Raw genomic sequence first — 113492 nt, forward strand, 5'->3', positions numbered from 1 at the left:
CAACATCTTCCATGCCGGCCCGGAGACGGTGAACCACGTCATCCTCAACTCGCCGGTGCTGAGCCAGCGCAAGCTGCGCCAGCTGCTGAAGATGGAGCAGTACGTGCAGGCCAACCGCCTGCTTGACCTGTCCTACAGCGAGGACGAGGGCCTGCGCGCCGGCATCGAGCGCATCTGTGCCGAGGCCGAACAGGCCGCGCGCGATGGCATGGTGATGCTGCTGCTGTCAGACCGCTACCCGGTGGCCGGGCGGCCGATGGTGCACGCGCTGCTCGCCACCAGTGCCATCCACCACCACCTGTCGCGGCTGGGCCTGCGCTGCGACGTGAATCTCATCGTCGAGACCGGCACCGCGCGCGACCCGCACCACATGGCCTGCCTGCTCGGCTTCGGCGCCACCGCGGTATACCCGTACCTGGCCTACCAGACCCTGTTCGACCTGGGCCGCCGCGGCATCCTCAAGCTGAGCAAGGGCGGTGAGCAGTCGCAGATCGGCCGCCGCTACCGCAAGGGTGTCTACAAGGGCCTGTCGAAGATCATCTCGAAGATGGGCATCTGTACCGTGGCCAGCTACCGCGGCGCGCAGCTGTTCGAGATCATCGGCCTGGAACCGGAAGTGGTGGACCTGTGCTTCCCGGATACCGCCTCGCGCATCGGTGGCGCTGGCTTCGCGCGCCTGGATGCCGACGCACGCGAGCTGTGCGCGCAGGCCTGGGACGCGCAGCAGGACGTGGACGTGGGCGGCCTGCTGAAGTACGTGCACGGCGGCGAGTACCACATGTACAACCCGGACGTGGTCACCACCCTGCAGCGCGCGGCGCGCAGCGGTGACCCGCGTGCCTGGCAGCAGTACTGCGATGCCGTGCATGCACGGCCGCCGTCGGCGCTGCGCGACCTGCTGGAACTGGTGCCGGCGGCCACGCCGGTACCGCTGGACCAGGTGGCGCCGGCCAGTACCCTGTTCCCGCGCTTCGATACCGCAGCGATCAGCCTGGGCGCCTTGTCACCTGAAGCGCACGAGGCACTGGCGATTGCCATGAACCGCCTCGGCGGCCGCAGCAATTCCGGCGAAGGCGGTGAGGATCCCGCCCGCTATGGCACCGCAAAGCGCAGCAAGATCAAGCAGGTGGCCTCCGGCCGCTTCGGCGTCACCGCCGAATACCTGGTCAACGCCGAAGTGCTGCAGATCAAGGTCGCGCAGGGCGCCAAGCCCGGCGAGGGCGGCCAGCTGCCGGGCCACAAGGTGAACGAACTGATCGCGCGCCTGCGCTATGCCCGGCCTGGGATCGGCCTGATCTCGCCGCCGCCGCACCACGACATCTATTCGATCGAAGACCTGGCGCAGCTGATCTACGACCTCAAGCAGGTCAACCCGACCGCGCTGGTGTCGGTGAAGCTGGTCAGCCATGCCGGCGTGGGTACGATCGCCGCCGGCGTGGTCAAGGCCGGTGCCGACCTGATCACCATCTCCGGCCACGACGGCGGGACCGGTGCTTCGCCGGTCAGCTCGATCCGCTACGCCGGCGTGCCGTGGGAACTGGGCGTGGCCGAAGCGCACCAGGCGCTGCTGGCCAACGACCTGCGCGGGCGCACCCTGCTGCAGACCGATGGTGGCCTGAAGACCGGCCTGGACGTGGTCAAGGCCGCGCTGCTGGGCGCGGACAGCTTCGGCTTCGGCACCGCGCCGATGATCGTGCTGGGCTGCAAGTACCTGCGCATCTGCCACCTCAACAACTGCGCCACCGGCGTGGCCACCCAGGACGAGCGCCTGCGCGAGAACCACTTCACCGGCCAGCCCGAACGCGTGGAGAACTTCTTCCGCCTGCTGGCCGAGGAAGTGCGCGGCTGGCTGGCGTACCTGGGTGCACGTTCGCTGGAAGAGATCGTCGGCCGTACCGACCTGCTGCGGCAGATCGAGGCCGCGCCGCGTGACGGCGTGCGCGTGGACCTGTCGCGCCTGCTGGCCGATGCCCGTTACGAGGGCAGCCACTGCGCCGCGCAGCGCCTGTACGAATCGCCGGACAGCCTGGCCACGCAGATGGACGGCCTGCTGGCGCCGGCCATTGAGCACAAGCGTGGCGGCGAGCATCGCTTCCTGATCCACAACACCGACCGCAGCATCGGCACGCGACTGGCCGGTGCGGTGGCGCGCGCGCACGGCAACCAGGGCATGGCCGAGGCACCGCTGGAACTGCGCTTCCGTGGCAGCGCCGGGCAGAGCTTCGGCGCGTTCAACGTGGGCGGCCTGCATCTGGAAGTGGAAGGCGAAGCCAACGACTACGTCGGCAAGGGCATGGCCGGCGGCCGCCTGGTGGTGCGCCCGCCGCGTGGCGCGCGCTTCGAAGCGCGCAGCACCGCGATCATCGGCAACACCTGCCTGTACGGCGCCACCGGTGGCGAGCTGTTCGCCGCTGGCCGCGCCGGCGAGCGTTTCGCGGTACGCAATTCCGGCGCGCTGGCGGTGGTGGAAGGTGCCGGTGACCACTGCTGCGAGTACATGACCGATGGCGTGGTGCTGGTACTGGGCAAGGTCGGCCTCAACTTCGGTGCCGGCTTCACCGGTGGCCTGGCCTACGTGCTGGACGTCGACCGCGATTTCGTCGACCGCTACAACCACGAGCTGATCGACATCCATCGCGTCTCCGCCGAGGGCTTCGAGAACTACCGCCAGCACCTGCACCGCCTGATCGGCCGCCACCGCGAGCTGACCGGCAGCATCTGGGCGCAGCAGATCCTGGACGAGTTCCGCGATTACATCGGCAAGTTCTGGCTGGTCAAACCGAAGGCCGCCAGCATCGAGTCGCTGACCGAAACCCTGCGACGCGCCGCGTAACGGTAGTGCCGGCCGCTGGCCGGCAACCCAGGACCACGTAGTGCCGGCCGCTGGCCGGCAACCGCAAAACACCACAGAGCCCGCCATGAGCCGCAAGCACGCCTTCCAGTTCCTCGACCTGCCCCGCACCATGCCGCAGCGCATTCCGGTGGAACTGCGCACGTCCGGCGACTGGGGTGAGTTGTACGGCAAGTTCGGTAAGGAAGATGCCCAGTACCAGGCCGGTCGCTGCCTGGACTGCGGCAACCCCTACTGCAGCTGGAAGTGCCCGGTGCACAACGCCATTCCACAGTGGCTGCAGCTGGTGCAGGAAAACCGCATCCACGAAGCGGCCACGCTGTGCCACAGCACCAACCCGCTGCCGGAAGTGTGCGGCCGGGTCTGCCCGCAGGACCGGCTGTGCGAGGGCAGCTGCACGCTGGAAGAGTTCGGTGCGGTCACCATCGGCGCGGTCGAGAAGTACATCGTTGATACCGCGCTGGCCACGGGCTGGCGCCCGGACCTGGGCGCGGTGCAGCCGACCGGCCGCAGCGTGGCGGTGATCGGCGCCGGCCCGGCCGGGCTGGCCTGTGCCGACCGTCTGGCGCGCGCCGGCATTGCCGCCGTGGTCTACGACCGCTATGAGCAGATCGGCGGCCTGCTGCAGTTCGGCATTCCCAGCTTCAAGCTGGACAAGGATGTGATCCACCGCCGCCGCGAAGTGCTCGAGGGCATGGGCGTGCAGTTCCGCCTCGGTGTGGAGATCGGCCGTGACCTCAGCGTGCAGCAGCTGCTGGACAGCCACGATGCGGTGTTCGTCGGTACCGGTGCCTACCGCTATACCGACGGTGGCCTCGACGGCCAGGACCTGAAGGGCGTGCTGCCGGCACTACCGTTCCTGGTGCAGAACAGCCGCATCGTCGGCGGCGATGATCCGAAGGGCCGGCCGATTGCCGGCTGGGAAGACAGCATCGCCCTGCCCGACCTCAACGGCAAGCGCGTGGTGGTGCTGGGCGGCGGTGATACCGGCATGGACTGCGTGCGCAGCGCGGTGCGGCTGGGCGCGGCCAAGGTCACCTGTGCCTACCGCCGCGACGAAGCCAACATGCCCGGCAGCGCGCGCGAAGTGGCCAATGCGCGCGAGGAAGGCGTGCGCTTCCTGTTCAACCGCCAGCCGCTGTCGATCGAAGCCGGCGCCGACGATGAGGTGATCGGCGTGACCGTGGTCGAAACCCGGCTGGGTGAGCCCGATGCCAATGGCCGCCAGAATGCGGTGCCGATCGACGGCAGCGAATCGCTGCTGGAGGCCGACGTGGTGATCATCGCCTTCGGCTTCTCGCCAACCGTGCCGGCGTGGCTGGCCGAGCACGGCGTGGAAGGCCGGTCCAACGGCCGCATCGTGGCTGGCGGCAAGGACCGCCTGCCATTCCAGACCGCGCACCCGCGCCTGTTCGCCGGCGGTGACGCAGTGCGTGGCGCCGACCTGGTGGTGACCGCCGTGGCCGAAGGCCGCGACGCCGCCGCCAGCATCATCCGCCTACTGGCGCACTGATTCCGGCGCCAGCAGCACGGCCAGCAAGCCCCGCAGTTCCGGCGCCGCCACCGGCTTGGCCAGGAAATGATCGATGCCCGCTTCGCGGCAGGCCTCGCGGGTGCGATCCAGCGCGCTGGCCGTGAGCGCGATGATCGGGACCTGCGCGCGAACCGCGCAGGCGTCGGCGCGGATGGCCCGTGCCAAGGCAAAGCCATCCATGTGCGGCATGTGGCAGTCGGTGATGACCAGGTCGAACGCCCGCGCCTGCCAGGCCTCGAAGGCCTGGCGACCATCGGTGCAGGCGTGCACCTGCAGACCCAGATCATGCAGGCGCTGCTCCAGCAGATGCAGGTTGGTGGGGTGATCTTCAGCTACCAGCACCCGGGCCGACGACAGTGGCCGCGCCGCCTCTGCCGGAAGCGGCAATGCCTCGGCAGGCAACTCACAGGCGTCCAGATCCAGTTCCAGCCACACGGTGGTGCCCTTGCCTGGCGCGCTGCGCAGGCACAGTTCTGCTTCCATCGATGCAGCCAGTTCACGGCAGATCGCCAGGCCCAGGCCGCTGCCGCCGAAACGGCGCGTTGTCGATGCCTCGGCCTGGGTATAGGCAGCGAACACCGCCTGTTGCCGTTCCGGGCTGATGCCCACCCCGCTGTCACTGACCTGCAGGCGAAGACGTTGGCCGCCATCGTGCTGCTGCAGCACCTGCACCTGCAGATCCACGCCGCCATGCTCGGTGAACTTGAGCGCGTTGCCGGCAAGGTTGAACAGGATCTGGCGCAGGCGCAGGCCGTCGGCCAGCGATCCGGCCTGCAATTCCGGATCAAGTTGGATCCGCAGATGCAGGCCCCGGCTGGCCGCCACCGGCATCAGCAACTGCTGTACCGCGCGCACCAGTGCCGCCACGCTCGTGGGTCGCAGCTGCAGCGGCAGTGCCTGCAGCCGTTGGCTGTGCAGCACGTCGTCCAGGATCTGCCGCAGCATCTGCGCAGCATCACCCACGGTCACCAGCACCTGTTGCTGGCGATGATCCAGATCGCTGCCCTCCAACCGCTCGAGCATGCCCAGCAGGGTGCTCATCGGCGTACGGATCTCGTGGCTCATGGTTGCCAGGAAGTGGGCCTTGGCCAGCGCTGCCTGCTCGGCCGCACGGCGCGCCTCGGCCAGCGCATGGGTGCGCGCCTGCACTCCGCTTACGTCGATCCAGTAGCCACTCCACTCGACGTCGCCGCTGTCCAGGGACAGCGGCCGTCCATGCGAGTGGACCCAGCGCCAGCCTTGTGGCGAGCGCGTGCGGAAGGTGACATCGATCGGACCCCGCGCCAGGGCAGCGGCGTCGACGGTGTCGATCAGCCGCGAGCGATCATCGGGATGAACCGCTGCCAGCAGGCGCTGATGATCGATCAGGGCGGTTTCCACGCTGATTCCGAACAACGCCTGCACGTCGCCTGCGATCTGGGGAAAGCTGTAGTGGCCGGTGGCAGAGCGACGCACCTGATAGACCACCGCTGGCAGGTTCGAGGTCACCTCCTGCAGGCGTTGCGCAGCCACGCGGCGACGCTCGCTCTCGCGATGCACGCGCCAGTAGCCGAAGGCGTACACCAGCATGAGCGCCAGCAGGGTCAGCGAGGCCGGCACCAGCCAGCGCAGGGGGGACGCAGAGGGCGGGTGTCGCGGCTGGTTCGGCAGCCAGGACGTGCGGATCGTCGCGCGTTCGTTCGCGGTCAGCTGCGACACGGCCCGCTCGAACACCGGGATGACGTCGGCGCAGGCGGGCACGGTGGCCAGCACCGGCGCGTCGTCGATTCCGGCCGGCGCAGCGATTACCAGCGGCTCGCCCTGATAGTGGCGCAACGCGGCCTCGACCTCTCCAAGATTGGCGACCACGGCATCGACCAGGCCCGTGCCCAGCAGTGACAGGGCGTCGTCGATGGGGGCGGGGGGCAACAGCTGCACGCCAGGCGCCTGTTCGGTCAGCGCCCCGACCAGCGACAGCGGGTCGGGACTGGCCACGGTGCCTCCGCGCAACGCCTCCAGGCCCAGCACCGGCGATGCATCCCGGCGCCGCACGATGACCTGTGGCAGCTGCACGTAGGGCGCACTGGCCACCCACCCCGTCGGCAACTGCGAGCGCGACCAGCCCAGCAGTGCCTGGACGTCGGGCGGCACCGTTCCCTCGGCGATGGCGGCGGTTGGCAATGGCTGCATCTGCAGTGGTCGCTGTGCGCCCAGCAGCTTCAGGTACTGCGCGCTGAGCCCGCGCGGCTGGCCCTGCTCGCTGGAGGACAACGGCGCACGGTCGGCGGGCCAGGCAATGCGCAGCGGCGTCCTGCAACCCGCAGCGGCGGCCAGGGCAGGCAACAGCAGGCCGGCCACGACCGCGGTGGCGGCACGCAGGCCAGCGGCGTTCACGATGGGCATCCTCTTCTGGCGGGCGGAATGAACGGCCGCGCAGCGGTACCGCTGCCTCTTACGCTAGCGGCACGTGGACGAGGCGCAATGAAGAAAGTTGTAAAAACACCAAGATAGGTGAATGGCGACATACACTGCCGCTTTCACCCGTATCTGCGGAGTATTCGATGCGCATCGGCCTGGCTGCCAACCGTCTCCATCACCACGACGCGCGCGCCGCCCTGTTCCGCTGGCTGCGCGCCAGCGAACCCGGCCTGCGCGAGCTGGGCGTGTCGCTGCACGCGGTCGGCCGCACCCATGACGCGATACAGCGTCAGGGCTTCCTGACCGGATACGCGGGCCTGCATCGCTACCCCTACGGTCGCGAGGGTGGCTTGATGAAGCTGGTGGCCGAGGTGGTTGGCATGGGGCCGGATCGGACACTGGATGGCGCGGTCTACCTGATCGATCCGGTCGATCCATCCTCGGTGTTTCCGGAAGCCACGGCGCTGAAGCGGCAGTGCGTGATCCACGGCAAGCCTTTCATTTCCACCGTGGCCACCGCGCGCGACTGGATCGAGGTGGAACGCATCCATGCCGGACTGGCTGCCGATGCTGGCGCCGACGACCTGCATGCGTTCGAAGGACAGACGCTGGCGCTGATCGCGCACGATGCGATGAAGCCGGCGATGCTGGCCTTCGCCGATGAGCACTTCGATGTGCTGGCGCGGTTCGGTGAGCGGGTGGCAACCGGAACCACCGGCCAGCGCTTGAACGAGCTGGCGTGGAGCCGTGGCTGGCCCAGCGATACGCCCTGGGTGACGCGCTACCAGAGCGGCCCGATGGGCGGCGATGCGCAGATTGCCGACCGGGTACTGGAAGGGCGCTGCCAGCGCGCGATCTTCTTCGAGGATCCGCACGTGGCGCGCCAGCATGAGGCGGATATCCAGCTGCTGGAGCGCGCGGTGACGACGGTGACCGACCAGGCGGTGTGCATTACGGCGCCGCGGGTGGCGGCGCGCTGGGCGGCGGCGGCGGCGTTGCGGGCGAGGTGAGGATTTCGGCCAACGGCTGAGCCCCTCGTGGTGGGTGGTATCTGAAGGCAAAGCCGTGCTTGGCCGGGCGGGGTGGATTGCGCAGGGGTTGCTGCAAGTACGTCCTTGTAAGCTCGGTCGCCGCATCCATGCGGCTCACGCCCCTGCGCAACCCACCCCGCCCGGCCACGGACAGATTCCGGTGTGCCCACCACGGAAGAAAGAAAAGAAGAGCAGGAGCGGGTCGCGCGCTGCGCGCGCTCCATGGCGCGTTGCCAGGGCGGGGAATGCTCATCCTCTGCGCAGACTCTGTGCAGCGTCGGGCCTGCCCGACTGCCCAGCCCACTCTCTGGAGGAAAGCCCCTTCTGTTGAAGGGGCGCGCCGAAGGCGGGGGTAGAGGAAGAATGCGCGGGCAACTGCTGTAGCGCCCGCGCGCTACAGCAGTTGCCGCAGCATCGCCTTCAGTCGGCGCCCTTCGAGCTGGAAGTAATCGCGCTGTTCGCGCCAGGCGGGGAAGCGCTGTTCCACTTCGTGCCAGAACGCGGGCGAGTGGTTGGGCTGGATCAGGTGGCAGAGCTCGTGCACCAGCACGTACTCGAACGCCTCAGGGCGGCCCAGTACCAGCGCCAGGTCCAGTGCCATGCTGCCATCGGGGGCAAGCGAGCCCCATTGCGAGGACATCACCTTCAATCGCAGGCGGCTGGGTGCGCGCGGCAGTGTGGGCAGGTACTTCGGCAGCCAGCGGCCGACGTCGGCGCGGGTCTGGGCTTCGTAGAATTCGCGCAGCAGGCGACGCAGGGTGGCGTCACCACCACGTGTCGGCCACTGCACGCAGGCACCATGCGCGTCGATCTCCAGGCGCGCGTAGCGGCCTTCCTGCCAGCGCAGCGGCAACAGTTCGCCGCGCAGGGGCAGCACGCCGTCTTCGCCCGGCTGCAGCGGTGCCGGCAGGCCATGGCCCTGGTACTGGCGCAGCTGCAGTGCCAGCCAGTCGCGGTGCTGTTCCAGGAAGCGTTCGCCCATCACCAGGCTTGCGCGCGGCGGCAGGGTCAGGCGCGCGCCGCGTTCGTCCACGCTCAGCTTGATGCGGCGCGCACGCGGATCGCGCACGCGCAGTACCTCGATCTCGGCATCCTCCAGGCGCAGGCGAACGGTGTCGCGCTGTACGGTGGCGGGCGGGGTCGGGCTGATCAGGCGGCGCAGCAGACGGCTCATGCGCCCAGCATAGCGCCGCTTCGGGCCACCGGATGACCGGCGGCCGTCGGGCTGCCTGTTCAGTCAGCCTTGCTGAGCTTGAAGGCTTCTTCCAGCAACAGGAACAGACGGCGGATCTCGGCGCTCTGCAGGGCGAAGCGGGCGTCGAACTCGGCGCGGCGGCCGTCTTCGTCGGCATGCTCCAGCTGGTCCAGGGCACCGTCGAGGAACTTCAGCTTGCGCACGATCAGGTCGTCGCCGATGACGAAGGACAGGTTGTCCTCGAAGATCAGCGCCAGCTTGGTCACCTGCTTGCCGGCATCCAGGTGCTTGTCGATCTCGTCGCAGCGCAGTTCCTGGTGCTGGCACTTGACCACCGCGCCGCCTTCCACCGGGTCCTTCATCTCGCACTCTTCGCCCAGGCTCAGCCCGGTCGGCAGCGGCTCGCCGGCGATCCAGCCGGTCAGGATCGAACGCGGCGCGACTTCGGCGTTCAGCGGCATCGCCGGGAAGCTGCCGAGCAGGCCGCGGATGTCGGACATGAAGTACTCGCCGGTCTTGCGGCTGGAGGTATCCACCGCCACGTAACCGTGCTGCAGGTCGATGAAGGCGTCGTTGCGCGAGGACTTCACGAAGGCGCGCGGCAGCAGTTCATGCAGCAGGTCGTCCTTCATCCGCTTGCGCTCGCGGCCACCCGGGCGGCGGCCTTCCTTCTCCTCGATTTCCTCCAGCTTGCGCTCGAGCAGGTCGTTGACCACCGCCGCCGGCAGGATCTTGTCCTCGCCGCCCACGGTCAACCACAGGTGTTCGGCGATGCGGTGGGAGAGCAGTTCCTTCTCCTCGCGGCCGAACGGCGAGATGAAACCGCGCGAATTCATTTCCAGTGCGCCGACCGGCTTCAGCAGGGCGTGCGGCAGCAGCGTGTCGACTTCGGAAAAATCGGTGGTGGTCGGGAAACGGAAGAACGTCAGGTTGCGAAAGAACATGGAATTCCGGATGGCAAAGAGGAAGGGCGACCGACCTTAAACGGTGGGCGTCTCGGGATCTGCGTCGGCGTCGGCCGGGGAACCGGCCAGCCAGGCATGCGCGTCAGGCAGCGGCGCGTCGTCGCGACGGCCCAGCGCCATGAAGTCGAACAGGGTGGTGTCGGCCAGCTGCGAGGGCCGGACTTCGCCCATGGCGCGCGCGATCTGCTCGATGCGGCCCGGGTGGTCCTTCTCCCACTGCTTCAGCATCAGGCCGACCTGGCGGCGCTGCAGGTTCTCCTGGCTGCCGCACAGGTTGCAGGGAATGATCGGGAACTGGCGTGCCTGCGCGTAGTCGACGATGTCGCTCTCGCGCACGTAGGCCAGCGGCCGGATCACCACATGCTTGCCGTCATCGCTGCGCAGCTTCGGCGGCATGCCCGACAGCTTGGCGTGGTGGAACAGGTTCATGAAGAACGTGGCCACCATGTCGTCGCGGTGGTGGCCCAGCGCGATCTTGGTGAAGCCGTGGGTCTCGGCGTAGTTGTACAGCGCACCACGACGCAGGCGCGAGCACAGCGAACACATGGTCTTGCCTTCCGGGATGACCCGGCTGACCACCGAATAGGTGTCCTGCTCGATGATGTGGTACGGCACGCCCAGCCCGGCCAGGTACTCCGGCAGCACGTGCTCGGGGAAGTCCGGCTGCTTCTGGTCCAGGTTCACCGCCACCAGCTCGAACGGCACCGGCGCCTTCTTCTGCAGCTGCAGCAGCACGTCCAGCAAGGTGTAGCTGTCCTTGCCGCCGGACAGGCAGACCATCACCTTGTCGCCGGCCTCGATCATGCCGAAGTCGGCAATCGCCTCGCCGACCTGGCGGCGCAGGCGCTTGGCCAGCTTGTGCTGCTCGCGCTCGGCCACGCGCGGATCGCGGGCGGCGCGCGGCTGGGGATCAGGGAGGGAAATCACGGCACTCATGGGCTCCATTCTAACGGCTCGGAGCGGCCACGGCCGGGGGTCGGGATTCCCCTCTCCCGGCGGTCATCATCGCTGTGTATCCTCGAAGCCGTGGATACCTACGACCCCGCCGAGATTGTCGAACGCCTCGCCGCCCTGCGCGCCGAGCACCGCCTGCTGGATGAACAGATCACCCGCATGGCCGCCAACGGCGAGGACGAGCTGGAATCCAAGCGCCTGAAGCGGCGCAAGCTGCAGTTGAAGGACTGCATCGCCAGGCTGGAAAGCCTGCAGATTCCCGACGAACCGGCCTAAGGACCGTCCTGGTGGGTGCCAACCTTGGTTGGCACGGCTGGAAGGTGTGGACCAAGGTCCACACCCGCCGCAGGACCCGGCGCTGCCTTCAATCCTGCGGCGCCGGCTCGTCCGGGCGCGCTGCTTCCGGGCTGACCCGTTCGATGGTGTGACGCAGCTCGCGGCCGAGGATGAACTTGGCGTCCTTGGCCCAGGCATCCAGGCGCTCGTCGAACAGCAGCTTGCTGTTCTCGTCCGGCCACACCAGGCGCAGTTCGCGCAGCTTCTGGATGAAGCCGCGGAACAGGGTGCGGTCGAAGAACTCCGGCGCGGCCGGTGCATAGAGCAGGCTCAGACGCTGCGCCGCCTGCTGGCACAGGCTTTCCAGCTCGGCCGCACCCAGCACGCCCGGGCCGTTCTTCACCAGCACCGAAATGGCGATGTAGTAGCGCTCGAAGGCCTGCTGCAGCGAGTGGCCGATCGCACGCAGGCGGAACACCTCGTCGGTCTGCCCGGTGTTGCGCGCCAGGATGCCGCCGTCGTCGTCATTGACGTTCTGCAGCAGGCCCTCACGCACGAACACGTTGATGGTCTGGTCGATGCGCTGTGCGAATTCGTCTTCGCTCCACGGCAGGAACAGCTCGGCCTGCAGGAACGGGTACACCGTGCGGCCCAGCTGGACCAGGCCGGTACGGCTCATGCGGCGGTTGTTCTGGAAGCAGCAGGCCACCCACGACGAGGCGGTGAACAGGTGCAGCACGTTGTTGCGGAAGTAGCTGAGCAGCACCGCGGTATCGCCGCTGACGCTGAGCACGTCGCCCAGCGGGTGCTTGATGCGGGTGAGGACGTTGATTTCCTCGGCGTGGGCGATGATCCGCTCCGGCGAGTGCGGGGTCACCGTCACCCGGTCCGAATACGGCATCTCGACCAGCAGCGTCTTGCACAGCTCGATCTGCGCGATCAGGTCGGCCTCGCCCATCGCGTGCTTCGGCGTGGACAGCAGGGCCAGCGCCAGCAGGTTGATCGGGTTGACGTCGGCAGCGCCGTTGATGCGCACCTGGATGCGTTCGGCCAGCGTATCCACCGTGGTCGACAGCCAGGCTGGCTTCTCGTCCTCGGACACCGCCTCGCCCTTCCACTCCGGCGCCTTCTCGGCCAGTACGTCGTTCAGTGCGATCGGTTCGCCGAAGTTCACCACCACCTGGCCGTAGTTCTGCTTGAGCACCTTCGGGATGCCCCACAGCAGCGACCAGATCGATTCCTTTTCCTTCGGCCGGCCGGACAGTTCGTCCAGGTAGCTGCCGCCTTCCATCAGCTTCTCGTAGCCGATGTAGATGGGCTGGAACAGCACCGGCTTGCGCGGCTGGCGCAGGAACGCACGCAGCGTCATCGAGATCATGCCGCCCTTGGGCTGCAGCAGTCGGCCGGTACGCGAGCGGCCGCCTTCGACGAAGTACTCCAGCGAGTAGCCGCCGGCCACCAGCTGCGCGACGTACTCACTGAGCACCGCCGAGTACAGCGCGTTGCCACGGATCGAGCGGCGGATGAAGAACGCACCGCCCTTGCGCAGCAGGGTACCGACCACCGGCAGGTTCAGGTTGATGCCGGCCACGATGTGCGGCGGCACGATGCCACGGTCGTACAGCAGGTAGGACAGCAGCAGGTAGTCCATGTGGCTGCGGTGGCTGGGCACGTAGACCACTTCGTGGCCCGGCGCGGCGGCCTTGAACTTGTCCAGGTGGTGCACCAGCACGCCCGCATAGATGCGGTTCCACACGTGGCTGAGCATGAAGCTGGCCGAGCGCACCACCGGGCTGGAATAGTCCGCGGCGATTTCCCAGGCGTAGGCGTGTGCCTTCTTCCAGGCATCGGCCGTCTTCGAATTGTCGCGCTTGGCCTGCGCGGCGATCGCTTCGCGCACCGGTTCGGCGGCCAGCACCTGGTCCACCAGCAGGCGACGGGTCGACAGGTCGGGGCCGATCACCGATTCACGGATGCGGCGGAAATGGGTGCGCAGCACGCGCTGCAGCTTGCGTACCGTGCGTTCCGGCTCCAGGCCTTCGTCGATGATGGAACGCAGCGAGATCGGCGGCGCGAAGCGGACGATGGTGCTGCGGCCATTGAGCAGCACCGCCAGCAGGCGGCGGAAGCGGCCGACCAGCGCCCAGTTTTCCGAGAACAGCACCGCGAACCAGCCGCTCTGCTTGTCCGGCGCGCGGCCGACGAAGATCGACACCGGCACCAGGTGCACGTCCAGGTCATCGCGCACGCGATGTGCCTGCAGGACCTTGGCCAGCGAGTCGGAATGGGTCTTGGCACCGCGCTGCTCGGGGATCAGCGAATTGCTGGAGCTGCGCCGCGACAGCGCCAGGTAGGCGCGCTTGCGGCCGGTCGGGTCACCGGCCAGCGGCACCAGCGGCGACGGCAGGCCGGCCTGGCGGCAGGCCTTGTCCAGGATCAGCGCGTTGGACAGGCCGTAGTCTTCCAGCACGTACATGACCGGGCGGCCATCGTTGTACTGGCCCGGGTCTTCCGGCTCGATCTTCAGCGACAGCCACGGCTCGACCAGGCGGCCCAGCAACCGTGCCCACAGTGGGCGTCGGCCGGCCGGACGCGCGTGCGCGGGCGGCGGTACCGGGTTCGGGCCGGTACCGGTCGAGGGGGACGCCGGCACCGTATCGGCGGGCGTCGACTGGGATTCTTCGCCGGGGAACGGCAGCGGGTTCTGTTTCGACATCGGCGCCATTATGGCTTAGGCGGCGGCGTTGCCGCTTCCCCGCCCTCGGCGGGGGCTTCAGCCGGTGACGGCGGCGCAGCGGCGCGGGCCGCATCGGCCTTGCGCAGCAGGGCGTCGGTATCGGCCAGGGTGCGGGTCAGGTACCAATGGCCTTCGCGGCGGCTCAGCGGCAGCTGCAGGCTCATCTCGCGACCGGCGAGGTCGTAGCGCAGGCGTACCAGGGCGTTGTCACCTTCCACCGACAGCAGTTCGCCGCGCACGCTGCGCAACGCGTCGTCCACGCCCAGCCCGTAGCTGCCCAGCACCGCCTTGAGGGTGTGGATGAACGGCGCCAGCTGCGCCAGGCTGCCTTCCATGCCCGCGGCCTGCAGGCCGGCTTCGTCGTCGAAACCGACCTTGTTGGCGGCGCCGACCAGCGCGGCGATGGTGCTGCGTGCACGGGCCCGGTCACTGATCGGGGCACCCTGCGCCCAGCTGGCCAGGGTTTCGACCAGGGCGATGTAATGCGCCTGTTGGCCAGGCGTATAGCCCTTCTGGTGGCGCAGGTACTGCACACCGAAGTTGCCCATCGATTGCGCGGCCTGGCGAACCGCGCCGGCCTGTCCGGCCAGCTGGCGATCGAAGCTGCGCTGCAGTTCGGCGCTGGCGTTGGGCTTGCGCAGTGCGGCCAGCATCGGCAGCAGCTGGTCGCCCAGCGGCAGTTCGGTCAGCGGCCACTGGCTGTGGCCTTCGGTCCAGGCCTGTTGCAGGCGCTGGTACTGGCTGGGCGGCACCGACAGCTTTGCATAGCCGACCAGATCGTCCTCGGCCAGGCGCAGCGCCATGGCCTGCACCGCCGCGACCGGCTCGGCCGCCGGCTTGGCCGGGTCCTGAGCCGATTCACGACACGCCGCCACGGCCAGCAGCAGCATGGCTGCCAGCCCCCATCCACGCGCAGACCTTCCTCGCACTGCCACGCTCATGCACTCGGACTCCCCGGACCGGCCCGCATCTTGCGGCCTGTGACGTGACAGCGGCAAGCCGGGACGTCACGGTTTCCGCTGTTGCTTGTGCAAGTCACTGATGGGAATAAAAAAAGAGCCGGGATCACGGGGATCACAGGCTCTTCAAACCGGCGCAGGGCCGGTGGACAGTGTTGTGGCACATGTCCGGTCCGAGGACCGGATGGCGGCGATCCTACGCTGCCGCTCAAGTTAAGGCAACACTTCACGTAGTGCGGACTAAATTGTTGATTTTATTGATCGTCCTGATGCCTGGCATGGAGGCCATGAAATCTACGGCAGGTTTTGCGGCGATTCGGGCACAACCGCTCGGTGGACGGATGCAGAAACGCCATCCCGCGCGGGTCGGGATGGCGTTCGGGCCTGCGGCATGCGCAACGGAATCTCAGCGCGCAGCCAGCGCCGACGCGATTTCCTGCTGGATGGCCCGCGCCGCGGCCTGCGGATCGGTGGCCAGGCGGATCGGGCGACCAACCACGATGGCATCGGCGCCATCGGCAAAGGCCTGGGCCACGCCAACGGTACGCTTCTGGTCATCGCCGACCGGGCCACCGGGGCGGATGCCCGGGCAGACGATCGAGAACCCGGCGCCGGTAGCGGCGCGGATCGGGCCGGCTTCCTGGCCCGAGGCGATCACGCCATCGATACCGGCCGCCTGCGCGGCCAGCGCGCGTTCGACCACTACGTCCACCGGTTCACGGTCGATGCCCATCTGCGCCAGGTCCGGGCGGCCCATCGAGGTCAGCACGGTCACCGCCAGCAGGCGCATGTCGCTGCTGTTGGCGGCGGCGCAGGCTTCCATCATCGCCGGGTGCCAGCCGTGGATGGTGGCGTAGCTGACCGGCCACTGCGACAGGCGCTTGATCACCGCCGCGGCAGTGGCCGGGATATCGAAGAACTTCAGGTCGACGAACACGCGCTTGTCGCGGCGGGCCAGCTCGTCCAGCACCTGGAAGTACTCGCCCGACGCCAGCAGTTCCATGCCGATCTTGTAGAACGCCACGCTGTCGCCAAGGCGGTCGACCCACTCCAGCGCCCGCGCGCGGTCAGGCACGTCCAGCGCGAAGATCAGGCGCTCGTCATCGCGCAGCGGCAGCGGCGCGCGGCTCACGGCGCGTAGTCCAGGGCAGCGCGCTTGGCGTCGTGGCGGGCCTGGCGCGACTGGCTGTAGTCATTGTTGAACTGCGCCGGCTCGAAACCGCCGTAGGTCGGGTTCGGCAGCATCCACCAGCGCTCGCCGAACCAGTCGTGGTACTGCTGCAGCAGGGCGTCACGGCCGTCGTTGGTGTTGGCGGTCACTTCCACGAAGTCGCCCAGCTGGTCGCCGAACTGCATCAGCACGCGGTACTTCTGCCCGGCCAGGCGGCGGCGGCAGTTCTTCTCGCTGCCGGCCTGCTCGCAGCCTTCGACCACGGTGCCCAGGCCCAGGAACACGCTGTCATCGGCCACCGGCAGGCCCTGCTCGCGCAGGTTGGCCAGGGTCGCGTCCTTCAGGTGCACGGCGCGGTTGGAGATGTACAGCAGGGTTACGCCCTTGGCGTTGGCGGCCTTGGCGAAATCGACCACGCCCGGAATGGCCTTGGCCTTCTTTTCGGCCACCCACTGGTCCCAGCTCAGCTCGTCGTATTCCTTGCCGTCGCGCACCAGGCGCGCCTGGTAGGGCGAGTTGTCCAGCACGGTCTCATCCACGTCCAGCACCACGGCCGGCTTCAGGCCCTTGGCCTCGTTGCCGCGTTCCTCCGGCACCAGCGCATCCCAGTGGGCTTCCTTCAGCGCGGCGTCCAGGTGGTCGGCGGCGGCGCGGTAGGTCTGCTCGGTGATTGCCTTGTACTCCTGCGCGCGCTGCATCCACAGCACGGCGTTGAGATTGTCGTTGGCGGTCGCATCAAGCGCGCCATCAGCCTTGGCAGCGGCGGCCGGGGCCTCCGGGGCAGCGGCTTCGGCAGCAGGCGCATCCACGCGCTTGCAGGCGGACAGGCCCAGCGCCGCAGTGGCGAGCAGGGTCAGGGACAGGGAAACGGGACGACGCATGGATTCACCGGCAATCAGATATACCGGCGCATTTTACCGGCAAAGGCGGCCCCGGGACGGCTATGCTTGGCGGTTGACCCGTTGCCCTTCCGGAGGCCGCCATGACCGATTCCGTCCAGACCCCCGACGTCCCCCTGCTCGACGCCGTGCAGGCCCGCCTGCTGGGCTGCCTGGTGGAAAAGGAGGCGACCACGCCGGACACCTATCCACTGACGGTCAATGCCGCCCAGTCGGCTGCCAACCAGAAGACTGCCCGCGAGCCGGTGATGAACATCGATGCCGGCAGCGTGCAGCACGCGCTGCGCCAGCTGGAGGCGTTGGGCCTGGCCCGCCAGCACTTCTCCTCGCGCGCGGACCGCTACGAGCACCGCCTGCAGGCCGCGCTGGACCTGACCCGGCAGCAGACCGTGCTGCTGGCGCTGCTGCTGCTGCGTGGGCCGCAGACCCTGGGCGAACTGATCACGCGCAGCGAGCGCCTGCACCGCTTCGCCGACGCCGATGAAGCCCGCCACGCCATCGAACGCCTGCAGCAGCGCGCGCTGCTGGTGGTGCTGCCGCGCGCCAGTGGGCAGCGCGAAGACCGCTACATGCACCTGCTGTGCGGTGAAGTGGACGGTGCAGCGCTGGCGGCCAGGTACGCCAGCAGCGGCGGTGGCAGCAGCGATGCAGCCGACCCGGGCCTGGCCGAGCGCGTGGCCCAGCTGGAAGCGGCCGTGGCCGAGCTGCAGGCGCAGCTGGCCGAACTGCGCGGCTGAGGGGGTGGGTACCGACCGTTGGTCGGCACTGCATCTGAATCGTGCCGACCAACGGTCGGCACCTACCAACATCAGGGGTCAGACCTGCGCCGCACCCGGCGTGGCATACAACCGGCTCGGGCTGTCCACGCCCGGCAGCTGGATCACCCCCCGCTCCTGCATGCCCAACCCCAGCAGGATCTTCCCGGACACCACGTTGTCCAGATCGGTGATGCCATACAGATCCTGCAGGCCCAGCCCAGCGCGCGCATGCGCGAACACTGCCCGCGCCGCCTCACCGGCATAGCCCTGCCCGGCGAATTCCGACAGCACCGCATAGCCGATGTCCGGACCCGGCAGCCCATCACGCCGTACCAGTCCGGCATTGCCCAGCCAGGCACCATCGGACAACCGCTCGATGGCATACATGCCAAAGCCATTCAACGCATAGCTGTGCAGCACACGCAGCGCGATGTAGTCCCGCGCCTGCTCCTCACTGCGCACATTGCGGTCGCCAATGAAGCGCACGAAGCCCGGATCATTCAACAGCGCCAGCATCGGCGCCGCATCGCGGTCAGGTTCAATCGCACGCAGGCGCAGGCGTTCACTCTCGATCGGTTGCACAGGTCGACCTCCAGCCGAAACCCCGATTCTGCCTCAAGCCCGGCTGCTGCTTTTGATTTTCTTTTTCTTTTCCGTGGCTGGCGCGCACGGAAACTGTCAGAGGCCGGGCGGGTGGGCTGGGCGGGGCCGTCCGCGGCATGGATGCCGCGGCCGAGCCCCCATGGATGGGTTTACGGCGTGTCCCGACCGGCCCACCCGCCCGGCCCCCCACGAGTGCATTGCGAACGGCGCCAACCACGAGGGGCTGCGCCGTTCGCCGATCAGTCGAACAACGCCTCGATCGCCGCCAACCCCGCACTCGCCCGTTCCTTCTTGCGCGCCGCATCGGCCACCGGATCAGCGCCATCACGCTGGATCTCCTCGGCCGGGATCTCATCGAAGAACCGGCTCGGCTTCAGCCGCACATGCTCACCGAACTTGCGCGTCAGCTTGCTGTAACTCATCCACAGCTGGATCTTGGCGCGGGTGATGCCCACGTACAGCAGCCGCCGCTCTTCCTGCAGGTTGCCCTCGTCCAGGCTGACCTGGTGGGGCAGCACGCCATCCTCGCAGCCAACGATGAACACGTACGGGAATTCCAGGCCCTTGGAGGCGTGCATGGTCATCATGCGCACCTGGTTGCCACCCTCGTCCTTGTCGCTGCGTGACAGCAGCGCCAGCTGGCCGGCCAGGTCAGCGGCAGTGGCGCCGCGCGGGCCGCCCTCGAACCACTGCGCCAGCTCCTCGATGTTGTTGGCGCGGCGCTGGTAGCTGGCCTCTTCCTTGGCCTGCTGGCGCAGTTCACTGAGCAGGCCGGATTCCTTGGCGACCTTGCGGATCATGTCGCCGGAACTGATCTGCCGCATCTGCGCGCGCAGGTCGCGCAGGATGTCGGTGAAGCGCGCCAGGCTGTTGGCTGCGCGCGGCGGCAGTTGCTGCAGGGCACCGATCGCCTCGGCAGCCTGTGCCATCGGCATGTCCTTTTCCTGCGCCAGTTCGGCCAGCCTGGCCAGCGTGCCGGCACCGACGTCACGCTTGGGCGACTGCACCGCCCGCATGAACGCGGTGTCGTCGTCCGGGTTCACCAGCAACCGCAGCCATGCCAGCGTGTCCTTCACTTCCTGGCGCTCCAGGAACATGGTGCCGCCGGTCAGGTGGTAGGGAATGCGCAGCAGCTGCATCGCCTTTTCCAGCGGGCGCGACTGGAAGTTGCCGCGGAACAGGATGCAGAAATCACTCCATGGCACGTTGCGCGACTGCGCCACGAAGGCGATCTCGGCCGCGACCTTTTCCGCCTCGTGTTCGCTGTTGCGGCATTCCCATACGCGGATGCGTTCGCCGTCGGCCTGGTCGCTCCACAGCTTCTTCAGGTGCTCATGCGGGTTGTTGGCGATCAGCGCATTGGCGGCGCGCAGCACGCGGTTGGAGCAGCGGTAGTTCTGCTCCAGCTTGATGATTTCCAGCGCAGGGTAGTCGCGCCCCATCTGCTGCAGGTTTTCCGGGTTGGCACCGCGCCAGGCGTAGATCGACTGGTCATCGTCACCCACGCAGGTGAAGTTGCCCTTGTCACCGGCCAGCTGCTTGAGCAGGCGGTACTGCGCGTCGTTGGTATCCTGGCATTCGTCCACCAGCAGGTAGCCGATGCGCTCGCGCCAGGCCAGCGCGATCTCCGGATTTTCCTCCAGGATCTGCACCGGCAAACGGATCAGGTCATCGAAGTCGACCGCGTTGAACGCCGTCAGGCGCAGCTGGTAGCGCTCGTAGACGCTGGCCGCTTCCTTCTCGCGGTTGCTGCGCGCGGCGGCCATCGCCTGCTCGGGCGACAGGCCGGCGTTCTTGGCGCGCGACACCAGGTTCTTCATGTCCTCGATGTCGTCGGGCTTGGCCCCGTACATCAGGTCCTTGATCTGCGCAGCGGCATCATCGGCATCGAAGATCGAGAAGCCACGCTTCAGGCCCACGGCCGCGTGTTCGATCTGCAGGAACTTCAGGCCCAGCGCATGGAAGGTGCAGATGGTCACCTCGTCGGCGTCCTGCTCGCGCAGGCGCTTGGCCACACGCTCGCGCATTTCCTTGGCCGACTTGTTGGTGAAGGTGATCGCTGCGATGCGGCGTGCCGGATAGCGGCCGCTGCCGATCAGGTGGGCGATCTTTTCCACGATCACGCGCGTCTTGCCGCTGCCCGCGCCGGCGAGCACCAGCAACGGACCTTCGATATGCAGGACGGCGGCGGCTTGAGGGGGATTGAGACCGTGCATGGGAATGGGATTGTAGCGGGGCCGCAGCGGGCGGACCTGACTTGCATGCACGCCGTTCCTAAGCTATTGATTCGCCACCGGAGCACTGGAGCCAGGTGCATGCGCCCGACCGCCTCTGCCGCCCTGCTGGGCACCCTGCTGTTGCTGCTGGCGCCGTTGGCTGCCCGCAGTGCGGACTGCGCGCCCGATGCTGGCGCATCGTTGCGGTCGGCGCTGATGACCCCGGGCTTCCTGCAGGCTCATCCTGACCTGCACTGGCGCGAGCTGGGCCTGCAGTCGTGGCGCCAGGGCCGGCCCGATCATGCGCTGGTGCGTTTCAAGCGGGCGGCCGCGCACGCCGACAAGCTGTCGCAGTCGCTGGTCGCGCGCATGTACCAGGAAGGCACAGGTACCGCCCCTGATCCGGTGCTGGCCTACATCTGGATGGACCTGGCCGCCGAACGCGGCTACCGCGACCTGCTGCTGGAGCGCGAGCGCTACTGGAACCGCCTGGATGCCGCGCAGCGGCAACGGGTGCTCGCCGAAGGGCCGGCGCTGTATGCGGCCTACGGCGATGCCACGGCCAAGCCGCGCATGGAGGCTGCCATGCGCGTGGACCGCAGCGGCATGACCGGCAGCCGGACCGGCTGGGTCAGCTCGATGCTGCAGGTGGAACTGTCCGACGGCCCCGAAGCCGGCTGGCCGACCCGTGGCGATGACTATTATCGGGATGCGTACTGGGACCCTGCAGCGTACTGGTGCATGCAGGACCGCATCTGGGAACAGGAGTTCCGCGGCCGCAGCGTCGAGGTCGGCCCACTCAGCCCCGTGGAAGGCGCGGGGCGCTGACGTTCGTGTTCCATGGTCATTGCCAGGAGGGCGATCAAGTATGAAAGCGAAGCACGCTCCACGCTTCTGCCTGCTGCTGGGCCTGTCGATGGCCGCTGCCGTGACCGCCAGGGAATGCCCGGTGGAGGCCCCGCGGCAGATCCCGCCAACCGTCCTGACCGGAGGCTTCTTCGATGCCCATCCGGACCTGTTCTGGCGCAGCATGGCCCAGCGGGCCGAACGGGACAGGCAGCCCGCCAGGGCGCTGGACTACTACAAGCGTTCGGCGCGCTACGCCGACAAGTTCTCCCAGGCCATGGTGGCGCGGCTGTACCAGGACGGCGTCGGTACCCGGGCCGATCCGGTGATGGCCTACATCTGGATGGACCTGGCCGCCGAGCGCATGTATCACGACTTCCTGGTGCTGCGGGAGCACTACTGGGCACGCCTGGACGCACTGCAGCAGGCACAGGCGATCGAGCGCGGCCAGCAGGTCTATGCCGACTATGGCGACCGCGTGGCCAAGCCTCGCATGGAGCGCGCCCTCAGGGACGGCCGCCAGCAGATCACCGGCAGCCGCCTCGGGTACGTGAGCTCCGGCCTGATCGTCGTCCAGCGCCGCGGCAACGAGCAGGGCATCGTGACGCCGGGCAGCATCGTCTACGACAACGACTACTGGCGCGCCGCCGACTACTGGTGCCTGCAGGACAACTACTGGCGCCCCGCGCTGACCCCCAGCGTCGAGATAGGACGGCCGGACACGGTCCGCGACGACAAGGCGGTGGACGACTAGAATTGGGCGATGGCCAAGCTCTATTTCTACTATTCGGCGATGAACGCCGGCAAGACCACGACCCTGCTGCAGAGCGCGCACAACTACCGCGAACGCGGCATGCGGGTGGCGATCCTGACCCCGCGCCTGGATGATCGTGCCGGCGCCGGCGTGGTGGCCTCGCGTATCGGCCTGCGTGCGGACGGCATGGCCTTCGACCGTGACACCGACCTGCAGCACTGGGTCGAACAGGACCTGGCCGCCAACGGCCCGATGGGCTGCGTGCTGGTGGACGAAGCGCAGTTCCTCACGCGCGCCCAGGTCTGGCAGCTCAGCGAGGTGGTCGACCAGCTGCGCATTCCGGTGCTGTGCTACGGCCTGCGCACCGATTTCCGCGGCGAGCTGTTCGAGGGCAGCCAGTACCTGCTGGCCTGGGCCGACGAGATGCAGGAGATCAAGACCATCTGCCACAGCGGGAAGAAGGCGACGATGACCGTGCGCGTGGACGAACATGGCCATGCGGTGCAGGACGGCCCGCAGGTGGAGATCGGTGGCAACGACCGCTACGTGTCGGTCAGCCGTGCCGAGTTCAAGAAGATCACCCGCGGTGAAGGGCGGATCGATCCGGCGCAGGCGCCCCTGCCGCTGTAAGGGGGGTCTTGTGCAGGGCTTGCAGCCCTGCACCCGCGGTAGTGCCGGCCGCTGGCCGGCAACAGCAACAGCAAGAGCTGGCATTGCGTGTGATGGCGGGCCGGTGTGGGTGGGCAGGACACGCCGTAAACCCGTCCATGGGGGCTCGATGGCGCCATCCATGGCGCCAACGGTCCTGCCCACCCACACCGCCCCACCTCTGACAGTTTCACGCGGCTGCTGGTGGGTGCCGACCGTTGGTCGGCACATCTGTCAGATATCGACACTCATCTATCGAAATTCATCTGGGGTCAGAGCCCGTTGCGCAGCAACGGGATCCGACCCCGTGCTCCGACAGATCGCGGAGGTCTGTCGAAGGCGGGGTGGGTCCGGTGGCGGGAGTGTCCGCGGCATGGATGCCGCGGCCAAGCCCCCATGGACGGGTTTACGGCGTCTCCCGCCACCGGACCCACCCCGCCTCCCCACAGGAAACCAGCTTCTGCCGTTGCTTCGGCTCTGGCCTCTGCAGGTACAGGGCTGCAAGCCCTGCAATCCCAAACCACTCAGTACAGCGTGCGCTCCGGCGCACCCGCCGGCGGCGGGGTGTACTGGTACAGCCAGGTCTCGGTCAGGGTCTTGCCGCCACTGCGCAGGAACAGGCGGATGTCGATCTGCTCGGTACTGCCCTCCGGCGGCACCAGGTCGAACATCGCGCGGTAGCCATTGATCTCGCGCAGCGGACGCGCCGACACGATCTCGACCCGGCCGCGGCTGGCTTCCACCACCGCCTCGACCTCGCCCTTGTCGATCAGCCTGGCCAGCTCGCCACCTTCGAAGTCCACCGCGAAGCGCCAGCTGAAGTACTCGCGCTTCTTGCCGACCACGCCACCCAGGCCGGTGCGGCTGGCCACGCAGTGCGCCAGCGGCGGCCGTGCCGGTGGTTCGGCACCCCAGTACAGGCGGTAGCCAACCAGCAGTTCCTGGCCCGGCTGCGGTTTTTCCTTGGGGTTCCAGAACGCCACGATGTTGTCGAAGGTTTCGTCCACGGTGGGGATCTCCACCAGCTGCACCGAGCCCTCGCCCCACTCGCCTTTCGGCTCCACCCACAGGCACGGGCGCTTCTCGTAGAACACGCCGTCGTCCTGGTAATGGTCGAAGTTGCGGTCGCGCTGCAGCAGGCCGAAGCCGCGCGGGTTGCGGTCGACGAACATGTTGAAGCGCAGGTTGCGCGGGTTCAGCAGCGGCCTCCAGATCCACTCGCCGGCACCGGTCCACAGCGACAGGCCGTCGGTGTCGTGGATCTCCGGGCGCCAGTCCCAGGCCATGCGGCGGTCGTTCTCACCCACCTGGTACATGCTGGTGCACGGGGCGATGCCCAACCGCTCGATCGCCTTGCGCGGGTACAGCGCGCTATCGATGTCCATCAGCAGCACGTCGCCATTGGTGATCGCGAAGCGATAGGCGCCGGCCACGCTGGGCGAATCCAGCAGGCCGTAGACCACGATCGTGTCCGAATCAGCCGAGGGTTGTTCCAGGTAATAGGCGATGAAGTCCGGGAATTCCTCCGGCTTGCCCATGCCGGTATCGATTGCCAGACCACGCGCGGACTGGCCGTACTGGCCTTCCTTGCCGACCGCGCGGAAGTAGCTGGCGCCGAGGAAGGCGGCGAAATCGCGATCGGTGTCCTTGCGGGTGTTCAGGCGGAAACCGGCGAAGCCGAGATCGGCCGGCAGCTCGCCGTCCTTGATGCCGCTCTTGCCGTAGTTGAAGGCCGCGCCGTCATAGGCCAGCTCCTGCGCCTTGCCGTCGACCACGTCGAACATGCGCACCGGCGAATGGAAGTACAGGCCCAGGTGGAAGAACTTGGCCTGGAACTTGCCCGGCTGGTCGGCCCACAGCGCATGGTCCTGGCGGTAACCGATCGACTGGTACTGGTCCCAGTCCAGCCCTTCCAGGCGGCCCGGCAGCACCCGCTTGTGGCTCTTGTAGGGCGCCTGTGCCAGCGCGCGCGCCTGGCCCTTCAGGGTGGCGAAGTCGAACGGCTGCGGTTGGCCGAGGCGGCGCAGGCCCATCTGGCCGCTCCTGCTGGCCGCGCACGCGGGCAGGGACGGCAGGCCGAATGCAGCCAGGGCGAGGGAGGCATTGCGGATGAAGTCGCGTCGTTGCATGCAGGCGCGTCAGGCACAGAGGGGAAGGTCGGCCATCATAGGCAGACAAACGTTAACGGGCAGCGGAGACGTGCCCTGCCCGTTCAGCTGCCGCTGGCCGCCCGCCTCAGCGCTGGCAGTGGCTGCACCAGACGCTGGCGCGCTGGCCGATGGTGGCGTGCTTCAGCGCGCGGCCACAGTTCGGGCAGGGCAGCCCGTCACGGCCGTACACCAGCAGTTCCTGCTCGAAGTAACCCGGCGCGCCATCGGGGCTGATGAAGTCACGCAGGGTGGTGCCACCACGGGTGATGGCGTAGCCGAGGATCTCCTTCACCGCATCGGCCAGCCGCTGGTAGCGCTCGCGCGAGATTTTCCCGGCCTCGCGCAGCGGACTGATGCCGGCCTTGAACAGGCTCTCGGCGGCGTAGATGTTGCCCACGCCCACCACCACCGCCTGGTCCATCAGGAAGGTCTTCACCGGCGCGCTGCGGCCACGGCTGCGGGCGAACAGGTAGTCCCCGTCGAAGGCATCGTCCAGCGGCTCCGGGCCCAGCCCCTGCAGCAGCGGGTGGACTTCGCCGGCCGGCTGCCACAGCAAGCTGCCGAAGCGGCGCGGGTCGTTGAAGCGCAACAGGCGGCCGTTGTCCAGGCTGATATCCACATGGTCGTGCGCGCGCAGCGGGGTATCGCCGGGCAGCACACGCAGGCTGCCGGACATGCCCAGGTGCAGCACGGCGCTGCCGATGGCGGTGTCCAGCAGCAGGTACTTGGCGCGACGGCGGATGTCCTCGATGCGCTGCCCCGGCAGCAGCTCGGCCACTTCCGGCGGAATCGGCCAGCGCAGGTCGGCGCGGCGCAGGATCACGCCGTGCACGCGGCGGCCCTGCAGGTGCGGCGCCAGGCCGCGGCGGGTGGTTTCGACTTCGGGCAGTTCAGGCATGAACCGATTCTACGCCCGCTCAGCGTGGCGGCGCCGCCAGTTCACGGGCATCCAGGACACCATCACCGTTGGCATCCTGCTTATGGAAGCGCTGCACGATCACCTGCCGCTGCTGCTCGCGGCGGATCGCCCTGCCCTTGCCACCGGGCAGCTCCTCGGCGCTCAGCACGCCATCGCCATTGCGGTCCATGCGGTCGAAGGCATACAGCATCCACTGCACGTACTCGGCTTCGCTGACCTTGCCGTCGCCATCGCTGTCCATCCGCTGCAGGTAGCTGGCGGTATCGGTGACCTGGGCCAGCGCCGCGCCTGGCAGCAGCGCGGCCAACACAAGCCCATACCCTGCCCTCACGCACCCACCAGGCTGTAGCCCTTCAATCGCGCAGCGTAGGCCTGCAGCGCCGCGATTCCGCTTTCCTCGGCCTCGCGGCACCAGGCCTGCAGCTGGTGCAGGCGCTCGGCGGCATCGTGGCCGCGGGCCTCGAGCAGCGCCGCCAATCGCGCGCGGTACTCGACCAGGGTGCGGATGCGCGGGCGCTGTGCCACCCATTCGCTGAGCTGGGCACGACTGTCCGGCTTCAGCCAGCGGCCATCGTTGACCAGGCCACGGCGCAGCCGGCGCGGCAGCAGGCGCCGCAGCTTGGCCCCGGCCTGTGCTGCTTCCTCTCGCAGGGCCGGCATGAACACATTGCGCTGGTAGTCGGTCATTGCCTGGAAGCGGTGCGAGAGCAGCGCCTTCAGGGTTTCGGCATCGGGCACGGCGATGTTCGGGCGCACGTCCATGGCCGGTGCAACGCGAAGCACCTTGGCCAGGCGCAGCGCCTGCAGCAGGCGGATCGCACTCCAGCCGATGTCGAACTCCCAGCGCCGCATCGCGAAGCGCGCCGAGCTGGGGAAGGCATGGTGATTGTTGTGCAGCTCCTCACCACCGATCCAGAACCCCCACGGCGTCAGGTTCGTGGAGGTATCGGCCGATTCGTAGTTGCGGTAGCCCCACCAGTGGCCCAGGCCATTGACCACGCCGGCCGCCCAGAACGGGATCCATGCCATCTGGATCGCCCACAGGGCCACGCCGGGCAGGCCGAACAGCACGCTGTTGATCGCCAGCAGCAGCACCGGGCCCAGCGTGGCGTGCGGGGTATACAAATGGCGCTCGATCGCATCATCCGGGGTACCGCGCCCGTACTGATCGATGTCCGCGCGCATGCCGCGTGCCTCCCGGTACAGCTCCACGCCGTGCCAGAACACCTTGCCGATGCCGCGGGTGACCGGGCTGTGCGGGTCGTCCTCGGTCTCCACCTTGGCGTGGTGCTTGCGGTGGATGGCCACCCACTCGCGGGTGATCATCGAGGTGGTCAGCCACAGCCAGAAACGGAACACGTGGGCCAGCGCCGGGTGGAAATCGACGCCGCGATGGGCCTGGCTGCGGTGCAGGTACAGGGTCACCGAGAAGATGGTGATCTGGGTGAAGACCAGCAGCACGCCCAACATGGCCCACCAGCCGAGGCCGAGCACACCACCGGTCAACAGGGACATCAGGGCATCGGGCATGGCGGCTCTCCGTATCGACGCGGGGATGGCAGACATCATGGGCGCTTGCGTTGCAAACTGCATCCCTGCGGCGGTGATTGCCACCGTCATCCGTGGCACCGTTCACAGTTGGGGACCTGAGTTGTCGAGCCTTGATCCAAGCGCCAGCGCCGTGACCGCCGCCCCGCCCCTGGCGGAGCTGCCCCCCTTGATCGAACTGGACCGCGCCACCGTGGTGCGCGGCCAGGTGAAGGTGCTGCACGGGCTCAGCCTGCGCATCGCACAGGGCCAGCACACCGCCCTGCTCGGCCCCAACGGCTGCGGCAAGTCCACCTTCATCAAGCTGATCACCCGCGAACTGTATCCCCTTGCACAGGGAGACGGCTCGGTGGCGGTGAAGGTGCTGGGCCAGAACCGCTGGCAGGTGGACCGGCTGCGTTCGCAGCTGGGCATCGTCACCGGCGACCTCAGCAGCAACCTGGCCGACGTGCCCGGGCTGACCGTGGAACAGGCGGTGCTGTCCGGCTTCTTCGCCAGCTACGTGGTGCCGGCCTTCCGCGAAGTGACCGCCGACATGCGCACGCGCGTCGGCGAGACACTGGCGATGACCGGCGCCCTGTCCCTGCGCGAACGCGCCTATGCCGAGCTGTCGGCCGGCGAGACCCGCCGCGTGCTGATCGCCCGCGCGCTGGTCAATCGGCCGCAGGCACTGCTGCTGGACGAACCCTCCACCGGGCTGGACCTGGTCGCCCGCGAGCAGCTGGTGGCGACCATGCGGGTGCTCGCCCAGCAGGGCATCACCCTGGTGCTGGTGACTCACCACATCGAAGAGATCATTCCCGAGATCGAACGCGTGGTGCTGCTGCGCGACGGCCGTGTGCTGGCTGATGGCACCCGCGCCGAACTGCTGCGCAGCGCGCCGCTGTCGGCGGTGTTCGGTGGCGCGATCACCGTGTGCGAGCAGGAAGGCCGGCTGACCGCGTACGCGGGGTGAGGCGGAGCCCTCGGGGGAAACAAGGGGCCTGGAAACCGACAGGCCTGGGAGACCGACTCTACCCCGTCGTGGTGTCATTCCCGTCGTGATGTCATTCCCGCCGTCACGCCATTCCCGTCGCGATGCCATTCCGTCGCCATGCCGGTGCAGCGGGCCGGATGTTCCGGCCCGCCATTGCCCTGCTCAGAACCGCAACGCCAGTGCGCGTGACTCGATCGGTGCCATCCGGCTCTGATCCTGCAGCTGCAGGTCGCGCAGCTCGTACGGCGCGCCGAACCCAGCCGGCAATGCGGCCTGGTCGAACGGCAGCACCAGCTGGCCCGCGCCCGGACCGTCGAACCACGCGGCCGCGTGCGCCTGCGCCACCGGCTTCAGCTGGCCATCGCGGCCGGTGGCATACAACGTGCCACGCGCCTCGTAACGACCGGCGGCGGCCACCTGCAGCGGCAGCGCTACCTGGCGGCTGGACGGGTCCGGTGCCGCCTGGCCACTGAAGCGCGCAGTGGGCCGCGCCACCGCGAAGGCCACCTTGCCATCGCGCAGCACACCATCGGCCTGGGCGAACACCTGCAGTTCCCACAACCCCTGCGCAGTGCCGACATCGGCCGGGATCCGCACCTGCGCGCGCAGGCTGCCATCGGTGGTACGCAGCAGGCGCTGCGGCCAGCTGCGGCCATCGGGCGCGACCAGCAGGGCTTCACCGCCCAGGCCGCCACGACGCGAGGCCAGCTGCGCGGTGGTGGCGCCGTCTTCCAGCAGGCGTGCCTGCAACTGCACGTTGCCACCGGCCAGCACCTGCGCCTGGTTGGCCTGCACTTCCAGCCGCAGCGGGCTGTTCGGCTCCAGCACCTGCACCACGTAGCGGCCCTGTGCCTGCGCGCTCTGCAGCGTGTACGCACCGGCGGCACTGGTCGCGCCGGTGCGCAGCATGCTGCTGCCATCCCTCACCGGCATGCCGGCCTGCTGCAGCGCGCGCGCGTCGACACTGCGGGCCACGCTGCTGCGGCCCGCCGGGTCGCGCACTTGCAACGCATTCGCCGGCACTGCCCGCGCGCCTTCGGCCGGGCTCAGCTGGATCACCGCGTCGGGCGCCGTCAGCGGCAACTCCAGGCCGCGTTGCAGCTGCGCGCCATCGACCTGCTGCCAGTAGCTGCGGCTGACCGAGGCATACGGCGTAGCCGCCTGCAGCGATTGCGCCGGGTCCAAGGCCCAGGCGAAGGACAGCGGCGCGCGTTCGCTGTCATCGGCCGGCAACGGCGCGGCAACCAGCGCCGCGGGCACCTGATCGCCTGCGCGGACGGCCTGCAGCGGCTGCGCGGCCTGCGCTGCGGAAAGGGACAGTACTGCCAGCACGGCGCCGGCCAGCAGGGTGGATTGAATCGTCATGGTCGTCTCCCTCACTGGGTCAGGTCGTTGCGCAGCAGGGTGCCGAGGCCGAAGCACTCGCGGCGGCTCTGGTTGTGGCTGAGCGGTTCTGCGCCCTGGGTACGCGCCTTGTCGGTGAACCAGGTGGTGCCGGCGGCCTTCTGGCTGCTGCACTCCAGGAAGCCATCGGAGCAGGACGACAGCCAGTTCTGGGTGAACTCCAGGCCGACGTTGGCGGCATAGCCGCCGCAGTAACTGTTGCTGTCCCACACCGCCGATTCCACGTCGCTGCCGACCACCGCGCGGAACGGCTTGGGCAGCGCCGGGCGACCGGCCGTGCCATACAGGTTCTGCGCGTTGTAGGTGGCCATGCTCGCCACCTGCTGCTGGCGCACCGCGTCGTTCTTGTAGCCCAGCAGCCAGCCCAGCGAGGTTTCAAAGGTGTTGCCGTTGAGTACCGCATCGGCCAACGGCGTACCCGCCGAGGAAGGTGCCAGCGCGGTGACCTTGCGCACCGTGCGGATGATCTTCGGATAGCGGCTGTCGTAGGTCGGGTTGGACAGGATCCAGCGCACCACGTTGCCGCCGTTGGAATGGGTGATCACCACCAGCTGGGTGATGCCACGGCTGTCGATGAAGCTGGTCAGCTGGTTGGCGAGGCAACCGGCAGCTTCGGGCTTCCACATGTACTGGGTGAAGTCACAGTTGATGACCACATAGTTGCTGCTGTTCGGCAGGCCCTGGCGCACGGTGTCGATGATCGCCGGCTGCCAGTAGTCCTGGGTGGCGTTGGTCTGCGCGCCGGTGCCATGCACGAAGGCCACGCCGACCACGTCGGCGGCCTGCGCCGGCGCTGTTGCAAGCCCGAGGAGCAGGGCCAGGACGGTACTTCCTGTTGCGGTGCTGCGCATCGCTTCTCTCCCTCTGTCTTCGGATCCCCCCGACCCGGCTGGAACTGGACGGCCCTGGCGCTTGCCGTTGTGCCGATGCTCGCGGTGCAACGGCGTGAAAGTCCGTGCGCTGCGCCCGGAATCAGGAGACTGACGTCAAACGATGACGCTTTTCATATCGCGACAATGACCATGCCGGGTCTGGCCGTATGACCGATGGCCACTGCAGTGTCGTATGGGGGCTGCGATCATGGCGCGTTGTTTTCTCTCCCGGAGCCTGTCCATGTCGCTGATTTCCCACCCTGCCCGCCCGCTGCTCGGCCTTGCCGTCGTCGCGGCCCTGGCCGGTTGTGCCGCCACCGCCACCAAGCCGACCGCCGTCGAAGCCAACATCACCACCAAGGCGGTGGGCTATCTGGACAAGAGCGCGGTTCCGGCCAGCCTCGACCTGGTACCGGCACCACCGGTGGCCGGTTCGGCCGCGCTCGCCCTGGACGAGCAGGTCAGCCGTGAAGCCCGCGCGCTGCGTGGCAGCCCGCGCTTCGCCCAGGCCGGTGTCGATGCGGAACTCGGTTTCCCCGAAGGCGCCAACCACTTCTCCTGCGCCGCCGACATCGACGTCGATGCGGTGAAGACCCCGGCGCTGTATCGCCTGCTGGAGCGCAGCCGGATCGACGCCAGTGCGGCGACCAAGGCGGCCAAGAACCACTACCAGCGCCCGCGCCCGTTCATGGTCAACGGTGAACCGACCTGCTCGCCGAAGGATGAGGAAGGCCTGCGCAAGAACGGTTCCTACCCGTCCGGCCACACCTCGATCGGTTGGGCCTGGGCACTGATCCTGTCCGAGATCGCGCCGGACCGCGCCGATGCCATCCAGGCCCGTGGCCGCAACTACGGCGAGAGCCGCCTGGTCTGCAACGTGCACTGGCAGAGCGACATCCTCGAAGGCCGCTTCATGGGCGCCGCCGCCGTGGCCCGCCTGCACGACAACGCCGCGTTCAACAAGGACCTGCTGGCCGCGCGCAAGGAGATCGCTGCCGCGCGCAAGGCCGGCCTGCATTCCAGCCGCGATTGCACTACCGAGAATGCGGTGCTGAAGGTGCGCCCGCAGAGCGCGCTGTAAGCGCGCGCCGGATCACTCGTTGCCGGCCAGCGGCCGGCACTACCAATGGGCGTAAGGAAGAAGGGCCGGCATTGCGCCGGCCCTTCTTCATTGCATCAACGCAGCCACCGCATCAGAACTTCGCGGTGAACTCCACGCCCCAGGTACGCGGCTCGTTGAGGAAGCCGGTCAGGTTGTTGAAGTCGATCGCACCGACCACGCGGGTCTGGTTGGTCAGGTTGCGGCCGAACACGGCCACGTCGTACTGGCCGTAATCCCAGTTGTAGCCCAGGCGCAGGCCGCCTTCCAGCGAACTACGGCCGCGGAATTCCGGCGACTCGTAGATGAAGAAGTTGACCGCACTGCGGTAGGCCCAGTCGGTGTAGGCGTACAGCTCGCTGCCATCGCTGAGCGGGAAGCCGACGCGCAGGGTCGCGTTGTGGATCCACTTCGGCGCCTGCGGCAGCGGGTTGCCGTTGACCAGCGCATAGGTCTGGCCGTTGATCACCGTGGTCGGGTCGGTGATGGTGCAGCCGCCGCCACAGATCGCCACCGCCAGGTTCTTGTCCTTGATCTCGGTGTCGTTGTAGCTGCTGCCGAAGGTCAGCAGCACGTTGTCGGCCAGGTAGGCTTCCAGGTCCAGTTCCACGCCTTGGCCGATGGTCTTGTCGGCGTTGAGCAGGGTGGCGGTGTTGTTGCTGCCACCCACCGCGATCAGCTGCTGGCCATCGACGTTGTAGCGGAACACGCTCAGGCCCAGGCGCGCGCGGCGCTCGAACAGGTCGGCCTTGATGCCGGCTTCATACGAGATGACCTTCTCCGAGTCGGCCTGCGACAGGCCCGGCGCGAAGGCCAGGCGGCCCTGGATCGACGGTGCGCGGAAACCCTTGGCCACGCGGGCGTAGGCGTTGATGTCGTCGGTCAGCTTGTAGACGCCGCTGACATCCCAGCTGACGTCGTTGACGTCGGTGTTGGCCAGGTACGGGCCGCTGACCGGGGTGCCGAACGGAACGGCCTGCAGCACGCTGGCGCTGAAGTCCTTCTTGTCCTGGGTGTAGCGCACGCCGGCGCGCAGCTTGAAGCGATCGGTGACATCGAAGTCGCCCGAAGCGAACACCGCCCACGCCTTGTTGCGCTGGTTCTGCACCACGTGGCCGGTCTGTGGATTGCCCGGGGTCAGCGAGTCGTAGTTGAAGTTGTTGATGGTCACGTCTTCATCGAAGTAGAAGACGCCGGCCTGCCAGTCGAAGCGGCCCCACTCGTTGGACTCGATCCGCACTTCCTGCGTCCACTGGCGGTGGTGCGGCAGGCCGTCGGCCGACTCCGACGAGAATGGAATCAGGCCCGGGCCGTAGTTGCCGGCACCGAGGAAGGCCGCACCGTAGCCGCCGTCGATGTCGCCACGGTTGAGCGATTCGGCGGTCTCGTAGCCGGTGATCGAATGCAACGTCACCGAGCCGAGGTTCCACTGCAGGCGCGCGCTGCCGCCCCAGGTTTCCAGGTCGGAGAAGTTGACGCCGTCGTTGGCCACCTTGTCGCGGTCGAAGTTCTCGACCAGCGAATTGCCACCCTTCTGGATGATGTTGGCGCGGAACAGGCGGGCGGTGCCGTTGAGCTTGCGCTTGTGCAGGTTGAACAGCGCTTCGAAGTCGTCGCCTTCGTACAGGAACTGCACGCGGCCGGCGGCTTCGTCATAGCCTTCGAAACCACTGTTGGGGGCACCGGCGCGGGTGTTGTCGACCCAGTCATCGCGGCGCTGGTAGATCGCCGAGACACGTGCCGACCAGCGGTCGGTCAGCGGGCCGCCGTAGGCGCCCTGCACGTTCCAGCTGTTGTAGCTGCCGTAGCCCACGCGCACGTAGCCGTCGGCATCCTGCGACGGTCGCGCCGAATCGAACTTGACCACGCCGGCCGGGGTGTTGCGGCCGAACAGCGTGCCCTGCGGGCCACGCAGCACTTCCACGTTGGCCAGGTCGAACAGCGGGAAGCCCTTCAGCAGAGGGCTTTCCTGCACCACGTCGTCATACACCAGCGACACCGGCTGCGAAGCATTGAGGTCGAAATCGGTGTTGCCCAGGCCGCGGATGTAGAAGCGCGGGAAGGCACGGCCGTAGGACGACTCGATGTTGAGGCTGGGCACGCGCGCAGCCAGGAAGCGGATGTCATCGCCGGCCGAGCCGAGCACATCCAGCTTCTCGCCCTGGATCGCGCTCAGTGCGACCGGTACGTCCTTGGCGTTCTCGACGCGGCGCTGCGCGGTCACCTGCAGGGCATCGAGGGCAACCGGATCCTTGGCGGCGGGGGTTTCCTGAGCGGCTGCTACCAGCGGCAGCAGGGCGGAAAGAGCGGCAACGAGGGGGCGCGCGACCGGAAGGCGGCCACGGGAAGTACGGGTCGGGGACATGGCGGTAGGCTGTGTTTGGAGGGGTGGTAAAACGGCGCTACCAGATAATTGTTGCAATACAGCACCTACGCCGCAAATGCCCGCCGTTCATGGCCCCGTCGCCGGCGCCCCCGGGCGCTCGCTAGACTCGGGGTTTCCAACGCGACGGACCCGCCGCCATGACCCAGTGGTACTTCCATGCCTCCGCCCAGGCCGAGCGCATCGGCCCGCTTGATGACGAGGCCGCGCGCCGCTACGCGCAGGCCAATCCACGCGCGCTGGCCTGGTGCCAGGGCATGAGCGGGTGGACACCGATCACCGAGGTGGCCGAGCTGCAGGCGGCGGCCCCGGGCATGCCCAACACCCCACCGCCGGTCCCCGCCGGCGCCAGCGGCCGCGCCGACGACATCGAGTTCCGCATCGTCGGCCATGAAATGCAGTTCGTGGAGATCGAGCTCGACCCCGGCGAGAGCGCCATCGCCGAGGCCGGCGCATTGATGTTCAAGGACGCCACGGTACAGATGGACACGGTGTTCGGCGCCGCCAACGGCGACCAGGGGGGCGGCTTCATGGGCAAGGTGATGGCCGCCGGCAAGCGCGTGCTGACCGGCGAGAGCCTGTTCGCCACCGTCTACACGCAGAGCGGGCACGGCAAGGGCAAGGTCGCCTTCGCCTCGCCCTACCCGGGCACGGTGCTGGCGATGAAACTGGACCAGCACGGCGGCCGCCTGATCTGCCAGAAGGACAGCTTCCTGGCCGGTGCGCGCGGCGTGCAGATCGGCGTGCAGTTCCAGCGCAAGATCATGACCGGCCTGTTCGGTGGTGAGGGTTTCATCATGCAGAAGCTGGAAGGCGACGGCTGGGTGTTCATCCACGCCGGCGGCTGCGTGGTGGAACGCGAGCTGGCTGCCGGCGAGCGCCTGGACGTGGATACCGGCTGCGTGGTGGCCTACCACCCGACCGTGGACATGGACGTGCGCCGTGTTGCGGGCATCAAGAGCATGCTGTTCGGCGGCGAGGGCGTGTTCCTGGCCACGCTGACCGGCCCAGGCAAGGTCTGGCTGCAGTCGCTGCCGTTCTCGCGCCTGGCCGGCCGCATGTGGATGGCCGCACCGCAGGGCGGTGGCCAGAACCGCGGCGAGGGTTCGGTACTGGGCGGCCTGGGCCGGATGCTGGACGGCGACAACCGCTTCTGACCGCCTCCGGTAGTGCCGGCCGCTGGCCGGCAACCCCATGGACCTTGGCACGCATCCCGGTAGTGCCGGCCGCTGGCCGGCAGCCCCATGGACCTTGGCACGCATCCCGGTAGTGCCGGCCGCTGGCCGGCAACCCCATGGACCTTGGCACGCATCCCGGTAGTGCCGGCCGCTGGCCGGCAACCCCATGGACCTTGGCACGCATCCCGGTAGTGCCGGCCGCTGGCCAGCAACCCCATGGACCTTGGCGCGCATCCCGGTAGTGCCGGCCGCTGGCCGGCAACCCCATGGACCGTTGCCAGTTTCCCTATGGTTGCCGGCCAGCGGCCGGCACTACCTTTATGAATGGGCGATATTTCCCACCCTGCCCGCCCCGCCACGGCTTCGGTATGCTGGCGCCCTTTCCTGAATCCGGCGCCGCGAGCGCACTGCCGATGAGCCTGTTCCGCCCCCGCATGCTGCTGTCCGTCGCCCTGATCGGCCTGCTGGCCGGCTGCGGTGGCGATCCGGTCCGCCCCACGCCGCCGCCGGCGCCGACCGTGGTGCCACAGGCCAAGCCGGTGAAGATCGGTATCGCCCTCGGCGGTGGCGCGGCCAAGGGCTTTGCCCACATCGGCGTGATCAAGATGCTGGAAGCCAATGGCTTCGAACCGGCGGTGGTGTCCGGCACCAGTGCCGGCAGCGTGGTCGGCGCGCTGTACGCCAGCGGCATGGACGCGTTCCAGATGCAGAGCAAGGCGGTGGCGCTGGATGAAGCCAGCATCCGCGACGTGCGGCTGTTCTCCGGTGGCCTGGTGCAGGGCCAGAAGCTGCAGGACTACGTCAACGAACAGGTTGCCAACCGTCCGGCCGAACGCCTGAAGAAGCCGTTCGCCGCCGTCGCCACCCAGCTGGAAACCGGCGAGCGCGCGATCTTCGTGCGCGGCAACGTCGGCCAGGCGGTGCGTGCGTCGAGCAGCATTCCCGGCGTGTTCGAACCGGTGAAGATCGGTGGTCGCAACTACATCGATGGCGGCGTGGTCAGCCCGGTACCGGTGGATGCCGCGCGCCAGCTCGGCGCCGACTTCGTGATCGCCGTGGACATCTCCAGCAAGGCCAGCGGCAAGGCGCCGACCGACATGCTGGGCATCGTCAACCAGTCCATCTCGATCATGGGCCAGCGCCTGGGCGAGCAGGAACTGGCGCGGGCCGACATCGTCATCCGGCCGAAGGTGCTGGACATCGGCGCTGCCGATTTCAGCCAGCGCGGCACGGCGATCCTGGAAGGCGAAAAGGCCGCGATGGCCGCAATGCCGCAGATCCGCGCCAGGATCCAGCAGCTGCAGCGTGCGCGTGCTGCGGCCGCTGCACCGGCGCCGGTGGCTGCTCCCAAGTGCGAGGAAGCCTCGCGCCTGGGCAAGCTGATGGGCCGCAAGGACAAGTGCTGAGGGCAACCCGCTCCATGCGGGTCACCCCCAGGGGCCTCACGACGGGTCAGGCGCCGATCTGGGCCAGTGCGTCGTTGGCTGCGGCCGTCACCGAGCTGCCGTAGCCATGGATGTACGAGCCGTTGCAGACCAGCGTGGCGTGCAGAATGACGCCATTGATTTCGGCCTTCTCGAAGTTGCAGCTCTGGCCTGCCGCTGTGGAGTAACGCATCAGTCGCATGGCGATGACGTTGGCGTCATCGATGCTGGCACCGAGCCCACTGATGGACCAGCTCTTCAGGGTCTGCGTGTTGCCGCAGTCGTAGCGGAAACGGAACCCCCAGGATTCCGGATAGTACGAACCCTGCAGCGGCGCTGCGCAATGGGTACCCGTGGCCGCCATTTCCGTCGCGATGGCCAGCGAGTTGCGCGCCGCGGTGGTGGGTGAGTTGCCCACGCCGGCGATCGACCAGCCATTGCAGACAAACTGGGCGAAAACACCCTTGCCGTAGGCACCACTGACGATGCTGCTGGCATCCGCGCTGCAGCTCACGCCGGCCTGCAGCACCGCCATGAAGCCGTTGAGGTTCTCCACCGCTTCATTGACCGAGACGCCGATTCCATAGACATAGCTACCATTGCACTGGCGCTTGGCCAGCGTCGACGAGTTGCTGGTCATGCCGACGAATTCAGTGGTACCGCAACTCAGCGCCAGAGGTTGGGCGTTGGCGATCTGGGGGGAAGCACCCGCAGCGGCCGGCATCAGGCCAGCGACAAGCAGGGCAATGACTGGAGCAAGGCAGACTTTCATGTCGATCTCTCCGGACAGGGTTGTCCAGTGAGTCTAGGAAGGCTGATTGCGTCACTCTGTCAGAGGTTCATCCGTCTCGCCGTAGGAAAATGCCTTGCGTCGCCCAGGATGCAAAGCAAGTCACGCTCTCCCACATCCGCCGGATGATCACGACTCCAGCTGCGAAAGCGGCAGTGCCTGGAAACCCTTCACCGTGCGCAGCACGAAGCTGGAATTGGCATCGGCCACGCCACCGGCGTTGAGCAGCCGGTCCAGCAGGAAGTGCGAGAAGTGCTCCAGGTCGCGCACGTAGACGTGCAGCAGATAGTCCATGTCGCCGGTCAGTGCATGGCAGGCCACCACTTCATCCCAGCCCTGCACGCTGTCCACGAAGTGGCCGATGGCGGCCTGGTCGTGCTTTTCCAGCTGCACGCGCACGAAGGCCTGCAGGCCCAGCCGCAGCTGCCGCGGCTCCAGCCGCGCGCCATAGCCGACGATCACACCCTCGCTTTCCAGCCGCTGCAACCGCCGCAGGCAGGCCGAAGGCGAAAGATTCACCCGCGCCGCCAGTTCGGCGTTGGTGGCGCGCCCATCCCGCTGGATTTCAGCCAGCAGGCGTATATCCGTGCGATCAAACTGGACTTCTCCGGCCATTGTTGCCCCGCAACATGGTGAGTACGCAAGGATATTGCGCCAACAGAGCCAACGGGCGCAACTTTTGCAACCCTGTTGCGCGTGCTCTGCCCTAGCATCGTAGGCATCCCGTCAAGGAGTGCCCCATGGACCTCGCCCAGCCCCGCCGCGTCGAACACCAGCAGACCGACAAGGGCTACGTGCCGGTGTACACCACCGCGCTCGTCGAGCAGCCGTGGGACACCTATACCGCCGACGACCACGCCACCTGGAGCACGCTGTACCAGCGCCAGCGCGAGCTGCTGGTCGGCCGCGCCTGCCAGGAGTTCCTGGATGCACAGGACGAGATGGGCATGAGCGCGCACATGATTCCGCGCTTCGACCAGCTCAATGAAGTACTCGGCGCCGCCACCGGCTGGACCCTGGTCGGCGTTGAAGGCCTGCTGCCGGAACTGGATTTCTTCGACCACCTGGCCAATCGCCGTTTTCCCGTGACCTGGTGGATCCGTCGCCCGGACCAGATTGATTACATCGCCGAGCCGGACCTGTTCCACGATCTGTTCGGCCACGTGCCGCTGCTGATGAACCCGGTGTTCGCCGACTACATGGAGGCGTACGGCCGTGGCGGCGTCAAAGCCCACGCGATCGGCCCGGACGCGCTGCAGAACCTCACGCGCCTGTACTGGTACACGGTGGAGTTCGGCCTGATCGATACGCCCGAAGGCCTGCGCATCTACGGCGCCGGCATCGTGTCGTCGAAGGGCGAGTCGCTGTACTCGCTGGAATCGGCCGCGCCCAACCGCATCGGTTTCGACCTGCAGCGGATCATGCGCACGAAGTACCGCATCGACACCTTCCAGAAGACCTACTTCGTCATCGACAGCTTCGAACAGCTGATGCAGGCGACGTCGCCGGACTTCACCCCGATCTACGCGGCACTGGCCAGCCAGGCGCATCTGCCGGCCGGTGACGTGCAGGGCGATGACCGCGTGTTCCAGAAGGGCACGGGTGATGGCTGGGCCGACGGCGGCGACGTGTAAGCGCACGGCGTACAGCGCTTCGCATTGAAAGGAAAACGGCGCACCTGGATGCGCCGTTTTCGTTATTGCCTGCCTGCGCCATTGCAGCGGCGCGGCGAGGGCAGGGCACTCAGGCGTCCACGGCGCGGCAGGAACCACGCACCATCAATTGCGGATGCACGCTGGCTGCGGTCGGCGCCTCCGGTACGTCGGTCTGCACCAGCATCGCGGCAGCCATGCGGCCGATGTCGGACACGTGGCGGCGCACCGAGGTCAGCGGCGGCCACAGCCGCGAGGCCAGCGGGCTGTCGTCGTAGCTGACGATCGACAGCTGCTGTGGCACGGCAATACCCGCACGCAGCGCGACCTGGTAGACACCGGCCGCCATCTCGTCGTTGCCGGCGAAGATCGCACTGGGGCGGCCTTCACCCAGCAGCAACCGTTCGGCGGCATGCACGCCGGATTCGAAGGTGTCGCCCGCTTCCAGCACGCGCTCGCCCGGCAAGGTCAGCCCCACCTGGGCCAACCGGTCAAGGAAGCCATGGGTACGCTCACGCGCCGCGCGCCGGTCAACCGGTCCGGCGATCACCGCGATGTCGCGGTGGCCGAGCGAGAGCAGGTAGCCCGCTGCTGCTGCCGCGCCATCGCGATCGTGGGTGACCACCGCCTGCACGTCTTCTTCCGACGCATGCGCGTTGATCCGCACGTAGCGGCAGTCAATGTCGTCCAGCATCTGCGCGAGTGCAACCGATTCGGATGCACGCGGGCCGAGGATCACCCCATGCAGCTTCTGCTGCTGCACGAAGCGGCGCACGCCCTGCGCGCACTCCGGGTCCTGACTGTCGCAGGGATGCACCACCAGCTCATAGCCGGTGCCACGCAGCGCTTCCAGCGCGCCGTGCTGCAGGTCGACAATGCATTGGGCGCCGGGGTCGTCGTACACCAGCCCGATCAGGAAGGAGCGGCGGAACGCGAGTCCGCGCGCCAGGGGGTCGGGCACGTAACCGACCTCGCGCATCAACGCCTCGACCTTGTCGCGGGTGTCTTTGCGCACCAGCGGCGAGTTGTTGATGATTCTTGAAACCGTTTTCTTGGAAACTCCCGACAGTCGTGCGATGTCGTTGATCGTGGCTGCCTTGCCTTTCGATGCCGGCAACGCGGCATCGCTCATATTTCGCACTGACATGTATAGAACCAGGTAAGTCGGAGAATTCTAGCCTTGCGCCCGTCGGGCGCGAAGTTGCGGAATGTCGCAGCTGGAGCGGCACAGACCGTGTTCGACACGTTCCACCGCGTGAGGTTCCATTGTGATCGCTCTACTGCGTTTGCATCTGAACCGTTTTTCACGCGTGCTTGCCATGAATGCGGGTGCCACGCGCGCGAACACCAACATTCCCTTAACCATGCTCCGCTACAGTCGGGGCATGGACCTGCAGACTTCTCCGTTTCCGGCGTTCCGTGGCCGCGACCGGTTGATCGCCGCAGTCGACGCGGCGATGACCTCCGGTGATGCCGGGCGCATCACCGCCGACCTGCAGCTGGCGCTGCAGGAAGCCATCGCGGACAGCCGCATCGAGCTACCCGAATGCGTGCACCGTCCGGTCAGTGATCATTACGCGCGACGCCCGCTGTACCACAGCCAGGAACACGGCTACAGCGTGATTGCCATGAGCTGGGGCCCAGGGCAGGGCACGCCGCTGCACGACCACGATGCCATGTGGTGTGTGGAGGGCGTGTGGTTGGGGGAACTGGAGATCACCCGTTACGAGCTGCTGGAATGCGCCGGCGAACGCTGGCGCTTCCGACGCCACGCCGCGCTGCGCGGGGGCTGCGGCAGCGCCGGCAGCCTCATTCCACCTCACGAATACCACACCCTGCGCAATGCCAGCGATGAAGCCCTGGCCATTTCGGTGCATGTATATGAAGCGCCGATGGAGCGTTCCGCGGTGTTCGACCCGCTTGGGGGTGACTGGTACCAGCGCCGCATCCAGGCACTGCAGGCCGACGCAGTCTGAATCCGCCGCAGAGCAGGGTACCAGCACCTTCGCAGCGTGCATGGCATCATGCGCCGCTGCGCTGCCGGACCCGGCGGCGATCCGCGATGCCCCATCGGGCAAGGAGCAAGACCATGTCCAGCGCTGATCCGCGCCTGCGCGCGCTGTTGAAGCTGGCACCGGTGATTCCGGTGTACACCCCCGAAGATGTGAATGAGGCGGTCGAAGTGGCCCAGGCGCTGTTCCGCGGCGGCCTGCCGGTGATCGAAGTGACGCTGCGCACGCCGCAGGCGCTGGATGCGATCAAGGCCATGGTCGAGGCCGTGCCCGATGCTGTCATCGGCGCCGGCACCGTGCTCAACGCCGCGCAGATGCAGGCGGCGAAGCAGGCCGGCGCGCGCTTCGCGGTGTCGCCCGGTGCAACGCCGACGCTGTATGCCGCCGCACGCGATGCCGACCTGCCGTACCTGCCCGGTGCCGCCACCGCCTCGGACCTGATCCTGGGCCTGGAGCACGGCACGGACACCTTCAAGTTCTTCCCGGCGGTGCAGGCCGGCGGTGCCGCGCTGCTGGCGGCGTGGCACGGCCCGTTTGCCGACGTGCGCTTCTGCCCGACCGGCGGCATCAGCGCGCAGACCGCGCCGCAGTTCCTGCACCTGCCCAACGTGCTGTGCGTGGGCGGCTCGTGGCTGACCACCCCGGCGCTGCTGCAGACCCGTGACTGGGACGCCATCGAACGACTGGCGCGCGAAGCATCGGTGCTGGCCAGCTGAACCTGCTGCACGGATCTTCAAAGGTTTGATCGTGATCAAAGCGCCGGCCTCGAGCCGGCGTCATTCTGTGGGCAAGCGCACTGCGGAGATCCGAACATGCAATCCACCATGAAGGCCGCCGTCGTACGCGAGTTCGGCAAGCCGCTGGTCATCGAGGAAGTCTCGGTACCGCGCCCGGGGGCGGGCGAGGTGCTGGTCAGGATCGAGGCCTGTGGCGTCTGCCACACCGACCTGCACGCCGCCGAGGGCGACTGGCCGGTGAAACCGAACCCGCCGTTCATCCCCGGCCACGAGGGCGTGGGGCACGTCGTGGCCGTGGGAGGCGGGGTAGGGCACGTCAAGGAAGGCGACAGGGTCGGCATCCCCTGGTTGTACTCGGCGTGTGGCCATTGCGAACACTGCCTGGGTGGCTGGGAAACGCTGTGCGAGACGCAGCGCAACACCGGCTACTCGGTCAACGGCGGCTTCGCCGAGTACGCACTGGCCGATGCCAACTATGTCGGCCTGCTTCCGAAGGAAGTGGGCTTCGTCGAGATCGCGCCGGTGCTGTGCGCCGGCGTGACCGTCTACAAGGGCCTGAAGGTGACCGACACCAAGCCCGGTGACTGGGTGGCGATCTCCGGCATCGGCGGCCTGGGCCACATGGCGGTGCAGTACGCCCGCGCGATGGGCCTGAACGTCGCCGCCGTGGACGTGGACGACAGCAAGCTGGCGCTGGCGCGGCAGCTGGGCGCGCAGATCACCGTGAACGCGCGTACCACCGATCCGGCCGCATTCCTGAAGAAGGAGATCGGCGGTGCGCACGGCGCTCTGGTCACCGCAGTGTCGCCCAAGGCGTTCGAACAGGCTCTGGGCATGGTCCGCCGCGGTGGCACCGTGTCGCTCAATGGCCTGCCGCCCGGCAACTTCCCGCTGGACATCTTCGGCATGGTGCTCAACGGCATCACCGTGCGCGGCTCGATCGTCGGCACCCGGCTGGATCTGCAGGAGTCACTGCAGTTCGCCGCCGAAGGCAAGGTCGCAGCCACGGTCAGCACCGACCGCCTGGAGAACATCAACGACGTGTTCGCGCGCATGCACGCGGGCACCATCGAAGGCCGCGTGGTGCTCGACTTCGCCGCCTGACTGCCTGTGCATGGCCGCCGCTGCTCCGTACCCCTCTCCCACGGGCACGGCGGCCATGCCGATCCATCGGTAGTGCCGGCCGCTGGCCGGCAAAACCCCAGTCGGTTCGGTAGTGCCGGCCGCTGGCCGGCAAACCCCAGTCGGTTCGGTAGTGCCGACCGCTGGCCGGCAAACCCCAGTCGGTTCGGTAGTGCCGGCCGCTGGCCGGCAACGCGGGCACTCTGTGGCAGCCGTACAATACGCGCATGCCTGGCCTGCTCAAGACCCTGTTCCTGTCCATCGTCGCCCTGATCGGCGGCGTGCTGTCGCTTGCGCTGGTCAGCAGCGTCGCCGGCTGGCTGCCGCCGTTGCTGGGCCTGTCGCCGGACAGCAACAGCGTGCAGCTGGGGTGGGACCTGGCCTTCAGCGTACTCGGTGGCGTCGCCGGCATTTCCTTCGCCACCTATTACGCGCCGTGCTGGCCGCGTTCACATGGCTTCTCGATCTGGTCGCTGATCGCGCTGGGCTGTGGCTACGCGATGTGGACGGCGGGTGCGGACTTCCCGTTCTGGTTCGTCATTTCGCTGTTGGCATCGCTGCCGTTGCAGCTGCTGGTGGGCTGGTGGTTCGGGCGCCGCCCCTCGCGAGATCTGCGCTGAGCGCATGCAGGTAGTGCCGGCCGCGGGCCGGCAACCTCGGCCATCCTGCCGTTGCCGGCCAGCGGCCGGCACTACCGCTTCAGCGACGGCAAAGTCTGCTTCAACTGCGCGATGCCCTGCCATGGGTCACTCTTCAGGCGTTGCGCCCTCGCCAGCGCCTTGCCCATGGGAAAGGCGTCGGCAGCACTGATACGCGCCAGTTCCTCCCAGCGCAGCGGCACTGCCACACCGGCGGAATCGCGCGCGCGCAGCGACCACGAACACACGCTGGTGGCACCGCGTGTGTTGCGCAGCCAATCGATGAAGATCACGCCGCCGCGCTTGGCCTTGCTCATCGTCGCCACGTAGCGATCAGGCTGCTCCAGCGCCAATGCCTGCGCGAACGCCTCGCAGAACGCCTTGGCCTCGTCCCAGCCAGCCTTGGGCTGCAGCGGCACCACCACGTGCACGCCCTTGCCACCGGACAGCCGCACGAAGCTCTGCAGGCCCACCTCCTGCAGGCGGTCACGGACATCGCGCGCAGCGGCCTTCACCTGTGCCCAGCTCACCCCTTCGCCGGGGTCGAGATCGAACACCAGACGATCCGGGTGCTCGGGATCGGCCACGGTCGCGCCCCACGGATGCAGTTCCAGGGTGTTCATCTGCACCAGCTGCAGCAGGCCCCGCGCATCGTCGACGTAGACGTAATCCTCGCGGCCGCTCTTCTGCTGCAGGGGTACCGCATGTACCGCGTCCCCCAGGCCGGGGCCATGGTGCTTCTGGAAGAAGCAGGCCTTGCCCACGCCGTCCGGGCAGCGCAGCAGTGACAGCGGACGTCCGGCAATCTCGGGCAGGATCCAGCGCGCCATGCGCTGGTAGTAGTCGGCCACGTCACCCTTGCGCAGTTTCTGCCTTGGAAACACCACCCGCTCCGGATGAGTGATCTCGACCTCGCCTCCGGTCTCGGTATCTGCGGTGCTCATTCCCAGGTCCTCCTTCTGCTTGTCGCTGCGCAGTCGCTTGAAACTGGCCTGGCGCAGCAGGCCTTCCTTGCCCCAGCCACGGAAGGCCACCTCGGCAACCGCCACCGGCTTCACCCAGCGTACGCTGGCAGCGCGGAACGGCACATGCGCCGGCAGCTGCAGCACGGGCGTCTTCACCGCCAATGGCTGCAGTGCCTTGAGCAGCGCGCGCAGGCTCTGGTCGTCGAAACCGGTGCCAACGCGGCCCACATAGCGCAAGCCGCCCTTGTCCGGCGTCGCCAGCAGCAGCGAGCCGAACCCCACCCGTGAACCCTTGGGTGCCGTGTAGCCGACGATCAGGAACTCGTCGGTGTCTTCGTGCTTCACCTTCACCCAGCTGCGCGCGCGGGTATTCACGTACGGGGCATCCACCTGCTTGCTGACGATGCCTTCGAATCCGGCTTTGCCACTGGCAACGAACACCTGCGGGCCATGGTCGATCACGTGCTCGCTGAAGGCCAGGGTGCCAGGCGCCGGCCCAATGAGCTCTTTCAGGAGTGCTTTGCGCTCCAGCAACGGCGCACGACTGATATCCGCTCCAGCCACGCCCGGAAGATCGAACACGATGTAGCGCAGCGGTTGCTTCGAACTGCCGTCGATCACCCGCTGCAACGCTGCGAAGTCACTGCGTCCTTCCTTGTCCAGAACCACCAGTTCGCCGTCCAGGCGTGCATCGCGCACCGGCAGCGCCTGCACGGCCTGCACCACTTCGGGAAAATCATCGGTCCAATCCAGACCATTGCGGGAGCGCAGCTTGACCTCGCCATTGTGCAGATCAGCCAGCAGGCGATAGCCATCCCACTTGATCTCGTGAAGCCAGCGGTCGCCGTCCGGCGCACTGTCGCGATGATCGGTCAACTGCGGTTTGAATGCATGCGGGTAGGGTGCATCACGTGCGCCGTGCAGTTGCAGCGCGCGTGCATGCCAGCGCACATCGGCCTTGCGTGTGGCCGTGCGTGCGACGGGTGCAGCTCGCGCCGTCTTGTCCGCGGAACGCTTCTTCGCCGCAGGTGTTCGTTTCGGCATCGGTGCCGTCAGCAGGTCATCCGCCTCCGCGTCGCGCGCTTCCCCGTCACCGCGCTTGATCAACAGCCACTGCACCTGGCGTCCTTTCATCGCGGTCCGCACCAGCTTCCAGCCACCGGCCAGGCGTTGTCCATGCAGCACGAAGTCGATCTTGCCCGCCGCCAGTGCCTGCAGTGGATCGCCTTCACAGGCCCAGGTGCCGTGATCGAAGACTTCCACGTGGCCCGCACCATAGTGACCTTCAGGAATGTCTCCCTCGAAACCGGCGTAGGACAACGGATGGTCTTCCACTTCCACGGCCAGCCGCTTTTCACCGACGCGCAGGGAAGGCCCCTTGGGCACCGCCCAGCTCTTCAGTACGCCGTCCATTTCCAGGCGGAAGTCATAGTGACGCGAGCTGGCATGGTGCAGCTGGATGACAAAGGTCGGCCGCCGCTTCGGGTCGCCCGGTGCGGGCGTGTCGTCGGGCTCCGTTGTCTGCCCGGCGCCCCCGCCAAGCCGGCGTTTGCGCCGATACTGGTGCAACGACATGGCTCACCCCGCCTTGCGTCGGGGTGCGGTCTTCTTTGCAGCCTTCTTCGTTGTCTTCTTTGCGGCCTTCTTCACTGGCGACTTGGCGGCTGCTTTGCGCGTTGCGGCCTTCTTCGCTGGCGTTCGCTTGTTCGCATCCAGGCTCTTCTGCAGCAGCGCCATGAAGTCGACCACATTGGTACTGGCGTCCTCGCGCGGTGCTGGCTCATCGTCCACCCGCGTGGTGCCGCCCTTGGACTTGATGCGCTTGTTCAACACCTGCTGCAGGCGCTCGCGGAATTCATCGTGGTACTGCGACGGATCCCAGTCGCCGGCCATCGACTCGATCAACTGCTCGGCCATCGCCGTTTCCTTGCTGGTGATGCGATAGTCGGACAGCTTGCCGGTGGGCAGCTTGTAGTCCTCGGGATCCACCAGTTCCTGCGGATAGCGCAGGATCATCAGCACCAGTGCGTCCTCATGCGGCATCACCGCACACAGGTATTCGCGCGTACGCACCACCACCCGCGCGATGCCCACCTTGCCGGTGCTGCGCAACGTTTCGCGCAGCAGCACATAGCCCTTCTCGGCCTTCTTGCCGGGCACCAGCAGATACGGTTTCTCGTAATAGCGCGGGTCGATCTGCGCCGCATCCACGAATGATTCCACCTCAACCGCTTCGTGGCTTTCCGGCGCAGCCGAGCGGATATCACCTTCCTCCAGCACGACATAACTGCCCTTGTCGTACTCATAGGCTTTGACGATGTCCTTCCAGGGCACCTCCTCGCCGGTGTCGGCGTTGACCCGTTCGAAACGGATCGGCTTGCGGTCGCGGGAATCGAGCATGCGGAACTGCAGGTCGACCTTGCGTTCGCCGGACATCAGCGACACCGGCACGTTGAGCAGGCCAAACGACAGCGTGCCGGTCCAGATCGGGCGGGCCATGGGCGTACCTTTGGCGGGGCAGGGCATCCAGCTTCGGATGGGCGGTGTAAACCACCCGTGTCGATACCGTGCACGTGGGTTCTACGCAGATGCGGTAGTGCCGGCCGCTGGCCGGCAGAGCTCGCGGCCTCAAGTTTCCTGGGGTTGCCGGCCAGCGGCCGGCACTACTGCAGCAACGGCCTCACCGCCGCCGCCGGAATATGGTCCAGCGCGCGCCAGGCGTCCTCCACCACCGGCCGCGCCTGCGACCAGCCCAAGCGTGACTGCCCGCGCATCTGTTCCCAGTGCTCGGCCAGTTCCTCGCAGGTATCGGCGGCATCACCGCGTGGCCAATCCGCGGCATGCGTGGTCAACGCGAAGGCATACACCGGGCACAGGTCGCGCCAGTTCCGGTGGCTCTGCCCGCGGCGCTCCTCGTAGTCGCTGAGCATGTACTGCAGGTAGTCCTGCGCCACCGCCTGGGGGTCTTCATGGCGACGCGTACGGCGCTGCGCGGTGCGCTGGCCGAGCGGATCGAGCAGGGCGTTGAACACGGACGGTGCGGGTCGTTCAAGACGGGGCATGGCCGGCTCCTGCAGCGGGGGCGGGTGGGCAGGAATACGCGCGGTGCCGTTACCGGGGGGTGAGCGAGATGTTCATGACGCCAGGTTCGCAACGGCTTTACCTGCGGGGCGGTGTAGTGGAATCCCCCCAAGGGCAGGTACCAGACCATGAGCCGAGAGACCTCGCGAGACCCGCTGCGGGAGAACCACCCGCTCATTCCCGGCGAGCAGCGCGGCAAGCGCGATGCCGACAACGCCGACTACCGCGGCACCGGCGCGCCGTTCTTCGATGCCGAGCACGACCACCTGCCGGTGAAGCACGAGGCTGAACAGGCGGCCCAGGACCGCAAGGATGGCGGCGACCGCCATCGCGGTGGCCAGGAGAGCCCGCTCAAGCGCCGTGAACGCAAGCAGCGCGCCAGCGACAACCAGGACGAGGCGCTGGAGGAGACCTTCCCGGCCAGCGACCCGACCTCGCCGTTCGTGCCAGCCAAGGCCCCCGACTGACCGGTAGTGCCGGCCGCTGGCCGGCAACCTCCTGACGTCGTGCACGGCGCGATGCCGGCCAGGGCCCCCCGATTTACGGGTAGTGCCGGCCGCTGGCCGGCAACGTCTGGGCTGCCCTACACAAAGCGATGCCGGCCAGCGGCCGGCACTACCAACTCAACGCCACGACCATTGCAGGCCGACGTTGGCTCGCCGTCCCGGTCCCGGCTCGTAGAAGCGACCATTGCCGTCATTGACGATCACCGAGCCGATGTAGGCCTGGTCCAGCACGTTCTCCAGCCGGGCGAAGGCGCGCAGCTCGCCGCCCGGCAGCGTCCATCGACGGCCGGCTTCCAGGTGCAGCAGGGCGTAGCCCGGCGCGCGCTCGGTGGCCACGTCATTGACCACGGTATCGCTGCTGGCCGTTGCCTCCAGCGCCCACTGCCAATCGGCAGGGCTCCACTGCAATCGGGCGAAGGCCTGCTGGCGCGGCACGCCGGGCAGGCGGCTGCCTGCAGCGACCAGGGTGTTCGAGGTCAGGTACGGCGAGCGCACCTGCGCCTGCAGCCAGGTCCACGCCAGCTGCAGTTCCAGGTGCTCGGCCAGCGGCTGTCGGTACTGCAGCTCCAGCCCCTGGCGGCGGGTGCGGCCAATGTTGCGGTAGGTGCTGCGTCCGCCGATATTGCTGGCAACGGCCAGCTCGTCGTCGGTATCTGCACGGAACAGGCTGATATCGAGTTGGTTGCCATTCTGTGCGTGCCACTTGCTGCCAACCTCGATGGAGCGGCTGCGCGCGGCGGCCAGATCCAGTGCCAGCCCGGCTTGGCCGTCGGCGCGATAGCCCAGTTCGTTGAAGGTGGGGGTCTCGAAACCACGTCCCACCGCCGCGTGCAGCCGCCACTGCGGGCTTGCCTCGAAGCTGACGCCTGTCACCGGCGTGATCGCCTGGTAGCGGCGGTGGCCACTGTCGTCGGGGTTGGCGCCGACGATGTAGCGGTCATTCGATTCGAATCGCACGGCGCTGTGGCGCAGCCCGGCCAGCAGCGACCAACGCGGGCTCCATTGCCACCAGGCCTGGGCGAACTGATCCACGTTCTGCACGACGTCGATCTGGTCACGACGCAGCCGCCCACGCACGCCCAGGGCGCTGCCGATGAAGTTCTCGAAGCCGGTGCGGTGCTGGCGCTGGCGGTCGGCGCTGAGCCCGGCTACCAGGTCCAGCGGTCGCCCGGCCAGATCACCGTGCCAGCCCCAGCGCGCGTCCAGCCCGCCATAGCCGCCCTGCAGATCGATCACGCCGCCGGCATGCAGCGGGCTGTTGGTCTGGGGTGCCGGCGGAATCGGCAGGTACTGGCGTACCGCGCGCTGGCCGGCATAGCCCATCAATTGCCAGCGCTGCGCTCCCGTTTCACGGGTCCAGCGCAGGCCGGCCTGCTGCTGGCGCACGGTTTTGCGTGTGTTGTACTGGTGCGCGACTGCCGTGGCCTGGCGCGGATCAGCCGCCACCTGGGCACGGGTCAGGCCCAGCGGATCCTGCGCATCGGGGGCGTCAAGCGCATTGAGCAGCAGCTCCAGCCGCCCACCGCCCAGATCACCACCGATGCGTGCGTTGAGCGATTCACGGCGCGCGCGGCTATGGTCCCGCCAGCCATCGGTGCGGAAGTGATTGGCGGCGATGTTGTAGTCCAGCACTTGACCGGCACCCTTCAGCTGCGCACCGACACTGAGCGTGTTGTCGGCGCCGGCATTCACGCGCAACCGCCACGGGTCGCCGGCCTGGCCCTGCGCGCTCCAGACCTGCAGCACGCCGCCGGAGGAATTGCCGTACAACGCCGAGAACGGCCCGCGCAGCACCTCGATGCGCTCGGCGCCCAACAGGCTGGCATGCGACAGCTGACCCTGGCCGTCAGGCATGGTCGCCGGCACGCCGTCGATCAACACCCGCACCCCGCGCACCCCGAAGGTCGAGCGCGCGCCGAAGCCACGGATCGACAGCTGCGTGTCCTGGGCGAAGTTCTGCCGGTCGCGCGCCAACAGTCCGGGGACCCCGGCCAAGGCCTCAGACAGCTGCGCGCCGGTGCCCGCGCGGCTGGCGTCGATCCAGACCGTGTCCTGGCTGGCCGGCAGCGCGAACGGATCGATGCCCGGCACCCGGGCGGCCTGTACCTGCACCGCAGGCAGGGCGGTGGGCGCAGGCTCGGCCACCGCCGCCCAGGGCGACAGCAGCAGGGCGGACAGTGGCAGGCAACGGCGTCGTGCGGCGGGATTCATGATTCAGGTTGATGGATCAGGCGGCAACGCACGCCATGGTACGGGGCCGCGGATGACGATGGCGGCGGCCAGCCCCGGCAGGCTTTGTTACGATGGGCTGTTTCCGGCCGAAAAGCCGCGGACCGCGTAGCGCACTTCCTCCCCCTTTCCGTCTACCGAACGAGTACCGCCGTGTCCTTCTTTGCAAACGTGGAACTGGTCCCAGGCGACCCGATCCTGGGCCTGACCGAGGCGTACAACGCCGACAGCCGCCCGACCAAGGTCAACCTGGGTGTGGGCATCTACTACGACGAGAGCGGCCGCATTCCGCTGCTGCGCGCCGTCAAGCAGATCGAGCAGCAGCTCGCCGCTGAAGCCAAACCGCGCGGCTACCTGCCGATCGATGGCCTGCCGGCGTACACGCAGGCGACGCGTGAGCTGGTGTTCGGCAAGGATTCGCCGCTGCTGGCCGCTGGCCGCGTGACCACCGCGCAGACCGTTGGTGGCAGCGGTGCGCTGCGCGTCGGCGCCGACGTGCTGAAGAAGCTGCTGCCGCACGCCACCGTTGCGCTGAGCAACCCGAGCTGGGAAAACCACCGTGCGGTGTTCAGCGCCGCTGGTTTCGACGTGCTGGATTACACCTACTTCGACCCGAGCACCCATGGCGTCGATTTCGACGGCATGCTGGCCGACCTGGGCAAGCTGGACGCGGGCACCGTGGTGCTGCTGCACGCCTGCTGCCACAACCCCACCGGCGCCGACCTCACGGTCACCCAGTGGAAGCAGGTCGCGCAGCTGCTGAAGGACAAGCAGCTGTTCCCCTTCATCGACATGGCCTACCAGGGCTTCGACAAGGGCATCGAGCAGGACGGCGCCGCCGTGCGCATCATCGCCGAAGCCGGCATCGACAGCTTCATCGTCGCCAACTCGTACTCCAAGTCGTTCTCGCTGTACGGCGAGCGCGTGGGTGCGCTGTCGATGGTGGCACCGACCGCCGCTGACGCCAAGGCGGTGCAGTCGCAGGTCAAGCGCGTGATCCGCACCATCTACTCCAGCCCGTCCACCCACGGTGCTGCGCTGGTGGCCGGCGTGCTGACCAACCCGGAACTGCGTGCGATGTGGGAGCAGGAGCTGACCGAGATGCGCGAGCGCATCCACGCCCTGCGCCAGGGCCTGGTCGAGAAGCTGGCCGCTGCCGGTGCACCGCAGTTCGGTTTCATCAACGAACAGGCCGGCATGTTCTCCTACTCCGGCCTGAGCCGCGAGCAGGTCGAGCGTCTGCGCGACGAGTTCGGCATCTACGCCGTCGGCACCGGCCGCATCTGCGTTGCCGCGCTGAACCAGAACAACCTGGAATACGTCGCCAAGGCCGTGGCCACCGTCGCCAAGGGCTGAAACAACGCTCCAGTAGCTTGAAGACAAAGGCGCCGAAAGGCGCCTTTGTTTTTTTGCTTTTGCTCTTGCCTTTGCCATCCCCACCGCGCTCGCGGCGAACCCTGAAGCGCGTGGGAGGGGGAGGCGCCACGAGCGCAACGCATCTGGAAACGATTACGCCTTCCCGCGCTCACGCACGCCCCCGCCATACGGGCGACAATAGGCGTTTTCCCGCTGCCGAGACCTGCCCGCACATGTCCCGTACTTCGTTGACCCGCTTCCTGATCCAGGAACAGCACGCCGGCCGCATCAACGCCGACCTGCGCCAGCTGATCGCGGTCGTCGCCCGCGCCTGCACCAGCATCTCCATCGCCGTCAGCAAGGGCGCCCTCGGTGGCGTGCTGGGCGATGCCGGTACCGGTAACGTGCAGGGCGAGGCGCAGAAGAAGCTGGACGTCATCAGCAACGAGATCCTGCTTGAAGCGAACGCCTGGGGGGGCCACCTCGCCGCGTGCGCCTCGGAGGAAATGGACCACAGCCAGCCGGTGCCGGACATCTACCCGCGCGGTGATTTCCTGCTGCTGTTCGATCCCCTCGACGGCAGCTCCAACATCGACGTCAACGTCTCCGTCGGCACCATCTTCTCGGTGCTGCGCTGCCCGACCAATGTCGAACTGCCGGGCGACGACGCCTTCCTGCAGCCGGGCAGCAAGCAGATCGCCGCCGGCTACTGCATCTACGGGCCCAGCACCCAGCTGGTGCTGACCGTCGGCCATGGCACCCACGCCTTCACCCTGGACCGTGAGAAGGGCGAGTTCGTGCTGACCACCGAGAACATGCAGATTCCGGCGGCGACCCAGGAGTTCGCGATCAACATGTCCAACCAGCGCCACTGGGAAGCACCGATGCAGGCCTATGTCGGCGATCTGCTGGCGGGCAAGGAAGGCACGCGCGGCAAGAACTTCAACATGCGCTGGATCGCCAGCATGGTCGCCGACGTGCACCGCATCCTGACCCGCGGCGGCATCTTCATCTACCCGTGGGACAAGAAGGATCCGTCCAAGGCCGGCAAGCTGCGCCTGATGTACGAAGCCAACCCGATGGGCCTGCTGGTCGAACAGGCCGGCGGCGCCGCCTGGACCGGCCGCGAGCGCATCCTCGACATCCAGCCCGACCAGCTGCACCAGCGCGTGCCGGTGTTCCTGGGTTCGCGCGAGGAAGTGGCCGAAGCCGTGCGCTACCACCACGCGCACGACGACGCGCAGGGCTGATTGGCGGTTGCCTGACGACGGTCATGGCAGATCGATGACATGACCGTGGGGTGACACCGAGGGCGGCAAACGGCACCATCAAGCCGTTGCCGCCTAAGGAATGCACGCATGCACGAGCAGGGCCCGGTCGATTTCATCGAGGTCATCCACAACGCGGTCCCCAGCGAGGTCTGCGCGGCGATCGTCGAGCGCATGCGGGCGGCGCGTGGCCTGCAGCCCGGTGCCGTGGGCAGTGGCGTGTTCCCGGAACTCAAGCACAGCAAGGATCTGCGCATCAGCGGCCTTGATGGCTGGCAGGATGTGGACCATCAGCTGCAGCACGCGGTGTTCAACGGCCTGCTGACTTATCTACGCCGTTATCCACAGGCGTTGATCGCGCCGCTGATGTTGCAGATCCAGGACAGCAAGGGCCAACCGCGACGCCTGTCTGCCGAGGACTTTCCCGACATGCCGCAGCAGCAGCTGGCCGACCTGGCCCGCACCTGCCTGCGCCCGGGCGCCATCAACCTGCAGTGGTATGCGGCGGGCGAGGGCGGTTACCCGTACTGGCACTGCGAGCTGTACCCCAAGGATGCGCAGGCCGAGACCCTGCACCGGCACGTGTTGTGGACGCTGTACCTCAATGAGGAATTCGAAGAGGGCGAGACCGAGTTCCTGTTCCAGGGGCGGAAGATCGCACCACGCACCGGCAGTCTGCTGATTGCGCCGACGGCGTTCACCCATACCCATCGTGGCAACCGACCGCAGGGCGGCGACAAGTTCATCGCGACGAGTTGGATCCTGTTCCAGAGCGCGCAGAAGTTGTTTGGGGGGTGACGCCGAGCTGCTCGTCGGCCTCGGTGTAGAGTTGAGCCATGCTCGACTGATGGACTCAGAACAACGACCCCTGCGGCGATTCCTTGCGCGGCGGCAACGGCTTCTGGAACCGGCTGCAATCCAGCTTCGGCCAATGGCTGTTCTGCGCATTGAAGCCGAGACGCTTTCGCGCCAGCTTGAAGCGGTTGTTCAACAGATCGGCATACACGCCCTGGCCACGCATGCGGGTGCCGAACTGGCTGTCGTAGTCCTTGCCGCCGCGCAGCTGCTGGATGGTACTCATCACATGTGCGGCGCGATCTGGATGATGGGTGTCCAGCCAGTCGCGGAACAGCGGCGCCACTTCCAGCGGCAGGCGCAGCAGCACGTAGCCTGCGGTGCTGGCGCCAGCATCGTGCGCGGCCTCCAGCACGGCTTCCAGTTCGCTGTCGTTGATCCACGGGATCACCGGCGCCACCATCACACCCACCGGAATGCCCGCTTCATGCAGGCGCTTCATCGCACGCAGCCGTGCATGCGGCGCCGACGCGCGTGGCTCCAGCTTTGCGGAGAGATGCGGGTCCAGCGAGGTCACCGAGAAATGCACGCTGACCAGGTTCTCCGCCGCCAGCGGTGCGAGCAGATCGATGTCACGTTCGACCAGTGCGTTCTTGGTGATCAGCGAGAACGGATGCCTGGTTTCCAGCATCACTTCGATCAGCTGGCGGGTGAGCTTGAACTTGCGTTCGATCGGCTGGTACGCATCGGTGTTGATGCCCAGCGCGATCGGTTGCGGCACGTAACCCGGCTTCGACAACTCCTTGCGCAGCAGCTGCGGCGCATTGGTCTTGGCGAACAGCTTGGTCTCGAAGTCCAGGCCTGGCGACAGGTTCAGATAGGCGTGCGAGGGGCGCGCGAAGCAGTAGGAGCAGCCATGCTCACAACCGCGGTACGGATTCACCGATTGGCTGAAGCCGACGTCCGGTGAGGTGTTGCGGCTGATGATGCTGCGTGCGGTCTCGGCACGTACTTCAGTGCGCAGACGTGGGGCGAGGAATTCCTCGCTCTCATCGACCGCCCAGCCGTCGTCCACCGCCTCGCTGACGGTGCTTTCAAAGCGCCCGGCAAGGTGGGACGTGGAACCTCGGCCCTTGATCGCGATACCCATTGCGGCAGGTTACGCCGCAGCCGTCTCAATGGCTGCGACGGCTGCCTGAAGGGTTCAGCGCGGTGCTGCGTCGAGCATGGCTCAACGCTACAGGGGAGCGGTCAGAGCAACGCCAGGTACCCGCGCACGGTGGCATCCAGCCCGTCATACAGCGCCTCACCGATCAGCGCGTGACCGATCGACACCTCCAGCACGTCCGGCACGTGGGCCAGGAAATCGCGCAGGTTATCCTGCGACAGGTCGTGCCCGGCGTTGACGCCCAGGCCCACCGCCTGCGCCCGCCGCGCCGCAGTGGCGAACAGTTCCAGCATCGCCGCAGCGTCGCCGGCCGCGTGTGCTTCGGCGTAGGGGCCGGTATACAGCTCGACACGATCTGCACCGACGTCGGCCGCCTGCTCCAGCAGTGGGTTGCCAGCATCGACGAACAGGCTGACCCGGCAGCCCATCGCCTTCAGTTCGGCGATCAGTGGTCGCAGCCGCTCGGCATCCCGCTCGAAGTCGAAGCCATGGTCGGAGGTGATCTGTCCATCGCCATCCGGCACCAGCGTCGCCTGCGCCGGGCGGATCTGCGCGCACAGCGGCAGCAGGCCTGGGTAGCCCTCGCGCGGCGGCGCGAATGGATTGCCTTCGATGTTGAATTCCACGCCACGCGCGCGGGTCAGCGTGGACAGCGCCAGCACGTCCTCGGCGGTGATATGGCGGCGGTCCGGCCGCGGGTGCACGGTGATGCCATGTGCACCGGCATCCAGGCAGGCCTGGGCGGCGCGCACCACGTCCGGTTCGGCGCCGCCGCGCGAATTGCGCAGGACGGCGATCTTGTTGACGTTGACGCTGAGCTGGGTCATGGAACGGAACTACTTGGAAAGAGGGGACGGATCGTGGTCGTTGGCGTCGGCATTGCGGCGGGCCTGGGCCTGCTCGCGCAGGCGGCGCAGCTCCTCGGCATCGACAAGGGTGGCAGGGTCGCGCTGAAGGTCGCCGAAGCGGGCAACATAGCGACCGCGCACCCAGGCCAGCAGGAAGGCGAGGGCGGCCAGCAGGCACAGGGTCATCAATGCGGCGCTGGGGGTCTTCAGGGCGAAGGCGAAACAGCCCAGCGCCAGCAGCAGGTACAACCAGTACATAGTCGGGCTCCCCGGATGATCGCCGCAGTGTAGCGCTGCGTCAGAGCAGCGGCGAGGCCAGCCGGGCGAAGGCCTCGGGCAGGCGGTGCAGCCACAGCGAACGGCCAGCCTGGTCGTGCACGCGGGTGGCGCGGTCGAACTCTCCCTGCAGCAGCCCGGCCAGAGCGGCGACGCGGTCACGGTCGCTGATCATCATCGACAGCTCGAAGTTCAGGCGGAAGCTGCGGTGGTCGAAGTTGGCGCTGCCGACGATGCAGACATCGTCGTCGGCGATGAAAGCCTTGGTATGCAGCATGCGCGGGCCGTACTCGTAGATCTTCACCCCGGCGTGCAGCAGTTCGTCGAAATAGGAGCGCGCGGCCTGGGTGACAAACCAGGAGTCGCTCATCTTCGGCACCAGCAGGCGCACGTCCAGTCCACCCAGTGCCGCCGAAGTCAGCGCCATCCGCGCCGCTTCGCCCGGCACGAAGTAGGGCGTCACCAGCCACACGCGCTCGTGTGCTTCCTGGATGGCCGCCACGTGCAGGCGGTGGATCGTTTCCCAGCCCGAGTCCGGGCCGGAGACCAGCACCTGGGCGTTGATCGCACCATCGCCGCGCAGCGGCATGTCGGCCGGCCACAGACGGGCAATGTCCATGCGCGAGGGATCCTGGCCACTGGCATAGAGCCAGTCCTCGGCGAACACCAGCTGCAGGCTTCGCACGACGTGGCCGCGGATGCGCATGTGCAGGTCGCGGTAGGCGTTCGGCTTGCGGCTCTCGTCTTCATCGTCGGTGATATTGATGCCACCGGTGAAGGCCAGCCGGCCATCGACGATCACCAGCTTGCGGTGCGTACGCAGGTTCAACCACGGCCGCTTGAACGGCTTCAGCAGCTGCCGCGGATGGAACCAGACCGCCTCGCCACCGGCATCCATCAGGGGCTGCAGGAAGCGGCGAGGCAGGGCGGAAGAACCCACTGCATCCAGCAGCAGGCGCACCTGCACGCCGGCACGGGCGCGCTCGACCAGGGCGTCGCGCAGGGCGGTGCCGGCATGGTCCGGATTGAAGATGTAGTACTCCAGGTGCACGTGATCGCGAGCCTGTGCCACCGCTTCCAATAGAGCGGCGTAGGTAGCGGCACCATCCACCAGCCAGGTCACTTCGGTCGCGCTGCTCGGCGCCAGGCCCGTGGTGGCCTGCGCGATCTTGGCCAGCTCGGTGCAGTCGGCATCCGGTGGGCAGACATCGCTGTAGTGCTCCATGCCCGAACGTGCGCGTCCGCGGCGCAGCCGTTGCCGCTTCACCTTCTGCGGGCCCAGCAGGTAGTAGATGAACAAGCCGAGGTAGGGCAGCAGCGCCAACGACAGGATCCAGCTCAGCGTGGCGACCGGCTCACGCTTCTGCAGCATGATCCAGCCCGCCAGCGCGAACAGATACAGCAGGTAGGCCACCGCCAGGATCGAGCCAAGGTGGGCGATGCCGTCGAGCCAATGACGCAGGGAGTCGAAGAGGGCGAGCATCCGCCGATCATAGCGGTCCAGGCCGGCAGGCATAAAAAAAAAACGCCCCTGTCTCCAGGGGCGTCTGCAGTCGCGTCATGACTGTTGTGTTGCGGTGTAGCGATTACTGCTGCACAAAACCGATCTTCTTCATCTGAGCATTCTTCGCGGCGGCCAGAACCTTGGCCATCACGTCGTACTCGGAATCCGGGCTGGCGTCGATGCGCAGTTCCGGCTGGTTGGTCGGGTCACGCTGGACCTCCTGCTCCATCCGCTGCTGCAGCTCGCTGGTATTGATCGGGCTGTTGTTCCACGAGACCTGGTTGCTGGCGTCGATCTTCAGTTCGATCGGCGGCGGCGGTTCGACCAGCTGCGGCGGTGGGTTGAGCACGCGCTGCGGCAGGTCGACGGCGATCGGGTACGTCATGATCGGCGCGGTCACGATGAAGATGATCAGCAGAACCAGCATCACGTCCACGAGGGGCGTGACGTTGATGTCTGCCATGGGGCCCTTGCCACCACCACTACTGAATGCCATGGCTTATTGCCCCTTTTCTTTGGTCGCGACGAAGCCGACGTCCAGCATGCCCTGCTCCTGCGCGACCTTGGTCAGGTCGTTGATGACGCGCATCTTGGTGGTGCGGTCACCACGCAGGTTCAGCGGCGGCTGCGGGGTCTGCTGGGCGGCGGTCGCCAAGCGCGACTCGAGAGTCTGCTTGTTGATTTCTTCGTCGTTCCAGTAGATCGAGCCGTCTTCCTTGACTGCCAGGGTGATCGGTCCGGAACGCTTTTCAGCGTCTTCCGGCTTCTGGATCAGGTTGGCTTCCGGCAGATCCACCTTGACCTTGTGGGACATCAGGGGCGCCGTGATGATGAAGATGATCAGCAGCACCAGCATCACGTCCACGAGGGGCGTAACGTTGATGTCGGCCATGGGGCCGCCGCTGTTACCACTACTGAAAGCCATAACGGGCTCCGTCTAGATCTTGGTGACTACTTACGTTCGTCGCTGGGTGACGCGCGCCGCAATTAGCGGACGCGCGAGCCGGTGGCGAAGAAGTCGTGCAGGTCGTGCGCGAAGGTATCGAACTTGCTGATGGTCGCGCTGTTGATCTTGCTGAAGAAGTTGAAGGCGAACACGGCCGGGATCGCGACGAACAGACCGATCGCGGTCATGATCAGCGCTTCACCCACCGGGCCGGCAACGGCGTCGATCGAAGCGGAGCCGGTGGCACCGATCTTGATCAGGGCGCCGTAGATGCCCCACACGGTACCCAGCAGACCGACGAACGGAGCGGTCGCGCCGACGGTGGCCAGCAGGGTCATGCCCGACTGCAGCTTGTTGCTTTCGCGGGTGACGGCCTGACGCAGGGCGCGGTCGACGAACTCCGAACGGCTCAGGTTCTCACCCACGCCGCCGGTGGCGCCGCCTTCAGCGCGCTGGTGGTGCGCAGCAGCCTGGGCAGCGTCCAGGGCGATCTTCGAGAACGGCTCCGAAGCCGGCTGCTCTTCCATGGCACGGATGGCGTCCTGCGCGTTCGGGGTATCCCAGAACAGGCTGACGACGCGATCAGCAGCGCTCTTCAGGCGGGTCGCACGGAAGATGTTGATGACGGTCCAGTACCAGGACATGGCCGACATGGCGATCAGGGTCAGCAGCACGACCCAGGAAACCGCGAAATCACCCGGCTTGGTGGTCATTTCGTGGATCAGGTGCTCGAAGCCCATCTGCGACAGGGCGTTGGACGGATTGCCCCCGGCAGCAGCGGCGATGAAAATTTCCTGCAGCATGACGCTTACCTTTGTTGTGTGTGGTGATAAAGGGTGTAGCTAAGCTAAACAATCGAACCGGGAGCGGGGGTGGCCATGCGGCCACCCGGGCGCATCAGTTCAGCGCAAAGTTGACCGGGACGCGAACGCGACCTGCCGCCTTCTTACCGCCAGATTCAGCGGCGTTGAAGCGCCACTTGCGAGCCGCTTCCATCGCGGCACGGTCCAGGTCGCGGTTACGGCTGGACTTTTCCACCGTGACATTGGTGACGTTGCCGTTGGCATCGACATCAATGATCAGGATCACTTCGCCCTGGATACCCGCGCGGAAGGCGGCCGGCGGGTAGCGCGGCGGATTCATGGCCTTCGACGAGATGTCCACGCTGGCCTCGATCGAGGTCGCAGGTGCCGGCGGCGCGGGGGGCGACGGCGGGGTGACGATATCGCTCGGGCGCGGCTCCGGCACGTCCACGACCGGCGCCTGCGGCGGCGGCGGGACCGGCGACGGCTTCGGCGGCGACAGATTCTTCACCGGCGGCGGCGGAGTATCGGTCGGCGGCGGCGGCGGCGGCGGCGGGGGCGGCGGCGGCGGCGCATCGACGATGGTCACCATGACGTTGCGCTCCTTCTCAGCCACGGCCTTGGGAGCCACGGCGGGAATGAGGAGCATCATGAAGGCGGCCAGATGCAGGGCAATTACAAACGCGATGCCGACGATGCGAGGCCAGCTCAGCCCCTTGTCATCGGGTTGTTCGTACCGGTGAACGACTAGTTGTTCCGTCATGCGCCAAGAGCTCAATAGTGGGGCCGGGATGCCGGGGGCGGAATCCCTGATCAGCGGTGCATGACACCGCAGGAACCTCCAAGCTTATACCAATCCTGAGCGCCTGCGCATCAACTGGGCAGGCATTCAGGCGTTATTCCTACTTACTTCAGGTTGATGATTTTCTTGGCATCAGCCTGGTTCTTCACACCCTTCGCCAACGCCTGCTGGGCGGCCTGCTTGGCCTCCGGGATGCGACCTTCGGCATGCAGGACGCGTGCCAGGTTCAGGTAGGTCTCACCGTCCTTGGACAGCGGGGCAGCCTTCTGCCACGCATCGATCGCCTGCGGCACCTGGTCGGAGTAGTAGTAGGACTGGGCCAGCGCCAGGTAAACCTGGTAGTCCGGCTTCAGGATGCCCTTCTGCAACCCTTCGTTGATGACCGCGATGACGTCCTTTTCCTTTTTGTCGGTGTTGGCATAGATGGAGTACAGCTGCTTGTACTCGCGCTCTTCGGTGAGCTGGCCGCTGCTGCGCAGCTTGTCCATCACCGCGGCCGCCTTGTCCATCTGGTCGGCCAGCATGTACATGCTGGCCAGGTTCAGCTGGGCCTTCTTGTCGTTCGGGTTCTTGGCGGCCAGCGCCTCGGCTTCCTTGACCGCTTCGCCGGACTGGCCGGCTTCGGACAGGGCCGCCATCAGCAGCTGGTTCCAGTTGTCCTTCGGTTCGGCGGAGCCGGCGATGGCCTGCTTCAGCACCGGAATCGCTTCCTGGTAGCGCTCCAGCTGGTACAGCGCCTGGCCCTTGGCGATCAGTTCTTCCGGCTTGGTCGACTTGCTCTCGGCGAAGTACTTGTCGAGGGTTGCCAGGCCTTCGGCTGTCTGGTCTTCCTGCAGCTGCAACTGGCCCAGCATCAGCATCGACTGGAAGTGGCCGTTGTTGTCCAGGCCGTTGAACTGCAGGACCTGCTTCAGGTAGGCGATGGCAGCCGGGGCGTCATCGGTCTGGTAGGCAGCCTGCGAGGCCAGCTGCGCGGCCAGCGACTTGTCGTACTCGTTCGCGGCGCTGTCAGCCAGGATGGCGTCGGCCTGGGTGCGGGTTTCCGGGAACTTTTCCTTGTTGTAGCTGTCGATCATTTTCTGCAGCTTGCTGCCCATCTTGGCCGAAGCCTTGACCGTCGGCTCCTGGCGGGTCGCGTTCGGGTACAGCGCCTCGGCCTTGGCCTGCTTGCCGCCACGGTTTCCGCGCTCGGAGGAACGCGAGGACTGCGCGAAGGCATCGGTGACCACGGCGCCGGTCAGGGCGGTCGCGACGAGGACGGAAAGCACAGCTTTGTGGTTACGGAAAATCATCGTTCACCTCGATCGAACCGCCGGTTAGCGGCAAAGTCGGACTGTCAGAAAAATCTGAGCCGCCAAACGTATCAGAAACAGATGGCGTGAGAAATCGTTTTATGTGCTGCAATACAGCATAGAACTGCGCACTCATCCGCACTTTGGCCGTAGCCCGGCCGCCTGCGCCTGCTGATAGACCGGCGTCAGGCCCGGGGCATCACGTCGCAGTTCCTGGATCCGGTTGGCCGGATCCGGGTGGGTGGACAGCCATTGCGGGCTGCGACCGCCGCTGGCGGCCATCATGTTCTGCCACAGGTCGACCGCCTGCGCCGGATTGAATCCGGCCTGGGCCATCAGCCGCTGGCCGATCACGTCAGCCTCGCTTTCCTGCGTCCGCGAGCCCGGCAGCAGGAAGGCGGTCTGCGCGCCCATGCCGCCGAGCTGGTTGACGGTGCTGGCAGCACCTTCGCCGTAGGCTGCGCCAGCCAGCGCGCCGAGCACGGCCAGCCCGGTCTGTGCGCCCATCTGGCGGGTGATCCGCTCTTCGTGGTGGCGGGCGATGACATGGCCGATTTCATGGCCGATCACGGCAGCCAGCTGATCCTGGTTCTTGGCCACGGTGAAGATGCCGGTGTTCACGCCGACCTTGCCGCCGGGCAGGGCGAAGGCGTTGGGCTCCTTGTCGACGAATACCGCCGTCTCCCACCGTACGCCACGGTATTGAGCTGGCAGCTGCGCGACCAGGGCGTTGACCACGCACTGCACGTAACCGTTCTGGCGGCCGTCGGTGCTGATCTTTTCCTTCTGCTTGGTTTCGGCGAACGCCTGCGCGCCGAGCTGGTCCAGCTGCGCCTGCGAGACGCCGCCCACCATCTGCCGGCGACCGGTAGGGGAGGTGGTGGTCGCGCAGGCGCTGACCAGGGTAGTGATGACAAGGGCCAGCAGCAGTTGTTTCATGGAAACTCCCCCGTGTTCATATGCGGAGTGTGTAGCGTAGCGGCTTAATCTTTCGTCAAGCGGACGCGGCGTTACGTTGACCCCAGGAACACCATCGCGGCAAGGGCGACCGCATTGTTCAGCGCGTGGGCGGTGATCGCCGCCCACAACGTGCCGGTGCGCCGGTAGAGCCAGCAGAACGCGGCTCCCATGCCACCATAGACCAGCCACAGCTGTGCGATTTCGGCCGGGCCATTGGCACTGGTGCCAGGGATCTCATGGATCAGGGCAAACGCGAGGCTGCTCAGTACCACGCCCAACCCAGGCCGCCCGGCCTGCCACAGGCGGCCAAACAGCACGCGGCGGAACAGCAGTTCCTCGTAGGCCGGCGCCAGGACCACCGCGAACAGCACCAGGAACAACGGGAAACGTGCGATCGCGCTCTGCATCAGCGCCAGATTGGTGGGGACCGGCTCGACGCCGACCTGCTTGGCCAGGAAGGCGATGCCGTTGCTGCCGAGCACGATCAGGGTCGCCACCAGCAGGGTCCAGCCCCAGGTGGAGGGGCGGCGCAGCGCCTGGCGCGAGGCGTGGCGCTCGGCGGCGTTGGCCGGCCGTCGCCAGAAGTACAGCAGCAACGCGGCGCCACCGGTGGCGAACAGTGCCATGAGAATCTGCGCAAGCGCGCCGGGCTGGCCCAGTGACGCCGCGACCGAACTGGCGTCGGGTGCGCCAGCGCCAGCCTGCGCGTTCGCGTAACCAACCACCACGCCACGGTACAGGCCCCACAGCAGGCCGCTGACCAGGCTCAGGCCGAACAGGGTGACAGCGGCAATGCCCAGGTCGATGAAGAACCCCGCCAACGGCGAAACGGCACGCGGCGCGGCAGAAGCCGGCGGAACCGGGGGCGGAGCGGAAACCGGGGCGGATGCTGACATCAGGTACCTGTGTTCAAGAGTCGAAGGCCGGCGCGCCTCCCCGCGCGCCGGCCGTGTCCCGATTGTGTCAGATATCCAGGTTTGCGACCTTCAGCGCGTTGTCTTCGATGAAATCTCGACGCGGTTCGACGACATCGCCCATCAGGGTGCTGAAGATCTGGTCAGCTGCGACAGCGTCCTCGATACGCACCTGCAGCAGTCGGCGGGTTTCCGGGTTCACCGTGGTGTCCCACAGCTGCTCCGGATTCATTTCACCCAGACCCTTGAATCGCTGGATCTGGCGGCCGCGCTTGGCCTCCTCGAGCAGCCAGTTCTGTGCCTTGGCAAAGCTGTCGACTTCGATCGACTTGGCACCGCGGGAAATGGTCGCGCCTTCGCGGACCAGACCGTGCAGCAGCTTCGATGCCTGGTGGATCGCGCGCAGTTCGCCGCTTTCGAAGGCCGACATCGGCAGCACCTGGATGTGCTGTTCGCCCATGTGGCGACGGGTCACCAGCACAGCGGCCGGGCGCTCGTCGTTGGCTTCCTGCAGTTCCAGCGTGAAACGCGGGCTGCCCAGGCTGCCCTGGTTGAGGCGCTTGGCCAGTGCATCCAGACCCTCGCCTTCGCCGGCAGCGCGCAGGCTTTCCAGGTCCATCGGCACGAAATCGACCAGCGCTTCAAGCAGGTTGCGGTCGTAGCGATGTGCGTTGCGCTCGATCGAATCCAGCGCGGCCGCGTAGGCCAGCAGCAGCTTCTCCAGCGCAAGGCCTTCGATGCCGGGCTCGCCGGTGGCCGGCACCAGCGCAGCGTTTTCCACCGCGCTGCTGGCCAGGTAGCTGTCCAGCGCCGGGTCGTCCTTCAGGTACAGCTCCTGCTTGCCCTGCTTGATCTTGTACAGCGGCGGCAGGCCGATGTAGACGTAACCGCGCTCGATCAGCTCCGGCATCTGACGGTAGAAGAACGTCAGCAGCAGGGTGCGGATGTGGGCGCCGTCGACGTCGGCGTCGGTCATGATGATGATCTTGTGGTAGCGCAGCTTGTCCGGGTTGTACTCGTCACGGCCGATGCCGGTGCCCAGCGCCGTGATCAGCGTGCCGACCTGGTCGGAAGACAGCATGCGGTCGAAACGCGCGCGTTCCACGTTGAGGATCTTGCCGCGCAGCGGCAGCACCGCCTGGTTCTTGCGGTTGCGGCCCTGCTTGGCCGAGCCACCTGCCGAGTCACCCTCGACGATGAACAGTTCGGACAGCGCCGGATCCTTTTCCTGGCAGTCGGCCAGCTTGCCCGGCAGGCCGGCGATATCCAGCGCGCCCTTGCGGCGGGTCAGGTCGCGGGCCTTTCGCGCCGCTTCACGTGCGCGCGCGGCGTCGACGATCTTGCCGGCGATCGCCTTGGCTTCGTTCGGGTTCTCCTGCAGGAACTCTTCCAGGCGCGCACCGAAGGCGTTTTCCACCGCCGGACGCACGTCGGAGCTGACCAGCTTTTCCTTGGTCTGGCTGGAGAAGCTCGGGTCCGGAACCTTCACCGACAGCACCGCGATCATGCCTTCTCGCATGTCGTCGCCGGTCAGGTTGATCTTGGCCTGCTTGGCGATGCCGTTCTGCTCGATGTAGTTGTTGAGCACACGGGTCAGCGCACCGCGGAAACCGGCCAGGTGGGTACCGCCGTCCTTCTGCGGAATGTTGTTGGTGAAGCAGTACATCGTCTCCTGATAGGAGTCGGTCCACTGCAGCGCCACATCCACGACGATGCCGTTGTGCTCGCCGGTGACTGAAATGACGTTCGGGTGCAGCGGCGTCTTCAGCTGGGCCAGATGCTCCACGAAGCTGCGGATGCCACCCTCGTAGTGGAAGTCATCGCGACGGCCGTCGCCACGCTCGTCGGCAAGGACGATCTTGACGCCGGAGTTCAGGAACGACAGTTCGCGCAGGCGGCGGGCCAGGATGTCGTAGTGGAACTCCACGTTGTCGTGGAAGGCGACGGTGGACGGCCAGAAGCGCACGGTAGTGCCGCGCTTGGTGGTGGTTTCCAGCTTGGCCAGCGCGGTCACTGCGGCGCCGTTGCTGAATTCCTGCTGGTAGTGGAAGCCGTTCTGGAACACGTCCACCAGCAGCTTCTGCGACAGCGCGTTGACCACGCTGACGCCGACGCCATGCAGGCCGCCCGAAACCTTGTAGCTGTTGTCGTCGAACTTGCCGCCTGCGTGCAGGACGGTCATGACGACTTCGGCTGCAGACACTTCGCGACCGAGCTTGGCACTCATCTGCTCGTGCTTGCCAGTCGGGATACCACGGCCGTTGTCGGACACCGAGACCGAACCGTCGGCGTGGATCGTCACCGCAACGTGGTCGGCGTGGCCGGCCAGCGCTTCGTCGATCGAGTTGTCGACGACCTCAAACACCATGTGGTGCAGACCGGTGCCGTCATGCACGTCACCGATGTACATGCCGGGACGCTTGCGGACAGCCTCCAGGCCTTCCAGGGCGGTAATGCTGTTGGCGTCGTAATTGCCGTTGTTTGCCGGGGTGTTCTGTTCGTCGCTCATTGCGCTTGCCGTAGGCTCCGCAGGTCGGCCACCGCTTGGAGCGATGTGCCGAGAATGAAAGGATTCCAACCCGAATTATACCAGCCGGGGTCGAGCGGCCCTGGTGTGCCCACTATGGCACAGCCACGATCTGTGCATGTTCCACGTGGAACCGGGCGATGTGGGTCAGGTCCAGCAGTGCCGCCGGGGTTTCGGTAGCGGTGATGAAGATCTGTGCCGGCCCATTGAGCAGGCGCTCCAGCACCCGCGCCTGATGGGTGCGATCCAGCTCCGAGGCCAGATCGTCCAGCGCGATCACAGGCCATTCGCCGCGTTGTTCTGCATAGTCCTCGGCCTGCGCCAGCAGGCAGGCCAATGCCGTCAGCTTGGCCTGACCACGGGACAACGCATCACGCCCCGGAATGCTGTGGAAATCCACACTCCAGTCTGCCCGGTGTGGGCCGACCGAGGTATAGCCGGCCTGCCGGTCGCGTTCCCGGGCCAGAAGCAGGGCATCGGCCAAGGGAAGCTCATGCCGCCGCCAACCGGGGCTCAGTTCAAGCCCCTGGATGCCGAGTTGCGGAGCCAGGCTGGCGGCCAAGGCCACCGTGCGCTGCTGCAGACGCTCCAGGTAGTGCTGACGGCGGCTGGTCAGCGGTTCCCCGGCCTCGGCCAGCTCGTGATCCCAGGTATCGAGCATCCGCGACGGCCCGCCCTGCTTGAGCAGAGCATTGCGCTGCTTCAGCGCCCGGGAATAGCGGCGCCACAGGGAGAGAAAATCCGGTTCCACGTGGAACAAGCCCCAATCGAGGAAGCGACGGCGAGGTTCGCCACCCCCACTGACCAGTGCATGGCTCCCCGGCTCGAACGTCACCACGGCCAGCGCTGCGCAGAGATTGCCCAGCTGCGCGACATCCTCCCCGTCCAATCGCCCCTTCCAGTCCTGGCCACTGTGGCGCAGCCCGGCCTTTCGGCGGTGCGGCGGGTGATCGGCACGCTGTTCGTCCCATTCCACGAAGATTTCCAGCGCTTCCTGGCCCTGGCGCACCAGACCGTCACGCACCCGGCCACGGAAGCTGCGCCCGTAGGCCATCAGATGCAGGGCTTCGAGCACGCTGGTCTTGCCGGCACCGTTGTCGCCGGTCAGCAGGTTCAATCCCGGCTGGGGCGACAGGTCCACCGCACTGAAGCGACGCAGTTGGTGCAGGGCGAGGCGGCGGATAAGCATGGGGCGCGAAAGACCATCCGCACGAGGCGGTAGTGGGGCAGGGAATCCATCAGCTTACTGCATCGGTCAAGCCAGCCGTGGCGCGCCAGACATCGCCACTGTGCTGAAGCCTCCGCCTGGCAACCCTACGCGTGTTCCACGTGGTGGCGCTCCCTCACCTGGGCTCGCCTGGGTCTGGATATGCCCGGGAATCCTTGAATTCTGAGCGGCGGCGCAGGGTACAGGCCTTCAGATTTCAGCGATTTCAGCCTCATTCCGCGAGCATCGCCAGGTGCCCCCGACGGCGGGTTGCGCGAACAGCGCGCGGATTTCTTGAAATCTACGATGCGATGCCGTGGAGGGTTCCACAGATTTCAAAGAATTCAGACCATTCGTTTCACGCTGTCCACAGCGGGTCTGTATGACTTATACACAAGGTATGGGCAAACTGTGGATAAAAAAGCCCTTGTGCCCGACCTGCGAAACTATCCACAGGTTCCCCCCCAGCCTGAGGGGCCTCTATACAGGGGGTTTCAGCTGCATAAATCTCTTGAAAATCAATTGGATAATGCATTTTTCCACGAAATCTGGGCCTACCATCACCACCATGCTTTAGATTTATACCCAGATTTAGAAGCTAGGCCAGCGCTGATCCGGCCCCAACCAAGCCTGTGGACAGTGACGTCTGCAAGATGAAGCAACCACTGCGATAGCGGATGCGATCCGCTTTATCCATCCGACCAGATCGGGTCACCTGCAATCAGGCTGAAGACCCGGAACTGCGTACTCGATTGAAGTTGGCTGGGCAGCGCCCAGGTCAGCAACCTGGATTCCTGCCGCGCAGGGCCGATTGCATCGGAGGTGGAACCAGGAACAATCGGCAAGCAGCAATCTCGAGCAAGACATTCGCCCAGACCTGGAGATTCCGCGATCCCCGATGCTCCACGTGGAACCTGCAAAAAAAAACGCCCGGGGAGATCCCGGGCGTCCTTCGGTTCCACGTGGAACAGGCTGCTGTCAGAGACGCAGCGGCATCACCACGTGGCGCGACTTCTCGCTGCTGGATTCACGAACCAGCGCAGAAGAGTTGGAATCGCGCAGCTGGATGATGACCTCCTCATCGCGCAGCGCGGAGAGGGCGTCCAGCAGGTAGTTCACGTTGAAGCCAATGGCCAGATCACTGACCGTGGTGTCGGCTTCGATCTCTTCCTGGGCTTCTTCCTGTTCCGGATTGTGCGCGCTGATCTTCAGGTTGCCCGGCGAGACTTCCACGCGGATGCCGCGGTACTTCTCGTTGGACAGGATCGCGGCGCGCTGCAGCGAGGCACGCAGTGCTTCACGATCAACCTTCACTTCGCGGTCGGCACCGATCGGAATCACCGCTTCGTAATCCGGGAAACGACCGTCGATCAGCTTCGAGGTGAAGGTGACATCGTCGCGCTTGACGCGCACGTGGCTACGGCCGACTTCCAGTTCGATCTCGCGATCGCCGCTCTCCAGCAGGCGCTGTAGTTCGGTCACGCCCTTGCGCGGCACGATGATCTGGCGCTTGGAACCGCTGGGCTTGGCCAGATCGGTTTCACACAGCGCCAGGCGATGGCCGTCGGTGGCGACCGTGCGCAGCGCATCGCCGCGCAGGTCGAACAGCAGGCCGTTGAGGTAGTAGCGCACGTCCTGCTGGGCCATCGCGAACGCAGTGCGCTCGATCAGTTCCTTCAGGGTTGCTTCGCCGATCGCCACGCGCTCGGTGGCTTCCACTTCGTCCACCGACGGGAAGTCGTTGGAGGGCAGGGTGGCCAGGGTGAAGCGGCTGCGGCCGGCCTGCACGGTGATCTTGTCACCGGTCTGCGAGACGGTAATCCGGCTGCCGTCGGGCAGGGCGCGGATGATCTCGAACAGCTTGCGGGCGGGAATGGTGGTTTCGCCGTCCTGGGCATCTTCAACCGCGATCCGCGACACCATCTCCACTTCCAGGTCGGTACCGGTCAGCGACAGCTGGCCGTTCTGCACCTGGACCAGGAAATTGGCCAGAACCGGAAGGGTCTGGCGGCGTTCGACCACGTTGACGACCTGTGCCAACGGCTTGAGAAAGGCTTCGCGCTGCAGTGTGAAACGCATGTGGTTCCGTGCCCCTATGCTTTAAAAAATGTGGAATAAATCAAAAGCTTGGTGGTGCTGGTAGAGACAGAATCGCTGGAAAACAACGCTAAGTCTTTGTAAATAAAAGGATTTCAGGCTTCGAAACCCTCTGTATTACCGACCCCCAGGGGGTGGGGAAAGCTGTGGATAAAACCGACGCGATTTCAAACGCCATTTTTATCCACAACGTGTCCCGCGCTTGCTACCGGATTCTGCACCGTTTTGTGCGATGACGCCTCATCGGCATCCGTGCATCATTCGCTCAGCTTCCGGATCAGCTTGTCCCAGTCCTCGCGGAGCTTGCCGTCGGTTTCCATCAGGGTCCGGATCTGGCGGCAGGCATGCAGCACCGTGGTGTGATCGCGACCGGCAAAGGCATCGCCGATCTCGGGCAGGCTGTGCTCGGTCAGTTCCTTGGTCAGGGCCATGGCGACCTGGCGCGGGCGTGCCAGCGAGCGGGTCCGACGCTTCGACAGCAGATCCTTGATCTGCAGGCCGTAGTAGTCGGCAACGGTTTTCTGGATGTTGGGAATGCTGATCGCCTGCTGCTGGGCGCGCAGCAGGTCGCGCAGGGTTTCCTGGGCGAATTCGGTGGTGATCGCGCGGCCGGTGAAATTGGCGCGGGCGGTCAGGGTATTGAGCGCGCCTTCGAGGTCGCGCACGTTGGAGCGCATCTTCTTGGCGATCAGGAACGCAACATCATCGGGAATCTCGGCACCGCGTTCGCGTGCCTTGGCCAGCACGATCGCGGCGCGGGTCTCGAAGTCCGGCGGTTCGATCGCGACCGACAGGCCCCAGGCAAGCCGCGACTTCAGGCGCGCTTCCAGGCCCTCGACTTCGCGCGGATAGCGGTCGCAGGTCAGGATGATCTGCTGCTTGCCATCGAACAACGCGTTGAAGGTGTGGAAGAACTCTTCCTGGGTGCGGTCCTTGCCGGCGAAGAACTGGATGTCATCGATCAGCAGCGCGTCCACCTGCTGGAACTGGCGCTTGAACTGATCCATGGTCTTTTCCTGCAGGGCCCGGATCATCGCGCTGAAGAACTGTTCCGAACGCAGGTACAGCACCTTCGCGCCCGGATTGGCCTGGCGCATGGCGTTGCCGGCGGCGAACATCAGGTGGGTCTTGCCCAGGCCGGTGCCCCCGTACAGCAGCAGCGGGTTGTGCGCGCGGTCGCCCGGCTTCTGCGCCGCCTGGAAGGCGGCGGCCAGGCCCAGCTGGTTGCTGCGGCCTTCGACGAAGTTGGCGAACGTGTAGTGGTTGTCCAGGTTGCCGGCGAACGGCACCTGCGGTTCGCTAGACACATGCGCCGACGGCGTGGAAACCGGCGCGTTCTGCGCCTCCACAGGGCGCGGGCGCGAGCCGATTTCAAGAAAAACGTCGCTGAAACCGGCGAAGTGCGCCAGCAGTTCGCGGATCCGGGCCAGGTACAGCTCGCGGACCTGGTCGACGATGAAGGCATTCGGTGCATACAGCACCAGGCTGTCCACGCGCAGATCGGCCTGCAGTGGCTTCAGCCAGGTATGAACGTCTTCCGGCGGGAACTCCGCTTCGAGGCGCTCGAGACTACGGGACCAAGCATCCATCAGCAATAATCGTCCGGTGGCCGGGGCATGGACGCGACAAGGCGCCCAAACACAGGCCTGAAAGGGGGGAAATGGATGGCTCAGACTACCACCGAGCGCCCGCCTTCGGAATGCTTGTCCCCTACTTATTCACAAAAACATCCACAGCTATTGCACAGCCCGGTGAATTCGCGTAGCTGCCAGGGGTTGACTTGGGGCAGGGTACCTCTCTAGAATTTCCGGTTCTTTCCGTCCCATTCATACGAGAGGCCCCCAATGGCCACGAAGCGCACCTACCAGCCCAGCAACCTCAAGCGTAAGCGCGACCACGGCTTCCGTGCCCGTATGAAGACCGCTGACGGCCGCAAGATCCTGTCGCGTCGCCGCGCCAAGGGCCGCAAAGTCCTGAGCGCCTGATTGCCATGCCGCACTCCGCGGCAGACGCAATCCCTTCGACAGTGAATACTGCAGACCCGCGCAAGCGATTCCCTCGCTCTGCGCGGGTTCGCACGCGTGCCGAATACTCAACGGTCTTCAACGGCGCCCGCCGTGTGTCCGATCCGCTGATGACCCTGCACTGGCTGCCGGCTGACCGGCCGGCCAGGCTGGGTCTGGCGGTTTCCCGCAAGGTTGATCCGAACGCCGTCGGGCGTAACCGGATCAAGCGCGTCCTGCGCGACATCCTGCGTCAGACACGTACCGACATCCAGCCAGGCGACTTTGTCGTCGTGGCTCGTAGTGCTGCGCGTTCCGCCAGCAACGACGAGATCCGCCAGGCCTTCCTGCGCCTGCTGCGTCGCCTGCGTGCATTGCCCACGCCGGGCGTGGACGGCACAATGCCGCCGCCTGATGGCATCGCAACTCCTTCTTTGACCGAGCCGGCATCGCATCCCGGCCCCGCCGAGCCTGTCCGCTGATGAACCAGACCCGCGTATTCCTCATTTTTGCCTGGCTGATGGTGGCCGTGCTGCTGTGGATGGAGTGGAGCCGTGAAAAGGCTGCTCCGACCCCGGCACCAACCACCACGTCGGCCCCGGCCGCCGCACAGAGTGTTCCGGGCGCGACCCCCGGCGCCATCCCCAGCGCCCAGGTGCCGGGCGCCCCCGGCCAGGCCGCCGCACAGGCCCAGGCCAGCGCTACCCCGGCCAGCCAGCGCGTGACCGTCACCACCGACGTGCTGCGCCTGGTGCTCGACGGCGGCCGCGTGCTTGATGCCGAGCTGCTGCAGTTCCCGCAGACCAAGGACGAAGGCAGCCCGCCGGTCCGCCTGCTGACCGAAGACCCCGCGCACCCGTACAGCGCGATCAGTGGCTGGGCCAGCGAAGACAAGAACACCCCGGTCCCCGGCGCTGACGGCTTCAAGCTGGTGGGTGACACCAAGGACTTCGTGCTGGCCAAGGGCCAGAACGAGCTGCAGATCCCGTTCGTGTGGACCGCCGACAACGGCGTGACCATCAAGCGCACCCTGACCGTCTCGCGCAACGAGTACGCCGTGCGCTTCAAGGACGAAGTCAGCAACGCTGGCGCCGCGCCGTGGAACGGCTATGTCTACCGCACCCTGGACCGCACCCCGACCATCCTGTCGCGGAGCATGACCAACCCCGATTCCTTCAGCTTCAACGGTGCCACCTGGTACGACAACGACAAGAAGTACCAGCGTCGTGCGTTCAAGGACTACCTGGAAGACGGCACGCTGAACCAGAACATCACCGGCGGCTGGCTGGCGATGCTGCAGCACCACTTCTTCACCGCCTGGATCCCGCAGAAGGACCAGACCGCACACTACGTGCTGTCGCAGGTGGCTGGTCGTGACCTGATCGAAGCGCGTGGCCCGGCCTTCACCGTGGCCCCGGGCCAGTCCACCAGCACCGAAGCCCGCCTGTGGGTCGGCCCGAAGCTGGTCAACCTGATCGCCAAGGAAGACGTGCCGGGCCTGGACCGCGTGGTCGACTACAGCCGCTTCTCGATGATGGCGGTGATCGGCCAGGGCCTGTTCTGGGTGCTGAACCAGGTGCACAAGCTGGTCGGCAACTGGGGCTGGGCGATCGTCGGCCTGGTGGTGCTGCTGAAGCTGGTGCTGTACCCGCTGTCGGCGACCCAGTACAAGAGCGGCGCCAAGATGCGTCGTTTCCAGCCGCGCATCGCGCAGCTGAAGGAACGCTATGGCGATGACCGCCAGAAGTTCCAGACCGCGATGATGGAGCTGTACAAGAAGGAAAAGATCAATCCGATGGGGGGCTGCCTGCCGATCCTCATCCAGATGCCGATCTTCTTCGCCCTGTACTGGGTGCTGGTGGAATCGGTCGAACTGCGCCAGGCGCCCTGGTTCGGCTGGATCCAGGACCTGACCGCACGCGACCCGTACTTCATCCTGCCGGTCATCAACGTGGCAGTGATGTGGTTCACCCAGAAGCTGACCCCGGCACCGGGCATGGACCCGATGCAGCAGAAGATGATGCAGTTCATGCCGCTGGTGTTCGGCGTCATGATGGCCTTCATGCCGTCCGGCCTGGTCCTGTACTGGGTGGTCAACGGCGGCCTGGGCCTGCTGCAGCAGTGGTGGATGACCAAGCGCCATGGCGGCGAGCCTGTCCCGGCCACCACCGCGCCGGCCCCGGTCAAAAAGAAGTAATCCCGACCTGTAGAGTCGACTGTTGGTCGACTGGCAGTAGAGCAGTCGACCAACAGTCGACTCTACTACCGCCCCGGTCGATGAGAAGCCCGCCGCAAGGCGGGCTTTTCGCATGCGGCGTTAGAATCGCCGGCACACCGTTCCTCCCACCTTCGAGTCCACCATGCAGCGTGCGTCGTCGTTCCGCCTGTTCCTGCCGTCGCTGTTGTTGACCCTGGTCGTTGCCGGCTGTGGCGACAAGGACGCGAAGGCGCCGGCGACCACGGTCACCCAGCCCAGCGCGCAGGCCGCGGCCGCCGCCGATCCTGCCGCTGCACCGTTGCTGGCCGCGCTGCAGAAGCAGCTCGACGGCTACCGCCGCATCATCGTGCTGCTGGCCGACGAGGAACAGCAGTCGGCTGCCGACCGCGGTACCTCCACGCGCGTGGGCCAGCAGCTGTTCCACGATGGCCTGGAACAGCGCACGGCCATCGCCGCGCAGTTCGACACGCTGCTGCGCGGCTCCAGTCCGCAGCGCTTCGCCACCCTCGGCACCGTGCTGGACTACATCGAGTCGGCGCCGGAACTGTTCGACGCCGACCGCCTGGCCTTCCGCGAAGTGCTGCGTGACCTGCATGAACGGGTCGGCACCGATTCGTCGCTGCCGGCGGTGAAGCTGCACCAGCGCATCGGTGAGGACCTGGAGGCGCTTGATGAGATCGAGCGCAACTACAACCAGGAACTGACCCGCATCTTCAGCCGCTTCGAGCGCACCCGCGCCATCGAACTGAAGCGTGAGAAGTGGGACGACTACATCGCCCACCTGCACAAGGACTACAGCCGCGAAGCGATCCTGCGCGACTACGGCGTGATCGAGCCGTACCCGATGTCGATGAAGGACAGCGACCGCGAGATCTTCGGCCGCGACCTGCCGGCCAAGACTGTGGTGCTCACCTTCGACGATGGCCCGCACAAGGCCTATACCGATGAAGTGGTGGCCATCCTCAAGCGCTACGACGTGCCGGGCGTGTTCTTCGAAGTGGGCCGCAACCTGGGCAAGGTCGAGGCCGACGGCAAGGTCAGCCTCGGCCCGATGGCCAGGATCAGCCGCAACCTGATGGAAGAGGGCTATGCGGTCGGCAATCACAGCCTGACCCACGCCCAGCTGTCGCGCACCACCGGTGACGCGCTGCGCCAGCAGGTGCTGGACACCGACACGCTGCTGAAGGATGTCGACAGCAAGCGCGCGCCGCTGTTCCGCTTCCCCTATGGCGCACGCAATGCCGAAGGCCTGCAGCTGCTCAACGAAGCCGGGCTGAAGTCGATCATGTGGAACATCGACTCGATGGACTGGGCTGACCCGGTGCCGGAATCGATCGTCCAGCGCGTGCTCGACCAGGTGAACAAGGAACAGCGCGGCATCATCCTGTTCCACGACATTCACGATCGTGCGGTGAAGGCGCTGCCGCAGATCCTCGACCGGCTGATCGCCGATGGCTACCAGTTCGCTGGCTGGAACGGCCGCGACTTCACGGTCGCCCGTGCGCGCAAGGGCGCGACCAACGATGCCACCGTCACCACCGGCTACGAGAAGTCCTGGGCGATCGTGGTCGGCATCGACAACTACGCCAAGTGGCCGAAGCTGGAGTACGCCAGCCACGATGCGCAGGCGGTGGCCGATACCCTGACCGGGCAGTTCGGCTTCCCGTCCTCGCAGGTGATCGTGCTGAAGAACGAGCAGGCCACGCGCAACAACATCCTGGCTGCCTTCCACGACCGCCTGGCCGATGACCGCACTGGCAAGAACGATCGCGTGTTCGTGTTCTTCGCCGGCCATGGCGCGACCCGCCAGCTCGCCTCCGGGCGCGACCTCGGCTACATCATCCCGGTCGATTCGGACCCGAAGGAATTCGCTACCGACGCCATCGCGATGACCGACATCCAGAACATCGCCGAGAGCATGCAGGCCAAGCACGTGATGTTCGTGATGGATGCCTGCTACAGCGGCCTGGGCCTGACCCGTGGCGGTCCATCGTCGTCGTCGTTCCTGCGCGAGAACGCGCGGCGCAGCGCGCGGCAGATGCTGACCGCCGGCGGTGCCGACCAGCAGGTGGCCGACGCCGGTCCGAACGGCCACTCGGTGTTCACCTGGGTGCTGCTGCAGGCATTGGCCGGCAAGGGCGACCTCAACGGCGATGGGCTGATCACCGGTACCGAACTGGCCGCCTACGTTGCGCCGGCCGTCTCAGCCGTTTCACACCAGACCCCGGCCTTCGGCAGCCTGCCCGGTTCGCAGGGCGGCGAGTTCGTGTTCCAGGTGCCGGACAGCCAGGAGTTCCTCAATGCCGATACGCGCCAGTTGACCGCCGATGCGATCGCACTGAACAACAAGGTTGAAGCCGCCAGCGAAGCCAAGGGCAGCCAGGCGCCGGTGACGGTGGCCGACCTTCAGGGCGGCAAGGCCAAGCTGGTGGTGCCCACTGCGGGCCCGGCGTCGGATCGGCAGCGCGCGCAGCAGGCCAATGACCGCGGCCTGCAGCTGTACCGCGAGAAGCAGTACGACGAGGCGGTGGCGCAGTTCACCGAGGCACTGAAGCTGCGTCCGGACTTCGCCCAGGCCGCCAACAACCTCGGCTTCGTCTACTACCGCCAGCAGCGCTATGCCGAAGCGGCGCGCTGGCTGGAGAACACGCTGAAGATCGACCCCTCGCGTGCAGTGGCCTATCTCAACCTGGGTGATGCCTACTTCAACGCCGGCGACAAGGCCAAGGCCAAGCAGGCCTACACCACCTACCTGGCCTTGCAGCCGCAGGGCAGTGGCGCGGCCCAGGCGCGCGCACAGCTGGAGAAGCTCTGAGCCATGAACGACGCGATCCGCACCGACACCATCGTCGCCATCGCCAGTGCCCCTGGCGCCGGCGGTGTCGGCATGCTGCGCCTGTCCGGCCCGCGTGCTGCGGCCATCGCCAATGCACTGGGTGCACCTGCACTGCGTCCGCGCCACGCGCACTACGCGCGCCTGCGTGATGCCGAAGGCGAGGTCATCGACGATGGCATCGTGCTGTGGTTCCCGGCACCGAACAGCTTCACCGGCGAGGAAGTGGTGGAACTGCAGGGCCACGGCAGCCCGGTGCTGCTGCAGCAGCTGGTCGCGCGCTGCATCGCGCTCGGCGCGCGCCAGGCGCGGCCGGGTGAGTTCAGTGAACGAGCATTCCTCAACGGCAAGCTCGACCTGGCCCAGGCCGAGGCCATCGCCGACCTGATCGCCGCAGGTGACAACCGCGCCGCGCGCGCGGCACGCCGTTCGCTGGATGGTGTGTTCTCGCGTCGCATCGACGCCGTGGTCGAGCAGCTGGTGCTGCTGCGCATCCACGTGGAAGCGGCCATCGATTTTGCCGACGAACCGCTGGATACGCTCGGTGGCGCGCAGGTGCGGCGTGGGCTGGAACAGGCGCGCAGCGATCTGGCCATTCTGCGCCGCGATGCCGAACGCGGCCGTCGCCTGCGCGATGGCCTGCACGCGGTGCTGATCGGTCCGCCGAACGCCGGCAAGAGTTCACTGCTCAACGCGCTGGCCGGCAGCGAACGCGCCATCGTCACCGACATCGCCGGTACCACCCGCGACACCCTGCGCGAAACCATTCGCCTGGACGGCCTGGAGCTGACCCTGGTCGACACCGCCGGCCTGCGCGACGGCGGTGACGCCATCGAACGCGAAGGCATGCGCCGCGCCCACGTGGAAATCGAGCGCACCGACCTGGCGCTGATCGTGCTGGATGCGCGCGATCCGGCGGCCGGCGAAGCAGCGCTGGGCGAGGCCGTGGCGGCGGTGCCGCACAAGGTCTACATCCACAACAAGTCGGACCTGCTGGAGGCGTTGCCAGCACTGGACGATCCGGACCGCGTGTTCGTCTCGGCTGCGACCGGCGCCGGGCTCGACGATCTGCACGCGCGTCTGCGTTCGATCGCTTCGGCCGGGGCAGGGGAGCAGGTGGACGGCGAGTTCTCCGCGCGCACGCGCCATGTGGATGCAATCGAACGTGCGCAGGAACATGCGCAGCGCGCCGATGGCGAGCTGGCGCACGAGCACCTGGAGCTGGCCGCCGAGGAACTGCGGCTGGCGCATGACGCGCTGGGTGAGATCACTGGGCAGATGAGTGCCGATGATCTGCTGGGGAGGATCTTCTCCAGTTTCTGCATCGGCAAGTAAGCCTTGGTAGTGCCGGCCGCTGGCCGGCAACCCAGCCGAACGAGCTCCCCGGGATCGCTACGGGGTCGGAGCCCCTGCGGGGATCCGACCCCAGGTCCCCCACCTGTCACATTGCCGCCGCATACTGACGCCCATCACATACCGCTTGGGGAAGTCGCAGTGAAGTCGTGGGGTTGTGCGTTGCTGTTGTCGCTGGCCGTGGCACCATCGGTGGCCATGAGCGCTGAATCCTCCACCCCGGCCGCGCACAAGGTGTCGGTCTATGGCCATCGCGGGGCGAGCGCGTTGCTGCCCGAGCACACCCTGGCCGCCTATGCGCAGGCGATCGCCGATGGCGCCGACTACATCGAGCCGGACCTGGTGATGACCAGGGACGGGGTGATGGTGGCCCGCCACGAGAACGAGATCAGCGGCACCACTGATGTGGCCTCGCATCCCGAATTCGCCAGCCGCCGCACCAGCAAGGTCATCGACGGGCAGAAGGTGGACGGCTGGTTCACCGAAGACTTCACCCTGGCCGAGCTGAAGACCCTGTACGCGCGCGAGCGCCTGCCGGAACTGCGCAGCACCGCCTATGACGGCCAGTTCCGCATCGCCAGCCTGGACGAGATCCTCGCATTCCTTGTCCAGCAGGCCGGGCGTGCCAACCGTGGCATCGGCCTGGTGCCGGAGATCAAGCACCCGACCTACTTCCAGTCGATCGGCCTGCCGATGGAAGACAAGCTCCTGACCGCGCTGCGTGGCAATGCCTATACCAACGTCGGCCCGGTCACCATCCAGTCGTTCGAGACCGCCAACCTGCGCTACCTGCGCGGCAAGATCCCGCGCGGCAGCAACATCCGCCTGCTGCAACTGCTGTGGAAGGGCGACACCCAGCCGGCCGACATCGCCAAGGCCGGTGGCAAGCTGACCTACGCGCAGATGATGACCCCGGCCGGATTGAAGGACATCGCCAGCTACGCCGACAGCATCGGCCCGGAACTGCGCTCGATCATTCCGCTGGACGCCAAGGGCGCGCTGAGCACTCCGACCACGCTGGTACAGGACGCACATGCAGCGGGCCTGATGGTGATTCCGTACACCTTCCGTCCGGAGAACCACTTCCAGGCCAGCAACCTGCGCAAGGGCGCCGACAACGCGCGCAATGCCGAGGGTTCGATAGCCGAGATGCGTGCCTATCTGGCCACCGGCATCGATGCGTTCTTCACCGATGACCCGGCACTGGGCCGACAGGCGGTGGATGGCATGGGCGCGGCGGGGAATGCGGCGAACTGACGGACTCTGGTAGATGCCAACCTTGGTTGGCACACAACAACCGCCGACCAAGGTCGGCCACTACCGGATCATGAGGTTGCCGGCCAGCGGCCGGCACTACCGGGGCATTTTCAGCCGCGCGGCTCGTCTGGCCGGCGGAATGGAATCACCACGTAGTCCTGGCCTTCGCGCGGCTGCCACAGCACCGGCACGCGCTGCGGTGACGGCGGCTCCAGCTCATCGTCGGGCAGCGGTTCGACGTCTTCTTCTTCGTCTTCCCAACTGTAACGCGGGCGCGGCGGCAGCGGGTCGGCATTGCGGAACAGCAGCGCGGCGATGATGCCGGCGAAGGCGCCGCCCATGTGCGACTGCCAGGACACGCCGTCGGCGTGCGGCAGGATGGTCATCAGCATGCCGCCGTAGAACAGCATGCCGATCAGGCCGGTGGCAATCGCTGCACGGTCGCGGCGCAGCAGGCCCAGGCTGGCCAGCAGGAACATCAGGCCATGGGTGACGCCGCTGGCGCCCAGGTGCACGCTGCCCGGATTGCCCAGCATCCACGCACCGATGCCCGAGCCCAGCCACAGCAGGGGCAGGGCGCGCACGGTGGCTTTCGGGTAGACGCTGCCGGCCAGCGTGCCCAGGATCAGGATAGCGATGCTGTTGGCGGCGATGTGCTCGACCGAGGCATGCAGCATCGGGCCGCCGATCAGGCCAAGCAGGCCCTTGGCTTCCAGCGGCGCGACCGCCCAGGGCCGCCAGTCGAAGGTGCCCTGCAGGGCGAACACGGCCACCAACACCAGCACGGCGGCCAGGCTGACATTGAACGCCCGCAGGATGCGCGAGCGGTCATTGCGGGGGGCCGGCAGGTCGCCAGCGGGCAGGGGCGCGTTGTTGTCCATACCTCAGCAATGGCGGTGACTGGCGCGAAACCAAGGCCACCGCAACGGGAGAGTGGGTGCGGCCGGCGGGACAATCCCGCCGGCCGGCCATGATCAGGCGTGGCCGGAGCCTTCCTTCGGCGGGTACTTCAGGCTCAGTACCACGGTGGCGGCGATGATCACCGCGACCACGCCCAGCGACACCGGGGTCGGGATCTTGAACAGGTCGATGATCATCATCTTGATGCCGATGAAGCCCAGCACCAGCGCCAGGCCATACGGCAGCAGGTGGAAGCGGTCGGCCATGCCGGCCAGCAGGAAGAACATCGCACGCAGGCCCAGCACCGCGAACACGTTGGAGGTGAGCACGATGAACGGGTCGGTGGTGATCGCGAAAATCGCCGGGATGCTGTCCACGGCGAAGATCACGTCGGTGACCGCGATCAGGATCAGCACCGCGAACAGCGGGGTGAACCAGCGCACGCCGTCGCGCTTCACGCTCAACGCGTTGCCGGCGTAATCCGGCAGCAGGCGCAGGTGCTTGCGCATCCAGCGCAGCGCCGGGTTGGTTTCCAGATCAGGCTCCTGGCCAGCGGCGAACCACATCTTCCAGCCGGTGAAGAGCAGGAAGGCGCCGAACACGTAGAGCAGCCAATGGAACTGGCTGATCAGCACGCTGCCAGCGAAGATCATGATCGTACGCAGCACGATCGCACCCAGGATGCCGATGATCAGCACCTTCTGGCGCTGTTCCTCGGGCACCGCGAAGTAGCTCATGATCATCAGGAACACAAAGATGTTGTCGACCGCCAGCGCCTTCTCGACCAGGTAGCCGGTCAGGAACTCGAGGCCGACCTTGTTGGCCACCACCTGGCCGGCGGTCTCATTCAGGTAGTACCAGAGGCCCGCATTGAACAGCAGCGCCAGCGCGACCCAGCCGATGGACCACCACAGGGCCTCCTTGAAGGTGACCTTGTGCGGTCCACCATGGCGCATCAACACGAGGTCGACCAGCAGGGCGATGACCACCACCGCTGCGAAGCCGCCCCACAACCACACGTTACCGATCGTCTGCATTGGGAATGTCCGTTGGAAAGATGAATGCCAGGCCGGACGGCGAGGATCTGCAACGGAGGATCGGGAGGGGGATCCAGGGACAGAGCTTCGCCAGTACGGCGAAGGTCTCGCTCGCAGTTCCAGTCGGCTGGAACTGCCGTTGCACCGGAGCCTGCGGGCTCGAAATGACGGCGACAACGCCTGGGAGCTACTCCCCTTCTGGCGCCGATTCTGCCGTCTGGCCCCGCCGCCGTCAAATGGGGAGGCCAGGGGTCGGATCCCCAAAGGGGCTCCGACCCCATCGTCGCCACACTGGGGTCAGAGCCCCTGCGGGGATCCGACCCCGGCGCCCGGTTTACAATGGGTGGATGAATACCCCCCTTCCGATTGTCCGCCTCAAGAATGCGTGGCGTTCCAGCCACCCGTGGATCTTCCAGAAACTGGTCGAGAAACCGACCGTCCGGCCCAAGCCCGGTTCCATCGTCGACGTGGTCGGCATCGATGGCGAGTTCATTGGCCGCGGGTTCTACAACGGGCACTCGCGCATCGCCGTGCGCATCCTCGAAACCGACAAGAACGTGCCGGTCGATGCCGGCTGGTTCTCGCGCAAGATCGCCCAGGCGGTGTCGCTGCGCCGTGAGGTGCTGAAGCTCGACGCGGTCTCCGACGCCTGGCGCGTGGTGCACAGCGAAGGCGACGGCCTGTCCGGCCTGGTGGTGGATCGCTACGGCGACCTGGTAGTGGTCGAGTTCTTCGCCGCCGGCATGTTCCGCCACCGCGAATGGATCTACGACGCCCTGCGCGAGCAGTTCCCGGGCTGCCGTTTCCACAGCTTCGCCGACGAACACGTGCAGAAGCAGGAGAGCTTCGACTTCCACGGCAACACCACCACCGAGGCGTCGGTGATCACCGAGTACGGCATCAAGTTCCGCGCCGACCCGGCCGGCGCGCACAAGACCGGTTTCTTCGCCGACCAGCGCGAGAACCGCGAGTGGCTGAGCCAGCAGGTGGAAGGCAAGAGCGTGCTGGACCTGTGCTGCAACACCGGCGGTTTCGCCGTGTATGCCGCTGCGCGTGGCGCTTCGGAAGTGGTCGGCATCGACATCGATGAGGACGTCATCCAGATCGCCAAGGGCAATTCGCGCCTGAACAACGTGCGCCCGAAGTTCATCCAGTCCGACATCTTCCCGTGGCTGCGCGACGCCGCCAACCGCGGCGAGCAGTACGACGTGGTGATCCTGGATCCGGCGAAGATGACCCGCGACCGCGACCAGGTCATCACTGCGCTGAAGAAGTACCTGGACATGAACAAGCTGGCGCTGGGCGTGGTCAAGCCGGGCGGCCTGTTCGCCACGTTCTCCTGCACCGGCCTGGTGGCCGAGGACCAGTTCCTCGACATGCTGCGCCGCGCGGCCTATTTCTCCGGCCGCACGATCCAGATCCTGAAGGTCGCTGGTGCGGGTCCGGACCATCCGTTCATGGCCCACGTGCAGGAATCGCGTTACCTGAAGGCCGTGTTCTGCCGCGTGGTCGACTGACCGCGGGACGATGTAGAGGCGAGCCGCGCCACCTGATCCTGGGGGCGCCATTGTTTCGAACGCATCGCATTGCGCGGGAAGCTGGCCGCTGGGCCGTGAATACGATTCATGCTCGACTCGCGGTGCCTGGCAGCCGAGCGTGAGCCCGACTCTACAAATCTGCCGGCTGCAGCGCTATGGTCGGGCTCTTCCCATTGCCGGTGAGAGCCCATGCCATCGTTGCGCCACCTGTCCGTCGTGCTTGCCCTGGCGCTGTGTGCGCCGCTGTCGGCTCATGCCATCGAGTTCAGCGCACAGGAACTGGCCCGCGCCAAGGCGCTGCAGCAGCGCCTGGTCACGCTCGACAGCCACCTGGATACGCCGGCCAATTTCGGCCGGACCGGCTTCGACATCGAGCAGCGCCACGACCGCAACGCACTCTCGCAGGTGGACTACCCGCGCATGGTCGAGGGCGCGCTGGACGGTGGCTTCTGGGCGATCTACACCGATCAGGGCGACCGCAGCCCAGCCGCGCACCTCGCCGAGCGTGACCATGGCCTGCAGCGGCTGCTGGAGATCCGCGAAATGCTGGCCGCCAATCCCGAGCGTTTCGCGCTGGCATTGACCGCCGATGACGCGGCACGGATCAAGGCCGCCGGCAAGCGCGTGGTCTACATCAGCATGGAAAACGCCAGCCCGCTGGTGGAAGACCCCAGCTTGCTCTCGTTCTACCACCGTGCCGGCCTGCGCCTGCTCAGTACCGTGCACTTCGCCAACAACGAGTTCGCCGATTCGGCCACCGACCCCAAGGGAGCGGAATGGAAAGGCCTGAGCCCGGCCGGCAAGGACCTGGTGCAGCAGGCGGTGAAGCTGGGCATCGTGATCGACCAGTCGCATGCGTCCGACGCGGTGTTCGATGACCTGCTGGCAATGATGCCGGTGCCCTTCGTGCTGTCGCACAGCTCAGCCAAGGCGGTCTACGACCACCCGCGCAATCTTGATGACGCGCGCCTGCGCAAGCTGGCCAAGGCCGGCGGCGTGATCCAGGTGAACGCCTATGGCGGCTACCTGATCGACACGGCGAAGACACCCGAGCGCAAGCAGGCCGAGGAAGCGCTGAGCAAGCAGCTGGGTGGCTGGGAAGGCATGGGCATCGAGCAGGGCGTCGCCCTGCTGAAGGCCGAGCAGGCGCTGGACCACGAACACCCGGTGCGCCCTGCCAGCCTCGACGACTTCTTCGCCCACTTCGAGCACATCCTCAAGGTGGTCGGCCCCGAGCACGTGGGCATCGGCCTGGACTGGGATGGCGGCGGTGGCCTGAGTGACCTGCCCGATGTCAGCCAGCTGCCGAAGATCACCGCCTGGCTGCTGCGCAAGGGCTATACCGAGCAGCAGATTGCCGGCATCTGGGGCGGCAACCTGCTGCGGGTGATGCGCCAGGCGCAGGATTACGCCGCAAAGCAGGGCGGTTGAAACGGCCTGCGGTAGTGCCGGCCGCTGGCCGGCATTGCCCCTATCAACAGGATGCGGGTTGCCGGCCAGCGGCCGGCACTACCGGTGATCCGGTTATTTCGCGATCAGCGCGTGGCGACGGCTGTACAGGAAGTACAGCACCAGGCCGGCCACGTTCCACAGCAGGAAATACAGCTGGGTGGTGTGCGGCAGGCTGAGGAACAGGTAGATGCAGCCCAGCGCGGCCAGCGGGCCGACCACGAAGGCCAGCGGCGTGCGGAACGTGCGCTCGCGGTTCGGCTCGCGCAGGCGCAGCACCACCAGGCAGATGCCGACGGCGGTGAACGCGGCCAGGGTACCGGCGTTGGCCAGCGCGGCAATCTCGTCCAGGCGCGCCACACCGGCCAGCGCCGACACCACCACTGCGGTGAACAGCGTGGTCGCCACCGGCGTGCCGGTGCGCGCGTTGACCTTGGACAGGCCACGCGGCAGCAGGCCATCACGGCTCATCACGAAGAAGATGCGGCTCTGGCCGTACAGGAAGGCCAGCAGCACGGTCGGCAGGGCGATGATCGCGATCACGCCGATCACCATCGCCGCGGTCGGATGGCCCAGCTGGCGCATGATCAGCGCCAGCGGCTCGGCGCTGTGGCCAAACACGGCGTAGCTCATCGCACCCACGGCGGCCAGCGCCACCAGCACGTAGACGATGGTGCAGCCGATCATCGAACCGATGATGCCGATCGACAGGTCGCGGCCCGGGTTCTTGGTTTCCTCGGCGGCGGTGGAGATTGCATCGAAGCCGTAGAAGGCGAAGAAGATGATCGCCGCCGCTGCCATCACGCCGTGCTCGACGCCATCGGGGCCCATCGACTTGGCGAAGCCATACGGCATGAACGGCTGCAGGTTGGCGCTGTCGAAGGCGGGCAGGGCCACGGCCACGAAGATGGCCAGCGCGATCAGCTTGAACACCACCAGGATGGCGTTGAGGGTGGCGCTTTCCTTGGTGCCGGCCATCAGCATGCCGGCCACCAGCCAGGTGATGATGATCGCCGGCAGGTTGATCATGCCGCCTTCCACGTGCGGGCCGGCCGCCAGCCAGGCCGGCAGGTGCACGTTCCAGCCGAACTGGGTATGCACCCATTCGAGGAAGCCGACGAAGTAGCCGGACCAGCCCACCGCCACCGTACTCACCACCAGCGAGTACTCCAGGATCAGACTCCAGCCCACCACCCAGGCAAACACCTCGCCCAGCGCACTGTAGCTGTAGGTGTAGGCACTGCCGGCGGCCGGCATCATCGTCGACAGCTCGGCGTAGGACAGCGCCGCGCAGGCGCAGACCGCACCGGCGATGGCGAAGGAGATCAGCACGGCCGGGCCGGCCAGGTTGGCACCGACGCCGATCAGCGTGTAGATGCCGGTACCGACGATGGCGCCAATACCCAGCGCGATCAGGTGCGGCCAGCTGAGCGTCGGGATCAGACGCCTGCCGGCTTCGTGGACGGTGACGGAATCTAGGGACTTGCGCCGGAACAGGGACATGCAGGCCTCGGAAGGGGTGACTAAGAACGACAAGTTCCCGAGTGTGACCGAACGCAGCGCAGCATTACCACTGACGGGGGTCATGCATGGCGGGGCGCGCGCTGCGCCCCGGCCAGGCTGCCGGAATCGGCACAATCCGGCGGTAGCCACCGGTGTGCGTTCGTCCCGGCCGCTGCTACGACTCGATGTTGGCCATGCCGCTGACCGAGTAGCGTTCACCGGCCGCGGCATGCAGCGGGAAGGCCGCATCCAGTGCGTCCAGCGTGGCCGCGTCCAGTTCCACCTGCAGCGCAGCGAGGTTCTCGTCCAGCCGTGCCCGCCGCGTCGTGCCCGGGATCGGCACGATGTGCTCGCCGCGCGACAGCACCCAGGCCAGCGCCAGCTGCGAGGCGGCGATGCCGCGCTCGGCGGCCAGCGCCTGCACGGTATCCACCAGTGCCAGGTTGCGCTGGAAGTTTTCGCCTTCGAAGCGGGGCGAGGTGCGCCGGTAATCGTCGGTGTCGAAGTCATCCGGGCTGCGGATGGCGCCGGTCAGGAAGCCACGGCCCAGCGGCGAATACGGCACGAAGCCGATGCCCAGTTCCTCCGTGGTGGCCAGCACCGCGTTCTGCTCCGGCTCGCGCGACCACAGCGAGTACTCGCTCTGCACCGCCGTGATCGGGTGCACCGCATGGGCGCGGCGGAGGGTGGCCGCCGAGGCCTCGGACAGGCCCAGCCAGCGCACCTTGCCCTGTTCCACCAGGCGTGCCATCGCACCCACGGTGTCCTCGATCGGCACGCTGGGGTCGACGCGGTGCTGGTAGTAGAGGTCGATGTGGTCCACGCCCAGCCGGCGCAGGCTGGCCTCGCAGGCGGCCTGCACATAGTCCGGATGGCCGTTGACCTGCCGCGCCTTCGGGTCAGCCGGGTCCAGTCCGATGCCGAACTTGCTGGCCAGGAACACCTGGTCGCGGCGGCCGGCAATCGCGCGACCGACCAGCACCTCGTTGGTGTGCGGGCCATACACATCGGCGGTGTCGAGCAGGCTCACGCCACGGTCCAGCGCGTGCCGGATGACGGCAATGCCGTCATCGTCACTGCCGCGGCCGCCGTAGTAGGCGCTCATGCCCATGCAGCCCAGGCCAAGGGCGGACACGGTAGGGCCGGCAGGGCCGAGAGTACGGGTCTTCATGTGGATCTCCTTGGGGAAGGCGCCACGCCTGGAGGGGGCCGCGGCGAGGGCACAGCATCCTCCACGCCATCATGCGGATAAACTGCCGATCACCGCACTTACCTTGAAGGTTGGCTTCACAATGGATGCCTACCCCCTCACCGCTGTGGTCGCCTTCGTCCACGTGGCCGAGCATGCCAGCTTTACCCGCGCCGCCGATGCCCTGGGCGTGTCGACCTCGGCGCTGTCGCAGAGCGTGCGCGCGCTGGAAGCGCGGATGGGCGTGCGCCTGCTGCAACGGACCACGCGGCGGGTCAGCCTGACCGAACACGGCGCGCGTTTCCTGCAACGCGTGCGCGGCGGCCTGGACCAGATCGACCAAGCCTTTGCCGAACTGGACAGCGCGCGCTCGGTGCCTGCAGGGCGACTGCGTGTCACCCTGCCGCGCATCGTCGCTGATCGCATGGTCCTGCCGCGGCTGCCCGACTTCCTTGCGCGTTACCCGCAGGTGCAGGTGGAACTGTGCGTCGACCCCGCGCTGACCGATCTGGTGGCCGAGGGCTTCGACGCCGGCATCCGCCTGGGCGAATCACTCGCACAGGGCATGATCGCGGTGCCGGTCGGGCCACCCGAGCGGCAGGTGGTGGTGGCCACGCCGGCCTATTTCGAACGCCATGGCGTGCCGCAGACCCCGCATGACCTGCAGGGCCACGCCTGCATCGTGCACCGGCTGGCCAACGGCCGGCTGATGCCCTGGGAGTTCAGCCGCGAAGGCCACGACCTGGACGTGGAAGTGAGCGGGCGGCTGGTGTTCAACGATGCCGGCGTCGCCCATGGTGCCGTGCTGGCGGGGCTGGGCATGGCCCAGGGCTTCGCCTCGTTGATGGCCGACGACATCAACGCTGGGCGACTGCAGAGCGTGCTGCAGGACTGGCAGCCGCCATTCCCCGGCTTCCACCTGTACTACCCCGCGCGTGAGCAGATGGCGCCCAAGCTGCGGGTGTTCATCGACCACCTGCGCGCGGAGATGCACGACCGGTAGATGCCAACCTTGGTTGGCATGCTTCAATCGACCACGCGCGCCGCTACGCCTCCCGGCCAATGGCAGCCATCCTCCTGCCACGCCTCGCCGTCATCGTGGAAGGTGGTGCGACGGCCATCACGGGCGCGTTCGTAGCTCAGGTCCAGCACCAGCGCGCCCTGCGTGCTCAGCAGGTAGCGGCCGTTGAGGCGCCCGTCGATGCGTTCTTCCCAGACGCTGTCGAACTGGTACGGGCGGTCTTCGTCCAGCACCGTCGTTTCCTGCGACACCCGTTGCAGCTGCAGGCGGCCGCGCTGCCCGGCGTACTGCACGTCGGCGCTGCCATCGTCCAGCCAGCGCCACAGCAGGTGGATGCCGTCGTTGCGACCGCCCGTCAGGCAGCGATGGTCCTGCACGCTGGCCGCTGCGGTGTCGGCCAGAAGCCCGATGAACACCAGCACCAGCACGCGCCGGATCATCCGTTCAACCCCAACCGGATGCCGAACCCGACCAGGAACAGGCCGGCCACGCGGCGCAGCGCATCGCTGATCCGCGGATGCTGGATCAGGCGGCGACGGGCCAGGTTGCCCACGCCGATCAGCATCGAGCAGTAGGCGATGCTGACCACCAGGATGATGCCGGCCAGGGCCGCGAAGGTCGCGATGCCCTGGTGTGCCTTCGGATCGATGAACAGCGGCAGGAAGGCCATGTAGAACAGGATCGCCTTCGGATTGAGCAGGCTGACCAGGATCGCCTGCTGGAAGTAGCGGCCCGGCTGCATGCGGATCGGACCAGCATCACCGCCCTCGTGCTTCGGCGTGCGCAGCAGGCTGATGCCCACCCATACCAGGTAGGCCGCACCCAGGTACTGCACAGCGTGGAAGACCAAGGGGTTGGCCTTCAGCAGTGCGGCGACACCGGCCAGCGCCAGCCACATCAGGATCTGGTCGCCGACCAGCAGGCCGGCCAGTGCGGTGTAGCCGCCGCGCACGCCGCCCCGGCCGGTGGCGGTCAGCAGGGTGAAGGTGCCGGGGCCAGGCAGGGCGAGAAACACCAGCACGGCGACCAGAAACGTCCACAGGTCCTGGATGCCCATCCACGGCATGGCGGTGTTCTCTCTTACGGGGGGCTGCCATTGTCGGCCAGCACCGGGGTGGGCGACAGGGGGCGGGGAAGTCCATCGGGCATGCCAGACAGCAGCGGTTGCAGGTGCTGGCGCAGCTGCGCATGCAGTTGCCGTACTGCGGGCGAGAACTGCTTGCGATGCGGGCACACCAGCTGCAGCGGAATGTGGCTGCCGACGCCGTCGAGCAGCAGCCGCAGGCGTCCGGCCAGCACGTCTTCGCGCAGGTCCAGCCAGGATTTGTAGGTGATGCCTTCGCCGGCCACCGCCCAGCGCCGCACCACGTCGGCGTCGTCGCAGACCAGCGGGCCGCGCACCGGGATCACGGTGCGGCGCCCGTCGACCTCGAACGACCAGCGATCGTAGGCGCGGCCACTGAGCTGGTAGACCAGGCAATCGTGCTCACGCAGTTCGTCCAGGCGCAACGGCGTGCCCCGTCGCTGCAGGTAATCGGGCGACGCCGCGAGCACACGACGGTTGCCTTCGAGCAGGGGCAGGGCCACGTAGCTGGCGTCGTCGAAGTGGCCGATGCGGATGGCCACGTCGACCGGATCGCGGAACACGTCGGCCACTTCATCGGACAGCCGCAGGTGCAGGCGCAGCCGTGGATGCGCGGCTCGGAACGCGGTCAGCCACGGCAGCAGCAGGTTGCGACCGAAATCCGACGGTGCCGACAGCTGCAGCGTGCCATGCAGTTCGGCGTCCTCGCCCTGTACGCGGGCCCGCCCTTCGCGCAGGGTAGCCAGTACCTCCTGCGCATACGGCAGGTACAGCGCGCCCTCGCCGGTCAGGCGCAGGCTGCGGGTGGTACGCACGAACAGGCGCAGGTCCAGTTCGCGTTCCAGCCGCGCCACGGCAGCAGCGACCTGGCCGGGTAACAGATCGGCCTCGCGGGCCGCCTGCGAGAAGCTGCCCAGTGCGGCCGTGCGGACGAACAACTGCAGGTCGTCGAAGCGGATCATCTTCATTGCCGGAGTGAAAGTGCTGCCCGATTCTGCGCCTTTCTGAGCGACCGTGCGCGGCGCAACCTGTGCACTCCTTCCCCACTGGACCGCTGCCATGCGCGCCATTGCCTACACCCACGCCGGCCTGCCGATCGACGACATCCGGGCCCTGATCGATATCGAACTGGAACTGCCGCAGCCTGGCCCACGCGACCTGCGGGTGGCGGTGCGCGCGGTGGCGGTGAACCCGGTCGACACCAAGGTCCGCCGCGGCGTGGCCACCGACGGCCCACGCGTGCTGGGCTGGGATGCGGTCGGCATCGTCGACGCGGTGGGCAGCGAAGTCACGCTGTTCCAGCCTGGCGACGCGGTCTACTACGCCGGCGTGATCGACCGCCCGGGCAGCAATGCCGAGTACCAGCTGGTGGACGAGCGCAGCGTCGGCCGCAAGCCGGCCAGTCTCGACGATGCGGCCGCCGCCGCGCTGCCACTGACCGCGATCACGGCCTGGGAGCTGCTGTTCGACCGCCTGCGCATTCCCGAGGGCGGCGGTGAAGGCCAGGCCCTGCTGGTGATCGGTGCTGCTGGCGGTGTCGGTTCGATCCTGGTGCAGCTGGCGCGGAAGCTGACGAAACTGACGGTGATCGGCACCGCATCGCGCCCGGACACCCAGGACTGGGTATATGCGATGGGCGCGCACCACGTGATCGACCACCGCCTGCCGCTGGCCGAGGGACTGGCACGGCTGGGCATCAGTGAGGTGCAGCACGTGGCCAGCCTGACCCACTCCGACCAGCACTACGCGCAGATCGTGGAGCTGCTGGCGCCGCAGGGCCAGTTCGGCCTGATCGACGATCCGGGCCAGGTGGACGTGACGGCGCTCAAGCGCAAGGCACTGTCACTGCACTGGGAGTCGATGTTCACCCGCCCGCTGTACAAGACCGCGGACATGCAGCGCCAGCACGACCTGCTGAACCGGGTGGCCGAGCTGATCGATGCCGGCGTGCTGCAGACCACCCTGGGCGAGCATTTCGGGCGCATCGACGCGGCCAACCTGCGGCGCGCCCATGCGCTGCTGGAGAGTCACCGCGCCAAGGGCAAGATCGTGCTGGAAGGCTGGTAACGCTGGTTGTTCCCGCGTCCTCGGGGTCAGATCCCTTTCCCTTTGGGAAAGGGATCTGACCCCAGCCTCAGGCCACGCCGTTGTCGACGTGTTCGGCGAAACCGGGCTGCTGGCGCAGGCGTTCGAACCACGCCGCGAGGTGTGGCAGCGCGGGCTTGTGGCCGGGTGTGCTGCGCCAGCGCTGGGTCGACAGCCCCAGCACGATATCGGCGAGGGTAAAGGTGTCGCCCGCCACATAGCCGTCGGAAGCGGCCAGCTGTGCATCAAGCACCCCCATCAACCGGTTCCACTGCGCCAGGCTGGCCTCGGCACGGGCATCGTCCGGGTAGTCCGGATGCTGGCGCACGCGCGCCATGAACACATGGCGCCAGGCGCTGTTGAGGTCGCTGGCCTGCCAGTCCATCCACTGCTCCACCCGGGCCCGGGCCTGCGCTGCTGCGGGCAGCAGGTCGTCACGGCCGGCGCGGGCGGCCAGGTAGCGGCAGATGCTGTTGGACTCCCACAGCACGAAGTCGCTATCGCGCAGCACCGGTACCTGCCGGTTCGGATTCAGTGCGGCCAGCAGGTCCGCGGGTGGCGCAGGCTCGTGGCGCAGGGGCAGATCCAGCCCCGCGCACAGCCACAGCACCTTGCGCACGTTGATGGAGGTGGGCTTTCCGTACAGAGCGAGCATGGTCCTGGCGCAGCAGCTGAGACTCCGCCAGCCTACACTTGCCCCATGCAAACCGAATATCTGCTCATTGGCGGCCTTCTATTGGCCGTGCTCATCCTGCAGCTTGTCGCCCTGCTGCGCCGCCCGCCGCACGACCGCCTCGAACAGGCGGTGCGTGAGGAGGCGCGCGCCGGGCGCAGCGAGCTGCGCGAACAGCTCGATGGCTTTGCCCGCGCGCTGACCGATCTGTCCACCCGCACCGACCAGCGCCTGGACCTGCTGCGCGAGGCGCTGGGCGAGGACGCCCGCAAGGCGCGTGCCGAGGCGGCGGAGAGCCAGCAGCGTGGCGCCGCACTCATGGGGCAGCGCCTGCAGGAACTGCGCGGCCAGCTGGAAACCTTCGGCCAGCAGCAGGAAGCGCGCATCCACGCCTTCGGCCAGCAGCTGCAGGAACTCACCGGGCGTACCGATACCCAGCTGGGTGCGTTGCGCCAGACCCTGGTGGACGATGCGCGCAAGGGTCGTGAGGAAGGTGCGCAGTCGCAGCAGCGCCTGACCGAAAGCCTTGGCCTGCGCCTGCAGGAACTGACCCAGCGCAACGAACAGCGCATCGCCGAGATGCGCGCCACGCTGGAAGAGCAGCTGCGCGCGCTGCAGAACGACAATGCGCAGAAGCTGGAGCAGATGCGCCACACCGTGGACGAAAAGCTGCAGTCGACGCTGGAAACACGCCTGGGCAACTCCTTCAAGCTGGTTTCCGAGCGCCTGGAACAGGTGCAGCGCGGTCTTGGCGAGATGCAGCAGCTGGCCACCGGCGTTGGCGATCTCAAGCGTGTGCTGACCAACGTCAAGAACCGTGGCAGCTGGGGCGAAGTACAGCTGGAGAACATCCTCGAACAGACGCTCACCCAGGAACAGTACGCGCGGGCAGTGAAGGTACGCCCGGACAGTGGCGAGATGGTCGATATCGCGGTGCGCCTGCCGGGTCGCAGCAGCGACGACACGCCGGTGTGGCTGCCGATCGACTCCAAGTTCCCGCGCGAGGACTACGAGCGCCTGCTCGACGCGCAGGAACAGGGTGACGCCGAGGGCGTGCGCCTGCAGGGCATCCAGCTTGAACGCGCGGTGCGCGTGCAGGCCAAGTCGATCTGCGACAAGTACATCGCGCCGCCGCACACCACCGACTTCGCGGTGATGTTCCTGCCCACCGAAGGCCTGTATGCCGAAGTGATCCGGCGCCCGGGCCTGGTCGACCTGTTGCAGCGCGAGCACCGCGTGGTGGTGGCTGGACCGACCACGGTCACCGCGCTGCTCAACAGCCTGCAGATGGGCTTCCGCACGCTGGCCATCGAGCAGCGTTCCAGCGAGGTGTGGAGCCTGCTGGGTGCGGTGAAGAGCGAGTTCGGCAAGTTCGCCGGCATTCTCGAGAAGGCCGAGAAGCAGATCACCACGGTCGGCCGCAGCATCGGCGAAGCCAGCCGCAAGACGCGCACCATCGAACGGCGCCTGCGTGGCGTGGAGTCGCTGGCGTCAGAGCAGGCGCAATCCCTGCTGGGCGGCCTGGCCGATGCTGATGCCACGGCCGAGGACGAAGGCAACGAAGGCGACGACGGCGACGAAGCCTGAGCTACGTCGACACGCCGCCTGCATGGTCGATGCGTATGCTGGCGGCCTGTCCTACTGGATCAGGTAACGCCATGCGCCTGCGCCTCTGCACCAGTCTCATCCTGACCGCGCTGCTTGTCGCCTGCAGCAGCGCACCGCCGGCTGCCAATCCGGCGGCGGCACCTGACGCAGCCACCAGCCCCGAAGCGGCCGAGGCCTACCGCGAAGCGCGCGATGTGGACTGCCAGGCCGCTGGCGGTACCCTGCAGCGGCTGGGCCGGCTGCAGCGCGAACAGTGCGTGATTCCCTACGCCGATGCCGGCAAGGCCTGCAGCCGCAAGAGCGACTGCACGGGCCAGTGCCTTGCCGGCGGCGAAGTGGCGGTTGGCAGCCCCGCCACCGGCACCTGCCAGCGCGATGCCCGCCAGAACTTCGGCTGCCGCCAGCGCATTGATGAGGGCAAGGCGCAGGGCATGATCTGCGTGGACTGATCGTAGTGCCGGCAGCCTCATGAACCCTTGCGAACGATCGCACGATTGCCGGCCAGCGGCCGGCACGACCGACATCGCGCGGCGCTATGCTGGTGGGCCATTCCCCGCTGTTGCCGGAGCCCCCGCGTGAGCACTTCGATCCAGGACATTTCCCTCACCACCATCGACGGCCAGCCGTCCTCGCTTGCCGACTACCAGGGCAAGGTACTGCTGCTGGTCAACGTCGCCTCCAAGTGCGGCCTGACCCCGCAGTACGAAGGCCTGCAGGCGCTGTATGCGGAAAAGCACGCACAGGGCCTGGAAGTGCTGGGCTTCCCGGCCAACAACTTCCTCGGCCAGGAGCCGGGCAGCGAAGCGGAGATCCAGCAGTTCTGCCAGCTCACCTACGATGTCAGTTTCCCGATGTTCTCCAAGATCAGCGTGGCCGGTGACGACACCCACCCGCTGTACCAGCAGCTGACCGCTGCGCAGCCGCAGTCGATCGGCGAAGGCCCGCTGCGCGAGCGCCTGGCCAGCAAGGAGATTCCGATCCACGCCGCGCCGGCGGTGCTGTGGAACTTCGAGAAGTTCCTGGTCGGCCGCGACGGCAAGGTCATCGCCCGCTTCGCACCGGACGTGGCGGCTGACGACGCGCGCCTGCGCGAAGCCATCGAAGCCGCGCTGGCTGCCTGATCGGCCGGGGTCGGATCCCTTTCCACGGGAAAGGGCTCCGACCCCACCCACGGCGCCAAAGAAAAACCCCGCCGAGGCGGGGTTTTTCATGCGTCGCTGAAAGGACTCAGTGCGTCCACTGCGGCATCGGCATCGCATCGACCGGGATCGGCGAATTGGCGTCGTCGTGGCCACGCTCGCGCTTGCCGCGCAGATCGTTCTCGATCTGGTAGTTGCGACGCTGCATCCATGCATCGCGCACCAGCGAGTACTCGTCCACGGCAGTGTCACGCAGGTCGTCGATCGCCAGCAGCTGCGCGCGGGTATCGACCAGCTGCAGGCCCTGCAGGCCGATGCGGACCTTGTCCTCTTCGATACGGCGGATCGGCGACAGCGGAATGTCGCCGGCCAGGCCGAACACGTCGCGCACGGTACGCGGGCCGAAGAACGGCAGTTCCACGTAGCGCGAACGACGCCAGCCCCAGGCACCCAGGGTCTGGCCGAAGTCCTCATTGCGGCGCGGTACCATCGCCTTGCTGGCCGGATCGAACAGGCCACCGATGCCCAGCGTGCTGTTCATCAGGAAGCGGCCGAGGCTGTCCCATGCATCGGCACCGCGGCCCTGCAGCAGCTGGTTGGTGATGGTCACCGGCGCGCGCAGGTTGCTGAAGAAGTTGCTGACGCCGGTGCGGGCGAAGCGCGGCACCACGTGGGTATAGGCGGTGGCCAGCGGACGCGCGACGCCGCGGTCGACCGCGTTGTTGAACTTGTGCACCTTGCGGTTGAACGGTTCCCACGGATCGTAGGCCGCTGCGTTGGTGGTGTTGCCGGCACCGCCATAGAGGGCATCGAAGTCGTCATCGCCACCGGGCGCGGTGGCGGCTGAGGCCTTCGCCGCGCTGCCGTCGCCGCTGTCGGTGGGCGCAGCCGGCGACGATGCGGCAGCAGCCGGCGGATTGGCCACCGGCGCGACCGGAGCAGCGTCAGCCGTGCCGGCATCGGTGGCCGCGGCGGCGGGCGAGGTGGAAGAACTGGCCGGGACCACGGTGCTGGCTGCCGGTGCATCGCTGCGCGCGGGCTTGCCGGCACAGGCGGTGAGGGCGGTGGCCAGGACGATCAGGGGGAGAGTGCGCACGACGTTCATGTCAGCTCGCAGCAGAAGTAGCGTTGAAATCCAGGTTGGGCGACAGCCGGTAGGCCGCGCTCAGTTCGTTGTAGCCAGCCGGCGCGCCGGTGATCACCAGCGGATGGCCGGCCTTGCGCGCACGTGCCGCCAGCTCGGCCAGCAGGGCCAGGCCGGCGCTGTCCACGCGTTCGACCTCAGCCAGATCCAGCCGTGCCAGCTTTGCCGGCAGGGCCTGCAGCTGCGGCCATAGCGCGATCACCGCAGCGCGGTCGAGCACCCCGCGCAGGCGCAGGGTGTCGCCTTCCAGCAGTGCCAGTGCGTTACTTGCCATTGCCCGCGGGCCCGGCCTGCATGCTGCCGCTGTGCAGCTCGCTGGCCACCTGCTTGATGCCCTTCTGGCGCAGCGGGGTGTCGAACTGGTTGCGGAACGTCTGCACGTAGGAGATGCCTTCGATGTTGACGTCGAAGATCTTCCACTGGCCGTTCACGTTGCGCATCCAGTACTCGACCGGGGTCGGCTCGCTGCCGGCACGCACCAGCTCGGTGCTCACGCGCACGCCGCGGTTGCCCGGCAGCGGGCTTTCACCCTTCAGGCGGAAGCTCGGCTTGCCCTGGATGTTGAGCAGGGTCGAACCGTAGCGCTGCATGAGGCTGTCGGCCATGGCATCGGCGAACAGCTTGATGTCGGCATCCGAGGCACCACGGGCGTGCGGGCCCAGCACCAGGCGCGCGGCATAGTCGCGGTCGAAGGTGCGGTTCAGTTCGCTGTCGATGTAGTTGCGCAGGCTGGCCGGGTTGCTGCCGAATTCGCTCCTGCGCTGCTGCAGGGTGGTGAGGATGCGCGTGCTGGCATCGATCACCACCTTGCCGGCCTGGCCCTGCGCCGCGGCAGCGGCGGGGGCGGCGGCCTGGGCCTGGGCGAGGAACGGAGTAGCCACCAGCAGCGCCGAGGCGAGCAGGGCCGGGATCAGTTTCATCTTCATGGTTGCGGTTCCGTTGCAGGCGCCTGCGCGCCATCGTTGGGCTTCTGAGCAGCGCCGCCACCGGCGCCGCCACTGAACATGTACTTGCCGACCAGCTGGATCAGGTCAACCGCCGGCTGGGTGAAGACAATTTCGTCGCCGGCCTTCAGCACGTCCGGATCACCGCCCGGCTGCAGTCCGATATAGCTCTCGCCGAGCAAACCACTGGTGAAGATGCCGGCCGAGGTGTCCGCCGGCAGGTCCTTGACCTTGCTGTCCATGCGCAGGGTCACGATCGATTCGAACTTCACCGGGTCCAGGTCGATGGAGGCGACCTGGCCGACGGTGACGCCGCCGATCTTCACCGGCGCCTGCTTGCGCAGCTGGCCGACCTGGGAGAAGCGCGCCTTCAGCTCGTAGCCCTGGCTGCCCCAGCTCCAGCGCTGGTTGGTCGAGGCCACCGCCAGCACCATCAGCGAGGCCAGGGCCAGCAGCAGGAAAGCGCCGACGGAGAATTCGAGTCTGGGACCGCGGATGGCCATGTGGATTACCTGATCGAGTCGTGGTGGCCGCGCGCGCCTGCGCACCGCCGGTGGAGGGGTTAGGTGAACAACATTGCCGACAGAACGAAGTTGAACATCAGCACCAGCAGCGAAGCGTTGACCACTGCACGGGTGGTCGCCACCGACGTGCCTTCAATGGTCGGCTCGGCATGGAAACCAACATAGGCGGCGACCAGCGCGGCGGTGCCGCCGAAGATCGCCGACTTCAGCATCGCCACGCCGAAGTCATCCCAGAAATCGACGCTGTTGCGCAGCGCCGACCAGAACACGCCATTGTCCAGGCCCAGCACGTGCACGGCCTCGAAGTAGCTGGCACTGATCGCCAGCGAGCAGAAGATGCCGGTCAGCAGCGGCACGGTCAGCACCGCCGCCCAGAAGCGTGGCGCCACGGCCTTGGCCACCGGGTCGATCGCCATCAGCTCCAGCGCCTTGATCTGGTCGGTGGCGCGCATCAGGCCCAGCTCGGCGGCGATCGAACTGCCGGCGCGGCCGATGAACAGCAGCGCGGTCAGCACCGGCGCCAGTTCGCGGTACAGCGACAGGCCAAGCAGGGTCGACAACGCGTCGGCCGCGCCGAAGGTGGTCAGCGTGCGGTAGCCCTGCAGGGTCAGCACCAGGCCGACGAAGGCGCCACCGACGGCGATGATCGGCAGCGAGCGCGCGCCGATCTTGTAGATCTCGCGGGTCAGCTCGGCCAGGAAATCACGGGTCGGCAGGGAACCGCGCAGCACGGTCAGCGAGAACAGCCCGGCGCGGCCCAGCGAGCGGGTGGCTTGGACGAACGGCATCAGGCAACCCTCGCGCGTGGCGCGGCATCGAACGGAATCGGGCCATCCGGCTGGCCATGCAGGAACTGCCGCAGCAGCGGATCCTGGCTGGACTGCAGTGCCTCGGGCGTCCCCTGGAACACGACGCCGCCATTGGCGATGGCGATCACCTGGTCGCAGATCGGCAGGGTCTCGTGCACGTGGTGGCTGACGATGATGCTGGTCAGGCCCAGGCTGTGGTTGAGGCGCTGGATCAGGCTCATGATCACCCCGGAGGCGATCGGGTCCAGCCCGGTCAGCGGCTCGTCGTAGATCATCAGCGGCGGGTCCAGCGCCAGCGCACGGGCCAGCGCCACGCGGCGCGCCATGCCGCCGGACAGTTCGCGCGGCCAGGCGTCGGCGGCGGCCAGCAGGCCCACCGCATGCAGCTTCATCTCCACCAGCCGGCGCAGCACGGCGGCCGGCAGGCGGGTATGCGTACGCAGCGGCAGGGCGACGTTCTCGGCCACGGTGAGGTCGGTCAGCAGACCATTGCCCTGCAGCAGCACGCCCACGCTCTTGCGCATCTCCAGCAGCGCGCTGCTGTCATGCGGGATCGGCTTGCCGAACAGGGTGACGTCGCCGGCCACCGGTCGCAGTTCGCCGGTCAGCGCCGCCAGCAGGGTCGACTTGCCGCTGCCGGAGGGTCCGAGCACGGCGGTGATGCTGCCCTGCGGCACCTGCAGCGACACGTCACGCAGGATCGTGCGTCCGCTCCGGTCGATGCGGACGTTGGACAACTGCACCAGACTGGAGGTGGAAGCCGACATGGGCACCATTAACGTTTTTTAGACATCGAAGGATCGGGCCAGCCGGCTGAACATAAGCAGACTGGACGGTGCAGTATTGTTGCACGGCAGGGCGTGGCGCAGGCCGGGACAATCGGCCGGCAGCCCGGAACAATCCGTACCGTCGATGGGCCGACCATTGAATACTGCCTGCCGTCCTGCACACTGTGCATGATGAGTGACCCAGGCAGCGATTTCCGCCTCTACCATTCCAACTCGCTGGACGTGCTGGCCGCGCTGCTGGCGCGCAACGTGCGTGCGCCGGTGCCAGGCCAGCCATTGCTGGCGCCGGAAGTGGTGTTGATCCCGCAGGTGGCGATGCGCCGCTGGCTGCAAGCGACACTGGCCGCCGAATTCGGTGTCGCCGCCAACCTCGAATTCCTCACCCCGGGCGAGTTCGTGGCCCGCGCGCTGAAGGCCAACGTCAGCGGCGAGCAGGACGATCTGGACGCGGCCGGCCTGCACTGGAAGCTGTACCAGGCCCTGCGCGCCCCGACATTGCTGGCGCAGCCACCGATGCGTGCGCTGCAGTCCTATCTTGCCGGCGGTGACGCATTGAAACCCTGGGCGCTGGCCGGCGAGCTGGCCTCGGTGTTCGAGAAGTACCAGGCCTGGCGCCGCGACTGGCTGCTGCGCTGGGCAGCCGGTGCCGATCCGGCCGACCCGCAGGCGATCCTGTGGCGCACCATCACCCGCGGTCACGACTACCGTGCCCGCCGCATCCAGGAGTACCTGGACCGCTTCGAAGGCGCCGGCCAGCCCCTGCCGCAGGGCCTGCCGCCGCGCATGTCCGCGTTCGCAACGCTCAACATCTCGCCTGACGTGCTGCGGGTGATGGCCACCCAGGCACGGGTAGGCGAGCTGCACTTCTACATGCCCACCCCGGTGCAGTCGTACTGGGGCGACCTGCAGACGCTGGCCGAGCGCCTGCGCAGTGGCGCACCGGATCCCTTCGGTGAAGCGGCCGGCGAGAACCGGCTGCTGGAAGCGTGGGGTGCGGCCGGGCGCGACTTCATGGCGGTGCTGGGTAGTTACGAGGTGGTGCATCCGGCCGGCGAGATCGCTGCCTATACCGATCCGGAGGAGGACACCCGGCCGACGCTGGACGAAGGCGGCCTGTCCGACAGCCTGCTGCATCGCCTGCAGCGTGACCTGTTCCACCGCCGCGCGCTGCCCTCGGGCGAGCTGCGTGACGGCCTGCGCAGCGACGACCCCAGCCTGCAGGTGCATGCCTGCCATACGCGCCTGCGCGAGCTGCAGGTGCTGCACGACCAGCTGCGCAGCCTGCTGCAGGACCCGCGCTTCGACCCGCCGCTGCAGGCGCGCGAGATCGCGGTGCTGGCACCGGACATCGATCCCTATGTGCCGTACCTGGAAGCGGTGTTCGGCGGTCGCGGCGGCGAGGAGGAACACATTCCGTATGCGCTGGCCGACAGCAGTCCGCTGGCCGGCGAGCCGTTGGCCGATGTGTTCGTTCACCTGCTGGGCCTGCCGGTCTCGCGCTTTGGCTTGAACGAAGTGCTGGACCTGCTGGCCAGCGCGCCGCTGGCCGAGGCGGCCGGGCTGGAAGCGGTGGACTTCGACCGCCTGCATGGCTGGCTGCAACAGGCCGGTGCACGCTGGGGCCTGGATGCGAAACACCGCAACCAGCACCAGGCACCGGCCGACGACGCCTACACCTGGCAGTTCGCGCTGGATCGCCTGGTACTCGGCCATGCCACCGGCAGCGAGGCCGACCTGGCCGGCGTGGCGCCGTGGATCGAACTGGAAGGTGGCGCGCTGGACGCGCTGGACCGGCTGCTGCGCCTGCTGCGCGTGCTGGCCATCTACCAGCGCCGACTGGGCGAGCTGCTGACCCCGGCGCAGTGGCGGCAACGCCTGCTGTCGCTGCTGGATGCACTGCTGCCCACCGCGCCCAGTTCCCCCAACAGCCAGCGCGCGCTGGAGCGCCTGCGCAAGCTGCTCAACCAGTTCGCCGAAGATGCCGCCAAGGCCGGCTTCGAGGAAGGCGTGCCGCCAGAGGTGGTGCGCGCGCACTTCGCCGGCGCGCTGGGCGAGGCCGATACGCGCGCACCGCTGCTGACCGGTGGCATCAGTTTCGGCCGCATGGTGCCGATGCGCCTGCTGCCGTTCCGGGTGATCTGCGTGCTCGGCCTCAATGATGGCGATTTCCCGCGCCGTGACCCCGCTGCCGGTCTCAACCAGCTCACCGCCGAGCTGGATACGCCGCGCCGCCGTCCGGGCGACCGCTCCACCCGCGAGGATGACCGCTTCCTGTTCCTGCAGCTGTTCGCCGCCGCGCAGGAGGTGTTCTATCTCAGCTATCTCGGCGCCGATCCGCGCGATGGCAGCGTGCGCGAGCCGTCGGTGCTGGTCAGCGAACTGATCGATGCCGCCGCCGCGTATCACCTCGATCCGCCTGCGGCGGTCCGCGACTTCACCGTGCGCCACGCCCTGCAGCCGTTCTCACCGGCGGCGTTCGGCGATGGCGATCCGCGTCGCTTCAGCTATCGCCGCCAGTGGCATCCGGCCGCCGGTCGCCTCACCGGCCAGCGCGGCGGCCTGCAGCCGTGGTTCGATGCACCGTTGCCGCCGCCGCTCGACGACGCGGTGGAGGAGGAGGTCGCGCTCGATGCCCTGCGCCGCTTCCTGTGCGACCCGGCCGGGCAGTTCCTCGCACAGTCGCTGGGCCTGCGCCTGGCCGACGAGGTCGAGGAGGTGGATGACCTGGAACCGCTGGTGCTGTCCTCGCGCGGGCCGGAAAAGCGCAGCGTGCAGGCGGCGGTAGTGCGCGCCACGCTCAGCGGCGATACCGAGCCGTTGTACCCACGCCTGCGCGCGCGTGGCCTGCTGCCGTCGGGTCCATTGGGCGAGCGTCAGTTCGAGGTGGAGCAGTTGAAGACACGCCCATATGCCAGTGCGCTGCTGGGCTGGATGCAGGGCGAACCACTGGAAAGCCGTCGCTACGAAGTGGACATCGATGGCGTGCGCCTGCATGGCCGCGTGGCCGATCGGCATCCCGAAGGGCTGGTGCGCCTGCGTGCCGGCACGCTCAATGGCAATGCAGTGATCCGCCACGGCCTGGACTGGCTGCTGGCGAACGCGGCGGGCGACGCGCTGCCGCTTGTGCAGTTCCATGATGGCGGCGACGCCGGTCCCGGCCCGCATGTACTGCCGGCACTGAGCGTTCCCGCTGCACGTGCGGCGCTGCGTGCGCTGCTGCAGCTGCGCCAGCGTGGCCTGCGCGAGCCGCTGCGCTTTGCCCCGTACACCGGTTGGGTGCTGTACAACGCGCCAGCAGAAAAGCAGCGCAGCGAAGGCTGGAAGCAGTGGCACGGCAGCGACCGCAGCTGGGGTGAATCCAGCAGCGACGCCTGGCAGCTGCTGCTGCGGGGTGCCGACCCGTTCGCTACCGATGCCGGCTACGCTGACCTGCTGCGCAACAGCCAGCTGGTCTTCAGCGCGGTGCGCGAAGGCCGCGCTCTCGGCACCGAAGCACGCCAGGAGGGCAACGCATGAACACCGCCATCGCCGAAGACGGCCTCGAACCCCTCAGCCGCGATCCCTACCTGGCGCTGTCGCTGGAGGGCATCCGGCTGATCGAAGCCAGCGCCGGCACCGGCAAGACCTTCACCCTGGCCACGTTGTTCACCCGCCTGGTGGTGGAGCAGGGCCTGCGCATCGGCCAGATCCTGGCGGTGACCTTCACCGATGCCGCCACGCAGGAACTGCGCAAGCGCATCCGCGAGCGCCTGGCGCTGGCCGCGCGCCTGGTCGACCTGGAAGCGGCCGACGGTGAAGCACCGGAGGTACGATTGACGCGCGACGTGCTGCAGCGCCATCTGCAGGGCGGCACCGAGAGCGCCGCCGCACTGAAACGCCGCCTGCAGGTGGCCGCAGACGAGATCGACCTGGCGTCCATCTTCACCATTCATGGTTTCTGTACCCGCGTGCTGCGCGAGCATGCGCTGGAAAGCGGCCACACCTTTGATCCGCCGGAACTGCTGGCCAGCGACCGTGAACTGCTGGAGGAGCTCGCGGCCGATCTGTGGCGCGTGCATGCCAACGACCCGGCCACGCTGGAGCCGCTGACCTGGCTGTGGTCCAGCCCCGATGGGCTGGCCGCCGATCTGCGCGCGCTGCTGGGCACACCGCCGCTGCATCCGCTGCCACGGCCGGCGGCGCTGGCCGATCCACGCCCGGCATTGCAGAGCGCGGCGGAAGCACTGTCCGCAAGCGTGCGCGAGCATGGCGAGCAGTTCTTCATCGACCTCTGCGATGCCGTCGACAACAAGTGGCTCAACGGCGTGTCATACAAGCTGGGCTGGCTGCACCCGCTGGGCCGGCAGCTGCTGGCCTGGGCCGAGCGCGCCGACCCGCGCGAGCTGCTGGCCAGCGATCGCCTGCCGGCACTGCTGCCGGAGGTGCTGACCGACAAGACCAACAAGAAATTTCCTGATCGCACGCCGTCGTCGCCATTGCAGGCGCCGTTGGCGCGCTATGTTGCGCTGCTGGCCGAACGCGATGCCTGGCTGCGTGGCACCGCGCTGGATTTCCTGCACACGCTTCGCGCCGAAGCCACGCAGCGCCTGCAGGCGCTGAAGCGTACGCGCCGGGTACAGACCTACGACGATCTGATTGATGGCGTAGCGCTCGCCCTGGAAGGCCCGCAGCGGCTGACGCTGGTCAGGCAACTGCGTGCGCAATACCGCATCGCGCTGGTCGATGAGTTCCAGGACACCGACGATCGCCAGTGGGGCATCTTCCACACCGTGTTCGGCGATTCGCCGGAGGTGCGCGAACTCGACCTGGCGCCGGCGCTGTTCCTGATCGGCGACCCCAAGCAGGCGATCTACGGTTTCCGCGGTGGCGACATCCACACCTACCTGAAGGCCAAGCAGGTGGCGCAGCAGGCGCCGGTGCTGGACCAGAACTTCCGCTCGCGACCGTCTGTGTTGCGCGCGTTGCAGGCGCTGTACGACAACGGTGGCGAAGACGCCTTCCTCGAACGCGACATCCGGTTCGAGCCGGTGCGGCCCGGTGGCGTGCGCAGCGATGCGGACTACGTGCGCGACGGCCAGGCCGCCAAGGCACTCACCCTGCGCGTGCTGCGCAGTGGCGGCGACAAAGCGTTGAGTGCCGACGCCTCGCGCGATGCGGCGACCCAGGCTTGCGTCGCCGCGATTCACCAGATCCTGGTCGATGCGCGCGCGGGCAATGCCGTGTTGCGTGGGCGACCGGTGCAGCCCGGTGATATCGCGGTGCTGGTGCGCTCGCATCGCGAGGCCACCCTGGTACAGCGTGCGCTGGCCGCGGTCGGCATTCCCGCGGTGGCGGCCGGCAAGCAGAGCCTGTTCGCCACTGCTGAAGCCCGCGACCTTCGTGCGCTGCTTCTGGCACTGCTGCAACCGGCCGACGAAGGCCGCCTGCGCGCAGCGCTGGCCACCGTGCTGCTTGGCCTGCGGGCCAGCGCGATCGCGGCAATGGAACGCGAAGGTGACCTGCAACGCGGGTTCCAGGCACAGCTGCTGCATTGGCGCGAGCGCTGGCAGCGCGGCGGACCGTTCGCAGTGATTGCCGATGTCTGTGCCGCACAGGGTGAACGCCTGCTGGCGCTGATCGATGGCGAGCGCCGCCTGACCAATTATCTGCAGCTGGGTGAACTGCTGCAGGAGGCCTCGGCGCAGGCGCTGGGCATGCATGGCCTGCTGGACTGGCTGCAGGGGCAGATGGCCAGTGCCGACCAGGATGACGAGCAGCAGCTCCTGCGCCTGGAGTCGGATGCGCGCCGCGTGCAGATCATCACCCTGCACAAGAGCAAGGGCCTGGAGTATCCGCTGGTGTTCCTGCCCTTCGTCGGCATCGACGGCGGCGCGCCGAACACCGCCTCGCACTGCACCGTGCACGTTGGCGGCCAGCGCCAGCTGCACTGGAAGCTGGACAAGGACGAGGCCTGGGAAGCGGCCAACGCGCAGCGTGAGCGCGAGCAGCGTGCCGAGGATGCGCGCCTGCTCTATGTGGGACTGACCCGTGCCGAGCATGCGCTGTGGATCGCCGTGGGTGATCTGGCCGGGCTCGGCAGGACGCGTCTGGCGCCACTGCTGGGTGACCTGCAGGCGCTGCGCGCGCACGCCGATGTGCATATTGATGACAGCGAGGCACCGGCCGCGCTGCCGCAGCTGGCGGCCGAAGTGGAAGGCGACCTGCCGGCGGTACGTGCACTGACCCGGCGCGTGCCGCATGACTGGTGGGTGTACAGCTTCACCCAGCTGGCGCATGCCGATGCGGGCGCTGGCAGTGATATTGAAGCCGCCGCCACCGAGCTGCCGGCACCGGCCGCCGATGAACCGGCCGGCCCGGAGCTGCCGCTGGAACCGGCGCTGCCCGAACCCACCGCCGTCGTCGAAGACAGCGCGCCGATCGACCCGCGCTTCATGGGCAGCCGCTTCGGGAACGTGCTGCACGAGGCGATGGAGAACGTCGACTTCGCTGCCTGGGGTGACTGGCAGCCGGGCCGGGAAGCGCCCGAGGGGCAGGCCGATGTACTGCGCAAGGCGCTGCACGACGAAGGCTATGCCGACGTCGACCTGGACGATGGCGTGGCCGTGCTGGTGCCGCTGGTCGGCCACACGCTCACCGTGCCGCTGCCCGAAGGCGGCGCCCTCTACAGCCTGGGCGAAGGCGAGCGGCGCGCGGAAATCGACTTCCATTTCGCCATCGAGCCGACCACGGTGCCGGCGCTGCTGCAGGTGCTGCATGCCCACGGTGTTTCCAGTGGTCGTCGAGGCTTCGGCCAGCGCCGCCGCCTGGAAGGGCTGATGACCGGCATGATCGACCTGACCTACGTGCGCGACGGTCGCTGGTACGTGCTCGACTACAAATCCAATCGTCTGCCCGGCTACAGCCCGGACCTGCTGGCCATCGCCATGCGCCACAGCGAGTACGACCTGCAGGCGCTGATCTATACCGTGGCCCTGCATCGCTGGCTGCGCTTCCGCCTGGGCGCGGCCTACGACTACGAGCGTGACATGGGCGGCATCCGCTACCTGTTCTGCCGCGGCCTCGATGGCACCGGCAACGGCGTGCATGTGGACCGTTTCCCGCTGGCGCTGGTGGATGCACTGGATGCGTTGTTCGCCGGTGGCGAACAGGCCCAGGCCGAACTGGCCGCACGTGCCCGTGGGGCCGGCGCATGAGCCTGCTGAAGGAACTGCACCAGAAGGGCCTGCTGCGCACCCTCGACCACGCGTTGGCGACCAGCCTGATGCGGCTGCGCGGCGACACGCCGGAGAGCGTGGCGCTGGCGGCGGCGCTGGCCTCGCTGGCGGTGGCGCAGGGCCACGCCGGCTTCGATCCGGCGCAGCCGCAGCGCCTGCTGGAAGGGGTGCCCGAGTGGCCCGCCGCGCAGGACTGGCTGGCACAACTGCGCGCATCGCCTTGGGTGGCTATACCCGAGCAGGCCGACGCCATCGCCGAGGATGCGCCGCTGGTGCTGGAGAACGGTCTGCTCTACCTGCGCCGCTACCGCGAGTACGAACGGCAGTTGGCCGCCGGGCTGCAGCGCATCGGCCGGCATCCGCTGCCGGCACCGGACATGGCAGCGCTGGCACCGTTGTTCGCGCAGCTGTTCCCGCACGCATCGCGCGGTGAAGATCACCAGGCACGCGCAGCCGGCGTGACGCTGCGCCATCCGCTGGCGCTGGTCACCGGCGGCCCCGGCACCGGCAAGACCACCACCATCGCACGCCTGTTGCTGCTGCTGGCCGCGCAGGCCCGGCACGCCGGCCAGCCGCTGCCCGAGGTGGCGCTGGCCGCGCCCACCGGTCGCGCCGCCGAGCGGATGGCCGAGAGCCTGCGCATGGCCGTGCAACGCTTGCAGGAACAGGGACTGGATCCGACACTGTGCGCGGCACTGCCCAGCAGCGGCACCACCCTGCATCGACTGCTCGGCGTGATTCCCGACTCACCACGCTTCCGCCACCACGCCGACAATCCGCTGGCGGTGGACGTGGTGGTGGTCGACGAAGCGTCGATGATCGATCTGCCGATGATGGCCAAGCTGGTCGATGCGATTGCCAGCGGCACCCGCCTGATCCTGCTCGGCGATCCCGATCAGTTGCCCTCGGTCGAAGCCGGTGATGTGCTCAGCGCGATCCTGCGCGCCAGCGGTGATGGCATCGGCACCCGCGCCGACGATGCGCTGGCGCTGCATGGCCTGCTGGCACCGGCCACCTTGCAGCCGCAGGCCGCACCACGCGCCTTCGCCGGCCGCCGCGTGCAGCTGCAACGTGGTTACCGGCAAAGCGATGCGCTGGACCTGGCACCACTGGCGCATGCCGTGCGCGAAGGCGACAGCAGCACCGCATTGCAGCTGCTGCGCGGTGGGTCGCTGGCAGGCGTGCATTTCCACGAAGGCGAGGCCGATCCATTGCGCGGCCAGCGCGAGCACCTGCTGGGCCGCTGGCGTGCACTGGCCGACGCGGCCGATCCGGCGCTTGCCCTGCAGCAGGCCGGGCGCCTGCGCGTGCTGACCGCGCTGCGCGAAGGCCCGCAGGGTGCGCGCGGGCTCAACAGCCGCATCGAACAGCTGCTGGCCGGCAACACCCCGGGCTACTTCCAGGGCCGCCTGCTGCTGGTGACCGAGAACAGCTACCGGCACCGCCTGTTCAACGGCGATATCGGCATCTGCCTGCGCGATGGCAGTGGCGCGATGGTGGCCTGGTTCCCCGGCGACAGCGTCGACCAGCCGCGCGCCTTCCACCCGGCCGCACTGCCCGCGCACGAAAGCGCCTTTGCGATGACCGTGCACAAGGCACAGGGCTCGGAGTTCGATGAAGTGTGGTTGCAGCTGCCACGCCAGGACAGCCGCGTGCTGTCGCGCGAGCTGGTCTACACCGGCCTGACCCGCGCCCGCCAGGTACTGCATGTGGCGGGCAGCGCAGAGGTGCTGCAGGCCGCGTTGAAACGCCACGCCAGCCGATTGGGTGGCCTGGCCTGGCGGCTGGGTGCGGAAGCGGTGGCCGAAGCACCGGCGCGCATCGAACAGCCCACTGTGCAGGGCCAGTTGTTCTGAATCGGGGTCGGATCCCGTTCCCATCGGGAACGGGCTCTGACCCCATCGCCCCGATGTCGCATTTGCCCTTTGATGACGCCGCCGGCGCTACCTATCCTGCGTTGCTACCCCACGACACAGGAACCGGCACATGGCCCTGATCGCCTTGGATGACCCTCGCTGGGCCGAACTGCAGCATGCCTACGGGGCTGCGGATGACATTCCGGAGCTGCTCGCCAATCTGAGTATTCCGAAGGGTGAGAGATCGGAAGACGATCCGATCGAGGACACTTGGCACGAGTTGTGGAGCAGCCTGTGCCATCAAGGGGACGTCTACAGTGCTTCGTTCGCGGCGGTGCCGCACATCGTCAACGCATTGCCAATGGACGCTGACTCAAACGATTGGCAGTTCATTTCTCTCGCACAATCCATCGAGACGCTGCGATGCCACCAAGGCATGGCGCTTCCTGCTGGATTGGAGCCGGAGTATTCGCAGGCCATTCAGCGCATGGGGAAACATGCTGCAATGCTAGTCGCGACGCCGCAGGAAGCATGGAAAACTTCAGCATTCTTTGCAGCCATTGCTATCGCGCACGGCCACACCCCGATGGCCAGACTGCACACCGAGATCATGTCCGACGAGATGGACGACGCAGTCAACATCTTCTTCGCAGAGGTAACACGGGACAAATAGCGCTTCCGCTGGTGAGCGGGAATACTGCCTCCATGATCCTTTCGCGTCAGTCGAGCATGGCTCGACTCTACAACAGCGTACTTCGATCATTCCGGCGTTCATCCGCGCATACCGTGGATCTACCGTGTCGACCAAGGTCGACACCCACCAGAGCAGGACGCCGTGCCGACAGATCGCGGAAAACTGTCGAAGGCGGGGTGGGTCCGGTTGAGGGGGCGTGAGCCGCATGGATGCGGCGACCGAGCTTACATGGACGTACTTGCAGCGTCCCCCTCAACCGGACCCACCCCGCCTACCCACGGATAGCACGCATTTGACGTTGCCGTTGCCGTTGATTCGGCAGGTGCAGGGCGCGCCCCTGCCGCCACACCTATTCCGCGATCAGCACCAGCCCATCCGGGAACACGATCGCCGCTTCATCGGCACTCACGTCGAAGAAGCCCACGCCGTGCTTCTCGGCCAGGTCCTGCACGCGACCGTGCGCGCGCTCGGCCACCGAATAGGAAAACGCGCCGTAGATCACCTCGCGGCCGATGCTGTACTCGGTCACCTCAGCACGGTCGTCATCGTCGTTGCTCAGTGGTCCGTCCATCGGCGGGAATTCCTCCGCCATCTCGGCGAACCACGCCTGCAACGCGGGACTGCTGACCACCGGGTCATCGTACTCGTGGCGCTCGTTCCACTGCGTCTGCTTCTCGAACCAGGCGATGAAGGCCGCCGCCTCGCGTGGCGCGGCGCTGGCCTCGAACACCATCATGTCGTAACTCATTGAACCGTCCTGTTGCAGCGCCAGGGTCGGATCCCTCTCCGCAGGAGAGGGCTCTGACCCCTGCGCGGGGTCTGTGGCTGCACAGGGTATCGCGCTACGGCTGTCCGGCTGCACTCATCGCCAGGCCCGGCGCCAGCGCCTTCGCCTCCGGGAACAGCGCGAAGCGCAGGCCGATCAGGCCCATCAGGGCTTCATCGCGGGCCTTGCAGGCGGCCACGCTACCGACCCGTCCCAGCGAGGTATCCAGCCGCTCGCGCAACGCGTCGGCCGCCACAATCGGCTTGCGCGCGGCGATCTGCCGCCGGTAGTGCACGGCGACCTCTTCCAGAATGTGCTCGACCGCCTCGCGACTGCGCTCGGGCAGTTCCAGCCGGGCGCGGCGCAGCTGCAGGATGTTCAGGCCGATGCGTGCTTCATTGAGCATGTCCACCGAGGCGATGTCGCTGCCCTCCGGCGTCGCCGCCAGGCGCGGCGCGAGCAGTCCCAGCAGGTCGAGCATGCGTGCGGCGAAGCGCTGGCGGTCCTGCTGGCCACGACCTGCGGCGGCTTCGGCCAGCGTGGTCCAGCCCTGCCGCACCAGCCGGCGCGCGGTCCACTCGGCGCCCACCGAACGGAACAGGCGCGTCATCACCACCGCAAAGCCAATGCCGATGAACATCGCGATGGACGAGTTGAGGAAGGTCTGGATGTTGGCGCTGTAGGTGTTCTGCAGGCTCAGCAGCGCGGCCAGGTTCACCGTCAGCGGCAGCGCGAACAGCGCGCTCTTGGGGTGGTGCAGCATCAGCCCCAGCGGCAGGAACGCCACCGCCAGCACCAGCGCCAGCAGGCCGAAGTCGTGCACGGCCGGGAACACGCCGAACAGGTACACGCCGGCCACCACCGAGGCGACCATCGCCCACACCAGGAACGACACCATGCTCGGTGCCGGATCGTCCTGCGCGGCGAAAAATGCGGCGGTCACCGCGGCCATCATCGCGCCGTTGCCGCCGCCTTCCCACCCCAGCGCGATCCACAGCACGCAGTAGCTCATCAGCGCCGCGCCGGCACTGAGCGCGGAGAACAGCGCCATGCCGTAGTCGACGTGCTTGTCGGCGGCCACGCGTTCGGTGCGGATGCGGTAGTGCGCACGGTCCAGCGGCGCGGTGCCCTGGTCGATCGCGTGCTGCAGGGTGCGGCAGTCCTGCCACAGGTCCACCAGTTCCTCCAGGCGCAGCAGCAGGCTGGCCAGCTGCAGGTGCTGCAGGTCGCGGTCCACCTGCGGCTTCAACGCACTGATGCGCGCGCGCAGGCGCGCGTATTCGCTGGCGTTGGTCGGGCCATCCAGCCAGTCGTGGATGTCATCGACCAGTGCCGGCAGCCCCTCGGGCAGGTCCTGGCCGTCGCTGCGCAGCGCACTCAGGCGGTCGGCAATCGACGACAACACTGGCAACAGCAGCAGCATGCGTTCGCGCAGCCGCTCCATCGACACGGCCGAACCGGCATGGCGCGGGTCGTCGCGGCGCAGGAACTCGATCAGCGCCTCGAACTGCACCAGGTCGGCGGCGAGCCGGTTGCGCGGCGCGTGCGCGCGGCCGCGTTCGAGGATCTGCCGGCACCACTGCGCGGCGTCCTCCATCCAGTTGCCGATGCGGGCGCGCAGCATCGGGCGTACCGAGGCCGGGAACAGCAGCGAAGCAAACAGCACCGCCACCACGGTGCCGAGGATGATCTCCTCGCTGCGCGCCACCACGGTGTCGAAGATGGTCTCCGGCGAGGTCACTGCCGGGAAGCCGATGAAGGCGGTGGTGTAGCCGGCCAGCAGGAACGCGTAACCGCGCGGGCCGCGGTTGAGCAGGGCCATGAACAGGCACCCGGCCAGCCAGATCGACATCGCCGCGCTCAGTACCAGCGGCGTTTCCACCAGCGCCGGCAGCACCAGCAGGGTGGCCAGGCCGGCCACCAGGGTGCCAACGATGCGGTACACGCCCTTGGCGCGGGTTGGGCCCAGCAGCGGCTGGCTGACGATGTACACCGTGCCCATCGCCCAGTACGGGCGCGACAGGTTGCCGGCCATGGCGATGTACAGCGCGGCCACCGCGGCCAGGTAGGTCTTGATCGAGAACAGCCAGGCCTGGCGATCGGTCAGCGCGTTCATGGCTTACTTCGCCGAGGCCTGTGCGGTGGACGGCGCGGGCGGGGCAACCGATGCCTGCCAACCGCCACCCAGCACCAGGAACAGGTGGATCTGGTCGCGCGAGACCTGCGCTTCGGCGGCGGCCAGGGTGGCGTCGCTGGTGGCCAGGCTGCGGTCGGCATCCAGGCTGGACAGGTACGGCGTACGGCCACCCTGGTACAGCCGGCGGTTCTGCTCGGCGGCCAGCGCGGCCTGCTCCTGCGCGATGCGCAGCGACTGCAGCCGGCGCAGGTCCTGCGCATAGCGGTCCAGCGCGGTCTGGGTCTCGCGCAGCGCCTGCAGCACGGTGTGGTCGAACTCGGCCAGCGCGGCATCGGCACCCGCCTCGGCGGCGTGGATGCGTGCGTGCGTGCCGGAGGACGGCAGCGTCCACGAGATCAGCGGGCCGATCGACCACTGCTGGGTCATCGGCGTGCCGAAGTCTTCCAGCAGGCCGGCGGCACCCACCGAGGCACCCAGGCGGATGTCCGGGTACAGCTCGGCGGTGGCGACCCCAATCCGCGCCGTGGCCGAGGCCAGCTTGCGCTCGGCCTGGCGCACGTCCGGGCGGCGCTGCAGCAGCGCCCGGCCATCACCGACCGGCAGCGGCTGCGCCAGGCCGGGGGCGTGCGCACAGTCGATCACGCCGGCCGGCAGCTGGCCCGGGGTTTTCCCAAGCAGCGCGGCCAGCGAATAGGCGGCCGCCGAACGCTGCGCGCGTAGCGGCGGCAGCGCGGCTTCCAGCAACGCCACCTGCGCATTGGCGCGGGCCAGTTCCGGCGGCGTGCCGCGGCCGGCCGCGATCAGGCGCTCGGTGACCGTGCGGCTGCGCTGCTGCAGCTGCAGCGAATGCTCGGCCACGTGCAGTTCGTGGTTGGCGTGGCAGATTTCCAGGTAGCTGTCGGCGACCTGCGCGACCACGCTGACCTGGGCCAGGTCGCGCGCCGCAGCGACCGACTGCTCGTCGGCACGCGCTGCCTCGGCGCCGCGCTTGAGCTTGCCGAACAGATCGAACTGGTAGCTGACCGCGAACTTGCCATCGGCCAGGTTGATCACCGGCAGCTCGTGCTCCTGCAGGAATGATTCGGCCGACAGCTGCGCGCGGCTGACGCCGGCCTTGGCCTCGTACTCGAAGCCACCGGCGTCCAGCGCCTGTTCGTAAACGGCGGCTGCACGCCGCAGATGCGCATCGGCAGCCTTCAGTTCCACGTTGTCACGCAGCGCCTGGGTGATCAGGCCGTCCAGCACCGGGTCGTTGTACAGCGACCACCAGCGGTCGGGCAGCGCCTGGTTGGCGGCCACCTGCGGGTTCTGCGTATCGATGAAGGCTGCATTGGCCTCCGGGCGCTTGAAGGCCGAGCCTTCCGGCAGTGCATAGTCCGGGCCGACGGTTTTGCACGCGGCCAGGCTGGCCAGCGCGACGATCAGACCGAGACGGGGCAGGGCGGCGTTCACAGGCCCGCCTGTGTCGGCGCAGTGCCGGCCTTGTCGTTGTGCGGATGGCGGCCGGTGTCCACGGTCACCGTGGCGGTGCGGCCGGCGATCAGTTCCACGCCCTTGGGTACTTCGTCGATGGCGATGCGCACCGGAATGCGCTGTGCCAGCCGCACCCAGTCGAAGGCCGGGGTCACGTTCGGCAGCAGGGTGCTGCCGTTGCTGCGGTAGCGGTCCTCGATGCCGGCGGCGATGCTCTCGACATGGCCGCGCAGCGGTGCCGATTCGCCCATCAGGCGGATGCCCACACGCTGTCCCGGGGCGACGCCGCGCAGGCGGGTTTCCTCGAAGTAGCCATCGATGCGGAACGAGCCGGTATCCAGCAGCGCCAGCACCGGCTTGCCGGCCACCACGTAGTCGCCCACGCGCAGGGTGCGGTCGTTGACCCGGCCATCGGCCGGCGCGCGCACCTCGGTGCGGCCCAGGTTGAGCTCGGCCAGGTCGACCGCCGCCTGTGCGGTGGCCAGCGCAGCCTGTGCGGCCTGCAGCTTGGCGCGGCGCACTTCTGCGTCCTCGGCGGCGACCAGGTCCTGCAGGCTGCGGTCACGGCCGATCTCGCGGCGCAGCTGCGCCACCGATGCCTGGCGCTCGGCCAGGCTGGCGCGGGCCTGCTCCAGCGCGATGCGGTAGCGGGCGCGATCGACCACGAACAGCAGGTCACCCTTCTTCACCGCCTGGTTGTCGGCCACCTGCACCGTTTCCACCAGCCCGGACACGTCCGGCGCCACCTGCACCACGTCGGCACCGACATGGGCATCGCGGGTCCACGGCTCATCCATGTAATAGACCCACAGCTGGCGCAGCACCAGCAGGGCGATGATCACGGCTGCGCTGGTGAGCAGCACCGGCAGGGTCTTCTTCACGATCTTGTTCACGATTGCATCCAACGCAGGAGGTGGAACAGCAGGCCAAGCACGATCCCGTACAGGGCCAGGTTGAACAACGCCGGGTGCCATACGTGGCGATAGGCGCCGGCACGCTGCAGCAGCGCGT

Annotated in this window: 95 protein-coding genes and 1 pseudogene (2 of these 96 only partly in view); 38 read left to right on the forward strand and 58 right to left on the reverse strand. The window is 67.3% G+C overall.

From position 1 onward, the window contains the following. Together gltB and JLDANKMP_RS14250 are read left to right on the forward strand one after the other, a co-directional pair. Positions 1-2833: the 3' portion of a glutamate synthase large subunit gene (gene gltB, locus JLDANKMP_RS14245; protein ID WP_212561465.1), read on the forward strand. 1622 nt of this gene lie to the left of the window's left edge; only the last 2833 of its 4455 coding nucleotides appear in the window; its start codon lies off the left edge, out of view; its stop codon occupies positions 2831-2833. Between the two features lie 85 nt (positions 2834-2918). Further along, entirely contained in the window at positions 2919-4364 is a 1446-nt protein-coding gene (locus JLDANKMP_RS14250) for an FAD-dependent oxidoreductase (protein ID WP_123959321.1), read from the forward strand. On the opposite strand, the gene JLDANKMP_RS14255 is transcribed toward JLDANKMP_RS14250, so the two are convergent. Then, entirely contained in the window at positions 4350-6758 is a 2409-nt protein-coding gene (locus JLDANKMP_RS14255) for an ATP-binding protein (protein WP_212561466.1), read from the reverse strand. The two genes, JLDANKMP_RS14250 and JLDANKMP_RS14255, sit on opposite strands and share 15 nt — an antisense overlap. Before the next feature lie 167 nt (positions 6759-6925). On the opposite strand from JLDANKMP_RS14255, the gene JLDANKMP_RS14260 reads away from it, so the two are divergent. Beyond that, on the forward strand, positions 6926-7792 hold the full coding sequence (locus JLDANKMP_RS14260) for a methylglyoxal synthase (RefSeq protein WP_005411826.1): 867 nt from the start codon (positions 6926-6928) through the stop codon (positions 7790-7792). A 415-nt stretch (positions 7793-8207) separates the two neighbouring features. Here the strand turns inward: JLDANKMP_RS14260 and JLDANKMP_RS14265 are convergent, their stop codons facing one another. Genes JLDANKMP_RS14265 through ttcA form a run of 3 tightly spaced genes read right to left on the reverse strand, consistent with a single transcriptional unit; the run spans position 8208 to position 10909 of the window. Next, positions 8208-8987, reverse strand: a complete 780-nt coding sequence (locus JLDANKMP_RS14265) for a SprT family zinc-dependent metalloprotease (protein WP_212561467.1) — start codon at positions 8985-8987, stop codon at positions 8208-8210. A 59-nt stretch (positions 8988-9046) separates the two neighbouring features. Beyond that, positions 9047-9952 carry a recombination-associated protein RdgC gene (locus JLDANKMP_RS14270; RefSeq protein WP_005411825.1) on the reverse strand — a complete coding sequence of 302 codons (906 nt, stop codon included), beginning with the start codon at positions 9950-9952 and terminating at the stop codon, positions 9047-9049. Between the two features lie 36 nt (positions 9953-9988). Beyond that, complete coding sequence (gene ttcA, locus JLDANKMP_RS14275) at positions 9989-10909, reverse strand: tRNA 2-thiocytidine(32) synthetase TtcA (protein ID WP_171956739.1); 921 nt, start codon at positions 10907-10909, stop codon at positions 9989-9991. 90 nt (positions 10910-10999) lie between these two features. Between ttcA and JLDANKMP_RS14280 the strand changes: the two genes are divergently transcribed. Continuing rightward, positions 11000-11203: a DUF465 domain-containing protein gene (locus tag JLDANKMP_RS14280; protein WP_005411823.1), complete on the forward strand. Its 204-nt coding sequence runs from the start codon at positions 11000-11002 to the stop codon at positions 11201-11203. Positions 11204-11291: 88 nt separating this feature from the next. On the opposite strand, the gene plsB is transcribed toward JLDANKMP_RS14280, so the two are convergent. From plsB to JLDANKMP_RS14300, 4 genes are all read right to left on the reverse strand, one after another. Further along, positions 11292-13928: a glycerol-3-phosphate 1-O-acyltransferase PlsB gene (plsB, locus tag JLDANKMP_RS14285; protein WP_005407500.1), complete on the reverse strand. Its 2637-nt coding sequence runs from the start codon at positions 13926-13928 to the stop codon at positions 11292-11294. Further along, the gene (locus JLDANKMP_RS14290) at positions 13928-14881 is read right to left on the reverse strand and encodes a hypothetical protein (RefSeq protein ID WP_212561468.1); all 954 of its coding nucleotides are present in this window, start codon (positions 14879-14881) and stop codon (positions 13928-13930) included. Before JLDANKMP_RS14290 ends, plsB begins: the two co-directional genes overlap by 1 nt. Positions 14882-15305: 424 nt before the next feature. Then, entirely contained in the window at positions 15306-16031 is a 726-nt protein-coding gene (gene pyrF, locus JLDANKMP_RS14295) for an orotidine-5'-phosphate decarboxylase (protein ID WP_212561469.1), read from the reverse strand. Further along, positions 16028-16951: a 5'-nucleotidase, lipoprotein e(P4) family gene (locus tag JLDANKMP_RS14300; protein WP_005407497.1), complete on the reverse strand. Its 924-nt coding sequence runs from the start codon at positions 16949-16951 to the stop codon at positions 16028-16030. Before JLDANKMP_RS14300 ends, pyrF begins: the two co-directional genes overlap by 4 nt. A gap of 101 nt (positions 16952-17052) precedes the next feature. Here JLDANKMP_RS14300 and JLDANKMP_RS14305 point away from each other — a divergent pair, with 101 nt between their 5' ends. After that, positions 17053-17706, forward strand: coding sequence for a DUF480 domain-containing protein (locus JLDANKMP_RS14305; RefSeq protein ID WP_005411818.1), 654 nt, complete (start codon positions 17053-17055; stop codon positions 17704-17706). 78 nt (positions 17707-17784) lie between these two features. On the opposite strand, the gene JLDANKMP_RS14310 is transcribed toward JLDANKMP_RS14305, so the two are convergent. Both JLDANKMP_RS14310 and JLDANKMP_RS14315 read right to left on the reverse strand, forming a co-directional pair. Continuing rightward, positions 17785-18309, reverse strand: coding sequence for a GNAT family N-acetyltransferase (locus JLDANKMP_RS14310; RefSeq protein WP_005407495.1), 525 nt, complete (start codon positions 18307-18309; stop codon positions 17785-17787). A gap of 260 nt (positions 18310-18569) precedes the next feature. Beyond that, entirely contained in the window at positions 18570-20546 is a 1977-nt protein-coding gene (locus JLDANKMP_RS14315; RefSeq protein ID WP_049449740.1) for a UvrD-helicase domain-containing protein, read from the reverse strand. A gap of 99 nt (positions 20547-20645) precedes the next feature. On the opposite strand from JLDANKMP_RS14315, the gene JLDANKMP_RS14320 reads away from it, so the two are divergent. From JLDANKMP_RS14320 to JLDANKMP_RS14330, 3 genes are read left to right on the forward strand one after another with little or no spacing between them, the layout of a single operon-like run. Beyond that, positions 20646-21374 carry an SEL1-like repeat protein gene (locus JLDANKMP_RS14320; RefSeq protein ID WP_049418736.1) on the forward strand — a complete coding sequence of 243 codons (729 nt, stop codon included), beginning with the start codon at positions 20646-20648 and terminating at the stop codon, positions 21372-21374. Positions 21375-21414: 40 nt separating this feature from the next. Further along, a complete protein-coding gene (locus JLDANKMP_RS14325) occupies positions 21415-22146 on the forward strand; it encodes a sel1 repeat family protein (protein WP_212561470.1) in 732 nt (243 codons plus the stop codon). 9 nt (positions 22147-22155) lie between these two features. Then, positions 22156-22776: a thymidine kinase gene (locus JLDANKMP_RS14330; protein WP_033833540.1), complete on the forward strand. Its 621-nt coding sequence runs from the start codon at positions 22156-22158 to the stop codon at positions 22774-22776. Positions 22777-23318: 542 nt separating this feature from the next. On the opposite strand, the gene JLDANKMP_RS14335 is transcribed toward JLDANKMP_RS14330, so the two are convergent. The 4 genes from JLDANKMP_RS14335 to JLDANKMP_RS14350 form a co-directional block, all read right to left on the reverse strand. Continuing rightward, the gene (locus tag JLDANKMP_RS14335) at positions 23319-24923 is read right to left on the reverse strand and encodes a glucan biosynthesis protein D (RefSeq protein WP_012478684.1); all 1605 of its coding nucleotides are present in this window, start codon (positions 24921-24923) and stop codon (positions 23319-23321) included. Positions 24924-25029: 106 nt separating this feature from the next. Continuing rightward, positions 25030-25842 carry a bifunctional DNA-formamidopyrimidine glycosylase/DNA-(apurinic or apyrimidinic site) lyase gene (gene mutM / locus JLDANKMP_RS14340; protein ID WP_005407488.1) on the reverse strand — a complete coding sequence of 271 codons (813 nt, stop codon included), beginning with the start codon at positions 25840-25842 and terminating at the stop codon, positions 25030-25032. Positions 25843-25861: 19 nt separating this feature from the next. Then, the gene (locus tag JLDANKMP_RS14345) at positions 25862-26194 is read right to left on the reverse strand and encodes an EF-hand domain-containing protein (RefSeq protein ID WP_212561471.1); all 333 of its coding nucleotides are present in this window, start codon (positions 26192-26194) and stop codon (positions 25862-25864) included. Then, positions 26191-27393 carry a fatty acid desaturase gene (locus tag JLDANKMP_RS14350; protein WP_212561472.1) on the reverse strand — a complete coding sequence of 401 codons (1203 nt, stop codon included), beginning with the start codon at positions 27391-27393 and terminating at the stop codon, positions 26191-26193. Before JLDANKMP_RS14350 ends, JLDANKMP_RS14345 begins: the two co-directional genes overlap by 4 nt. Before the next feature lie 187 nt (positions 27394-27580). Between JLDANKMP_RS14350 and JLDANKMP_RS14355 the strand changes: the two genes are divergently transcribed. Continuing rightward, a complete protein-coding gene (locus tag JLDANKMP_RS14355) occupies positions 27581-28366 on the forward strand; it encodes an ATP-binding cassette domain-containing protein (RefSeq protein ID WP_249336939.1) in 786 nt (261 codons plus the stop codon). 183 nt (positions 28367-28549) lie between these two features. Here JLDANKMP_RS14355 and JLDANKMP_RS14360 read toward each other — a convergent pair whose 3' ends face one another. After that, positions 28550-29752 carry a DUF4785 domain-containing protein gene (locus tag JLDANKMP_RS14360; RefSeq protein WP_212561474.1) on the reverse strand — a complete coding sequence of 401 codons (1203 nt, stop codon included), beginning with the start codon at positions 29750-29752 and terminating at the stop codon, positions 28550-28552. Positions 29753-29763: 11 nt separating this feature from the next. Beyond that, positions 29764-30642 carry a hypothetical protein gene (locus tag JLDANKMP_RS14365; protein ID WP_005407483.1) on the reverse strand — a complete coding sequence of 293 codons (879 nt, stop codon included), beginning with the start codon at positions 30640-30642 and terminating at the stop codon, positions 29764-29766. 262 nt (positions 30643-30904) lie between these two features. On the opposite strand from JLDANKMP_RS14365, the gene JLDANKMP_RS14370 reads away from it, so the two are divergent. Further along, positions 30905-31744, forward strand: a complete 840-nt coding sequence (locus JLDANKMP_RS14370) for a phosphatase PAP2 family protein (RefSeq protein WP_005411807.1) — start codon at positions 30905-30907, stop codon at positions 31742-31744. A 112-nt stretch (positions 31745-31856) separates the two neighbouring features. On the opposite strand, the gene JLDANKMP_RS14375 is transcribed toward JLDANKMP_RS14370, so the two are convergent. After that, positions 31857-34127 carry a TonB-dependent receptor gene (locus JLDANKMP_RS14375; RefSeq protein WP_005407481.1) on the reverse strand — a complete coding sequence of 757 codons (2271 nt, stop codon included), beginning with the start codon at positions 34125-34127 and terminating at the stop codon, positions 31857-31859. A 158-nt stretch (positions 34128-34285) separates the two neighbouring features. Between JLDANKMP_RS14375 and JLDANKMP_RS14380 the strand changes: the two genes are divergently transcribed. Both JLDANKMP_RS14380 and JLDANKMP_RS14385 read left to right on the forward strand, forming a co-directional pair. Further along, positions 34286-35302: a TIGR00266 family protein gene (locus JLDANKMP_RS14380; RefSeq protein ID WP_212561475.1), complete on the forward strand. Its 1017-nt coding sequence runs from the start codon at positions 34286-34288 to the stop codon at positions 35300-35302. A gap of 434 nt (positions 35303-35736) precedes the next feature. Next, entirely contained in the window at positions 35737-36729 is a 993-nt protein-coding gene (locus JLDANKMP_RS14385; RefSeq protein ID WP_005411784.1) for a patatin-like phospholipase family protein, read from the forward strand. A 46-nt stretch (positions 36730-36775) separates the two neighbouring features. Here JLDANKMP_RS14385 and JLDANKMP_RS14390 read toward each other — a convergent pair whose 3' ends face one another. Then, positions 36776-37519 (reverse strand): hypothetical protein, encoded by a 744-nt coding sequence (locus JLDANKMP_RS14390; protein WP_005411783.1) that lies wholly within the window; start codon positions 37517-37519, stop codon positions 36776-36778. 147 nt (positions 37520-37666) lie between these two features. Next, positions 37667-38152: an Lrp/AsnC family transcriptional regulator gene (locus JLDANKMP_RS14395; protein WP_049468471.1), complete on the reverse strand. Its 486-nt coding sequence runs from the start codon at positions 38150-38152 to the stop codon at positions 37667-37669. A gap of 125 nt (positions 38153-38277) precedes the next feature. Here JLDANKMP_RS14395 and phhA point away from each other — a divergent pair, with 125 nt between their 5' ends. Beyond that, positions 38278-39171, forward strand: coding sequence for a phenylalanine 4-monooxygenase (gene phhA, locus JLDANKMP_RS14400; protein ID WP_049402965.1), 894 nt, complete (start codon positions 38278-38280; stop codon positions 39169-39171). A 109-nt stretch (positions 39172-39280) separates the two neighbouring features. Here phhA and JLDANKMP_RS14405 read toward each other — a convergent pair whose 3' ends face one another. Next, positions 39281-40336, reverse strand: coding sequence for a LacI family DNA-binding transcriptional regulator (locus tag JLDANKMP_RS14405; RefSeq protein ID WP_212561476.1), 1056 nt, complete (start codon positions 40334-40336; stop codon positions 39281-39283). 238 nt (positions 40337-40574) lie between these two features. On the opposite strand from JLDANKMP_RS14405, the gene JLDANKMP_RS14410 reads away from it, so the two are divergent. The 4 genes from JLDANKMP_RS14410 (at position 40575) to JLDANKMP_RS14425 (ending at position 43680) form a co-directional block, all read left to right on the forward strand. After that, positions 40575-41165, forward strand: a complete 591-nt coding sequence (locus tag JLDANKMP_RS14410; RefSeq protein WP_005411799.1) for a cysteine dioxygenase family protein — start codon at positions 40575-40577, stop codon at positions 41163-41165. Positions 41166-41278: 113 nt separating this feature from the next. Beyond that, positions 41279-41917 carry a bifunctional 4-hydroxy-2-oxoglutarate aldolase/2-dehydro-3-deoxy-phosphogluconate aldolase gene (eda, locus tag JLDANKMP_RS14415; RefSeq protein WP_212561477.1) on the forward strand — a complete coding sequence of 213 codons (639 nt, stop codon included), beginning with the start codon at positions 41279-41281 and terminating at the stop codon, positions 41915-41917. Between the two features lie 96 nt (positions 41918-42013). After that, the gene (gene adhP, locus JLDANKMP_RS14420) at positions 42014-43042 is read left to right on the forward strand and encodes an alcohol dehydrogenase AdhP (RefSeq protein WP_212561478.1); all 1029 of its coding nucleotides are present in this window, start codon (positions 42014-42016) and stop codon (positions 43040-43042) included. Positions 43043-43287: 245 nt separating this feature from the next. Beyond that, positions 43288-43680: a hypothetical protein gene (locus tag JLDANKMP_RS14425; protein ID WP_005411776.1), complete on the forward strand. Its 393-nt coding sequence runs from the start codon at positions 43288-43290 to the stop codon at positions 43678-43680. Between the two features lie 71 nt (positions 43681-43751). Here JLDANKMP_RS14425 and ligD read toward each other — a convergent pair whose 3' ends face one another. From ligD to JLDANKMP_RS14440, 3 genes are all read right to left on the reverse strand, one after another. Continuing rightward, the gene (gene ligD, locus JLDANKMP_RS14430; protein WP_212561479.1) at positions 43752-46238 is read right to left on the reverse strand and encodes a DNA ligase D; all 2487 of its coding nucleotides are present in this window, start codon (positions 46236-46238) and stop codon (positions 43752-43754) included. A 3-nt stretch (positions 46239-46241) separates the two neighbouring features. After that, complete coding sequence (locus JLDANKMP_RS14435; protein WP_005411774.1) at positions 46242-47162, reverse strand: Ku protein; 921 nt, start codon at positions 47160-47162, stop codon at positions 46242-46244. A 164-nt stretch (positions 47163-47326) separates the two neighbouring features. After that, positions 47327-47725 carry a hypothetical protein gene (locus JLDANKMP_RS14440; protein ID WP_014035432.1) on the reverse strand — a complete coding sequence of 133 codons (399 nt, stop codon included), beginning with the start codon at positions 47723-47725 and terminating at the stop codon, positions 47327-47329. 147 nt (positions 47726-47872) lie between these two features. On the opposite strand from JLDANKMP_RS14440, the gene JLDANKMP_RS14445 reads away from it, so the two are divergent. Continuing rightward, the gene (locus JLDANKMP_RS14445; RefSeq protein ID WP_212561480.1) at positions 47873-48211 is read left to right on the forward strand and encodes a hypothetical protein; all 339 of its coding nucleotides are present in this window, start codon (positions 47873-47875) and stop codon (positions 48209-48211) included. Positions 48212-48367: 156 nt separating this feature from the next. Here JLDANKMP_RS14445 and JLDANKMP_RS14450 read toward each other — a convergent pair whose 3' ends face one another. After that, on the reverse strand, positions 48368-50461 hold the full coding sequence (locus tag JLDANKMP_RS14450) for a TonB-dependent receptor (protein WP_212561481.1): 2094 nt from the start codon (positions 50459-50461) through the stop codon (positions 48368-48370). A 171-nt stretch (positions 50462-50632) separates the two neighbouring features. Between JLDANKMP_RS14450 and JLDANKMP_RS14455 the strand changes: the two genes are divergently transcribed. The 3 genes from JLDANKMP_RS14455 (at position 50633) to JLDANKMP_RS14465 (ending at position 53901) form a co-directional block, all read left to right on the forward strand. Next, positions 50633-51835 (forward strand): amino acid aminotransferase, encoded by a 1203-nt coding sequence (locus JLDANKMP_RS14455; protein WP_005411770.1) that lies wholly within the window; start codon positions 50633-50635, stop codon positions 51833-51835. Between the two features lie 233 nt (positions 51836-52068). Beyond that, the gene (locus JLDANKMP_RS14460; RefSeq protein WP_049402951.1) at positions 52069-53085 is read left to right on the forward strand and encodes a class 1 fructose-bisphosphatase; all 1017 of its coding nucleotides are present in this window, start codon (positions 52069-52071) and stop codon (positions 53083-53085) included. Between the two features lie 108 nt (positions 53086-53193). Further along, on the forward strand, positions 53194-53901 hold the full coding sequence (locus JLDANKMP_RS14465) for a 2OG-Fe(II) oxygenase (protein ID WP_164147033.1): 708 nt from the start codon (positions 53194-53196) through the stop codon (positions 53899-53901). Positions 53902-53956: 55 nt separating this feature from the next. Here the strand turns inward: JLDANKMP_RS14465 and JLDANKMP_RS14470 are convergent, their stop codons facing one another. From JLDANKMP_RS14470 to dnaA, 15 genes are all read right to left on the reverse strand, one after another. Then, positions 53957-55048: a PA0069 family radical SAM protein gene (locus JLDANKMP_RS14470; RefSeq protein WP_212561482.1), complete on the reverse strand. Its 1092-nt coding sequence runs from the start codon at positions 55046-55048 to the stop codon at positions 53957-53959. 101 nt (positions 55049-55149) lie between these two features. Beyond that, positions 55150-55893, reverse strand: a complete 744-nt coding sequence (locus tag JLDANKMP_RS14475) for a pyridoxine 5'-phosphate synthase (protein WP_212561483.1) — start codon at positions 55891-55893, stop codon at positions 55150-55152. A gap of 9 nt (positions 55894-55902) precedes the next feature. Then, entirely contained in the window at positions 55903-56172 is a 270-nt protein-coding gene (locus tag JLDANKMP_RS14480) for a hypothetical protein (protein ID WP_012478631.1), read from the reverse strand. A 40-nt stretch (positions 56173-56212) separates the two neighbouring features. Beyond that, positions 56213-57673: a cardiolipin synthase gene (gene cls / locus JLDANKMP_RS14485; RefSeq protein WP_212561484.1), complete on the reverse strand. Its 1461-nt coding sequence runs from the start codon at positions 57671-57673 to the stop codon at positions 56213-56215. 103 nt (positions 57674-57776) lie between these two features. Continuing rightward, entirely contained in the window at positions 57777-58190 is a 414-nt protein-coding gene (locus JLDANKMP_RS14490; protein ID WP_005411740.1) for a biopolymer transporter ExbD, read from the reverse strand. A gap of 3 nt (positions 58191-58193) precedes the next feature. Next, positions 58194-58619 carry a biopolymer transporter ExbD gene (locus JLDANKMP_RS14495; protein WP_005411739.1) on the reverse strand — a complete coding sequence of 142 codons (426 nt, stop codon included), beginning with the start codon at positions 58617-58619 and terminating at the stop codon, positions 58194-58196. Between the two features lie 62 nt (positions 58620-58681). Next, a complete protein-coding gene (gene exbB / locus JLDANKMP_RS14500; RefSeq protein WP_005411738.1) occupies positions 58682-59443 on the reverse strand; it encodes a TonB-system energizer ExbB in 762 nt (253 codons plus the stop codon). A 94-nt stretch (positions 59444-59537) separates the two neighbouring features. Next, a complete protein-coding gene (locus JLDANKMP_RS14505; protein WP_169449073.1) occupies positions 59538-60095 on the reverse strand; it encodes an energy transducer TonB in 558 nt (185 codons plus the stop codon). Between the two features lie 254 nt (positions 60096-60349). After that, on the reverse strand, positions 60350-61537 hold the full coding sequence (locus tag JLDANKMP_RS14510) for a tetratricopeptide repeat protein (protein WP_212561485.1): 1188 nt from the start codon (positions 61535-61537) through the stop codon (positions 60350-60352). Between the two features lie 132 nt (positions 61538-61669). Further along, the gene (locus JLDANKMP_RS14515; protein WP_005411735.1) at positions 61670-62476 is read right to left on the reverse strand and encodes a M48 family metallopeptidase; all 807 of its coding nucleotides are present in this window, start codon (positions 62474-62476) and stop codon (positions 61670-61672) included. A 71-nt stretch (positions 62477-62547) separates the two neighbouring features. Further along, positions 62548-63393: a CPBP family intramembrane glutamic endopeptidase gene (locus JLDANKMP_RS14520; RefSeq protein ID WP_033833516.1), complete on the reverse strand. Its 846-nt coding sequence runs from the start codon at positions 63391-63393 to the stop codon at positions 62548-62550. Positions 63394-63460: 67 nt separating this feature from the next. Continuing rightward, on the reverse strand, positions 63461-65920 hold the full coding sequence (gene gyrB, locus JLDANKMP_RS14525) for a DNA topoisomerase (ATP-hydrolyzing) subunit B (RefSeq protein WP_005411733.1): 2460 nt from the start codon (positions 65918-65920) through the stop codon (positions 63461-63463). A 112-nt stretch (positions 65921-66032) separates the two neighbouring features. After that, on the reverse strand, positions 66033-67127 hold the full coding sequence (gene recF, locus JLDANKMP_RS14530) for a DNA replication/repair protein RecF (protein WP_012478628.1): 1095 nt from the start codon (positions 67125-67127) through the stop codon (positions 66033-66035). Positions 67128-68123: 996 nt separating this feature from the next. Further along, positions 68124-69224 (reverse strand): DNA polymerase III subunit beta, encoded by a 1101-nt coding sequence (gene dnaN, locus JLDANKMP_RS14535; protein ID WP_005411731.1) that lies wholly within the window; start codon positions 69222-69224, stop codon positions 68124-68126. Positions 69225-69499: 275 nt separating this feature from the next. After that, positions 69500-70831, reverse strand: a complete 1332-nt coding sequence (gene dnaA / locus JLDANKMP_RS14540) for a chromosomal replication initiator protein DnaA (protein ID WP_005411730.1) — start codon at positions 70829-70831, stop codon at positions 69500-69502. Between the two features lie 255 nt (positions 70832-71086). Here dnaA and rpmH point away from each other — a divergent pair, with 255 nt between their 5' ends. The 6 genes from rpmH (at position 71087) to JLDANKMP_RS14570 (ending at position 78906) form a co-directional block, all read left to right on the forward strand. Then, positions 71087-71227, forward strand: coding sequence for a 50S ribosomal protein L34 (gene rpmH, locus JLDANKMP_RS14545; protein WP_005411729.1), 141 nt, complete (start codon positions 71087-71089; stop codon positions 71225-71227). 5 nt (positions 71228-71232) lie between these two features. Then, positions 71233-71727, forward strand: coding sequence for a ribonuclease P protein component (rnpA, locus tag JLDANKMP_RS14550; protein ID WP_212561486.1), 495 nt, complete (start codon positions 71233-71235; stop codon positions 71725-71727). Further along, a complete protein-coding gene (gene yidC, locus JLDANKMP_RS14555) occupies positions 71727-73442 on the forward strand; it encodes a membrane protein insertase YidC (protein WP_212561487.1) in 1716 nt (571 codons plus the stop codon). Before rnpA ends, yidC begins: the two co-directional genes overlap by 1 nt. Positions 73443-73605: 163 nt before the next feature. Next, on the forward strand, positions 73606-76278 hold the full coding sequence (locus tag JLDANKMP_RS14560) for a polysaccharide deacetylase family protein (RefSeq protein WP_111108805.1): 2673 nt from the start codon (positions 73606-73608) through the stop codon (positions 76276-76278). Positions 76279-76281: 3 nt separating this feature from the next. Continuing rightward, a complete protein-coding gene (gene mnmE / locus JLDANKMP_RS14565) occupies positions 76282-77631 on the forward strand; it encodes a tRNA uridine-5-carboxymethylaminomethyl(34) synthesis GTPase MnmE (RefSeq protein WP_212561488.1) in 1350 nt (449 codons plus the stop codon). Positions 77632-77790: 159 nt separating this feature from the next. After that, positions 77791-78906, forward strand: a complete 1116-nt coding sequence (locus tag JLDANKMP_RS14570; RefSeq protein WP_212561489.1) for a glycerophosphodiester phosphodiesterase — start codon at positions 77791-77793, stop codon at positions 78904-78906. A gap of 110 nt (positions 78907-79016) precedes the next feature. Here JLDANKMP_RS14570 and JLDANKMP_RS14575 read toward each other — a convergent pair whose 3' ends face one another. Both JLDANKMP_RS14575 and JLDANKMP_RS14580 read right to left on the reverse strand, forming a co-directional pair. Continuing rightward, the gene (locus tag JLDANKMP_RS14575) at positions 79017-79787 is read right to left on the reverse strand and encodes a rhomboid family intramembrane serine protease (RefSeq protein WP_005411723.1); all 771 of its coding nucleotides are present in this window, start codon (positions 79785-79787) and stop codon (positions 79017-79019) included. A 93-nt stretch (positions 79788-79880) separates the two neighbouring features. Further along, positions 79881-80843, reverse strand: a complete 963-nt coding sequence (locus tag JLDANKMP_RS14580) for a TerC family protein (protein WP_005411722.1) — start codon at positions 80841-80843, stop codon at positions 79881-79883. Between the two features lie 347 nt (positions 80844-81190). Between JLDANKMP_RS14580 and JLDANKMP_RS14585 the strand changes: the two genes are divergently transcribed. Continuing rightward, positions 81191-82360 carry a class I SAM-dependent rRNA methyltransferase gene (locus JLDANKMP_RS14585; protein WP_212561490.1) on the forward strand — a complete coding sequence of 390 codons (1170 nt, stop codon included), beginning with the start codon at positions 81191-81193 and terminating at the stop codon, positions 82358-82360. Positions 82361-82570: 210 nt separating this feature from the next. Further along, positions 82571-83812, forward strand: a complete 1242-nt coding sequence (locus JLDANKMP_RS14590) for a dipeptidase (protein WP_212561491.1) — start codon at positions 82571-82573, stop codon at positions 83810-83812. 93 nt (positions 83813-83905) lie between these two features. Here the strand turns inward: JLDANKMP_RS14590 and JLDANKMP_RS14595 are convergent, their stop codons facing one another. After that, a complete protein-coding gene (locus JLDANKMP_RS14595; RefSeq protein WP_005411719.1) occupies positions 83906-85333 on the reverse strand; it encodes an amino acid permease in 1428 nt (475 codons plus the stop codon). A 175-nt stretch (positions 85334-85508) separates the two neighbouring features. Then, a complete protein-coding gene (locus JLDANKMP_RS14600) occupies positions 85509-86504 on the reverse strand; it encodes an aldo/keto reductase (RefSeq protein ID WP_099490220.1) in 996 nt (331 codons plus the stop codon). A gap of 121 nt (positions 86505-86625) precedes the next feature. Here JLDANKMP_RS14600 and JLDANKMP_RS14605 point away from each other — a divergent pair, with 121 nt between their 5' ends. Next, positions 86626-87525, forward strand: coding sequence for a LysR family transcriptional regulator (locus JLDANKMP_RS14605; RefSeq protein WP_212561492.1), 900 nt, complete (start codon positions 86626-86628; stop codon positions 87523-87525). Between the two features lie 23 nt (positions 87526-87548). Here JLDANKMP_RS14605 and JLDANKMP_RS14610 read toward each other — a convergent pair whose 3' ends face one another. The 3 genes from JLDANKMP_RS14610 to JLDANKMP_RS14620 are packed head-to-tail and all read right to left on the reverse strand — an operon-like array spanning position 87549 to position 89595. Beyond that, the gene (locus JLDANKMP_RS14610; RefSeq protein ID WP_212561493.1) at positions 87549-87983 is read right to left on the reverse strand and encodes a hypothetical protein; all 435 of its coding nucleotides are present in this window, start codon (positions 87981-87983) and stop codon (positions 87549-87551) included. Then, positions 87980-88609 carry a leucine efflux protein LeuE gene (leuE, locus tag JLDANKMP_RS14615; protein WP_005411716.1) on the reverse strand — a complete coding sequence of 210 codons (630 nt, stop codon included), beginning with the start codon at positions 88607-88609 and terminating at the stop codon, positions 87980-87982. The genes JLDANKMP_RS14610 and leuE overlap by 4 nt, the downstream gene beginning before the upstream one ends. 14 nt (positions 88610-88623) lie before the next feature. Continuing rightward, positions 88624-89595: a LysR family transcriptional regulator gene (locus JLDANKMP_RS14620; protein WP_212561494.1), complete on the reverse strand. Its 972-nt coding sequence runs from the start codon at positions 89593-89595 to the stop codon at positions 88624-88626. Positions 89596-89686: 91 nt separating this feature from the next. On the opposite strand from JLDANKMP_RS14620, the gene JLDANKMP_RS14625 reads away from it, so the two are divergent. Further along, the gene (locus JLDANKMP_RS14625) at positions 89687-90694 is read left to right on the forward strand and encodes a zinc-binding alcohol dehydrogenase family protein (RefSeq protein ID WP_212561495.1); all 1008 of its coding nucleotides are present in this window, start codon (positions 89687-89689) and stop codon (positions 90692-90694) included. 67 nt (positions 90695-90761) lie between these two features. Here the strand turns inward: JLDANKMP_RS14625 and JLDANKMP_RS14630 are convergent, their stop codons facing one another. After that, positions 90762-91367, reverse strand: coding sequence for a glutathione S-transferase N-terminal domain-containing protein (locus JLDANKMP_RS14630; RefSeq protein WP_212561496.1), 606 nt, complete (start codon positions 91365-91367; stop codon positions 90762-90764). A 45-nt stretch (positions 91368-91412) separates the two neighbouring features. Here JLDANKMP_RS14630 and rmuC point away from each other — a divergent pair, with 45 nt between their 5' ends. The 3 genes from rmuC to JLDANKMP_RS14645 all read left to right on the forward strand — a co-directional run bounded on the left by rmuC (position 91413) and on the right by JLDANKMP_RS14645 (position 94114). Further along, a complete protein-coding gene (gene rmuC / locus JLDANKMP_RS14635; RefSeq protein ID WP_005411712.1) occupies positions 91413-92972 on the forward strand; it encodes a DNA recombination protein RmuC in 1560 nt (519 codons plus the stop codon). Between the two features lie 71 nt (positions 92973-93043). Then, positions 93044-93442 carry a hypothetical protein gene (locus JLDANKMP_RS14640; RefSeq protein ID WP_212561497.1) on the forward strand — a complete coding sequence of 133 codons (399 nt, stop codon included), beginning with the start codon at positions 93044-93046 and terminating at the stop codon, positions 93440-93442. Positions 93443-93568: 126 nt separating this feature from the next. Continuing rightward, positions 93569-94114 carry a glutathione peroxidase gene (locus JLDANKMP_RS14645; protein ID WP_005411710.1) on the forward strand — a complete coding sequence of 182 codons (546 nt, stop codon included), beginning with the start codon at positions 93569-93571 and terminating at the stop codon, positions 94112-94114. A gap of 106 nt (positions 94115-94220) precedes the next feature. Here the strand turns inward: JLDANKMP_RS14645 and JLDANKMP_RS14650 are convergent, their stop codons facing one another. From JLDANKMP_RS14650 to JLDANKMP_RS14675, 6 genes and pseudogenes are all read right to left on the reverse strand, one after another. Next, positions 94221-95237, reverse strand: a complete 1017-nt coding sequence (locus JLDANKMP_RS14650) for a VacJ family lipoprotein (protein WP_212561498.1) — start codon at positions 95235-95237, stop codon at positions 94221-94223. Between the two features lies 1 nt (position 95238). Then, positions 95239-95550, reverse strand: coding sequence for an STAS domain-containing protein (locus JLDANKMP_RS14655; protein WP_005414956.1), 312 nt, complete (start codon positions 95548-95550; stop codon positions 95239-95241). Further along, a complete protein-coding gene (locus tag JLDANKMP_RS14660) occupies positions 95540-96202 on the reverse strand; it encodes an ABC transporter substrate-binding protein (protein WP_049417748.1) in 663 nt (220 codons plus the stop codon). The genes JLDANKMP_RS14655 and JLDANKMP_RS14660 overlap by 11 nt, the downstream gene beginning before the upstream one ends. A 56-nt stretch (positions 96203-96258) precedes the next feature. Beyond that, positions 96259-96723: pseudogene (gene mlaD, locus JLDANKMP_RS14665) on the reverse strand (outer membrane lipid asymmetry maintenance protein MlaD); the annotation flags it as partial. A gap of 59 nt (positions 96724-96782) precedes the next feature. Continuing rightward, the gene (locus JLDANKMP_RS14670) at positions 96783-97532 is read right to left on the reverse strand and encodes an MlaE family lipid ABC transporter permease subunit (protein ID WP_005414955.1); all 750 of its coding nucleotides are present in this window, start codon (positions 97530-97532) and stop codon (positions 96783-96785) included. Beyond that, positions 97532-98320 (reverse strand): ATP-binding cassette domain-containing protein, encoded by a 789-nt coding sequence (locus JLDANKMP_RS14675; protein WP_005411704.1) that lies wholly within the window; start codon positions 98318-98320, stop codon positions 97532-97534. The genes JLDANKMP_RS14670 and JLDANKMP_RS14675 overlap by 1 nt, the downstream gene beginning before the upstream one ends. A gap of 189 nt (positions 98321-98509) precedes the next feature. Between JLDANKMP_RS14675 and recC the strand changes: the two genes are divergently transcribed. From recC to JLDANKMP_RS14695, 4 genes are all read left to right on the forward strand, one after another. Continuing rightward, positions 98510-101857, forward strand: a complete 3348-nt coding sequence (gene recC / locus JLDANKMP_RS14680) for an exodeoxyribonuclease V subunit gamma (protein ID WP_212561499.1) — start codon at positions 98510-98512, stop codon at positions 101855-101857. Then, positions 101854-105534 (forward strand): exodeoxyribonuclease V subunit beta, encoded by a 3681-nt coding sequence (recB, locus tag JLDANKMP_RS14685; protein WP_212561500.1) that lies wholly within the window; start codon positions 101854-101856, stop codon positions 105532-105534. Before recC ends, recB begins: the two co-directional genes overlap by 4 nt. After that, positions 105531-107411, forward strand: coding sequence for an exodeoxyribonuclease V subunit alpha (recD, locus tag JLDANKMP_RS14690; RefSeq protein ID WP_212561501.1), 1881 nt, complete (start codon positions 105531-105533; stop codon positions 107409-107411). Before recB ends, recD begins: the two co-directional genes overlap by 4 nt. A gap of 130 nt (positions 107412-107541) precedes the next feature. Further along, entirely contained in the window at positions 107542-108084 is a 543-nt protein-coding gene (locus tag JLDANKMP_RS14695; RefSeq protein ID WP_212561502.1) for a hypothetical protein, read from the forward strand. A gap of 370 nt (positions 108085-108454) precedes the next feature. On the opposite strand, the gene JLDANKMP_RS14700 is transcribed toward JLDANKMP_RS14695, so the two are convergent. The 5 genes from JLDANKMP_RS14700 to JLDANKMP_RS14720 all read right to left on the reverse strand — a co-directional run. After that, a complete protein-coding gene (locus JLDANKMP_RS14700; protein ID WP_212561503.1) occupies positions 108455-108853 on the reverse strand; it encodes a hypothetical protein in 399 nt (132 codons plus the stop codon). Positions 108854-108947: 94 nt separating this feature from the next. Continuing rightward, the gene (locus tag JLDANKMP_RS14705; protein WP_212561504.1) at positions 108948-110987 is read right to left on the reverse strand and encodes an FUSC family protein; all 2040 of its coding nucleotides are present in this window, start codon (positions 110985-110987) and stop codon (positions 108948-108950) included. A gap of 3 nt (positions 110988-110990) precedes the next feature. Beyond that, on the reverse strand, positions 110991-112460 hold the full coding sequence (locus tag JLDANKMP_RS14710) for an efflux transporter outer membrane subunit (protein ID WP_212561505.1): 1470 nt from the start codon (positions 112458-112460) through the stop codon (positions 110991-110993). After that, positions 112457-113374, reverse strand: coding sequence for an HlyD family secretion protein (locus JLDANKMP_RS14715; protein WP_212561506.1), 918 nt, complete (start codon positions 113372-113374; stop codon positions 112457-112459). The genes JLDANKMP_RS14710 and JLDANKMP_RS14715 overlap by 4 nt, the downstream gene beginning before the upstream one ends. After that, positions 113371-113492: the 3' portion of a DUF1656 domain-containing protein gene (locus JLDANKMP_RS14720; RefSeq protein ID WP_010487502.1), read on the reverse strand. Its footprint extends 88 nt past the window's final position; only the last 122 of its 210 coding nucleotides appear in the window; its start codon lies beyond the right edge, outside the window — the gene reads right to left on this strand; the stop codon is at positions 113371-113373. The genes JLDANKMP_RS14715 and JLDANKMP_RS14720 overlap by 4 nt, the downstream gene beginning before the upstream one ends.

The organism is Stenotrophomonas sp. PE591 (genome assembly GCF_018320795.1).
GTDB classification, from domain to species: domain Bacteria; phylum Pseudomonadota; class Gammaproteobacteria; order Xanthomonadales; family Xanthomonadaceae; genus Stenotrophomonas; species Stenotrophomonas maltophilia.

Excerpts from the sequence above, each read along its gene's own strand:
- JLDANKMP_RS14250 (WP_123959321.1), top strand. The coding sequence starts at position 2,919 with ATGAGCCGCAAGCACGCCTTCCAGTTCCTCGACCTGCCCCGCACCATG.
- JLDANKMP_RS14260 (WP_005411826.1), top strand. The coding sequence starts at position 6,926 with ATGCGCATCGGCCTGGCTGCCAACCGTCTCCATCACCACGACGCGCGC.
- JLDANKMP_RS14265 (WP_212561467.1), bottom strand. The coding sequence starts at position 8,987 with ATGAGCCGTCTGCTGCGCCGCCTGATCAGCCCGACCCCGCCCGCCACC.
- JLDANKMP_RS14270 (WP_005411825.1), bottom strand. The coding sequence starts at position 9,952 with ATGTTCTTTCGCAACCTGACGTTCTTCCGTTTCCCGACCACCACCGAT.
- ttcA (WP_171956739.1), bottom strand. The coding sequence starts at position 10,909 with ATGAGTGCCGTGATTTCCCTCCCTGATCCCCAGCCGCGCGCCGCCCGC.
- plsB (WP_005407500.1), bottom strand. The coding sequence starts at position 13,928 with ATGGCGCCGATGTCGAAACAGAACCCGCTGCCGTTCCCCGGCGAAGAA.
- JLDANKMP_RS14290 (WP_212561468.1), bottom strand. The coding sequence starts at position 14,881 with ATGAGCGTGGCAGTGCGAGGAAGGTCTGCGCGTGGATGGGGGCTGGCA.
- JLDANKMP_RS14300 (WP_005407497.1), bottom strand. The coding sequence starts at position 16,951 with ATGCGTCGTCCCGTTTCCCTGTCCCTGACCCTGCTCGCCACTGCGGCG.
- JLDANKMP_RS14305 (WP_005411818.1), top strand. The coding sequence starts at position 17,053 with ATGACCGATTCCGTCCAGACCCCCGACGTCCCCCTGCTCGACGCCGTG.
- JLDANKMP_RS14315 (WP_049449740.1), bottom strand. The coding sequence starts at position 20,546 with ATGCACGGTCTCAATCCCCCTCAAGCCGCCGCCGTCCTGCATATCGAA.
- JLDANKMP_RS14320 (WP_049418736.1), top strand. The coding sequence starts at position 20,646 with ATGCGCCCGACCGCCTCTGCCGCCCTGCTGGGCACCCTGCTGTTGCTG.
- JLDANKMP_RS14325 (WP_212561470.1), top strand. The coding sequence starts at position 21,415 with ATGAAAGCGAAGCACGCTCCACGCTTCTGCCTGCTGCTGGGCCTGTCG.
- JLDANKMP_RS14330 (WP_033833540.1), top strand. The coding sequence starts at position 22,156 with ATGGCCAAGCTCTATTTCTACTATTCGGCGATGAACGCCGGCAAGACC.
- JLDANKMP_RS14335 (WP_012478684.1), bottom strand. The coding sequence starts at position 24,923 with ATGCAACGACGCGACTTCATCCGCAATGCCTCCCTCGCCCTGGCTGCA.
- mutM (WP_005407488.1), bottom strand. The coding sequence starts at position 25,842 with ATGCCTGAACTGCCCGAAGTCGAAACCACCCGCCGCGGCCTGGCGCCG.
- JLDANKMP_RS14350 (WP_212561472.1), bottom strand. The coding sequence starts at position 27,393 with ATGCCCGATGCCCTGATGTCCCTGTTGACCGGTGGTGTGCTCGGCCTC.
- JLDANKMP_RS14360 (WP_212561474.1), bottom strand. The coding sequence starts at position 29,752 with ATGACGATTCAATCCACCCTGCTGGCCGGCGCCGTGCTGGCAGTACTG.
- JLDANKMP_RS14365 (WP_005407483.1), bottom strand. The coding sequence starts at position 30,642 with ATGCGCAGCACCGCAACAGGAAGTACCGTCCTGGCCCTGCTCCTCGGG.
- JLDANKMP_RS14370 (WP_005411807.1), top strand. The coding sequence starts at position 30,905 with ATGTCGCTGATTTCCCACCCTGCCCGCCCGCTGCTCGGCCTTGCCGTC.
- JLDANKMP_RS14375 (WP_005407481.1), bottom strand. The coding sequence starts at position 34,127 with ATGTCCCCGACCCGTACTTCCCGTGGCCGCCTTCCGGTCGCGCGCCCC.
- JLDANKMP_RS14380 (WP_212561475.1), top strand. The coding sequence starts at position 34,286 with ATGACCCAGTGGTACTTCCATGCCTCCGCCCAGGCCGAGCGCATCGGC.
- JLDANKMP_RS14385 (WP_005411784.1), top strand. The coding sequence starts at position 35,737 with ATGAGCCTGTTCCGCCCCCGCATGCTGCTGTCCGTCGCCCTGATCGGC.
- JLDANKMP_RS14390 (WP_005411783.1), bottom strand. The coding sequence starts at position 37,519 with ATGAAAGTCTGCCTTGCTCCAGTCATTGCCCTGCTTGTCGCTGGCCTG.
- JLDANKMP_RS14395 (WP_049468471.1), bottom strand. The coding sequence starts at position 38,152 with ATGGCCGGAGAAGTCCAGTTTGATCGCACGGATATACGCCTGCTGGCT.
- phhA (WP_049402965.1), top strand. The coding sequence starts at position 38,278 with ATGGACCTCGCCCAGCCCCGCCGCGTCGAACACCAGCAGACCGACAAG.
- JLDANKMP_RS14405 (WP_212561476.1), bottom strand. The coding sequence starts at position 40,336 with ATGTCAGTGCGAAATATGAGCGATGCCGCGTTGCCGGCATCGAAAGGC.
- JLDANKMP_RS14410 (WP_005411799.1), top strand. The coding sequence starts at position 40,575 with ATGGACCTGCAGACTTCTCCGTTTCCGGCGTTCCGTGGCCGCGACCGG.
- eda (WP_212561477.1), top strand. The coding sequence starts at position 41,279 with ATGTCCAGCGCTGATCCGCGCCTGCGCGCGCTGTTGAAGCTGGCACCG.
- adhP (WP_212561478.1), top strand. The coding sequence starts at position 42,014 with ATGCAATCCACCATGAAGGCCGCCGTCGTACGCGAGTTCGGCAAGCCG.
- JLDANKMP_RS14425 (WP_005411776.1), top strand. The coding sequence starts at position 43,288 with ATGCCTGGCCTGCTCAAGACCCTGTTCCTGTCCATCGTCGCCCTGATC.
- ligD (WP_212561479.1), bottom strand. The coding sequence starts at position 46,238 with ATGTCGTTGCACCAGTATCGGCGCAAACGCCGGCTTGGCGGGGGCGCC.
- JLDANKMP_RS14435 (WP_005411774.1), bottom strand. The coding sequence starts at position 47,162 with ATGGCCCGCCCGATCTGGACCGGCACGCTGTCGTTTGGCCTGCTCAAC.
- JLDANKMP_RS14440 (WP_014035432.1), bottom strand. The coding sequence starts at position 47,725 with ATGCCCCGTCTTGAACGACCCGCACCGTCCGTGTTCAACGCCCTGCTC.
- JLDANKMP_RS14445 (WP_212561480.1), top strand. The coding sequence starts at position 47,873 with ATGAGCCGAGAGACCTCGCGAGACCCGCTGCGGGAGAACCACCCGCTC.
- JLDANKMP_RS14450 (WP_212561481.1), bottom strand. The coding sequence starts at position 50,461 with ATGAATCCCGCCGCACGACGCCGTTGCCTGCCACTGTCCGCCCTGCTG.
- JLDANKMP_RS14460 (WP_049402951.1), top strand. The coding sequence starts at position 52,069 with ATGTCCCGTACTTCGTTGACCCGCTTCCTGATCCAGGAACAGCACGCC.
- JLDANKMP_RS14465 (WP_164147033.1), top strand. The coding sequence starts at position 53,194 with ATGCACGAGCAGGGCCCGGTCGATTTCATCGAGGTCATCCACAACGCG.
- JLDANKMP_RS14470 (WP_212561482.1), bottom strand. The coding sequence starts at position 55,048 with ATGGGTATCGCGATCAAGGGCCGAGGTTCCACGTCCCACCTTGCCGGG.
- JLDANKMP_RS14475 (WP_212561483.1), bottom strand. The coding sequence starts at position 55,893 with ATGACCCAGCTCAGCGTCAACGTCAACAAGATCGCCGTCCTGCGCAAT.
- JLDANKMP_RS14480 (WP_012478631.1), bottom strand. The coding sequence starts at position 56,172 with ATGTACTGGTTGTACCTGCTGCTGGCGCTGGGCTGTTTCGCCTTCGCC.
- cls (WP_212561484.1), bottom strand. The coding sequence starts at position 57,673 with ATGCTCGCCCTCTTCGACTCCCTGCGTCATTGGCTCGACGGCATCGCC.
- JLDANKMP_RS14490 (WP_005411740.1), bottom strand. The coding sequence starts at position 58,190 with ATGGCATTCAGTAGTGGTGGTGGCAAGGGCCCCATGGCAGACATCAAC.
- JLDANKMP_RS14495 (WP_005411739.1), bottom strand. The coding sequence starts at position 58,619 with ATGGCTTTCAGTAGTGGTAACAGCGGCGGCCCCATGGCCGACATCAAC.
- exbB (WP_005411738.1), bottom strand. The coding sequence starts at position 59,443 with ATGCTGCAGGAAATTTTCATCGCCGCTGCTGCCGGGGGCAATCCGTCC.
- JLDANKMP_RS14505 (WP_169449073.1), bottom strand. The coding sequence starts at position 60,095 with ATGATGCTCCTCATTCCCGCCGTGGCTCCCAAGGCCGTGGCTGAGAAG.
- JLDANKMP_RS14510 (WP_212561485.1), bottom strand. The coding sequence starts at position 61,537 with ATGATTTTCCGTAACCACAAAGCTGTGCTTTCCGTCCTCGTCGCGACC.
- JLDANKMP_RS14515 (WP_005411735.1), bottom strand. The coding sequence starts at position 62,476 with ATGAAACAACTGCTGCTGGCCCTTGTCATCACTACCCTGGTCAGCGCC.
- JLDANKMP_RS14520 (WP_033833516.1), bottom strand. The coding sequence starts at position 63,393 with ATGTCAGCATCCGCCCCGGTTTCCGCTCCGCCCCCGGTTCCGCCGGCT.
- gyrB (WP_005411733.1), bottom strand. The coding sequence starts at position 65,920 with ATGAGCGACGAACAGAACACCCCGGCAAACAACGGCAATTACGACGCC.
- recF (WP_012478628.1), bottom strand. The coding sequence starts at position 67,127 with ATGCTTATCCGCCGCCTCGCCCTGCACCAACTGCGTCGCTTCAGTGCG.
- dnaN (WP_005411731.1), bottom strand. The coding sequence starts at position 69,224 with ATGCGTTTCACACTGCAGCGCGAAGCCTTTCTCAAGCCGTTGGCACAG.
- dnaA (WP_005411730.1), bottom strand. The coding sequence starts at position 70,831 with ATGGATGCTTGGTCCCGTAGTCTCGAGCGCCTCGAAGCGGAGTTCCCG.
- rpmH (WP_005411729.1), top strand. The coding sequence starts at position 71,087 with ATGGCCACGAAGCGCACCTACCAGCCCAGCAACCTCAAGCGTAAGCGC.
- rnpA (WP_212561486.1), top strand. The coding sequence starts at position 71,233 with ATGCCGCACTCCGCGGCAGACGCAATCCCTTCGACAGTGAATACTGCA.
- yidC (WP_212561487.1), top strand. The coding sequence starts at position 71,727 with ATGAACCAGACCCGCGTATTCCTCATTTTTGCCTGGCTGATGGTGGCC.
- JLDANKMP_RS14560 (WP_111108805.1), top strand. The coding sequence starts at position 73,606 with ATGCAGCGTGCGTCGTCGTTCCGCCTGTTCCTGCCGTCGCTGTTGTTG.
- mnmE (WP_212561488.1), top strand. The coding sequence starts at position 76,282 with ATGAACGACGCGATCCGCACCGACACCATCGTCGCCATCGCCAGTGCC.
- JLDANKMP_RS14575 (WP_005411723.1), bottom strand. The coding sequence starts at position 79,787 with ATGGACAACAACGCGCCCCTGCCCGCTGGCGACCTGCCGGCCCCCCGC.
- JLDANKMP_RS14580 (WP_005411722.1), bottom strand. The coding sequence starts at position 80,843 with ATGCAGACGATCGGTAACGTGTGGTTGTGGGGCGGCTTCGCAGCGGTG.
- JLDANKMP_RS14585 (WP_212561490.1), top strand. The coding sequence starts at position 81,191 with ATGAATACCCCCCTTCCGATTGTCCGCCTCAAGAATGCGTGGCGTTCC.
- JLDANKMP_RS14590 (WP_212561491.1), top strand. The coding sequence starts at position 82,571 with ATGCCATCGTTGCGCCACCTGTCCGTCGTGCTTGCCCTGGCGCTGTGT.
- JLDANKMP_RS14595 (WP_005411719.1), bottom strand. The coding sequence starts at position 85,333 with ATGTCCCTGTTCCGGCGCAAGTCCCTAGATTCCGTCACCGTCCACGAA.
- JLDANKMP_RS14600 (WP_099490220.1), bottom strand. The coding sequence starts at position 86,504 with ATGAAGACCCGTACTCTCGGCCCTGCCGGCCCTACCGTGTCCGCCCTT.
- JLDANKMP_RS14605 (WP_212561492.1), top strand. The coding sequence starts at position 86,626 with ATGGATGCCTACCCCCTCACCGCTGTGGTCGCCTTCGTCCACGTGGCC.
- JLDANKMP_RS14610 (WP_212561493.1), bottom strand. The coding sequence starts at position 87,983 with ATGATCCGGCGCGTGCTGGTGCTGGTGTTCATCGGGCTTCTGGCCGAC.
- leuE (WP_005411716.1), bottom strand. The coding sequence starts at position 88,609 with ATGCCGTGGATGGGCATCCAGGACCTGTGGACGTTTCTGGTCGCCGTG.
- JLDANKMP_RS14620 (WP_212561494.1), bottom strand. The coding sequence starts at position 89,595 with ATGAAGATGATCCGCTTCGACGACCTGCAGTTGTTCGTCCGCACGGCC.
- JLDANKMP_RS14625 (WP_212561495.1), top strand. The coding sequence starts at position 89,687 with ATGCGCGCCATTGCCTACACCCACGCCGGCCTGCCGATCGACGACATC.
- JLDANKMP_RS14630 (WP_212561496.1), bottom strand. The coding sequence starts at position 91,367 with ATGCTCGCTCTGTACGGAAAGCCCACCTCCATCAACGTGCGCAAGGTG.
- rmuC (WP_005411712.1), top strand. The coding sequence starts at position 91,413 with ATGCAAACCGAATATCTGCTCATTGGCGGCCTTCTATTGGCCGTGCTC.
- JLDANKMP_RS14640 (WP_212561497.1), top strand. The coding sequence starts at position 93,044 with ATGCGCCTGCGCCTCTGCACCAGTCTCATCCTGACCGCGCTGCTTGTC.
- JLDANKMP_RS14650 (WP_212561498.1), bottom strand. The coding sequence starts at position 95,237 with ATGAACGTCGTGCGCACTCTCCCCCTGATCGTCCTGGCCACCGCCCTC.
- JLDANKMP_RS14655 (WP_005414956.1), bottom strand. The coding sequence starts at position 95,550 with ATGGCAAGTAACGCACTGGCACTGCTGGAAGGCGACACCCTGCGCCTG.
- JLDANKMP_RS14660 (WP_049417748.1), bottom strand. The coding sequence starts at position 96,202 with ATGAAGATGAAACTGATCCCGGCCCTGCTCGCCTCGGCGCTGCTGGTG.
- JLDANKMP_RS14670 (WP_005414955.1), bottom strand. The coding sequence starts at position 97,532 with ATGCCGTTCGTCCAAGCCACCCGCTCGCTGGGCCGCGCCGGGCTGTTC.
- JLDANKMP_RS14675 (WP_005411704.1), bottom strand. The coding sequence starts at position 98,320 with ATGTCGGCTTCCACCTCCAGTCTGGTGCAGTTGTCCAACGTCCGCATC.
- recC (WP_212561499.1), top strand. The coding sequence starts at position 98,510 with ATGATGAGTGACCCAGGCAGCGATTTCCGCCTCTACCATTCCAACTCG.
- recB (WP_212561500.1), top strand. The coding sequence starts at position 101,854 with ATGAACACCGCCATCGCCGAAGACGGCCTCGAACCCCTCAGCCGCGAT.
- recD (WP_212561501.1), top strand. The coding sequence starts at position 105,531 with ATGAGCCTGCTGAAGGAACTGCACCAGAAGGGCCTGCTGCGCACCCTC.
- JLDANKMP_RS14695 (WP_212561502.1), top strand. The coding sequence starts at position 107,542 with ATGGCCCTGATCGCCTTGGATGACCCTCGCTGGGCCGAACTGCAGCAT.
- JLDANKMP_RS14700 (WP_212561503.1), bottom strand. The coding sequence starts at position 108,853 with ATGAGTTACGACATGATGGTGTTCGAGGCCAGCGCCGCGCCACGCGAG.
- JLDANKMP_RS14705 (WP_212561504.1), bottom strand. The coding sequence starts at position 110,987 with ATGAACGCGCTGACCGATCGCCAGGCCTGGCTGTTCTCGATCAAGACC.